The sequence below is a fragment of the Flavobacterium tructae genome, from assembly GCF_001853485.1.
Taxonomy (GTDB): Bacteria; Bacteroidota; Bacteroidia; order Flavobacteriales; family Flavobacteriaceae; genus Flavobacterium; species Flavobacterium tructae.
Window position 1 is genome coordinate 115344 of the sequence record NZ_MIKE01000026.1, and the last position, 115343, is coordinate 230686.

The window sequence follows — 115343 nt, forward strand, 5'->3', positions numbered from 1 at the left end:
CGACTAAAACGGCAGTCTGGATTAAATTGAACGATAAATTTAAAAGAGCAAGCTTTCGGTTTACCGGCTTTAAAAGATAATAGAGAATAATCATGACCGGAAGATCGCAAATTTGCATAATAAGATCCGCTGTAATGCCAATTTTCCATAAAAACTGCGAATGCATAATATTTTGAGCGGTGGCAGTGGCATCTCCGGACACAAACAATTTGTTTCTGACAAATGTTTCTGCGAAGAATCCCATGACGATAATGACCAAATATAATATCCCGGCTATGCGTGCATAAAGCTGCGGTGAAGCTTCAAAATTTTTCAGGTTAGATTTCATTTTTTAGGTTTTGGTTTTTCGTAAGACGAAAGACAAAGAACATTGTTACCAACTATTTTAACATTTTTTTATAATATCATTTTTTCTTCAGAATAAAGTAGTAATTTTAATATGTTAGTTTTAAGAAATGTTAATTTAAAATTAGGCCACATGAAAAACCTATTTCTGATGATTACCTTTTTGTACAGCAGCTTTTTAATAGGGCAGAATGGAATTTCTCCCGATAAAGTTGTCACTCCTCCTGAAAAAGTAGTGTTTACTTTTCAGAAAGAATATCCCGGTAAAGTTCCGGTCTGGACCTTGAAGTATGTTGGAGATGACGACGATGAAATTCGGTATGAAGCCAAGTTCAAAACAGATAAAAATACTAATGCATTGGCGGTTTATGATAATTTGGGAGCTCTGAAAGCTTTTGAGTTGCAGATTCCGTTAAGTAAGCTGCCACAAAAAGCACAGGTGTATCTGAAAAAAAATTATCCTGCCAGTGCCATTAAGGAATCTGCAGTAGTGGTAGACGATAAAAACAAAACCACTTACGAAGTCGGAATACAAAAAAACGCCAAATTCTATGATGTGGTTTTTGATAAAAACGGAGGTTTTGACGTAATCATCGAGAAAGATTAAAAACAGAATTCTTACTAATTCAATATACTCAGAATGACAAACCCGACAGGTTTTAAAAACCTGTCGGGTTTAATTTTATTAGATTCGCGAAGTAAAAATTACAAATTCATTCCGCCTGAAACCTCAATGCGTTGTGCATTTACCCAGCGTGCCTCTTCGGTACATAAAAAGGCAACCACTCCGCCAATATCGTCCGGTAATCCAACTCTTCCTAAGGCCGTAACTGCAGCTATATTTTTGTTCAATTGTTCGTTGTCGCGAACCACACCACCTCCAAAATCGGTTTCGATTGCACCCGGAGCAACTACATTGGCTCTGATTTTTCGTTCACCCAATTCTTTTGCCTGGTATTTCGTTAATGTTTCAATAGCACCTTTCATCGAGGCATAGGCGGAAGCACCCGAAAAAGAAAATCTTGCCAGACCGGTTGAGATATTTACGATTCCGCCACCGTCATTCATAAGATTTAATGCTTTCTGAGTTAAGAAGAAGGGGCCTTTAAAATGTATATTAGTTAATTGATCAAATTCGGCTTCTGTTGTTTCCGTAAATGAATTGTGGAGTCCCGTTCCGGCATTGTTTACTAAAAAGTCAAACTTATCCGTTTTAAAAGTACTTTTTAGAGTTTCTGCAACAGAGTTGAAAAAGGGATTAAAAGTACCGGAATCGGCAACATTTAATTGAAGCGAGGCGGCTTTTTGCCCTAAGCTTTCAATTTCTTTTACTACCGAATCAGCCTCTTCTTTTTTGCTGTTGTAAGTTATAATTACATCGATTCCTTTTTTGGCAATTGCAATCGCCATATTTTTTCCTAAACCTCTGCTGCCACCTGTTACCAGAGCAATTTTTGTATGTACTGCCATTTTATTTTGTATTTTAAATTAATAAGACAAAGGTAGGGGCGAAGTAGTGTGTGAGAATTGTAAATATCAAACCGATGTTTGCGAAATTCAAATCATGAATTTAAGATCGGAAAGCTAAAGGAGTAAACGAAGTTTGTTTTTTAAAGAAGTTAGAGAAATGAGCCAATTCTTCAAATCCTAAGGAGAAGGCAATTTCAGAAATATTCCAGTCCGTTTGTTTTAAAAGGATTTTGGCTTCGTTTGTCAAACGGCTGCTGATTAATTCGGTTGTAGTTTTTCCGGTATTTTCCTTTAAAACTTTATTCAGATGATTGACATGAACCGATAATCTTTCGGCAAAATCTTTAGCAGTTCTAAGTTGTAAGCGTTGATTTGGAGATTCAATAGGAAATTGTCTTTCCAGCAATTCAGCAAATAAAGAAGAAACTCTGGCAGCCGAATTGTGTCTGGAATACAATGCCGTTATAGGCTGTAGTTTTTGTCCGAAGTGAATGAGTTCGGCGACGTAATTCCGAATTAAATCATATTTGTAAACGTAATCGGAATTGATTTCTTTTTGTATTTTGTTGAAAATCAATTCTACTTCTGCTACTTCATCATCGGTTAATTGAAAAATAGGATACCCGTCAGAAGCAAAAATAGGAAGTTCGTCCAGATCAATCCCGCTTTTGTTTTTTGATAAAAATTCACTGGTAAAGACGCAAAACTGCCCGGATTGATTGGTGTCCTGCGGTAAATAATTGTAGGGAATCTTTGGGGTAGCAAATAAAAGTCCCTGCTTTTCAATTTCAATTATCTTATCGGCGTATTCAGCCCTGTTTTTTCCTTTAATCAAACTGATTTTATAGTAAGCACGTCGGTCATAAGGCATGATTGCTTTACCCTGAAGACGATCCAAAACCTCTTTGATATTAAATACATTAAAATGACCAATCTCTTTTTTGATGTCATTGGGCAATAAAGAACCCGGTTCAACGGAGGAACCTTCAGTTATATCTTTGTAAAAAGAATCCAGTGATTTCATGACGATGATTTGTAAAATTCAAATATACGAAAAAATGAAGTTTTAGGTTTTATAGGTTTCAAGTTTCAGGTTTCAAGTTTCAAGTTTCAAGTTTCAGGTCACATCTTGCATCTTACATCTTGCGTCTTGCGTCTCACATCTCACATCTCACAATAAACATTTAAAACAAAGTCCCCTGTATCAGTTCCGGCTGTGGATTACTGCCAAAAGGAAACTTATCAATGACAAAAAACTGTTTTTTCACCGGATCTAATTCACGCAGGATAATTTCTTTACAGAAAAAATCCATGGCAATTGTGGTAAAGAGCTGCGATGCGATTTTAAGATTTTCGGGAGTTAGTTTTCTGCCGATAGAAATATGCGGATCACTGCTTTTTTTTAGGTTGGAAAGAAGTAACGCTTTCTGTGTCTTTTTCATGACTGGTTGTAAACTTTTTTTTGATTCTTCATTTGGGGCAATGAAAAAAGCACCGCTTTCGTACGAACCAAAACCATCCAAATGTACCTGAAACGGAGTAAAGGTATCGCAAATATTAAAAAGCTTTTGCTTGAATTTATCCAGTTGAGAATCGTCAGTTGTAAACTCACAAATCGTAATATGTGCCACCGAATTTTTACTGTTGAACCAGCCAATTTTAGTTGCAAGATGTTCTTTCATGGTTTTGATGGCCTCAATTATTTCTGGTGAGGGATGAATGACAACTGAATATTTCTTTTCCATTTTAACGTTCGGTTTTTGACAAATTTAAAGAATTTGTTGGCATCTAAATTTTTCCTTTCAGATGCAATCGATATTCAATTTCTGATTTTAATAAACCGCTTCCTCCTCCAAAATGTTCAATTACTTCAACATCAGGTTGCTGTTTTAAACAAAAAGAAGTAAATTCTTTTTCGATATGATCTTCGATGCCTGAACTCAAAAGTACAATATCAATTTTGTGGTTCAGAAAATAATCCTGAGCCAGTTTTTCATCACTAAAACCAACTGCATTCCAGTTTTCATAAGCATTCACCAATCGGAGCAAAATCTCAAGAATCGCTTGGTTCTTTCCAAGCAGTAAGAATTCGTATGTTTTCATAGATAGTAGTTTTTAGAGTTCTTTCTAAGAAGCTAAGGTGCTGAGATACTAAGGTTCTAAGATTCCATAAGTTTAGTAACTTTACGCCTTAATAGCTTAGAAAAAAAGTCTGTATTTTACAAATGTACTAGTAAAGAGCTTGTTATAACTTAATCTAGAATAAGAAAACTTCGGAAATTTTTAAAGCCTTAACACCTTCGAGTCTTAGTATCTCAGAGCCTTAGTTTCTTAGTCCCTTAAAAAAAACAAAAGATTTTAGAACTGTAGTGTTTCAGATATTCAGTGACTTAGCGTTTTTAAGAGGAAAAAGTTTTTCATAATGCGGAAAGCCGTAATGATTTCTCTAAAGTTGCTTGTAATTTCGCGCCATAATAACGGGTAATTATGCTGTGTTTACCTTTTTAGACTGCATAATAGGTTGTTATAATTAACTGTTTTTGGAGAAACAATTTTTTTAATTACAATGAAAATTGGACTTATTCATTTGATCGTGGGTATAAGCTTTGTATGAATTTGCAGGATTACAAAAGAGTCTGATTTTTATAGGGTTTTTAGATTTGGTTATTGGGTTATCCGGATCTAAAGACCCTTTTTTTTATTCTTTCTGTACTATTATAAGTAGCCATTAATTTTAAGCCATTCTTCGCAATCTCGGGTCCAAAATTTACTGGTACTATTTACGCCCAACCCAAAACCATGACCTCCTTTTTCGTAAAGATGTAATTCAGCTGAAACCCCGTTTCGTTTAAGCGCCAGATAGTAATTGATACTGTTCTCCGTTAAAACGGTTTTGTCGTCTGTGGCATGAATCAGGAAAGCGGGAGGAGTTTTTGAAGTAACTTTCTTTTCGTTAGAATAAAAATCACGTACTTCCTGTGAGGGATTATTCCCCAGTAAACTACTTTGCGAGCCTTTGTGGGTAATCTCATTTTGCATGGAGATTACCGGATAAATTAAAAGTGAAAAATCCGGACGTGCACTTGTTTTAGATTTCGAATCGTAAGTTATCTCGTCGTAATGTGTTGCCAGCGTAGAAGCTAAATGTCCTCCGGCCGAAAAGCCAATAATTCCTATTTTGTTAACATCTATGCTGTACTTTGTTGCATTTTGCCTTACGTGACGTATGGCTTCCTGTGCGTCTTGTAATGGTCCGTTTTTTTTGTCTTTCATGATTTGATCACTGGGTAATCTGTATTTGACAACAAAAGCTGCAATTCCCAAGCTATTAAGCCAGTTGGCGACTTTGGTGCCTTCTTTATCAATAGCTAAATGTTGATATCCTCCTCCCGGAAAAATAAGAACAGCAGTTTGATTGGGTTTGCTTTGTTTAGGTAAAAAAACACTCAATGTTGGAACGGTAACTAAACTTGTACTCTGCACTTTTCCGTCTATAAAAGATTCATTTTCCTTGTATTCCGGAGCTTTTATTTCGCCTGGGATTGTATTCCAGAGCGGTATAATTTCATTTTGTGCATGTATAGTAGTGTGCATGAAGGTGAATAAAAATAAGGTTACAAGTAATTCTTTTACATTTTTCATGAATTATGGAAATATTTAAATGGGTTGGAAAAGTGTTTTAAAACAAAGTTTTTTCGGATCAGTTTTACGCTTTTGTAAAAATGTAACAAATGACTTTTACTTCACAAACCTGAAGATTACAGTGAATTGATCAAAAGTGAAAGTTTTTTGGACAATTTTGATAGATAAAACGGTTAAGTTTGTAAAAATAGCTTTTAACAAATATATTACTTAAAATGTAATTTAAAGTATTTTTTTTTGAGCGATCTGTTTAATTATGTGTTGAAATTAAATTTTTATATAATTTATTTGGAATATAAAGATTTAAAACTATATTTGTGCAATCGATTACATTTATTTAATTTTGTTGCATTTAATTCATAGGTATTGTAATTTTTATATCATGTTTGAACAGCAGATTAAATGAGCCGGAAAACTATCAACTTTTATAATAAACCATTACCATGAACCAAACAGATGCAGTTATTATGACCCAATCCAAAAAATCTACAGGAAGTTATCGTTGGAGTATATGTGCCTTGCTTTTTTTTGCAACCACTATCAACTATTTAGACAGACAGGTACTTTCTTTAACGTGGAGCGATTTTATTGCGCCTGAGTTTCATTGGACTAATAATGATTACGGAAATATAACCGCCTTGTTTTCTATTTTTTACGCAGTTTCATTACTGTTTGCCGGTAGATTTGTGGATTGGATGGATACTAAACGAGGATTTCTGTGGGCCATTGGTATTTGGTCTTTTGGGGCTTGTCTTCATGCTTTTTGTGGTATTGCCACAGCCGGAATTATTAGTGGGAACTGGTTTGTAGGTTTTGAGGGCGCCAAGCAGGCAATTCACCTTGTGAAAGACACCGGATTGGTCATTAATGTAAGTGTTACACTGTTTATCTTTGCCCGTTTTGTTTTAGCAGTAGGTGAAGCAGGAAATTTTCCGGCTGCGATTAAAACTACCGCCGAGTATTTTCCTAAAAAAGACAGAGCATTTTCAACCAGTATTTTCAATGCAGGTGCTACTGTTGGTGCTTTGGCAGCTCCTATATCTATTCCGTTTATCGCAGAATCTTTCGGATGGGAAATGGCTTTTATCATCATTGGTGCTTTAGGTTTTGTCTGGATGGGATTTTGGGTTTTCATGTATGATAAGCCTGAAAAACACCCAAAAGTAAGTACTGCAGAATTAGAGTATATACAACAAGATGATATTACAGACAGCAAACTAAAAGGGTATGTACCGGAAACCAAAGATAAAGTTTCTTTTGTCGATTGTTTTAAATACAAACAAACCTGGGCATTTGCTTTTGGTAAGTTTATGACCGATGGAGTATGGTGGTTTTTCTTATTCTGGACCCCGGCTTACTTAAGTTCGGTTTATGGTATGGATTCTACTGAGGCGGCTCTTCCTTTATTCGTTTTATATATGATAACCCTGCTGTCAATTATTGGTGGCTGGCTGCCAACCTATTTTGTAGAGAAGAAAGGGATGAACCCCTATGAAGGTAGAATGAGAGCAATGCTAATTTTTGCATTCTTTCCCTTGTTGGCCTTGATTGCACAGCCTTTAGGGTACATCAGTTATTGGATTCCTGTTATTATTATTGGTATTGCAGGTGCAGCTCATCAATCTTGGTCGGCTAATATTTTTACAACTGTTGGAGATATGTTTCCTAAAAAAGCAATTGCAACGATCACTGGTATTGGAGGTTTGGCCGGAGGTATCGGTTCTACTTTTATCAATAAAGGTTCGGGAATGCTGTTTGATTATGCCAAAGAAAGCAATATGTCATTTATGGGTTTTCAAGGAATTGAAGCCGGATATTTTATCATTTTTTCTATTTGTGCCATTTGTTACCTGACAGGATGGTCTGTGATGAAAATGTTAGTACCTAAATACAGTCCGATTATCAATCTTTAAGGATTACAGATAACAAAAACAATTATAAAAAAAGAATAAATTTTACAATCAATTATGGTTTTTAAGGATAAAAATCTAATTTTGTGCAATCGATTACATTAATTTAAAATTATGACAAAATATAGTTCAAGATACGCGTCAAGCCCGGAAGCTGTAAAAAAATATGACACTCAGGAATTGAGAAACGAATTCTTAATTGACGATTTAATGCAGGAAGATGAGATTGTGTTAACCTATTCTCATTATGACAGATATATCGCAGGATCAGCAGTTCCGTTAAAGGATCTGACTTTGGAAAGTATTGATCCGTTGAAAGCAGGTTACTTTTTGGAAAGAAGAGAAATGGGAATTATCAACGTAGGCGGTAAAGGGACTGTTGTTGTTGAAGGAGTTTCTTTCGAATTAGCGTTTAAAGATGCTTTGTACATCGGAAGCGGTAATAAGGAAGTGATTTTTAAAAGTGATGATCCTAAGAATCCTGCAAAATATTACATCAATTCTGCTCCGGCACACAGAACATATCCAACCGTAAAAGTGAGTCTGGCAGAAGCAAACAAGCTGGAATTGGGGACTATGGAGACAGCTAATCACCGCACCGTAAATCAAATGATTATTGGAGGTGTTGTAACCACTTGTCAATTACAGATGGGAATGACGGAATTAAGACCCGGAAGTGTCTGGAATACCATGCCGGCACACGTACACGATCGCAGAATGGAAGTCTATTTTTATTTGGATATTCCCGAAAATCAGGCCGTTTGTCATTTTATGGGACAGCCTCAGGAAACGAGACACATTTGGATGAACAATCATCAGGCGGTTATTTCACCACCATGGTCGATTCATTCGGGATCCGGAACCAGTAATTATACTTTTATCTGGGGAATGGCGGGTGAGAATTTGGATTACGGAGATATGGATGTGTGTAAAATCACTGATTTAAGATAAATAATATGGCAAACTCATTATTTGATATAAACGGAAAAGTTGCCCTGATTACAGGAAGTACACACGGACTGGGAATGGCAATGGCAAAAGGATTAGGAGAGGCGGGTGCGACAATTGTGGTAAACGGAAATTCTTCTCAGCAAAAAATTGATGATGCCGTAGCGGAACTTCAAAAAGAGGGAATTCATGCAGTGGGGTATAAGTTTAATGTAACGGACGAGATGGAAGTTATTGCTGCAGTTCGACAAATTGAAAATGAAGTGGGGCCAATTGATATCCTGATTAACAACGCAGGGATTATTAAAAGAATTCCGCTGATTGAAATGGAGGTAGCCGATTTTAAAGAGGTTATTGATATTGATTTGGTGAGTCCGTTTATTGTATCAAAGCATGTAGTAAGAGGGATGATTGAAAGAAGACGAGGAAAAATAATCAACATTTGTTCGATGATGAGCGAGTTGGGCCGCAGTACAGTAGGAGCTTATGCTGCTGCGAAAGGCGGTTTGAAAATGCTGACCAAAAATATGGCTACCGAATGGGCCAAACATAATGTTCAGATCAACGGAATTGGTCCTGGGTATTTTGCTACCGAACAGACCAAACCTATTAGAGTGGACGGGCATCCTTTTAACGATTTTATTATCAGTAGAACGCCGGCTGCAAAATGGGGAGAAGCAAGTGATCTGGCCGGAGCGGCTATATTTCTATCTTCAAAAGCAAGCGATTTTGTGAACGGCCACATTTTGTATGTCGATGGTGGAATCTTAGCAACAATTGGGAAACCATCAAACGAATAATTATTTCAATTACATCAAAAAAATCATGAGTTCAAATACCTTCATAAACGATAATTTTTTACTTGAAAATAAATTTGCAGAAGAGCTGTATCATAATTATTCCAAAAATCAGCCCATCATCGATTATCACAATCATTTGAATCCTCAGTTTATTGCTGAAGATAAAATTTTTGAAAACATTACACAGGTGTGGATCAACGGAGATCACTACAAATGGCGTGCGATGCGTACCTTGGGAATCAACGAGCAGTTTGTGACCGGAAACGCTCCTGACAAAGATAAATTCTTAAACTGGGCTAAAACGGTTCCATACACCATGCGTAATCCTTTGTATCATTGGACGCACTTAGAGCTGGCGCGTTATTTTGATATTTATGATTTGCTGAATGAAAAATCGGCAGAGAAAATATACCAGGAAGCAACCGAGAAAATTAATTCTCCGGCCTACAGCACGCAAAATCTGCTTAAAAAAGTAAATGCTGAATTGGTTTGCACGACCGAAGATCCGATTGACAGTCTTGAGTTTCATCAAAAATTGGCAAAGAATCCAATTGGAACTAAAATGAGTACGGCCTTCAGACCTGATAAAGCGATCTTAATTTCCAATGATGGCTATAATGCCTATCTGGACAAGTTAGGGGAGGTATCCGGAGTTGCAATTCATACCTATGCTGATTTGTGCAGTGTATTGCGAAACCGAATTGAGTTTTTTAATCAAAACGGCTGTAAACTTAGTGATCATGGCTTAGACCAGATTTACTTCGAAGAATTTACAGAAAATGAAATTAATAGCATCTTCAAAAAGAAAAGAGAAAATAGGATTTTAACTCCCGAAGAAGTTTTAAAATTTCAAAGTGCCGTATTGTTATTCTTGTCTGAGACGTATCATGAGTTTGGATGGGTGCAGCAATTTCACCTAGGAGCTTTGCGAAACAATAATGCCCGCATGCACCGAATTTTAGGACCTGACACGGGTTGGGATTCTATTGGTGATTATCCCCAGGCACAAAAACTATCCGGCTTTTTAAATGCCCTGGACAGTAAAGATAAATTGACGAAAACGATAATTTATAACCTAAATCCGGCCGATAACGAAGTGATGGCAACCATGATTGGAAATTTTAATGACGGAAGTGTCAGAGGGAAAGTTCAGTTTGGATCGGGATGGTGGTTTTTAGATCAGAAAGACGGAATGACAAAACAATTAAATGCTCTTTCAAACATGGGTTTAATCAGTTGTTTCGTGGGAATGCTGACAGACTCGCGAAGCTTTTTATCTTTTCCGAGACATGAGTATTTCAGACGTATTTTATGTAATCTTTTAGGAGATGAAATCAAACGCGGAGAGCTTCCAAATGATATGGAGTGGATAGGGAAACTGGTTTCGGATATTTCCTATCATAATGCAAAAGAATATTTTAAATTTTAAGTGAGAAGAGAGAATATAGAGCAAAGAATATAGAGGAAAGAGTTTAAGTCTCTTTTTAATCAGTGTAAGCTGTGGTAAATAAAAGCATTAGGCTTGATTTTCTTAATATCTTAATGGTAAAAAAAAACTTTTACTGGTAAAACAATAAAATTATATGAATAAAGTAGTTGCATTCGGGGAAATTATGTTGCGTCTTTCGACAGAGAGACACTTGCGATTTTCGCAGGCAAAAGCATTTGGAGCATCTTATGGAGGCGGTGAATTTAATGTTTGCGTGTCTTTGGCTAATTATGGTTTGAATGCCGAATTTGTAACAAGATTACCCGAGAATGAAATCGGTGCTTCGGCAGTAAAAGAAATGCGAAAAATGAATGTAGCGTCCGGAAATGTAGTTTACGGAGGAGAGCGTTTAGGAATCTATTTTCTGGAAACCGGTGCCGGGACACGAGGCAGTAATGTGGTTTATGATCGTGCACACAGTTCGATGGCAACTATCGAAAAAGGAATGATTGACTGGGAGAAAGTGCTTGAGGGAGCCAATTGGTTTCATTGGAGCGGGATCACACCGGCAATCTCCCAAAGTGCCGCCGAAGCTTGTTTAGAAGCAGTAAAAGCAGCTCATAAACTGGGAATTACAATTTCCTGTGATTTGAATTACCGATCAAAATTATGGCAATACGGAAAAACACCAAGTGACGTAATGCCGGAGCTGTTGCAATACAGCAATGTTATTTTAGGAGATATTGATACCGCCTATTTTATGTTGGGAATTCCGAAAGTCAATCCGAATTATCAGGACGAGAAATCGCTTCCGGTGTTGTACAGCAAATTGTTTGATTTGATTCCGGGTTTAAAAATAGCAGCAACAACCCTTAGGTACTCTGTAAGTGCGTCACATCAAAGAATAGGAGGGGTTTTATTTGACGGTAAAGCCATTTATCAGGCAGCCGTAAAAGAAGTGACCCCTGTTGTAGATCGTGTTGGAAGCGGGGATGCTTTCATGGGAGGTTTAATTTATGGATTGCAGGAATATCAAAACAACAATCAAAGAGCTTTAGATTTTGCTGTGGCTGCTTGTTGTTTAAAACATACCATTGCCGGAGATTATAATCTGGTAACCTTAAAAGAAGTTGAAAATATGATAGATGGTGATGCTACCGGATTAGTATCTAGATAATTGATTTAAATATGGCAAAATATTCAAGAATTGAAGTGGCTTTAACGATGAAAGAAAACGGAATGGTTCCGCTATTCTTTCATTCAGATATCGAAATAAGCAAGAAAGTATTAAAGGCCTGTTATGATGGAGGTGCAAGATTAATGGAATTTACAAGCAGAGGAGATTTTGCTCATGAAGTTTTTGGAGCATTAAATAAATATGCTTTGGCAGAATTACCGGGAATGATGCTTGGTGTTGGTTCTATTACTGATGCGGCTTCAGCATCTTTGTACATGAGTCTGGGAGCGAATTTTATTGTGACTCCGGTTTTTAGAGAAGATATTGCAATTGCCTGTAATCGACGAAAAGTACTTTGGTCTCCGGGCTGCGGAACATTAACCGAAATTGCAAGAGCCGAAGAATTAGGATGCGAAATCGTAAAATTGTTTCCGGGTGATATTTACGGACCGGAATTTATCAAAGCTATAAAAGGCCCATGTCCGTGGACGAATATCATGCCAACAGGTGGAGTTTTGCCAACAGTTGATAGTCTGACTTCGTGGTTTAGTGCGGGAGCGACCTGCGTGGGAATTGGATCACAGTTAATTTCAAAAGAGATATTAGAACGACAGGATTATGACGGATTAAAAACAAAAGTTAGTCAGGTTCTGGATATTATAAAAAGTATTAAAAATAAATAAGGGTAATCATATAGGTCCTTATTTAACATGCGTTTTTTTTAGATTTTAGAAATTGTAATTGAGCATTACGCTTGATAAATGAATCTTGTGAGTCCTCACAGCAAGGTTTGTTTTCCTCACACAAGTGTAATGTTTCTTTTACAGTGAGAGGAAATAATCAGAGATAAATAAGGTATTAAACGTGATTATTGATAACACTTTAAGAGAAAAAGTAATGGAAAAATTAAACAGAGTGAGCTCAGGGCTTTCAGAAAAACTTCCTATAAAAATAGTTCAATTTGGAGAAGGTAACTTTTTAAGAGCCTTTGTAGAATATGCTTTTCAAAAATTAAATCAGGAAGCTGATTTTAATGCAGGAATTGCCGTAGTACAGCCTATCGACAGAGGTTTGGTGAACATGATTAATGCTCAGGACGGATTGTATACCTTATTCATGAAAGGAGTAAAAAAAGGAGAAGAGATCCAGGAAAAAGAATTGATTTCCAATATCGTAAAAGCAATTGATCCTTATGCATCTTTTCAGGAGTATCTGGCTTTGGCCAGAGAAGAAGAATTGGCTTTTATTATTTCAAATACAACCGAAGCAGGTATAGAATATATCGAATCCGATCAGTTGAGTATGCAGCCCCCGGTTTCTTTTCCGGCTAAATTAACGGTGCTTTTATATGAAAGATTCAAGCATTTTAAAGGAGCGGCAGATAAAGCATTAACGATTATTCCTTGCGAATTAATCAATTACAATTCAGATACTTTAAAAGAAATTATTTTAAAATATTGTGCGGACTGGAAATTAGAAAATGAATTTGTTTTCTGGTTAACAGCTAGTTGTTCTTTTCATAATACATTAGTAGACAGAATTGTACCCGGTTATCCGAAAGACCAGATTGAAGAGTACAACAGTCAGTTGGATTATAAAGACGATTTGATTGTAAGTGCCGAAAGTTTCTTTTTGTGGGTAATTGAAGGAGATGATAAACTGAAAGCAAAACTTCCGTTTGGAAAAACAGCACTGGATGTAAAAATCGTAGCCGACATGCAGCCGTATCGTACACGTAAAGTGAGAATTCTGAATGGAGTACATACCGCTATGGTTCCTTTCTCAATGCTTTATGGTAACGAGACTGTAAAAGAAACGGTTGACAATGCTTTTACCGGTGATTTTGTAAACAAAGCTGTTTTTGAAGAGATCAATGAAACGTTGAACATGGATAAGGCAGAATTGGTCAGTTTCTCTGAAGAAATTCTGGACCGTTTTAGAAACCCGTTTATCAAGCATTTACTGTCTTCAATTGCATTAAACTCGATTTCAAAATTTAAAGTGCGCGTATTACCTAGTTTAACGGGATATGTGGATATTCATCAAAAACTTCCGGTTCATTTAACGTTTGCTTTTGCTGCTTTGATCCGTTTTTACAAAGGAAGTTGGAAGGGCGGGGTTTTACCAATTAATGATAGTGAGGATATTGTTTCTTTTTTCGAAAGTCTTTGGAAATCGGATGATTATGAAAAAATAGCACGATTGACTTTGCAGAATACAAGCTTCTGGGACGAGGATTTAACACTGGTGCCGGGATTAACAAAAGCAATTACAGTCGCATTGGAAGAAATTGATGCAAACGGAATTGAAAATGGTTTTACCAATTTTCAAAAACAAATAAATAATGTAACTCAGAAAGTTTAGTTATGGCAACGCAAAAAAAATTAATAAAAGTTCATCCTACAGATAATGTAGCAGTAGCTTTGGTAAATCTTTCAGCAGGTGAGGTGATTGATTTTGAAGGTTCGGCCGTTACTGTTGAGAGTGATGTGAAGATGAAGCATAAAATCGCGATGGTTCCTTTTAATACAGGAGACAGGATTATTATGTATGGAGTTCTGGTAGGAAAAGCGAGTGCTAAAATTGGAAAAGGAGGTTTGCTTTCTACGGCTAATGTAAAACACGAAAGCGATAAAGTAACCGGAAAAACAGAAACAATTGGCTGGACGGCTCCGAATATTGAGAAGTGGAAAGACAGAACTTTCATGGGTTATCACAGAGAAGACGGACAAGTTGGAACCGAGAATGTATGGCTGTTTTTTCCATTGGTATTTTGTGAAAACAGAAACATCGAAATTCTAAAAGATATTTTTGAAAAAGAATTAATGAAGCCCAAAGAGAACGATTATCAATTGTTACTTCGTTCCTTGGTGAAATCAGAAACCGGTGGAGCCGGAAATGAAGCCGCTTCAAACGAGGCTAATTTATTCAACAACATCGAAGTAAAATTCATCACACATCAGGGTGGTTGTGGAGGTATTCGTCAGGATTCGCATAGTCTGGCCAAATTATTGGCAGGATATGTAAACAATCCAAACGTGGCCGGAGCAACTGTATTGAGTCTGGGTTGTCAGAACCTGCAAATTCAAATCTTTAAAGATGCTTTAGATGCGATAAATCCAAACAGTAAAAAACCGGTTTTGATTTACGATCAGCAGCAAATCGGGACAATCGAAACCATGCTGAGCAGTGTGGTAAAAGATACCTTTGAAGCCATTAAAAAAGCAAACGAAGTACAAAGAACTCCGGCACCTTTATCCAAACTAAAAATAGGTTTAGAGTGTGGCGGATCTGATGGATTCTCCGGAATTTCGGCTAACCCGACATTAGGGGTAACTTCAGATTTACTGGCTGCTTTAGGAGGAACTACAATACTTTCAGAATTTCCGGAATTGTGTGGAGTAGAGCAGGAGTTAGTCAACCGTTGCGTCGAAGAGGAAAGTGGAGAACGCTTTTTAGAATTAATGAAATGGTATGAAAAAACCGTAGTAGATGCCGGTTCAGGTTTTGATATGAATCCTTCTCCGGGTAATATCAAAGACGGATTGATTACCGATGCCATGAAATCAGCAGGAGCCGCTAAAAAAGGAGGGACATCACCAATTACCGGTGTTTTTGATTATGGCGAATACATTTCGAAACCGGGATTAACGCTGCTTTGTACGCCTGGAAATGACGTGGAGTGCACAACAGCAATGGTAGGTTCGGGAGCCAATATGGTATTGTTTACGACAGGCTTGGGAACTCCAACAGGAAACCCGATCGCACCTGTAGTGAAAATTTCGTCTAACACCGACCTTGCTAAAAAGATGTCCGATATTATTGATATTGACACCGGCGGTATTATCACAGGCGAAAAATCCATCGACGAAATGGCTGATGAAATGTTGGAGTTTATCATCGATGTTGCCAGCGGTACCATTAAAACCAAGGCAGCAATCTTAAATCAAAACGATTTTATTCCCTGGAAGAGAGGGGTTTCACTCTAGAAAAATAAAGCATTATATAAAAAACTCACTGTTAAGTGAGTTTTTTTTGTTTGAACTATTAAGATCTTAAGTTTCATTAAGCAGAGAGTAGTTATGGCTAACCGGTTAATTACAGAGCTTAATTTACTTAATCTTTATTGAAAAATGAAAAAACTTAAAGGCTAGTTCTTGATGACGATTTACGAATGTGTAATTCCGGAGCAAGAACTACCTTTTTTTCAATTTTAATCGTCTCCGTTTTGTCGACCTGTTCCAGAAAAACACGAGCAGACATTTTACCCATTTCAAGCGGAGACTGATCTACAGAAGTAATCGATAATTCCATAAATTTCGTAAAAGGCTCATTACTGAAACCCGCTACGCAAAACTCTTTAGGAATACTGACATTTCTTTCTTTTAGTTCCTGAATAGCGCCTAAAGCAGCAAAATCACTCGATGAAAATATAGCATCAGGAGGTGTTTCCAACTGAAGTAAAAGCTCTACGGCCTGCTTTCCGTGGTCAACGGTACTTTTTACAGGAATAACATATTTTTCGTCAAATGTTATTCCATTGTCTAATAAAGCCTGTTTGTATCCTAGAAACCTGTTTTTAAAGATTTCAAGCGACTGATCTCCGGATAAGTGAGCAATATTTCTACAGCCTTCATCAATTAAATGTTTGGTAGTTTGGTAACCACCTCTAAAGTCATTTATGGTTACAGAACTCACTCCGTCAATATGTTTGCTTCTGTCGAAAAAGATAAGCGGAACATTTTTTTGCAGAACATATTGAAAAGCACCGTCATTTTCTCCCGTTACATCGGTAACCGACATGATGATACCGTCAACTTGGGCATCTATTAAAGTATATAAGTTTTCGTTTTCTCTTTTCGGATTTTCGTGCGTCTGGCAAATAATTACCTGATAACCATGTGGATGAAGTTCTTCTTCTATTCCCCGGATAACCGAAGCGAAAAAGTTGCTGTCGATACGCGGAACTATAACGCCAATATTATTACTTCGGCCGCTTTTTAAGGCGAGCGCCAGTTTATTTTGCTTATAGTTCATTGAAGCCGCAGTTTTAATAACCAACTCGCGCGTGCTCTCTTTTATTTTCGGATTATTGTTTAATGCCCGCGAAACGGTAGCAGCGGTGATATTTAATTTTTCGGCAATATCGTAAATGGTTATCTTTTCGCTCATTAAAAATGGTTTTTCATATTTATCTCTGACAAAAATACATTTTTTTTTATAACGTTTTACATATTGTTATCGATTACCATAATTTATAATTAAAACGATTTCGATTCTACAATGATAATAAATTATCTAATTTTTTACATTAAGTGTAATTATATTCCGTAATAAAAATTAAATATATAATTAATTTTCAAATAAATTTGGTGCATTAAAACTATTTTTCTACTTTCGTGTAATCGATTACATAATTGCACTGTTTTGTAAATCAATCTTAAAATAGAATAACATGATTGCAGGGAAAGTTAGAATGTTTAAATCAGTTTTAATGGCAGCTACAACAGCTTTCACGATGCTGTCTTGTGGAAAGCAGGCTCTAGCTGTTTCTGAATCTGATCCCTGGAAAAACAAAGACTTAATTGTAAAAAGTATCTCTAAAACCCGTTTTTTAGATAAGACTTATAATGTTAATGATTTTGGAGCAGTGGCTGATGGAAAGACATTAAATACACTGGCCTTTGAAAAAGCAATAAAAGCATGTGCTCAAAATGGCGGAGGAAAAGTGTTAATCCCAGCTGGAAAATATGTAACAGGTGCCATACATTTAGAGAGTAATGTAAACCTGCATTTAGAGGATCATGCAGAAGTCCTTTTTAGCATCGATCCAAAAGAATATCCTATGGTTCATACTTCCTTTGAAGGAACAGAACTGATGAATTATTCGCCACTTATTTACGCCAAAAACAAAACCAATATAGCCATTACCGGAAAAGGAACTCTAAACGGACAGGCAGATGCTACGAACTGGTGGATTTGGTCCGGTGGTAAAGATTACGGCTGGAAAAAAGGAATTCCTTCGCAGAATGATCCTCAAAATCGTGCCGTTTTGATCGATATGGCCGAAAATGGGGTTCCGATAAAAGAAAGAATCTTTGGTGAGGGACGCTATCTGCGACCTAATTTTATGGAGTTTTTTGAATGTAGTACCATTTTGGTTAAAGATGTTATCATTATAAATGCTCCCTTTTGGATTTTACATCCTTTAAAATCAAACAACATTATCATTGACGGAGTTACCGTAAACAGTCATGGTCCTAATAATGACGGTTGTGATCCTGAATATTCACAAAATGTACTTATCAAGAATTGTACTTTTAATACTGGCGACGATTGTATCGCGATCAAAGCAGGTCGCGATGGCGATGGACGACGAGTAGCAATTCCAAGCAAAAATATTATCGTTCAGAACTGTAAAATGATCGACGGTCATGGCGGAGTAGTTATTGGAAGTGAAATATCGGCCGGTGTCAATACTATTTTTGTAGAAGACTGCGTCATGGACAGTCCAAATTTGGATCGTGCCATCCGAATCAAGACCAATTCAAAAAGAGGCGGAGTCATTGAAAATGTATTCGTTCGAAACCTTGAAGTGGGTACTGTAAAAGAATGTGTTTTAAAATTAAACATGTTTTACAATGTTTACGGTTCACAAACCGGCAATTTTATTCCAACCATCAGAAATATCAGCCTGGAAAATATAAACGTTAAAAATGGAGGAAAATATGGAGTATGGGCAGAAGGCTATGAGCAATCTCCTGTAGAAAATATTACCCTTAAAAATGTTGTCATTCAAAAAGTAGATTCGGTGCATTTGCTTAAAAATGTGAAGAACATACAATTTATTAATACCTATATCAATGAAAAAAAAGTAGAATAACTTACGAATTAAAAACTATCAATTAACCAAACCATTTTAAAAAACTATGAATACCAAACAACTATTAAAGAAAAAAATAAAATACAGTCTTGTATTTTTATTTTTCCTGAATTTTTTGTTGAGCAGTGCAGCTTATGCGCAATCGACTATAGTGGAGGGGAAAATTACAGATGCTGCGGGATTATCATTACCAGGTGTAAACATTCAGGAAAAGGGAACTAAAAACGGAACCTCTACAGATTTTGAAGGAAGTTTTAAAATAAATGTGTCCAATAATAAAGTAATTTTAATTGTAAGCTACTTAGGCTTTCAGACACAAGAAGTAAGCATTGCAGGAAAATCGAAAGTGAATGTGAGCCTGGCGGAACAATCCAATTCACTAAATGAAGTAGTGGTTGTAGGATACGGTACCGCAAAGAAAACAGACCTTACCGGAGCAGTCAATACTTTGTCGGCAGCTAAAATTACCGAAAGAAACGTTACCAATCCGATGGAAGCGATTCAGGGAGGTATTGCGGGAGTTCAGGTAACTTCAAACAGTGGCCGTATTGGTGACGGTTTTAACGTTGTGATCAGAGGAACAAACTCAATCAATAAAGATGGTTCGAAACCTCTTTTTGTGGTGGATGGCGTACCAACAGATAATATTGACTTCCTGAATCCGCAGGACATCGCGAGAATGGACGTATTGAAAGATGCATCTTCTGCCGCCATCTATGGTTCCAGAGGAGGAAGCGGGGTTATCATTGTAACGACCAAAAGTGGAACAAGTGCTAAGTCTGGTGTTACTGTTACTTTTGACAGCTCTTACGGTAACAAAGAGGCCGTAAGATTACCAAAATTAATGAGTCCTGAAAAATGGTGGTATTACCATCAATCGGCATTTTTGGCAACTACTATTTCAGCTACCAATCCAACCTATAACGATATTGATGCTTCAGAATTGAATGCTGCTGTAGGACAGGCCGGTACAAACCCTGTGTTATTTCAGAGAGTAGCTAACAATAAAAGCTACAACTGGCAGGATGCGGTTCTTAAAGGTGGAATGATGCAAAACAATTACTTAAATGTTTCCGGTCGTGCCGATAACGGACTGTCGTATAACATTGGTCTTGGAGCTCAGAAAGAAACGGGAGTAATTGACAATGAAGGAATTGATAAATACAATTTTAAAGCAGGTTTGAATCATAAAATAAACGACAAAATTTCATTTGGAGTTAATCTTACTATTTCTAAGACCTCTGAACAGTTAGGAAGTCCAACGGCCATGCAGGAAGCTTTCAGACAAAACCCATATACTTCGCCTTGGGCGATAGATGCAGCCGGTAATGAAATTGTTGGAACTTATGCACAACAGCCGGGTACATTGAGATATCCTAACGGAAATTTAGCGATCAACAAAACAGGTTCTTACAATCCGCTTTTAGAAATTGCAAATTCAACAGACGAAATAGAAAGATTCACTACCCTTGGGAATATCTTCGGAGAGTATAAAATCAACAGCTGGTTATCATTCCGCTCTACTTTTTCAGCAGGAAAAATGGACGCGAGAGAAGGAAGATCATTTGGCGCACAAACTGATTTTGGTCTTAAAAATAAAAGCTTGCCATCCGGTGACGTAACCAATGTGAACAATTTTAATTATACGTGGGACAATCAGTTTAACATCAATTACACGTTAAATAAAGACCATGTTTTTAGCTTTTTAGGTCTTCAGAGTTTCTATTCTAATACTACCGAAACGTATTTTGCAGCGTCAAGAGAAAACCCTTTTGAAACCAGTTTTTACAATTTAGGTTCAGGAGTTCAGTCTACCTACTCCTTGACACCATCAAATGGTACTATCGCATTACTTCCTTCAGGAGTGTTCACTCCATACTCTAAAAATACTTTAGAATCGTATGCGGCCCGTTTCAATTATGCGTATCAGGGACGTTACTTGTTAACCGCTTCGGTACGTTATGACGGATCATCTGTTTTGGCTGAAAATAATAAATGGACTGCTTTCCCTTCTGTAGCTTTAGGATGGAATGTTCATGAAGAAGGATTTATGAAAAAATTAGATTTCGTTTCTAATTTTAAATTAAGAGGAAGTATTGGTTATACCGGAAATGACAATGTTAGCCCTTATTCAAGTTTAACTGTTTTAAAAAATCCTGCGTACTATGACTTTAACGGTACCATTGCCAATGGGTTTACTACTTCAAGTTTAGGAAATACCAATCTGACCTGGGAGAAAACAAAAGAGGTGAATTTAGGTTTGGATTTTGGATTTGTTCACAATAGAATTTCAGGTAGTGTAGACGTTTACAATCGTTTGTCTAAAGATTTATTATTTCAACAAGCCCTTCCGTTAGAAATCGGAGTACCAACTATTACTTCTAATGTAGGTTCTATCAGAAATAAAGGTATTGAAGTGGCCTTGGTTACTAAAAACATTCAAACTAAAAATGTTACTTGGGAGACCAGCTTCACTTTTACTAAAAACGTAAACAAACTGGAGTCTATTTATGGTCAGGATCAGGTAAGTGATGTTGGAAATAATTTATTTATTGGAGAAAATGTTCATTCGTACTACAACTATGTTTTTGATGGAGTATGGCAGGAAAGTGAAGCGGCACAAGCCCTTTCTTACGGTCAGAAACCGGGAGAAGCAAAAGTAAAAGATTTGAATAACGATGGAAAAATTGACGCCAATAACGACAGAGCTATTTTAGGAAACTACGATCCTAAATGGTCCGGAAGTTTCTCTACAACTCTAAAAGTAAAACAATTTGATTTGTCAATGTCGTTAATCACCAATCAGGGAATGACTGTCTTTAGCGGATTCCACGACAACTTTGCCGATGTTACCGACAGAGGGCGTCAAAAATTAGATCTTGGAGACTGGTATATTCCGGCTAATGGCGCAGGTATAGCGGCTCAGTATTCCAATACAAATCCGTTACCACGTGGAGCAGGGGTTTATTATGATACCAATAACGTAGCATTTTACAAAGACGCTTCATTTGTAAAAATTCAAAACATCGCTTTTGGGTATAGTTTTGATCAGGATTTAGTAAGCAAATTGAAAATTAAAAGTTTAAGACTTTATGTGAATGTGTTGAATCCTTTTGTATTTACCAATTACGAAGGATATGACCCTGAATGGGCAACTGCAGCATTAGCAGTGAATCGTGTGGCGACAAGGACCGTTCAGATGGGATTAAGTTTAAAATTTTAAATTAAGAAAAATGAAAAAAATAGTAGTAGTTATAGCATTACTGGCGACGACATTTAATTCGTGCTCCAATTTTATCGAAGAAGACAACCGTGCCTTTGGTTCGGCAGAACAATATTTTCTTACTGCTCCCGGGTTTGAGTCATTAGTTAATACCAATTATGCCACTCTAAAAGATATATACGGCGGTGATCCGTGGCTGTTTGAAGCAGGTACCGATATGTACTCTGAAGGAAGAAATCAGGAACCGGAAGGATTGGCTAAATATTTAACCCTTTCTTCTTCGTCAGCCGGAGTAGATTTATTGTACAGAACTTGTTACATGGCCATTCAGCAAGCCAACAAAGGATTGTATTATTCAACCCTTACTGAGAAAGCAAGTACAGTAGATACAAGAGTAGGCGAACTGAAATTTTTAAGAGCAAATGCTTATTTTCTTTTGGTTCAGACTTACGGAGGTGTTCCGATTGTATTAGAGAATATTAATACTGCTATTACCTCTTTCGACAGAAATTCAGCAGAAGAAGTATACACACAAATTTTAAAAGACCTTAACGAAGCGCTTCCGGCAGTGGGCACAGGGGCTTACACAGGAAGAGTGAATAAAAGAGCCGTTCAGGATTTGTTAGCAAAAGTATATTTGACTAAAGGTTACGAAACTTTTGGAACACCGGCAGATTTTACTACCGCAGCTTCTTTAGCAGATCAGGTAATTGCCGGACAAGGACTTAATGTATCTTTTGCAGATGTGGTAAAACCAGGCAACGAGATGAATGCCGAAACCATTTTCTCCGTTCAGTTTTCAGTAGCTTCGAATGCTACAGGAGTAACAGCGTTGGGAAGTTCACAAAACTACTGGTTTAGTTCGTACTTAGGCGCAGCAGCAGCAGGTAATCCATATCCAAACAGAAGTTACACACTTTGTCCTACAGCTTACGCATTATCATTGTATGAGCAGGGTGATAAACGTTGGGAAAATACCTTCATGACCGAAATCTACAGCCGATACTACGATTTTTATACCGTAACGGATAAAACGGTTTTGAAAATTACAGATTTTTACGAGCCACGTTGGTTTACTTTAGCCGACAGAGCTGCCTGGAATACCGCTAATGCTTCAAGAAAAGCCAATGCAGCAACGTTCAGATACCACAATTGGGGAACTTATTCTTCGGCTGCCGCTTCAGGTGGTGATTACAACCTGATTCCGGTTCGTAAATTCGACGATCCAAATGCACCATACAGCGGTGCCACCAGTGCCAACTACAACACCACACCGATCACACCGGCAACCAACAGAAGCAGTACCCGTGATTTTATTGTAGCAAGGCTGGGAGAAACCTATCTGGTTGCCGCCGAAGCTTACTTTAAAGCAGGTCAGCCAGCGACAGCTTTAACACGTTTGAATGAAGTAAGAAGAAGAGCAGGAGGCGGAGTAGTGGGAGCAATTCCGGTAATGACGACTATTGATATCAACACCATATTAGACGAAAGAGGAAGAGAACTATTAGGAGAATACCACCGTTGGTTCGATTTGAAACGTACCGGTACATTGGTACAAAGAGCCGTTTTATACAATCCTAAAATCACCAATGCCAACGTATTTAACGGACAGAATGGTAATCTTAAAATTTTGAGACCAATACCACAGTCAGCATTAGATTTGAACAGAAGTAAAAATTACCCTCAAAACCCGGCTTATTAAAAAGGTTTTTATGATTAGTGGTTTTAAAAATTTTGAGGTTAAGTTTTTTTGAGGAAGTTAAAAAGGGGCCTGATCCTGAATCGGGCTCCTTTCTTAACGAATAAATCAGATAAGTAAAATGAAAAGAATAGGGATTGTTTTGTGGCTCTTTTCGAATATAGTTCTGGCGCAGAATCATATTACTGCAGATACTTCTTATACCGTAAATAGTACGTATACTAAGTTGATTAAGAAATATCCGTTTATAAAAATAGCAGAAGCGAAAAACAAGGCAAATGTGATTCAAATGGAGAATATAATCTATCACAAGAGTCAAAACAGAGCATTACATCTCGACGCCTATTGGAACAAAACCGAAAATACAAATCCGGGAGTAATTTTGATTCACGGGGGAGGCTGGAAATCGGGGAATAAAAATCAGATGCAGGTTTTGGGGCAGGAAATCAGTTCAAAAGGATATTCCTGTTTTGCAATAGAATACCAATTATCGCCTGAAGCAAAATATCCACAGGCGGTTTATGATGTAAAAAATGCCATTAAATTTATAAAAGAGAATGCGAAAGAATTTCATGTAGATCCAAACAAAATTGCCGTACTTGGATGCTCTTCAGGAGGTCAGATGGCAGCTTTGATTGGTACAACAAATAAAAATTCCGCTTTTGAAGATCCTGCGAACAAGAGTAGATCCTCAGCAAAAGTGAACGCAATAATTGATGTAGATGGAATTTTAGCGTTTAAACATCCGGAATCGGAAGAAGGAGAAATGGCTGCTTTTTGGTTAAACGGCACTTATCAGGAAAAACGGGAGAACTGGGAAAAGGCATCGGCGTTAAGCCATACCGATAAAAACACTCCGCCAACACTGTTCATCAACAGCAGTTTTGATCGGTTTCATGCAGGCAGAGAGGATATGATTGCAATTTTAAACCAAAATAAGATCTATAATGAGGTCAGAACCATAAAAGATTCACCGCATTCCTTTTGGTTTTTTCAGCCATGGTTTGAAGAAACAGCTCAATATACAACACAATTTTTAGACAGAATATTTAAACAATTACAGTAAAAAATGAAAACAAAAATCACAATAGCAACCTTACTTTTAGTCGGTATTACAGCGGTTAAGGCACAGAAATATGATATAAAAACCGCCAAAACGTATGCCGAAATTTCTGCTAAAACAGACGGAAAATGGGAAGCCCGTAAATATATCGGAGGAACTGTGTTTAAAAATGTAGACAGACTTAAACTGGCACCGGAGCATACAGACCATTCTTTTGACATTCGTTACGAAGGACCGGGTTGGGAAAGCAATCGAATTGGATATCGTTTGTATTTGGACTGGCGAAATGCGATTGACATTTTCGGTAAAAAAACATCAGAAATTGTTTTGCCAAAAGTAGGTCAGGATAATTTTGATTCCTATCACGAGATGAGCGATTGGGGAGCCGATATTCTAAAAGCAGGAAAAGGAATCGGGATAGGATCCATAGATCGCTACTTAAACAATGAAAAATTGCATTTCTATGAAGTAGATTCGACTATTGCAACAGTAGTAAACAAAACCAATGAATCGGGGGTAAAAGTGCAATATTATGGATGGAAAACGGCTTCGGATAAAATTGATTTCACCTCAGTTTTGACCATTAAACCAAATGAACTGTACACGCAGCATACCATTCAGGCATCCAAAGAAATAAAAGGAATCTGTACAGGAATTGTAAAGCAGAAAAATACGGAGCTTCTTAAAAAAGAAAGCAAAAATAAAAAATGGGCTTATCTGGCCACGTATGGTCAGCAGTCATTAGTTCCGGACAAATTAGGAATGGCCATTTTTTATCAAATTAATACTATCGAAAATACTCCCGATACAGATTTAGATTATCTTTTAGTATTTAAGCCTACTACAAAAGCAACTTCTTTTTACTTTTTAGGTGCATGGGAACAAGAGCCAAACGGAATTAAATCGAAAGAAGAGTTTGTGAAATATTTAGATGAAAAGTTGGAAGTATTGAATAAGAAGGGTAAGATGTAAAAGAGTAAAGAGTAAAGAGTAAAGAGTAAAGAGTAAAGAGTAAAGAGTAAAGAGTAAAGAGTAAAGAGTAAAGAGTAAAGAGTAAAGAGTAAAGAGTAAAGAGTGCCAGAGATTAAAAAATCTGCATGATCTGCGAGAGAAAAAATATTCGCAATTTAATACACAAGTTAACCTAATCCATTTTAATCCTTTTAATCTGTGGCAAAAAAGACCTACTGCCAGAATATTAGTTTTATGCTTAAACCGACTTTTATAAAAATCAATTTGATTGTTTTACTGTTGATTTTCAGTACTAAAACAATGGCGCAGATGACTGAAAATAGCGTCTTACCTGACAATTTAAAGTGGTCACAGGGAACAGCGCTTACTATTTTGGACAAATATCCAAAAGCCTGGCAGATCGACGGCACTGAAAAGCCTAAATGGGATTATAAAATGGGATTTGTTTTGTTTGCTTTTGAGAAATTATATCAGAAAACAAGTGATAAAAAATATTTCGAATATATCAAAGAATATGCAGATGAACTGATTGATGCCAATGGGAAGATCGCTAAGTATGATAAGAGCGAGTACAATATTGATTGTGCGAACCCGGGCAAACTGTTGTTCGGACTTTATGACGAAACTAAGGACAAACGGTATTTAGAAGTACTACAGGAGCTCCGGGATCAGTTAGAAAATCAGCCCAGAACCGCAAGTGGAGGATTTTGGCACAAGCAAATTTATCCCAATCAAATGTGGATTGATGGTTTGTACATGGCGGAGCCATTTTACACTCAATACACTGTGAAATTTGAAAATGGGAAAGCTTTGAACGATATTGCCAAACAATTTGAATTGGTGCACGATCATTTGACAGATAAAAATACAGGTTTGGTTTATCAGGCTTGGGACGAGAGTAAGGAAATAGCTTGGGCAAATCCGCAAACGGGGACTTCGCCAACCATCTGGGGACGTGGTATAGGCTGGTACATGATGGCTTTGGTTGAAACATTGGAATACTATCCAAAAACACACCCCAAGTACAAAGTGCTAAAGGAATACCTGAATCAAATAGCCAAAACTGTCGTACAGCATAAAAGCACATCAGGGTTATGGTATCAGATTGCTGATAAACCTGAAATGAATGGGAATTTTTTAGAAGCATCATCGTCAGCCATGATTATTTATGCTTTAGCAAAAGGAGCAGATAAAGGATATTTGAATCCAGTCTATAAAAAGACAGCGCAAAAGTCATTTGAATCCTATGTAAAAGAATTTGTGATTACAGACGATCAGGGTCATATTGTGATTTCAAAGGTATCTTCGAATGTAGGTTTAGGAGGAAAACCATTTCGGGACGGATCAAATGAATATTATATCAAAAGTAAGGCAAAGGACAATAGTTCACCGGCTCTTGCGGCATTTTTGCTGAGCGCATTAGAATTAGATCAATAGTAGAATTTAAAATAAAGTATAAATGAGAAATACGAATACAAAAGGTTATTTTACAGCAATGACATTGGTTTGTCTGATGGTCTTTGCGAGTTGTAAAGTGACTTCGCAGGAACCTTCAAACAAAGAAATTATTATTGGAAAAGATTTAAAATGGTCTGATAAAATGGCTTTGACTTTAATGAAACGTCATCCCGAAAGTTATAGGATTGATGATTCAAAAACAGCAAAATGGGATTATGTTCATGGATTGGTTTTACATGCAATTGAAGAACTGAACAAAAAAAATCCTGATCCGAGATATGCAGCCTATGTAAAAAGCTATGCAGATGTTCTTGTTCAAAACGACGGAACGATTAAAACCTATGAACTGGACAAATACAATATTGACTTAATTGTACCGGGACGCTTGTTGTTTGATATTTATGCGACTACCAAAGAAGAAAAGTATTTAAAAGCGCTTCAGCTACTACGTAAGCAGTTGACAGAGCAGCCAAGAACAGCCAGTGGTGGATTTTGGCACAAACAAATTTATCCGAATCAAATGTGGTTGGACGGTTTGTACATGGGTGAACCATTTTATGCCCAATATACCGTTACTTTTGAGGGAGGAAAAAGTCTTGATGATGTTGCGAAACAATTTGAGTTAATTCAATTGCATGCAACAGATCCAAAAACAGGTTTATTGTATCACGGTTGGGATGAGAGCAAACAAATGCCTTGGGCAAATAAGGATAACGGAACCTCTCCGAACTTTTGGTCAAGAGCTTTAGGCTGGTATGTAATGGCATTGGTTGATGTTTTGGATTATTTCCCTAAAAACCATCCGAAACAAAAAGAACTGGTAAAATACCTGAATACGGCTTCGGTTGCTTTAGCTAAATATCAGGACAAATCCGGTTTATGGTATCAGGTTACAGACAAAGGCGGGGCAGAAGGAAACTATCTTGAAGCTTCGGGATCGTCAATGTTTGCTTATGCTTTTGCAAAAGGAGCGAACAAGGGATATCTGCCTGCAAAATATAAAAGTTTGGCCAATAAAGCTTTTGATGGTTTAACCAAACAATTGATCAGGGTAGATGCTGATGGCGGAATCACACTTACACAGGCCTGTCAGGTGGCGGGTTTAGGAGGGAATCCATATCGTGATGGATCGTATACGTATTATGTAAACGAAAAGAAAAAAGACAACGATCCTAAAGCAACCGGACCATTTATTCTAGCAGCTGTTGAATTAAACAGATAATACAGAACTAACCCGACAGGTTTTTAAAATCTGTTGGTTTAATTGGATTAGAATAACAAAATAAAATTTTAAAATGATTAAGTTAAAAAATATTATGTTGCTTTTTGGTATGGCTCTGAGTTTTGGTATTCAGGCACAGAACACCTATAAAAACTGGCCGGATATCATTCGAAAAAATGATGCAGCCTGGTTTGGTACCGATGAAGCAAAAAATATAGCAGAGAATGTACTGCTCTACCAAAGAGAGATAGGCGGGTGGCCCAAGAACATTCAGATGCAGAATGAATTAACGCCGGAGCAGAAAAAGGATTTACTGAAGCTTAAAAAAACAACTGCAGAAACGACTACAGACAATGGGGCAACGTGTCAGGAGATGCTTTTCATGTCTAAAATGTACGCGCAGGTTAAAGACGATCGATACAAAGAATCGTTTTTAAACGGATTGAATTATTTGTTGGAAGCCCAATATAAAAATGGGGGATGGCCTCAGTTTTACCCTTTAAAAAAAGGCTATTACACGCACATCACATACAATGATGATTCGATGGTGAATATCCTGAACATTATACGTCAGGTAAGCGAAGAAACCGATTATTTTAGTATAAAACCGTCTAAAGCAATTGTCGAAAAAGCGAAAGAATCTTTCCGAAAAGGAATAGATTGTATTTTAAAAACACAATACAAACAGAATGGTACTTTAACGGCCTGGTGCGCACAACATGATGAGGTTACTTTAGCACCTGCAAACGCAAGAGCATTCGAACTGGCATCGTTAAGCGGTTCTGAATCCGCAAAAATTGTATTGCTTTTAATGTCGATCGAAAAACCTTCTCCTGAAATTATTACAGCGGTACAAAGCGCAAAACTTTGGTTTGAAAAAACAAAAATCACCAATCTGGAAGAAAAGCGTGTTTTAAATGACGCCGGAAAAGTGATCGATAAAAAAATGATTGTAACGCAAAATGCAGCCCCGATCTGGGCGAGATTTATGGATCTTTCTACCAATGAGCCTTTCTTTTGTGATCGTGACGGAATCCGAAAAAAATCAATAGAGGAAATTGGTGCCGAAAGACGAAACGGCTATTCCTGGTATTCAGACTCACCCAAAGAAGTACTTAAAAAATACACCGCCTGGGCTGTAAAAAACGGAGTAAAAATAACGTCTAAAGAATCTTCAGATCCCCAAAAAAGTAACCGAATTACCGTTGCTTTAGACGGTTCGGGTGATTTTACAAAAATTCAGGATGCTATAAATGCATGCCCTTCTTTTCCTTATGAAAAGGTAACTGTTTTTGTGAAAAACGGAATTTACAAGGAGAAAATCCGTATTCCGGAATGGAACAGTCAAGTTGCTTTAATTGGTGAAAGCAAAGAAAATACCATCATTACTTTTGATGATAACTTCTCTAAGATTAACGTGGGGAGAAACAGCACTTTTCATACGTATACCCTTTTAGTGGAAGGCGATGATTTTTCGGCATCCAATTTAACGATCAAAAATGCTTCAGGTGATAACGGTCAGGCCATTGCACTGTCTGTTGTAGCAAACAGAGTTCAGATTTCAAACTGTTTAATTCTCGGAAATCAGGATACGCTCTATTTGTCCGGAAAAGAAGCCAAACACTACATTAAAGACAGTTACATCGAAGGAACAACTGATTTTATTTTCGGAAGCGCAACAGCTCTATTTGAGAATTGCGAGATTCACAGTATCAAAAACTCCTATATTACTGCTGCTTCAACACCTGAAGGAACCGCTTTTGGATTTGTTTTTAAAAATTGCAAACTCACGGCTGAGCCGACAGCAACAGCAGTTTATCTGGGCAGACCTTGGCGTATCTATGCCAAAACCGTTTATATGAACTGTGATTTGGGAAAACATATCAGACCGGAAGGCTGGGAAAATTGGTCAAAACCCGAAGCGGAAAAAACGGCTTTTTATGCCGAATACAATTGTAAAGGTGAAGGAGCTCAAAATGCAAAAAGAGTTTCATGGTCGCATGAGCTTGAGAAGAAAGATGTAGAAAAATATACGATAGATAACATTTTGAAAGATTCAATTCCTCAATGGTATTTGAGATAGAAAAAATGGCATGCAGATGACACAGATTATTTTTTCAAATGTAAAATGTAAAATGTTAGATGTGGTTAAAAAAGAAATCAGCGTAAATCCGTTAAATCTGTTTCAATCGGTGTGCGATAAATGGCACAAGGATGAGGCAGATTATATAGGTTTAACGGGTTAGTATAAAAAAACAGCAAAAACCTTAGAACCTTAGCATCTCAGAATCTCAGAACCTAAAAAAAACATGACTTTTAAGCACTTCATTTTTCTATTCCTTTCCTGGGCTTCTTTTGCTCAGAGCACTGAATTTCCATCGACAAAGGTTGACTCAATTGTCAATAGAATTCAGCTTCCCGTAATTCCTTCGTATCAAATTAATGTTATAAAGTTGGGAGCAAAGGGGGATTCCATTACCAATAACAAACCTTTCTTTGATAAAGCAATGGCTTTGTGTAAAAAGAATAAGGGAGGGACAATCATTGTTCCAAAAGGAATTTATAAAATCAATGGCCCAATTCATTTTGTGAGTAATGTCAATCTTAAATTAGAAAAAGGGGCAAAAATTAAATTCAGCGATACTCCGACAGATTATTTACCAATGGTTTTAACGAGCTGGGAAGGAACGATGTTATACAATTACAGCCCGTTGATTTATGCTAATGAATGTTCAAATATAGCTATAACAGGAGAAGGGACGATAGACGGTAACGGAGGTAAAATCTGGAAAAATTTTAAAGGAAAGGAAGGTGCCGGAAAAAACAGAAGCCGTGAAATGAACCATAGTAGTACACCTTTTGAGGACAGGAAATTTGGAGAAGGATACTTTTTGCGTCCGCAGATGATTCAGTTTTTAAATTGTAAAAACATTTTGGTTGAAAATATTCATATTGAAAATTCTCCTTTCTGGTGCTTGCATTTATTGAAATCGCAAAGCATTACGGTGCGTGGTGTGCATTACAAATCATTGAATCATAATAACGATGGAATTGATTCCGAGTATGCAAAAGATGTTTTAATTGAAAATGTGACCTTTGATAATGGCGATGATAATGTAGCCATAAAAGCGGGACGAGATCATGAAGGAAGAGCTAATTCGGCTACTCCAAGCGAGAATATTGTCATTAGAAATTGCAAGTTTAAAGGACTTCATGGAGTAGTGATTGGGAGCGAAATGTCGGCGGGAGTTCAGAATGTATTCGTTGAAAATTGTGAAACAGCAGGGTATTTAAAACGAGGCATCTATTTGAAAACCAATGCTGACAGAGGCGGTTTCATCAGGAATGTTTTTGTTCGAAATATAAAACTCGATGAGGTCGAGGATTGTTTGTATATCACAGCCAATTATCACGGAGAAGGAAGCGGTTTTCAATCTGAGATTTCAAATATTTCATTCTCGAATATTACCTGCAACAAGGCCACGGCATCCGGAATTGTAATTCAGGGGTTTCCGGATAAAAAAGTGCATAACATCTCCTTTAATGCTATCAATATCAAGTGGGCAAAAAATGCGATTTCAAGCGAAAATGCCAAAGATGTATTGCTTAATGAAGTCGTTATTGGGGAGAAGGCAACAGTACCAACGGCAGCGAAATAGTTTTTTTAGAGGTTCTGAGGGGCTAAGGTTCTGAGTTGCTAAGATTTTTTTTAAAGAGTTAAATGTTAATCAAATGACTAAATATTATCTGCTAATTATCGGTTTGTTTTCAATGGCATGCTTTGCTCAAAAAACAACACTTTATACTATAGGCGACTCGACAATGGCCAATAAAAAAGATCCCGAACGCAATCCGGAACACGGATGGGCACAGGTTTTACAGCCTTTCTTTACCGAAAATATTGTGGTGGAGAATAAAGCCGTAAACGGTCGCAGTACTAAAAGTTTTATCAATGAAAAACGATGGGATTCGATTTATAAAAAACTCAAAAAAGGAGACTACGTTTTCATCGAGTTTGGTCATAATGACGAAAAAATCGAAGATTCAACCCGTTATACAAATCCCCATACAAGTTACCGATATAACCTGATTAAGTTTGTAAATGAGAGTAGAGAAAAAGGAGCAACACCTGTATTATTGACTTCTATCGCAAGACGTAATTTTAACGAAAAAGGAGTTTTAATACCCACACACGGTGATTATCCTTTAATAACCAGACTGGTAGCGCAAGAATTTAAAGTTCCTTTTATTGATCTTGAATATTTTACAGAAATATTAGAACAAAGCTACGGACCCGAAAAATCGAAACTGTTGCATTTGCATTTTAAAGTCGGTGAAAACAACTATTACGATAAAGATAAAAATGATGATACCCATTTGTCATTAAAAGGAGCCACAGAAATTGCCAAAATTGTAATCAATCAAATTAAAGCAGCAACAGATCCTGCTCTGGCTGCATTAAAAAAAGGAATTAAATAAGAGACTTATGCAAAAAAGGTTCTCATAGACAGCTTAATTTCATATTTGTCTTATTACGATAGTTTTATGGCTTATTGAGGTGCTTGAAAAAAAATGTTACAATTAAATTTGCTGCATACTTTATTACTTCTTCATTATTTTTTAAGAAGAGAAGAGGGAGTGTAAAAATGTATCATTTATTAATAAGTAACATTGGTAACAGCATATGGGCACCTCTACTTTTTCATTGGAGTTTGATTTGAATATTGCAGAGATACGCAATTTGCATAAGATGTACTTCAAAGATCTGTACAAACAAAGAGTAATGTTTTTTTTAGCAGTCACTTTACTGGTCTTTGTTTATTCAGACTGGAATGGGAATAATGATTTTTTTCAATGGATTATAAAAGACTTGTTTTTAGTGATCCTTTTTTTACTTTTTCATTATCCAATAGTAAATACAATTTGCAAAGTAACTTTTCGATTGCTCAGAAAATTATTAAAATTTGATCGTTTTTCACGTCAGTACAAATTTAGTTTTACGAATTCATTTATAGAGGTTCATTCCCCTTTGGGCGGATTTACTCATAGATGGTGCCAGATAGAGAAGGCAATCCTCACTAAGGACTATTTTCTGTTATATATTAAAGATAAGAATGGTTACATTATTTCAATTTCAAACAAAGAGAATTGCAGCAAAAAAATAGAAAAATTAATTGAATTTATTGATTGCAATGTTACCCGGGTAGAAAGAATTTGATTGATGGGGAAGAGATTTTTTTAGTAAAAGTAAAAGCTGAAATTAGGAAATAAACCATTTTTCATAGTTGGAGTCTGGTAGGACAAATACCTTCATTTTTGAAGCCTTTTGAGTCGAATCTGGCGCACATTTGACTTATTTTCGTCAAAAAAAGCAGAATTACAATTGCGGAAAGGAATAAAAATCTAGTTTTTTGATGTGTTTTGAAGCTGCAAAATGAAATTTTATTGAAAAAACTTCGGAATGCCTTACAGGGCAGGAGTTATTAGGGTTGGAAAATAAAATATTGACTATTAGTTTGTTGTGAAAAATGAAATGCAAAAAACTAAAAAAGTAAATTTATCGTTAAGTCAGAGACCTAAAAATGAGGATAAATTTAACAGCAAATGTGTTGTAACTCCCATTCAAACTTCTATTTTTGCGACTTAATTTAATAATTATAAGCATGAACGATCTATTAGTAAAAATCAACGCCGAAATTGAAACATTTAAAGCAGAGGCTGAATCATTAACTGAAAAAGGTGTTAAAGCTGCTGGACCAAGAGCGCGTAAATCTACTTTAGAAATTGAAAAACTTTTAAAAGAGTTTAGAAAAGTTTCTATCGAAGAATCTAAAAAATAATATTTTTTTTCGAAAGAAAAAGACCTCGCTTAATGAACTTTAAGCGAGGTTTTTTTATGGGAAAATTTTAGAAAGATTTTTTATTATAAAGTTGTTCAGGATTAACAAAAAATGGAAGACTGATAAAGTTTTTTAACAACAGTGTCAACTTTCAAATCTTCCTGATTCTTATTTTAAATCAGCCAACAGTTTTTAGTATTGCCCCGATCAAAGTTTAATTTTATAGTTGTATTTTAGACACATCGGTAAAAAGAGTTAGATAATCTTCTTTTTTGGAAGAAAATCAACATTACCGTGTGTTAAACAGACTTGCTAATATAAAATTGTTTTTAGAATGAGTAACGGAAAAAGTCTAAAGGCAGTCGCCTACGGAGAAGTACTTTGGGATGTTTTTGCTGCAGAAAAAAAGATTGGAGGCGCACCATTAAACGTTGCCCTGCGAATGCAATCGTTAGGATGCAATGCTGCAATGATTAGCTGTGTAGGAAGCGATGAAGACGGTGTTACCATTATTAATCATGTAAAAAATCTTGGACTCGAAGCAGAAGCGATAATCAAGTCAGAAGATTTTCCGACTGGTCTGGTTCATGTGACCCTGAACGAGAAAGGATCGGCGAGTTACGTCATTCATTATCCGGCGGCCTGGGATAAGATCGTTTTGAGTGATTTTGCCAGAAGTTTGGCAGTAAATGCCGATGTTTTGATTTTTGGAAGTTTAGTTTGTCGGGATGAGGTATCGAGGAAATCTCTGGAAGAATTATTACGGACAAATGTTTATAAAGTTTTTGATGTCAATTTAAGAAAGCCTCATTATTCCTATGAGATTTTAGAACAGTTGATGCATGCCGCTAGTTTTATAAAGTTTAATGATGAAGAATTATTAGAAGTTTCCGCAGCACTGCATTCGCCTTTTACCACACTGGAAGAGAATATTTATTTTATTGCAGAGAAAACGGGTACCAATGCTATTTGTGTAACCAGAGGGCAATATGGTGCAGTATTGCTTTGGGAAAATCAATTGTATGAGAATTACGGTTATACTGTAAAAGTTGTTGATACAGTAGGGGCTGGGGATTCTTTTTTAGCCGCTTTAATTACTTCATTGCTCACCGGAAAAAAGCCCCAGGACGCAATTGATTTTGCTTGCGCTGTAGGCGCCTTGGTTGCTGCGTCACCCGGTGCCAATCCCGAGATTCCGCTTTCAAAAATTGAAAGCCTCCTGATTGGGACAATTTAATTCTAAGAAGAAATAGTAAGCCCTTAAACAAATTCTGATTAAGGGCTTTTTTTGTTTTTAACATTAAGAAGAAAAATGAAATTTAATAGAGGAAAAATCAACGGTCTGCACCATTGGATATAGGTAAAAATTGACATTTCAGAATTAATTACAACAGTTAGTTATATTCTATAAGGAGGTTTGTAAGAAAGAAAATACATAGAATGCGTAATATTGCGAAAGAGAGTTTTATTCAAAAAAAAGAGACCGCTATTGGTTGCTTTTTTAGGAATATAAACCACTTTTAATTATCGCTGAATTTGGTATTCAGCCTAATTATTTCTTGTCTTTTATTAATAATCTTTAATTACTATGTTCATTACCCTTACTCAGGATCAGGTTCAGTTTCAGTATGGTTCAAAACGATGGCAATACTGTTTTAATGAAATTACAGAACTTGGTTTACTCAAAAAAAAGAAGACCTATCTTCTTGAAAACGGAGTTTTTACTCTGACTACCGCTTTGGCTTATTATTGTATGTTTTTTTCCAATTTAAATGACTTGTATTATATCGGCCCCACGATTATAGTATATGCTGTTCTTATCATTTTAAGATTCTATAATACTTTTGAATTTGACTATTATGTCATTGTAAAAGATGTATATAAAAAAGAAATTAAAGTGAAAATTAAGGTTTTAGACCGTCACGAAATCGGGAAACAGATCGATGAGTTTCTAAACTTGAATTTTAACAGACTTTTGAAGAAAACGAAAACAAATCTATAAAAATTAATAATGTTATTAGATGAAATTTCCCAAAATGATCTTTTGGTTATAGCCCTTGCCATACTTTATGGTTTTATTATTACCACCAGGAAAAAATGAAAATCTGCTGCTTCATAAACCTACGATTGAAGTAGTAGGATCGCATACTAAAGAAGTATGGCTGTAATACTATAAGTTTAATAGCGGTTGGTTTTTAGCGATACAAAATACCCCAAATAAAATTATGACCTCTTCGATAAAAAGTAAAATAAAAAGCATAAGAGAACTAAAAAATTACACGCAGGAATATATGGCAGATCAGTTAGGTGTTACACAGGCAGGATATAGTAAAATCGAGAAAGGAAAAACGATTCTTTCGTATGAAAAATTGGTTGAAATAGCCAGAATTTTAGAAGTTAGTGTAGAAGATGTAATCAGTTTTGACAGTCAGAGATACTTCAATAGTTTTAATAAAGTGAGAGGAAACAATAATGGAAGTATTCAGATTAATTCGGATAATAGTGCAGCGTTAAAGGCTTTGTATGAAGATAAAATTGTGCTTTTAGAGAAATTGTTAAGCAAAACGGAAGAAGAGCTACGTCGTTATAAAGAAAAATTCGGAGAGATTTAGTCTAAGGAAATGGAAAAGAAATGGGGCTCAGTAGCCCCATTTCTTATTATTTTGTACCGCAGTTATGTAGTTTGATCGTCTGTAGAAGCTTCGGGTGCGTTTGTTTTTACCGATGCTATTCCGTTATCTCGGGCGCTGGTACTTTCATACATTTCGCTTGCTCCAATAATCTGACCGTTACTGGCTTTTAAGTTGAAATAAGGTTTTCCGCTTTTGGATTCCAGTCTGTCAAATCTTCCGTCGTCCTGCGAATTTGTTTTAACAGACTCAATTCCGTTTAAGCAGGCCGCTTTGGTAGTATAACCTTCACTTGTTAGAATAGTTTGCCCATTACCAGCTTTTAAATTAAATTGAAATTCACCATTGGCTCTCTTAGTAATTACAAATTTTCCCATCTATTTTTTGATTAAGTTAAAAATTAAATTCATTGATATTCATAAAAATACAAAACTTCATCGTATAAAGTATAACCGGATGAAAAATAAATTAGAGAGGACTAGATCATAATGATTTTTCTCTTTTTTACCATTTTTGTTTTGAGTTGAAGCATAAAAAAAAGAGACACCATTTGGTATCTCTTTAGTGCTGTCGCTAATTGTGCAGACTATTATTTTATTGTGATTGGAACTTCAACAGTTGTTTTGTCCCAGCCAATTACCAAATTCGTTACGGAACCCTGAGTAGTAAAAGCAATAGATAAGGCCTCAATTGTGTTGGATACTGGTTTTACAGGAACACTTACTCTTGCAATATCCTTACTTTCGTCGTACGCATAAGCACCCCATAAATCGATTTCTTTATTGATAATGATGGTCCATTTGTCTTTTTCAGGAATAGCAAATAAACTGTAAGTTCCGGCAGGAATATTTACTCCGCCAATAGTAACCGGTTTGTAAAATTTGATTTCGGTATTTTCGTTAGCACCTACACGCCAAACTTCACCAAACTTAATCAATTCACCAAAAATAGCGCGTCCCTTAACTGAAGGTCTTGAATAAATAACCTTAACTGTCGGAGCCGGATTATCGGTTTTCTTGAATTTTACCGCTTTGTTTGGAGAATACGCAATATCAACCGGACTCGCATCCAAAGGAGCAAATTTAACGTCTTGTGCATTAACTGAAAAAGCTGTCAATAAGACAATTACCAATAAATTAATTTTTTTCATAGTTAGAATAGTTTTTAAGTGTTCACACAAAGTAAGAAAATCCTAAACAGAAATCATATAGTTTTTTTTCTTTTTTTGTTAATGATTTGGTAATACGATAGGATTGATAAGGTTCTATTTTCGTTTTAAATACTTGCTGCCGCAAATCCTCCGTCTACTTTTAGGATTGTTCCCGTGACAAATTTTGACAGGTCGCTGCATAAATACAAAAGTGCTCCGTTGATATCTTCGGGAGTACCAAATCTTCCCATTGGAGTATGTTCGATGATTTTTTCTCCTCTTGGCGTTAATTTTCCTTCCGGAGTCAGTAAGAGAGAGCGGTTCTGTTCTCCTATGAAAAACCCCGGTGAAATGGCATTGACACGTATCCCTTCACCATATTTAGTAGCCAGTTCTACGGCCATCCATTGTGTGAAATTGTCGATTGCTGCTTTAGAAGCGGCATATCCTACCACCCTTGTTAGAGGACGTTGTGCGGCTGCCGATGAGATGTTAATGATGTTTCCCTGTTTTTGTTGAGCAAAAAGTTCCGAAAATACTTGTGAAGGCAGCATAGTTCCAATGATATTCAGATCGATTACTTTTTGTAAGTCTTCGGTTTGAAGGTCGTAGATGGCCTGATCCGGGCTGATGGTAGCTCCAGGCATGTTTCCTCCTGCAGCATTGATTAGAATATCGAGACGACCGTATTTTTTTACAATAAAATCTTTAGCTTTTTCCAGTTCTTCTTTGTTTAAAACATTCGCCTGAATGGCAAAAGCTTTTCCACCATTGCTCTCTATTGCAGCTACGGTTGTATTGGCTTTTTCGATAGACTGGGAAATGATTCCGGTAATAACACCCTGTTCGGCCAGAACGTTAGCAAAGTTACTTCCCAGTACTCCGGCACCGCCGGTAATTAATGCAATTTTTCCTTTTAGATTAAATATTGAATCCATGTAAAATTTTGTGATTAATAGTGTTTTGAATGGTATTCCTATTTTAAACTTTGACTTTAATAACAATTTTTTTAAGTGGACTTTCGCTTATCATTGCCGAGTGAACATCTTCGGGAAATAAAATTGTAAACTGCTTTTCCTGTAATTCGAAAAACATGTCCGGTTTGTCGTAAAAGAAACGAACATCGCGTTCGTCACTGTATTCTCCGTTCGGATTAATACATTTTTCTCTGGGTTTCCAGGCAAAAGTTTCCGGCCCTTTGATCGGAATTTGGATGTCGATATTTTTATCGTGACATTCAAACCCTTTTATACTTTCTTCTTTAGTGGTGCCTTCGCCAACAATTACAATTACTTTTAAGCCCTCGCCAATTTCAAAGGCTCCTTCTTCAAGAGTGCTGATGTCATTTTGGTTTACGTAATCAAATGCTTTTTTAAAATTAGGATGCAGGCTGTAGTATCTGGCTGCGTTTTGTAAGGAATCTACAATCATTGTTATTTGTTTTTTTAGGTATTTTAAGTTTCCGAATGGATTGCCAAATGAATGGATTCGGATTTGATTTATGATTTATTTTTTACTTTACATGTTTGGTTTTAAAGTGCTGGTTATTAGATTGTTATTTGTTATTTTTAGTCTGATGGCAGTACTTGTCAAAAGCTCGTTTTGGATTGTCAGTTCGCCTAAAAACAAGTGTTTTTGAGAATGAAATATTTATATTTATACTTGATGTAAAAGGATTTAATGTGCTGATATTTAATTTCTTGTTTTTGTATTGAATGATTTTTATTGGATAAGTTTTTATTGTTTTCGCCAAAACTACTTACCGGAATTGATGTGAACAGCATTACTTTTTGAAGCCTAAAACTACAAATCAAATTGCATTTACTACTAAGAAAATGGTAGTAATCATGTAAAAATTTTGTGGTTTGGCAATGCTATGCTATGGAAAGACAGTCATTAAAGTTCTTTAAACCGATTCCCAGTTGCCATTTTGTTTGGCGAGATCAATCGAAAGCTGACCGTATTCTGTCATTAAACCTTCCGCAATCATTCTTTCTGCCCGCTCTTTATTGGGTTGGCTCCATTTGCTTTTTTTGGCATTTCGTGGGGTAAATGTCAGATAATAACTTTCAGGATCCCGTTTTTTACACAAACTGTCAATCCACCCAAAACAGAGTGCTTCTTCTGTAGCTTCGATAAGATTTACACTTTCTATTTTACTTTTTTTGTGGTATAAAATCAACCAGACTGATTTTTCGATCTGACTGTTTTCCTGTAGCCAATCGCGCCATTCCTTTCGGGTTTTGGCATAAAGTGCTATTCTTCCATCTTTTGTTTCCATGAGTTTAGAATTGTGTGCGGACATAAATTTAATGAAATTTAATGGTAAAATGTGTAAAGTTTTAAGGATTCTAATCGTGTTTTGGAAACGGTATGTTTGCGAATGAAATGGGAAGTACTATTTTCAAAGGTTTAAAAAAATAGAAATTGTTTAATGAGTGTAAACCTTTGTAAATTTGTAACTTAGTAGTTCTTAGCTTTGATGAAATTTAAAACAATTAGAAGTGATACGATTTAAAGTGTGTTATGATTAGTGTTGGAAAGCTCTTCTAATGGACAGGTGAAAAAGATATAGAGATCAGGATTAATAACAATTTAAAATATAAATGCTATGATACATCAAATTGATACAACAGACAATATTGTCGCTTTTCGGGCATTGGCAGTGGTAACAAATGAAGATTTTCTAAGTGTCGTGATCCCCGCAGTGGAACATTTGGTAAAACAAACTAACGAAATCAATTTTTTATTGGTTTTGGATACAGACACTGAGGCTTCTACTTCAGGAGTATGGCTGCAAGATGCCTTGCTTGGTTTAAAACATCTTGGAAAATGGAACAGAGCCGCCATAATTACAGATTCGGAAGAGATTATTTCTTTTACTAATGGGTTTGGTTCTGTCATTCCCGGCGATTTTCTTGGCTTTAAAAAAGAATCTTTCAATAAAGCATTAAACTGGGTGGAAGGAAATATCAATATTCATTAGTTTTTATCAGATAAAAAAAGCCCCGAATTCATGAAGTATTGCCAGATGAGACTAAGCAAAATTCATGAATTCGAGACTAAACTATTTGTGAGAGATTTCGAAATAGATCTGAAACAGACGAAATCTAATGATTGTATTCGATACCGCTGCTTACGTTAAGATCTCTTTTAGCTTTATTGGTTTTTGAAACTTGTTTGTAGCAAGCTGTAGCCAATAGAGGAATAGCCAGGCTTCCAACAACGGCAGCAGTTTTATCTTGTCCCGCTTTTTTCAAAATAGCACCTGCTACAAGAGTTCCTACACCTGCAAAAATCAAATTTTTTACAGAAAACTTAGAGGCTGGTTTTGGAGTAATTCCGTGTAATAGTGGATCTATAAAATTCAATTTTTCCATGATTATACTTATTTATTTAATTAAACTTTTTTGTTATTCATTCTGATGGTTCTTAACAATCAGTCTTGTTTTTATTATTTCATTTTTATTCTCTGACGTAACAATGCAAAAACACTTAGTTAAGCATACGCTCTAAAAGCAAGCGAAAATCCTGCCAAATTGTTGCCATGCTGCTTATTTAGCAAAATTTTATAATTCTAAAAAATGGTTTACGTTCCATTTATAAGATCCTTTTCGCATTATGGTCAGTTTGATACAAGTTGTTGTAAATGCAAATAATCAAATGATTTAAATTATACTCTTTGTATGGCATAAATTTTTAGTATTCGTTTTTACAGAACAAAATTGTTGATTTAAAATTACTCTATTTAAGTGTACTGATATTACATAGTTTTCCTCTTTTGTTACACAATTTTAGTACAAATAACCCTTTATAGAAAAAACCGCTAAGTTTTACTGCTTAGCGGCTATTGGCAATTTTATTGATTATTTGAACAATTGGTTTTTAAAGTGACTATTTTTTGCCATACAGAACACCGTTTTTTACTGACTTTTTATTTAGTTCTCCTTTTTCAAATAATTGCTCCAGAATTGTATGGGCTTCGGCATAAGAAATATCCAGAATAACGGCATACTCTTTTGGTGCAAGAGTAGGATAAATTTCAAATAGAGCTAAAGGATGCTCATTTGCTGTTTTTTTCTTTTTAGCGTCAGGAAACAGGGCTAATATTGCATTTTCATAAGAGGCATAAGGCTTAGAACCATAAACGGTTAATTGATTTTGATTCCCATCAGAGAAAAACAAAGTAGGGAAGCCTCGTACGCCAAGACTTCTGGCATAGTTCAGATCTTCCTGAAAAAGTACTTTTGCTTCTCCTTCGTAGTCCCATTTTAATTTTTTGGTATCTAAACCGGAAAGTTCGGCCGCTTCAGAAATGTTTTCCCATTTCGCAATATTCTTCTTTTCGAGATACAATTTCTCCCTAAGAATCCGCATAAACTTTACCGCTTTATCTTTACTCTGAATTTGCGCTGCTTTCATCGCAATACAAGATGGATAGGAAGAATCGAGCGGGTCTTCGAGCCATACATTTCCATCAATAGGCATTTCATAGTACAAACTTGCTTCTTCCCAGTGATGAGCGACATCTGACGGTTTACTGATTCCGCCACTATTGTAAGACCAATCCGGAAGTAAACCGCCCATTCTGTAATCAATATCGATATAATTGCCGTATTCGAGTTTTAGTTTTCTTAACTGAGGTTCAATTCCCCAACAGGAAGAACAGATAGGATCAGTGTAATAAATAATTTTTATGGGTTTATCTGCTGTTGGAATGATGGCAGTTTCATTTGCTTTTTCGTGAATTGGCATTTCGCAGGTTCCCGTTTCAGGATCACATAATAATGGATTTGTTTTGTCTGTACTCATTTTTGAATTTATTTGTGACTGACAGTTTGTACTGCAGATCAGAATTAATAATAGCGAAAGTCTTTTCATAAATAACGGTTTTAGATTTACGCTTCGGCTTAAATTTTATAATTTTACTGTAAAGTTCGTCCATCTTTAATCACAAGTCAATTAGTCTAAAAAATATGACTACAGCAAATACATCAGAAAGAGAGAATGAATGTCCGGCAGAAGGGCTTTTAAAATTGCTTTCGGGCAAGTGGAAACCGCAGATCTTTTTACTGGCCGTTAATGGTCCTTTGCGTTTCAACGGACTTTTAAGAGAACTTAAAGGAGCGAGCAAACAATCTGTTGCAACGGCACTTCGGGAACTGGAAGATTTTGGAATTCTGGACAAAAAAGTAGTTCGTTTAAAACCTTTACATATCGAATACCATCTTTCTGAAAAGGGAACATCATTAGTTCCGGTTTTTAAGCAATTGGAGATTTTCTCAAAAGTGTAAAATAGTAAGTTTGGATAATTTTGATTGCTGTTTAGAATAAAACAATTAAATGATATAAACGATGAAAAAGCTATTGTTATTTTTGGTGTTGTTGTTTCAAATGGCTGTAACAACAGGATACAGTCAAAGTACAGATCCTTCCTCTAAAAAAATTGTCGGAACCTGGTACGCCGATGCCAATCGAAATACAAGGTGGGTTTTTACTACAGACGGAAAAGTTTTCAATTACGATAAAAACACGTTTAAAGTAATGTACCGATACACTATTTCAAACAGCTGCCAGAATAATTCAGATGATACACTCGAATTTATAACGTTGATGGATAAGGATGGTGATGAATATTGTTTTAGAATAAACGCTATAAATGAGAACAAGAATGGCGTTTTATCGATGACGAATATGAGTAATATGGAAGCACTCTTGTTTGTTAACGACATCAACATCGTAATAACAAACTAAATTTATTTCGCATTAAACTTTTATTAACAAAAAGCAAATTGGCATTCGTTTATATTTGTAAGGCAAAAACTAAAAATAGCACAAAGAGATATGAAAATCAATGTATTAAGAATTTTTATTGTATTTGCTTTCTCCGTAAGCGGTTATAGTCAGAATGTAAAGCTGTTAAACATCGATCAGATGAACGAAAGAATTAAGAACGGCAAAGACAGTACTTATGTTGTTAATTTCTGGGCTACCTGGTGTGCACCCTGTATTAAAGAGCTGCCTCATTTTGAAAAGTTAAAGGCGGATCATAAATCAGATAAATTAGCGGTTTTATTGGTAAGTGTCGATTTTAAATCTAAGTTAAACTCAGCTGTAGTTCCGTTTGTGAAAAGAAAAAACCTGAAAAATGAAGTTTTTCTGTTAAACGAAAGCAATCCGCAGGAATATATAGACCGCATTGATAAAGACTGGTCGGGAAGCATTCCGGCAACCTTATTTATTAAAGAGGATAAAAGAAAATTTATTGAATCTGAATTTACCTACGAACAATTATTAACTGAATATAAAAAACTGTAAATTATGAATAAGTTTATTACTGCTGTGACTTTGTTTTTGTTTAATCTGCTGCTTTCTCAGGCTCAGAGCACCACCCTTAAAGCCGGCGAAACGGCTCCGGATTTTAAATTGAAAAACGTAGACGGAAAAGAAGTTTCCTTTGCCAGTTTTCCAAAAGCAAAAGGATACATCGTTGTTTTTACCTGTAATACGTGCCCTTATGCGGTAGCGTACGAGCAAAGAATAATTGAATTGGATAAAAAGTTCAAAGCCCAGGGTTACCCGGTAATTGCCATTAATCCAAATGATCCTGAAGCTTCTAAGGCGGATTCTTTTGAGAAAATGCAGGAGTTGGCAAAAGATAAAAAATATCCGTTCCCTTATTTATTTGATGCCGGACAAAAAGTTACCGATCAATATGGGGCGAAACGTACACCACATCTTTTTATCGTTTCTAAAACCGATAAAGGAAATGTGGTAGAATATGTAGGAGCAATTGATAGTGACCCGGAAGGAACTAAAACCGAAAAAACAAAGTATGCTGAAGAGGTGATCGCAGCATTAAAAAGCAATAAAAAACCTGCCGTTACACAAACCAAAGAAATCGGCTGTACGGTAAAAAGAAAAGCGAAAGCTTAATTTTTTAAGAAATTCAATGTCATAGAAAATACCTCAGTGATGAGGCATTTTTTTATGCTATGATCTCCGTTAGTCTCTGTTGTTCCTGAAATTCCAGTTCGGCAATAATTTGCTTTTTCATTGTAGTATGAATGTAGTCTTTGGCTTCAGCATAAGAAATAGCATACTTGCGTTTAATTTCTTGAAGGTGAATCGGAAAATGAGCAAGCAGTTTGTCATAATAGGCATTCAGTTCTGTATCAGTGGGCATTTCAAATTTTAATTTGATTTGAAATCTTCTCAGCAAAGCTGTATCAATACTGTCGTAATAATTGGTCGCACAAATAAGTAAACTGTCTGCCGGAAGATAATCAATCAGTTGAATGATCGTATTTACCAGACGTTTCATTTCAGCCACATCTTTGTCCTGACTGTCACGGCTTTTACCAATCTGATCAAATTCGTCGAGAAATAAAACCGCTTTTTCACGAATTGCTTTATCAAACAACACTTTTACATTTTTAGAAGTTTCTCCAATTTTAGCATCGATTACGGTACTGAGATTCACAATAACAATACTCTTGTTTAAAGCGTTGGCGATGGCTTTTGCAGTAGTGGTTTTGCCACAGCCCGAATGCCCGTGCAGTATTATTTTGTTATCTACTTTGAGATTGTATTTTTTTAATTCTTCGATGTATTTATGTTCTTTTATCGTCTGAATTAATATCGTTTTATTCTCTGTACTAAAAAGTAAATCTTCAAGTGCTATTTTTTCAGTATCGTTTACAACAAGTTCGTGCAGATTCATTTGTGATTTTATTTGGTGCAAAATTAGACTTTATTCTGCAATATTTTCGTTCCAGATTTCTTTTCCTAAAAAGCGGTTTCCAAAAATCGAAGTTCCAATTCGGATCAGATTCGAACCTTCGGCAATGGCCAGTTCTAAGTCTTGTGACATTCCCATTGAAAGTTGTAAATTATTGATCCCTTCAATTTCAGCTGCGTAAATTTCATCTCTTGTTTTTCGAAGCAAACGCAATGACGGACGCATTTTTTCTTTTTCGACATCCAGCAATCCAATAGTCATTAGTCCTTTAATCTTAAGAGTTTCGTAACGTTTTATCTTTTGAATAAATGAAAGTACTTCTGTTGGAGGCAGTCCGAATTTACTTTCTTCAAATGAAGTGTTAACTTGTATAAAAACCTCCAGTGTTCGTCCTTCTTTTTGCAATTGCCTGTCCAATTCATTGGCCAAGCTCAGTCTGTCGAGAGATTGAATACAAGTGACGTACTTAAGAACGTCTTTGACTTTATTGGTTTGAAGATGGCCAATAAAATGGCGTTCGATTTTTAAATCTTTTAGTGCCGGATTTTTATCACGGAGTTCCTGCATTTTATTTTCGCCAAGGAGTGTCTCTCCGGCATCGATCGCAATTTGAATGTCTGCTGGAGAAACGGTTTTAGTCGCCAGTAATAGTTTCACATCTGATACATTTCTACCGGAACTTTTACAGGCATTCTCCATGCGTTGATGAACCTGTTTTAAATTGAAAATAATATCTTCTTTCATGAGGCAAAATTACCGGTAAACAGACGTACTTAAAAGATCCAGTTTTTAGTATAAGTAATAGTCCAGATTGGAAGCAAACTAGACCAGATTAGGACTATAAATGAAAAAACTGGATTATTTAGCAGATCCTGAATCGAAGTAATTTTGTACAGACAATAAAGTCAAATTTAAAACAAATTAAAATGAGTAAATCAATTTTTTATCATGCCGGCTGTCCGGTTTGTATTAGTGCAGAACAGGATATTTTAAGTTTAATTAACCCTGCTGAGGTTGAAGTTGTCCATCTGGGTGTCGATAAATCCAGAATTGCGGAAGCTCAAAAAGCAGGATTGCAATCGGTTCCGGCTTTGGTAACGCCAAACGGAAATGTGCTTCATATTAATTTTGGTGCTTCTATAGCAGATGTAATTGGATAGATTCACTGTGAGAGGTGAAATGTAAAATGGAAATAGTATGAAGATAGCAGTGTGGGATACCTATGTAACCCGAAAAGACGGAACGGTAATGCATTTTGATATTCTGGTTGACGAACGTACTGTTGATGAAAACCAGATTTTTGAATATGGCAAAAGGTATCTTAAAACAGTAGCACAGGAAGGGCAACCGCTGACCTCAAAAGAATGCAAATTTTGTCATATTGACAAGGCTCCAGAGACTGTGCAAAGTCAGATTCTTAAACAGGGATTTTCGATTATCGAAATGGAGAACTGTAATTAACTGATTCTTTTGCTTTGTATAAAAAAGGCTGAAACGTTGTTGTTTCAGCCTTTTTTATAGATACAGAGTCTATGTTTCTATGTGTTAAAATAAATTACGTAGAGAGCAGCTTATAATTATAAACTTTTTAGTTTTTTCATGAAAACCGGAAAGACTTCATTTAATTCTTCAAAAAGAGGGTTGTTGCGGTGTTTCAGTTTTATTTCGCTGAACAATTTGAGACCAAGTGCAAATTGGGTAGCTTCGTGTGGATTTTCAAACAGGTTTTTAGCCTTTATTTTTTCGATGATATCGAATATTTCATCATGATTGTCGAATTCTATTCCAAGTTCTTTTGCGGGTTCCGTTTCGCCGTTTGCGTATTCTTTTAAGCTTAAAGTCAGGTAATATTTGTTTGATCTTTTTTGCATGATATTATTTTTTAAATTTTATTTCAACCATTTGTCAACAATGGTTTTAAAGGTTTCTTTGTATTGTTCACCAACCGTGATCTCGGTTTTATTAATGAATATTGAGTTTTTACTGATGGAGTTTATTTTGTCCAATGCAACAATAAAGGAGCGGTTGATTCGCATAAATTTTAGGGAGGGTAGTTTTTCTTCGAGCGCTTTTAAAGAAATCAAAGACATTAATCCTTTTGGAGAATTTTCAAGATGTACTTTCACATAATCTTTGAGACTTTCGATATACAAGATGTCTTTTAATGAAATTCGAACCCACTGATATTCTACTTTCAGAAAAATAAAATCATCATCATCTGCTGTAATGGACTGAAATTGACCGGAGGCCTCTTCTGTTAATTGCAAAACTTTGCCGGCGGCTCTTAAAAACTCTTCATAACTAAAGGGTTTTAAAAGATAATCAACAGCGTTGACCCGATAACCTTCAATAGCGTAATGATTGTAGGCTGTGGTGAAAATTATTTTAGGTAATGTTCCCTGCTGTTCCTGTAAAAGGCGGGCAAGTTCCATACCGCTTAAATTCGGCATATTGATGTCCAGAAAAATAATGTCGGGTTGTTGTTCCCGTATCAGACTCATAGCTTCAATAGCATTATCGCAACTTTGAACCAACTGTAAAAAAGGAGTTTGTTCTATAAAAGTTTCCACCAATTTTAAGGCTAGCGGTTCGTCGTCTACTGCGATACATTTTAATACAATCATTGTTCTAAAGTTATTTGCAGGTTTACTTTATATTTTCCGTTTGGATCAATACCGGCCGTTAAACTGTGTTTGTCAGGATAGATGAGGTGTAATCGGCGTTTGGTATTGGTTAAGCCAATTCCGCCCTGTTCTGTTGGAGTTGTTTTTTCGAAAAAAGTGTTTTCTACCTCAAATTCAAGCAGCGTTCCGTTTTGTTTCAGCGCAAAATGAATCTCGCTTTTGTCCGTAGCATGCACGCCATGTTTAAAGGCATTTTCGACTAACGGCAGTAAGAGCATCGGTACAATTGGATAATCCTGAATTTTTTCCGGAATATCGCCGGTAATAGTCAGTTTACTGTTGGCTCGAAGCTTCATTAAAGCAATAAAGTCCTTCATAAAAGCCACCTCTTTCAATAAGGTTGTTCTTTCGCCTTCAGTGCTGTAAAGCAGGTATCGCATCATTCGGCTTAAAGTATGAAGCGCATTACGGGAATCTTCAATATTGGTATACGTAAGGGAGTAAATGCTGTTAAGCGAATTAAAAAAGAAATGCGGATTGATTTGTGCTTTCAGCATAGCCAGTTCGGTCATCGTTTTGTCCTGCTCCAGTTTTTGTTTATGTTGAGCGGCTCTTTGCCAATGCAGCAACATGGCATAACTGGTACTGATGGCTAAAACCAGTAAGGTGAGACTAAAAATATAGTTATCGAAATAGGTATTTCGGTATCGTTTGAATCGGATAAGCGCAGCCAGTTTGTTATGTAAATCGGTGTTCAGGTTGTAAAAATAGGATGCCAGCTGCATGATGAAAATAATCAATAGTATCCATAACAAGAAAGGGCCAATTTTGTCTTTAATGATGGTTTTTGGAACAATTACCTTGGCATTATAGTAAAAAATCGCAAGCATGAAAAGCAAAACAATGGTTTGCCAAATCCAGAATATATGGGGAAGTACTATATTCCAGGTAAGCGGAATATAAAACAGCTGCATATATCCTAATAATACCCAGGCCAGGATGTGTAATCCGGTAGACATAAACGGTTTAAAAAAATTGGGTGTCATTGTAAGTTGTGATTTTAGGGACAATATTACATTTTATTTGAACAGGATATAAAACCAATCGCTCAAAATAGATTTACAACCCGTAAAAACCATTTTAGAGTCGACGAGGCTATTACAAAAATACTTATTTATCAGGGAACATCTTCCATCGGTTCTCATCTAATCTTTATCGATTGCAGAGGGCTTTTCGTCTATTGTAAAAATTTTGTGTGTTCTATTTCAGTTCTTTTGTTGCTTAATAAATAGATAATCACACAATCCATAAAAATGAAGAAGCAATCTTTTTTTAGTATTCTAGCAGCATCTATTATCATCACTTCGTGTGGAAACAAAAATGATAAAGCGGCTCAGGCCGGAGGTGCACCACAAGTTAAAGAATATAAAACGCTGACTTTAGAACCTAAATCGGCAACTTTATATACAGATTATCCCGCCAGTATTCAGGGACAGCAAAATATAGAAATTCGTCCGCGGGTAGAAGGGTATATTGATAAGATTTTTGTTGATGAAGGTGCTGTGGTTAGGGCCGGACAGCCATTGTTTAAAATTAGTGCTCCGGAATACGAACAGGAAGTTCGCACAGCCGCTGCAAGTATCAAAAGTGCTCAGGCTAATTTAAGTGCGGCTAAACTGGCAGTCAATAAAGTAAAGCCGTTGGTCGAAAAAGGAATCATCAGTAAATACGATTTAGAATCGGCACAATATACTTATGAATCGGCTTTAGCAACATTGGCGCAGGCCAATGCCAGTCTGGTAAATGCCAAGACAAACTTGGGATATACAACAGTAACCAGTCCTGTTGACGGTGTCGTGGGCTCTATTCCGTTTCGTTTGGGAAGTTTAGTGAGTTCTAATACCGCAGATCCTTTAACGACGGTTTCAAGCATCGGAAATGTATATGCTTATTTTGCAGTGAATGAAAAAAAACTTCTAAGTTTTACTCAGAATACAGATTCCGGAATTGCACTGGCAGAAAAAATTAAAAAGATGCCTGCTGTGTCTCTGCTTCTTTCAGATGGTACAGCTTACGGTGAAAAAGGACGTATTGAAACCGTAAACGGATTAATCAATACCGAGACGGGGTCCGTTACTTTCAGAGCACGTTTCCCCAATACAAAAAGCATCATCAGAAGCGGAAACAGTACTACAGTGAGAATTCCGAACGAAGTGAATCAAGCGATTATTGTTCCTCAAAGCGCCACTTTTGAACTTCAGGATAAATTGTTTACCGTAGTAGTTGGAAAAGACGGGAAAACTAAAAATGCCAATATTACGGTTTTAGAAAATACTGCAGGAAATTATTATGTCGTAAAAAGCGGTTTGCAGAGCGGAGACCAAATTGTTCTGGAAGGTGTGGCAGCACTTAAAGACGGAACTGAAATTAAAGCTCAGAATCAAAGTGCAGAAACGGTTTACGCGGATTTAAAATAAAAAGAAATGTTTAAAATATTCATACAACGACCGGTACTATCTACGGTAATATCGGTTATTATCGTAATCCTGGGAATCCTGGGACTGGCCGCACTTCCTATTGCGCAATATCCGGACATCGCACCGCCAACCGTGAATGTAGCAGCAAGTTACACCGGAGCGAATGCAGATGTGGTACTGAAAAGTATCGTAATTCCGCTTGAAGAGCAGATCAACGGTGTAGAAAACATGACCTATATGACTTCTACGGCGACTAATGATGGTAATGCCTCTATAAAAATTTTCTTTAAAGTAGGAACCGATCCTGATTTAGCTGCAGTAAACGTACAAAACAGGGTTTCCAGAGCTACCAGTTTATTACCGGTTGAAGTAACTCAGGCGGGGGTAACCGTAACCAAAAGTCAGAGTAGTAACTTATTGATTTTCTCTTTGTACAGTGATGATAAAGCCTACGATCAGACATTTCTTCAAAATTATGCTAAGATCAACTTAGTACCGCAAATTCAGCGTGTAGTGGGAGTAGGAGATGTTACCGTTTTCGGTTCAAGAGATTATTCTATGCGTATCTGGCTGAAACCTGATGTAATGCAGCAGTATAAATTGATTCCGAGTGATGTTTCGGCTGCTTTGGCAGAACAAAATATTGAAGCGGCACCGGGAAAATTTGGTGAAAACGGAGATCAGGCTTTTCAATATGTAATCAAATACAAAGGGCGTTTAACAAGTGCAAAAGAATTTGAAGAGATTGTCATTAAATCGGCCGGTAACGGGCAGTTATTGCGTTTAAAAGATGTGGCGAAAGTAGAATTAGGTTCTTTAAGTTATTCTTCGACCAGTACCACAAACGGGCGCCCGTCTGTGGGTATTGCAATTAGTCAGACTCCCGGGTCGAATGCACGTGATGTCATTAATAATTCTAAAAAATTGATTGACGAAGCCGTAAAAACGTTTCCGAAAGGCATAAAGTATACCGTATTAATCAATGTCAATGAAAACCTGGATGCTTCAATTGAGAAGGTAATTCACACTTTGGTAGAAGCTTTTATTCTGGTTTTTATTGTAGTATTTATTTTTCTTCAGGATTTCCGCTCGACTTTAATTCCGGCGATTGCAGTTCCTGTTGCGATTGTTGGAACGTTCTTCTTCCTGAATTTATTCGGCTTTACCATTAACCTGCTGACGCTATTTGCGATGGTTTTGGCCATTGGTATTGTGGTCGATGATGCGATTGTAGTCGTCGAGGCGGTACATGCCAAACTCGACAATGGGTATAAATCGGCTAAGAAAGCTACTATTCATGCTATGAATGAGATTTCAGGAGCGATCATTTCGATCACGCTGGTCATGGCGGCGGTATTTATTCCGGTAACCTTTATCACAGGTTCGACCGGGGTTTTCTATAAGCAATTCGGAATTACATTGGCGGTTGCGATTATTCTGTCGGCCGTGAACGCGCTTACTTTGAGTCCGGCGTTGTGTGCTTTACTTTTAAAACCACATGCTGACGATCACAAACATCAAAGTTTTATTCAGCGTTTTTATACCTCATTTAACGTTGCGTTTGACAATGTAACCGAAAAATACAAACGTTCAGTTCAGTTCCTTTCCATCAAAAAATGGATTGCACTGGGATCCATACTTTTTGCTGCGGGAGCTTTGTTCTATATGATGAAAACGACACCGTCAGCTTTCGTTCCGGCGGAAGATCAGGGTGTAGTTTTTGCCAATATCAGTTTGCCGCCTTCGGCTTCTATGGAACGTTCTGACGTTGTGGCGAAAAAGGTCGATAGTATAGCGCACACCATTCCGGGTGTCGAAAATACCCTTCGTATCGTGGGTCAGAACTTTACAGCAGGTGCGGGTAGTGCCTACAGTATGGTAATTGTGAGATTGAAAAGCTGGGAAGATCGTGAGCTGAGTGTCGATGATGTAATTGGTCAGCTGTTTGCTAAAACCAGTGGTATTCGGGAAGCTAATATTTTCTTTATTTCCCCGCCAACGATTCAGGGATTTGGACAAAGTGGTGGATTTGAATTTCAGTTACAGGACAAAGGAGGTCACAGTACAGCAGAATTTTATAAAGTAAACAATGAATTTCTGGCTAAGCTTTCGGCACGTCCGGAGATACAATATGCTACGACACCTTTTAATCCGGGATTCCCTCAATACATGATGGATATTAATCTGGCAAAAGCAAAAGATGCAGGAGTTTCTGTCAATACTATTTTATCAACCATGCAAGGTTATTATGGAGGATTGTACGCTTCCAATTTCAATAAATTCGGAAAGCAATATCGTGTGATGATTCAGGCTTCTCCGGAGTTTAGAACCAATACCGAAGGTTTGAACAAGATCTTTGTCCGCAACAGTGCGGGAACCATGGCGCCTATTACCGAGTTCGTAAAAATGACAAGAGTATTCGGACCGGAATCTATCTCAAGATTTAACCTGTTTACCTCTATTTCTATCACGGGAGCACCAAAACCGGGTTATAGTTCCGGAGATGCTATTAAAGCGATTCAGGAAGTGGCAGCAGAAAGTCTCCCTGCAGGTTATGGTTATGAATTTTCGGGATTAACGCGTGAAGAATTAGCATCAGGAAGTGAGACGATCTTTATTTTTGTATTGTGTCTGGTGTTTGTTTATTTCCTGCTAAGTGCACAATACGAGAGTTATATCCTGCCTTTTGCTGTACTGTTTTCAATTCCGTTTGGATTGGCAGGAGCCTATTTGTTCTCGATTATTTTCAAGTTGAACAGTAATATTTATTTACAGATTTCCTTAATCATGTTAATTGGGTTATTGGCCAAGAACGGGATTTTGATTGTCGAATTTGCACTCGAAAGACGCCGAAAGGGACTGCCAATTGTACAGTCGGCTATTGAAGGAGCGGTAGCACGTTTCCGTCCGATTTTGATGACCTCTTTTGCTTTTATTTTGGGACTTGTTCCTTTAATGTTTGCTTCGGGTGCAGGAGCTGTTGGAAATAAATCCATTGGAACGGGTGCTGTTGGCGGAATGTTGATCGGTACCATTTTAGGAGTATTTGTAATTCCGGTATTGTTCATTATTTTCCAGACATTGCAAGAGCGTGTGAGTGGTCCGCCAAAAGAAAATTATGATGATGAAGGTGATGATGACGAGGAAGTGCAATTGATAGAAACTCGCAAAGAGTAGTAATTTAATTTAAAAAAAATGACTCATAGTTCTAATAAATATATTCTTGTGGTAGTGGCAGCGACACTGTTGAGTGCGTGTTCGATTACCAAGAAATACGAACGTCCGTCGGCTATTTCGACCGATAAGTTGTATCGCGATCAAAATGCTACCGATTCGACTACTATGGCAAGTATGCCGTGGCAAACTGTTTTTAAAGATGAAAAACTGAATGCTTTAATTCAAAAAGGTTTAGATCAGAATCTCAATTTAAAGAATGCGATCGAAAATATAGTGCAGTCGAGAGCTACTTTGCGTCAGGCAAAATTGGCTTATTATCCAACGCTAAATTTTGATGCGAGTGCTACACATAACAAACAATCAAAGGCGGGACTGAATTTCCCCCCGGGAATTAATATCAATACACTGACAACAACCTATAAGCTAGGGTTAAGTACTTCCTGGGAACTTGATATTTGGGGAAAATTGAGCAGTTCAAAAAGAGCGGCTTTAGCTGCCTATCTTGCTACAGATGCTGCAAAACAAGCCATTCAGACACAATTGATCGCTGATATTGCCAATAATTATTTTTTGTTGTTAGCGTACGACAAACAATTAGAAATTACCAAAGCGACTTTAGAAAGCCGTATTAAAAATGTGGAAACGATTAAAGCTTTAAAAGAAGGTGCAATAGTGACCGGAGCAGCAGTGGTGCAGAGTGAAGCCAATCAGCATGCAGCCGAGGTATTGATTCCGGATTTAAAACGAAGTATTCGTGAAACGGAGAATGCGCTTAATATTTTGTTGGGACAAGCTCCGGGCACTATTGAAAGAGGGACATTGGGGAACCAGACCGTTCCGGAAAATCTTGCTGTAGGTATGCCGGCGCAATTGCTAGAAAATCGCCCGGATGTTCGTCAGGCGGAGTTTAATTTCCGCACTGCGTTTGAAAGTACCAATATGGCTAAAACGTATTTTTATCCAAGTTTAACGCTTACCGCAAGTGGCGGATTCTCTAACCTGCAACTAACGGATTTCTTTACCAATTCTGTTTTTTATTCTTTGATAGGAGGCTTAACACAGCCTATTTTTAATCAAGGACTGAATAAGGCAAGATTAACAACAGCACAATCCAAACAAGTTCAGGCACTGAATGACTTTCAACAGAGTCTTTTAGTAGCAGGGCAGGAGGTATCAAATGCTTTGTATGCTTATGAAATGGCCGTTGAAAAAGAAGATTCAAGACAAAAACAAATTGAAGCCCTTGAAAAAGCAGTCGATTTTACACAACAGCTTTTAGAGTACAGCTCGGCCACTAATTATACCGATGTATTAACTTCAGAGCAAAATTTATTGGCGGCACAATTAAGCGGGATCACTGATAATTTGCAAAAATTACAAGCCGTGGTCGATTTGTATCGCGCTTTAGGTGGCGGATGGAAATAGTCTTCGCGGTTTCTATTATTTTAAATTTTGAAACGAAAAGCGCCTCAGAGTATTGAGGCGCTTTTTTTGATTATTTTTTTAACTGCTAGTTTAATAATGGGTTATGTTTTGAAAATTTACTTTTTCAAAGTACCTTCTAAATGATATTTTTCCAACTCATTCTTAGCACTATTACATCCTAAATTGGCACTTTTAATCAAATTTTGCAATGCAAATTCTTTGCTGGTTTTGTCTAGTTTTTTAATTGTTTCGTAATTGAATTCTCCACCATTATTAATTTGAATCATCGTTCTGTAAATATTATAATAAGCATCCCTATCATTATATTTATAAGCCATGACTAGAGAATAAGGAAGTGTCGATTCATATTCTCCTTTTTCATAATAATAAATGCACAAGCTTGCATACAAATTTTTATCTCCCGATTTTACTATAATTACTTTTGCTTCTTTTATTTCAGAATCCTGCAAGATTCCATTATTACATGAGCTAAACAACGTAATCAGTAAAACACAATTAATTAAGGTCTTTATTTTATCAATCATTAAATTTATTGATTATACTGTAAATGTATTTTAGGTGTTTTTTTGTTATAACAATATTTGTTTTTTCTGCCTTAGAAAATAACAAGGAGTCATATTCTATAAAGTGTACCCATAAATTAAATCTTCCAAACTTTTTCAAATTCTTCTTTAGTGATAAAATCATTTAGATTTAGTTCAAGATCTTCCATATTTTGGTCGTACAACATTGATTCATTCACAACCGGATTATCCTGAGTTAAATATACTTTATTATCTTTTGATATTTCTACCTGTCTCGTTGCAATGCCGTTTGTAAAATGAATGAAAAACATCACATCCTCTTCATTCCAATATTTTTTTATAAATTTTTCTTCCATAAAATTAAAATCCAGTTGAAGAATAAGTATCTAAAGGTCTTTTTTTAAATAAGACTTTCTACTTGGACCAGGTCCTGGTGATATTGCGTTCGTATCAATTATTATTTTGAATTCATCCATTTTCTTTTTTATAATGATGGAAGTATCATAAATTTTAGGTTTACCATAAAAATATAAAGTAATCGTGTCATTTGTCAAACGGACATCTTTTATATTTGTGGAATTAACAATAGTATCACTTCTGTCGTTTTTTGAATCGTAGAGCAATATATAATCAGCACTTGTTGAAGCGACATTCGAATAATAAAACCATTCTATAACCTTATTTTTTACTTTTATTTCCTTCAAATATAGACGATCTTCTTGTAATGTATTTACGCAACCTAAAGCTATAATAGGTATAAAGATTAAAAATTTTCTCATTGTTTATTTTGACTTCTTTTATTCAGACTTATTACTAAAATCAGTTATTTTTTCGAACTTTGATGGATAACCTTTTGTTTGACCAAGGTTGCCTATTTTATAAAAAATTGCCTCAAGGCTCTCACTATCTATAGCTTCTTGAACGAATTTTTTAATTGTTTCTTTTTTTAAATCTTTTAGTATTACCATGGTGTGGGCCCAGAAAAAGGCGCTTTCATCTCGTTCTAAAAGCATTTTTATATTATTTGTCGTAAAAAGAGTAGCAAAAAAGATCTCCTTATTCTCTAAAATTACATTAATATCTAAATTGTCATTTCCGTAATTTTTAACTTGATATCCAGCAGGTACAGTTATTTTGAACTTCATATGTAATTTTTTTCTCCATTTGAATTTAATTCTTGATTAGTTATGGAGATGTTTTATAAATTAATCGTAATGAGAGGAGTAGGAGTATGGTACTCTTCCCTTTTTTAAAATAATTTTATTCAATAAATATTGACTATTACTGTATTTTGATTTTGTGAAAATAGAATCAAATATCTAGTTTTCCCATCTAATTTTAATAGTATTCCTGTTGCTATTTCACACAATATAATGTAATACATATTTTTTATTAATTATCATTTCTAGTATTTCTCACAGCAACAGTACTTTGCGCAGCAAGTTATTTAAGTAATATATCTCTACTGATTAAATAGTAGTATCCATTATAGTTATCTTCTTGTATTTGATAACCATTTAAATAGAAATAGTATTGGATTGTAAAAAAGTCATCTTTGCTTAATTTAGTAATATTCAAAACTTTCTTTTGGTTAAAATCCTTTGTGTACTTTAAATAAAAATGATCAAAGCCTTGCTCATACTCTTTTTTTATATTGTTGCTAGGCATAAAAATTTCGTAATAAATATTTTTAAAATCTTTTTTAGTAATCTCAATTTTATGATTCAGAACTGCATCTAGAAAGTCTCTGAAAGTCCCAAACGATTTTTTAAATTTCAATTCGTACAAATAATTTAAAAAATCGGCATTGGTTTTTATTATTTCTTCATTTTTTATTAAGATAAATAGATTAGTTTGTCCATAAACTGACGGCATTTCATATTTTGCTTTTGATAATTTATCAATATCATCAGTATCTATAATTACCTGTTTCTTTTTGCATGAAAAGAAACAACTAAATATTAAAACATAAATTATTATTCTCATCGTTTAAATTTATTATTTGGTGGGTTTTTAAGTTTTTCTGGATCTATCAAAATGCCACCATATTCAATTCTTATTTTAATATACACCAACCAGATATAATTTTTATTGTGTCGGATATAAGTATACAGTTCATCTACTTCATAAGTTTTATCTTTGCTTATAACTGGTTTGGTAATACTTCTGGAAATTGATATAATCCTTTTTAATAATGTTGTGGTGGATATTTTCAATATTCTTGCCGTGCTTCTTATTCCTAAGCCCTCTTTTGTGAACTGAATGATACTTTCATTAATATCATCTTTGTATGCTTGATAACTATAACTTTCAACTTTAGTTTTCTTGCAAAGTTTGCAAATATATCTTTGATTATCAGACTTTGTTTTCCCATATTTTATCATGTTTTTAATTTCACCAACACATCTGCAACACCAAGTCGGGTTTGAAGTCATTTCTTTCGATTTAAAGCATTATAAAATAAAAAAACAACCCGAAAGTTATTTTAATTTTAACGCGATATTACTATAAATGTTTGATAATCTGTAAATGTTAGAGAAAATTATTAACTACCAACACATCTGATACATTACCAGATTTTTAAAATCCCATAAAAGAAAAGACGACCAGTTTGGTCGTCTTTTCTTTTATTAAGAATTATAATTACACTTTATTTTTTAGTTTATTAAATTGTTCTTTTTTAAAATACTTATTCCGGAATAGAACCCATAAAATGCACTAACTATTAATTAGTCATTTTTATCAATTGTATTCATAATACTATCTGCAATTTTTTGATTCTTTGGTAGACCAAGACCATCCCTATAATGATGAGCTAAAAAGACTTTACAATCTATATCGTCTAATTCAGCTCCTCTCTGTAACAGAGATAGAACATAGCTTGTCTCTTCCTTTGATAAATTTAAAATTAAGGATTCCTTAAATTTTCCATTATTTTCTAATTTTATTAAGTCTTTATATATTTCTATAAATGCATCAGGATTTTTGTGTTTTTTTGCGATAATAAAGGAATATGGTAACATTTCATAACTTCCTATATTCTGATAATGTGCAACCAGTAATGAATATGAATATTTATCTCCTTGATTTATAGATTTATCTTTTAAAATCTTTATATCATCTTGAGTTAATTTACCATCTTCTTTTTTTCCACAGCTAATAATAGTTAGTGCTATTAAAATAATTATTTTTTTCATTTTTGAACTCCTTTAAATTGTTTAATTAGTTTGTTGTTGTAGTATGTGTTCCAGTTACCATATTCAACACCTACTTCCCAATTTTTTAAACCAGCAAATGTTTCTGTGATATATAGATTACTGGCTCCTATAACAGTTAGCCCCTTAAAAGAAGCTGACATTTTTTGCGCAAATCCACCAATTTTTCCAGCATTACATGCTTTTAAAACTAATGTCAATTTCCCTCCATTTTGTCTGAAATTTTTCCATGCTGGGCTATTTTGTTTCAAAATCTTATCTAACCCTTGTGCCGTGGAGATACTACCATCAGGTCCAATAATGAAGTCATCTGCTGCATGCGCATATATAATTACAACGTTTTCAATATTAGTTTCGTCATCCTCAGCAACATCATATAATGAACCATCTTTTGGTCTAAACCAATTTAATTTATTTCCTTTATCACTTTTGCCTTTTTCACCTTTTTTTGATGGATCGCCATCACTACCATTTGTAATTGATTCTAGATATTCTTTAAAAGCATTATTATCTTGCTTACCTATCTCAGCTTGCTCTTTAATATACTTTGCCATTGAACTACCATCATCTTTCCCTTCTTCTTTAATATTTGAAGTGTTAGCTCTCATACCATCAGGGTCAATAAAATAATTAGGATTATTATAAGCATAATTATAAGGAGTCCAACGTCTCGATGCTTCAGCCAATAAATCAATGTTCATCCATCTACCAAGTGCAGGGTCATAATTACGCGCCCCAAAGTCGTACATCCCAAGCCCCAGCTCGTCTTGAAGCTCTTTATTATTGTACTTATACTTATTCTCTACACCCATTTTAACAATATTATACCCTTCTTGTTTTAAACCAAACGGATAATAATTACTTTCTTCCTTAATGGCTAGTGTTTTATCATAACTCAAACGGATGTTACCCAAATGATCTTTGTATTGATAAATGTATTGGTAAGAACTTCCAGAAGGTTCTGCATAACCTTCTGCTGTTGGGATAAACTTTAAAAGACTACTCTCATATTGATAACCGCCCAAATAATCTGTTGCCACAGCCGTTGTACCGGTACGATTTACAATTTTTTGCAGCTTTTGTCCCGCAGCGTTGTAAATGTACACAATATTTCCAGCGGTGGCAAAGGTAATTTTTGTAGGTAAATTTAAATGGTTGTAGGTGATAGAAGTGATGTTTTTATTGGCATCAGAAATCATATTCCCGTTAAGATCGTAGGCATAATCATCGCCTGCGTTAGTCCCGTCTATAAAACCTAAATCTTTACGACTGGAGTCCGTAACTTTCATCAGTTGGTTGGCGGTGTTGTTATTGGCATACGTATATACTAAAGCATCAATAGCTGTGGCACTCTCACTGCTTCCATTACGACTAAGCCCCATAATATTTCCATTTTTATCGTAAGATAAAGTTTCATTATAGGCATTGGTGGTTACCGCTGCTTTTTGGAAAATTCCTTCTTTTAGTCGGTTCAGGTTGTCGTATTTGTAACCATAAGAACGTACAGTTCCGTTATCAGAATTAGTAGCCCAGGATGTTTCAGAAATGTTACCATTGTACAAAGCTTTTACTCCTGAGATTCCTGAATTTATATTATCGTAATTGATCTTAAAAGCAAATAAATCTTTCGGTACTTCTGGTTTTACCAAGGAAGTAACGTCGTTAATACCGGTAAGCCAGCCTCTGATGTTGTAGCTATAATCTATTTTTTGAGTATTGTTCCCTACTTTTTTAGTGATCAATTGCCCCAGTTCATCATAAGTATTATCCACAATAGTTTCTACAGGACCATTGTTGATTTGATGGGTCTGAGTCAGTAAACGGTCCTGAGGTGAGTAAGTAAAAACTTCTTTTGTGGTAAGTTCTCCATCGGAAGCTGCTCTTTTGTGTCGGGTGATGTTGTATTTCAATTGCCCTGAAAAAGGGTCAAGACTGTTGTCGGTATAGGTATAACCTCCTAAATAGTTTTGGGTATAGGTACGCACTGGTCTTGCCTTTGGGTCGTAAAATGTCGTAGCGGTTTCACCAGCTGTACTGGCACTTGTAGTGAGTACTCTGGTCCAGCTTCCGGTAGCCAATCCTTTAGTATTAGCTAAAAGATACTGACCTTCAACATCAGAAGGCGTTGCCGGAGCATTAGGATAGGTGTAGGCATCGTAATAATTAACGGTAAGCAGTTTGAATGAGGTAGGTGCTACTGTATTACTGTAATAAACCGTTATACCGTCGATCGTTCCGGAACTTTGTTTCTTTTCATATAAAACACCAGCAACATTCTGAGCGTCCTGTAATAATTTTCGGCTTGCCGAAGTGGAAGTCTGGTTGTTCCAGCCTGTATATACTGGTCGGCTAAAAGCATCATATTTGGTAATCATCCAGCCTTCAGAATTGATATCTGAAAAAGGAGAACGCGCAGGTCCTGTAGCAACAGGTCTGTCGAGTTTGTCGTATACGATGAATTCCCATTGTTTACCCGGTAGTTTTTTTTCTACCAGTCTGTTGCGGTTGTCGTATTTGTACTGGTAACACAATTGATCCAAAACACTCTGAGTTCCGTCACTGATAATGGCGCTGAAGGTACTTCCTGCCTGAGCATGAAATCCAGAAAGCAAGGTTATCGAATTTGAGGCGGTCAAATTCAGAGTATTTCCAGGTAACACTACTGCTGTAGAGGTTAAATTTGCAGTTGTATTGGTTGTAGTACCAATAAGGTCTGCCGCTTTTGGCGGAATGACATAGGTTAGGTTACCGTAATCATCATAAACATAATAAGTATCATGAGGGTTTCCGGAGTCGTGAGTTCTTTTCAGAATGATTTGTCCTTCTTTGTTTTTAAATTCTACGGTAGAACCGGCACTTTCGGTTGGGTTGGCACCAGAATTCTCATCGTAGGTTATGGTTTTATAAAGTTCTCCCTGCGCATAGTTGCCTGTGGTAGAAAAACTAATCTCGTACAATCCTAAAGCCGCTTGCCAGTTAGTATTGGCTTTTAAAACTTTAACGGCGTCTGCAGGAGTATTGGCTTTGTACTCGATTTTGATTTCGTTACCATTCCCCATCTTCCAGGAGGCTCCCGGAGCGGCTTGTTTTTGAACACGGTTTAAAGGAGAGAATTCAAACTCTTTTTCCGAAAAAGGATTGGCGGTGTACTGATACTCTTTTTTATTGTAAAACAACGCTGCCTCACTTATGGCCACATCAGGATCAATTTTTGGATGATTATTGGTTAAATTAACAACAGTATAGGGCAGGTACTCTTTGATTTGCCTGCCAAAGGTATCATACTTCATTGGAGTTACAATATTCTGTCCGTCTGCCCCTTGACCAATGGCAATGGTCTGTATCGGACGGCCTAATCCGTCAAAATAAGTAATATTTTGAGTGATGTCATTTTTGGTGAGGGTACCATAGTTGGCCTCACTAACTGCTTTTTTAGGCGCAGCAGTTGAGACAAAGTTGTCCGGACTGAAAGTTTGGGCCTTAAGCCCCGAACTTGTCACTAACAAGAGAACAACTATAGGAATGTATTTTTTGATGGAAATACAAGTTATGTTTTGAGAATTCATAATTCTTTATGGTTTTTTATTACAGACTAAGTACTACTATAAACAGGCATTCAATTAGCCCCCTTTATTTTAATACCATTGGTGTAAAACAGTTTTCGAATGTTTGACACAATTGCTGAGTTTTGGGTTTGGTTATTTTTCTTCTATGGCACCTTCGTTACATTGTCCGGTTCGATCGGCATAACCTTGTCCTTGGTTATTAATTTCATCTTCGGCTTGTCGGTCGGCATCGGCCTGAGAGAGCAGCGAACTGTATTTTTTTGCCGGGACGCTATAGAGCACTTCTGTTCCATTCATTCCCGGAGGGCAATAGGATCTTCTGATATATCTTTGGGCATAGTTGCTATAAAATACGCACTGACCTTTTGCATTGGCGTTGCTTAAGCCTTCGGTATTTAGTTTTTTGCCGGCCTCACTGTCTACATGCGCCTGAGAAGTTTTTAAAGTTACCGCCCCTTCCGGTAAAGCATAATTTTCATACGAGCCAATTGCACCGCCCGTGCAACTGTTTTTCTGAAAGGAACCACTTATAGCGGCACTTCTAAAAGTACAGTCTCCATGGGTATTCGCATTGATAGGACCTTCTGCTTGAAATTTTTTCCAGGCTTCACTATCAGCATCAGCCTGTGATATTTCTGATTGAGCTGCGCCATACGGCAGGCTGTAGGACACATAAGAACCTGCTCCACCAATTGAACAGTCGGTTTTCTGGAAATTCTGAGGTGCTATAGCAGCACTTTTAAAAATACATTTTGCATTTTTATTATCATTGGCAAATGCCTCCCCATTGGCATTGACTATTCTCAAGGCCTCATTATCAGCCATGGCTTGAGAAACATCTGAAGAGTACGTTCCGGCAGCGACAGTATACCAGGCACTCTGAGGGATCCCTCCGGCAGCACAGTTACTACGGGTAAACTGTCTGCTTTGCGCCGTATTCCAGAACTTACATTTGGCATTTTGATCATTATTGGCAAAAGCCTGTCCGTTAGCATTAATTTGCTGCCAGGCTTTAGCATCGGCATCAGCCTGAGAAACATCTGAACTGTGTGTTCCTGCGGCAACAATATATAATACAGTTGCCGGCGTACCACCCGGTGCACAGTTGTCACGAGTGAAGGCTTTGCTTTGAGTTGAATTTTTAAATGAAACGGGATTTGCCTCATTAAGTTTACCACAATCTGCCAGCTGTCCTTTATAATTGTAGCAATATTTTTGCAATACGTTTAAATTTTGATCTTTTACATATTGTAATCTTCCAAAAGTATCATATGTATAGTAAGAAGTTATTCCTTTAGGATCGGTTACACTGGTTATTCCCACGAGCGGAGTATAGGTATAGGTGGTCACCATGGCTTCTGGCAGATTGTTTCGCAAGGTACTTTCCTGTGCAGCAGATAAACTTGTCACAATTGTAAAACCTGCTCCAAAACCGGGAAGAGCCTCTAATTCAGTATAAGTAGCATTCTCTATTTTAGCAATTGGCTGGCTTTTGTTGTATCCCCAAATAATCGCTACCGGAGTACCACTTTCGATAGTGTATTGTAAGATGTTCCCATTAGTATCGTATTGATTGTAAATGATTTTTTTGTCTGAATTTAAGTCAATGATGTTCAGACCTTTGTTTGCGTAAACTAATTTCGGCAACAGCAGATTACCGGTCGCAGTACTTTTATCATAGACTGTTTTTTGTTCGGATAGTTTTACGCCTTTTTTTAACGTTTGTGTATCGAGAACTTTTCCAATCATGTTTTTGGAAATTAACTCATTTCGGAAAGGTTCATTAGCCATTTCCGGGTCTTGCGGATAGAAAAATTTCGTTTCCAGTTGTTCATTCAAAGAATTTGTAACCGTTTGTGAACTCAGTTTTAAATGAGATGGATTATTGTATTTATACTTTGTTAAAGTGGTTACAGGGTTTTGACCTTCAGAATCATATTGCGTATTTGACTCAGATTCTAGGTAAAACCAGTAAGAGTTAGTAGTGTATTTACTAATATTCAAATGTTCAATATTTCTATAATTTGGACTAGGAAAATTATAGAGTGAATTGTATCTGATGTCAGTAGCAATTCCGGGAACTTTTCGAGTGTATTGATTTTCGAGTTTGTATTGGTTTTCTACTGTGTTTACATCAATTAATCTATTGTTGAAAGTTCTTTTTCTATGTAATAAACCGTTGTCCCAACTTAAGTTAGTCCATGGAGCAGACGAAAGATGGCTGTCGAGGCATAAATATGGCGGAATATCCGCAGAGATATAGTACTGAAATTCTTCACCTCCATTTTCAAAATTTGGACCTCCGTGACTTACGGTAACATTTTCATAAGTAGTAGAATTGTTACCCATTGATCGGTACAAAGGATAGATACTGTTAACGTTGATGTTCATAAAAACAGTTTTATCTACCTCTCCAAAAGGAAATTGTACGCTTGGTGGTGCACAAAATCTTCGTACTTCGTTAAATGTCAGTATGTTTGGTTTTATTCCTTCTGTACCAGTTGAAACTAAAGGACTCTCTTTTTTGCCATAATAGTAGTGTTTAACATCTACAATATTGGCAGGTGCATCAAAGCTGCTAATTTTTGCAATTCGTAATCCTGCTACAGGGATATTTGCTTTAGATTCAATACCTCCACCTTTACAATAGGTATAAGTTACTTGTGCTGTGGTTTTTGGTTCTGGCGTAAAAAGGAGAGTAACTCTATAGGTATTATTCTTTAGGAATGTAAATGATTGTGTTCTGGGTTTATTATGTTCATGAGCATAAAAAATCAGATTTTGGTCTAATACTGTTGGCTGAGTTAGATTTTCTACTTTGACGGTTATTGCTAATTCTCCAGCAGGAAATGTACCTTCGGTAAATTCATAATCATTGAAGAAAACTCTCGCCTGTATTTGAGCCTCATAATCCGTTTTATTTTCAAATACATAGGTCTCAGTCTTTTGTTCCCAACTATAGCCCGGATTGTAGAACCAGCTATTTTGTGTTTCTGGTTCGCACGGACTAATTACGGTTCCCCATACTGAATTGGATTCGTATTCAAATTCGTTGTAGCCTTTAGTTGGATACACAATTCTTTTTAATATACCTTTTTTAGCATATTCGGCATAAGGACGTTTGTCCCCTGATGATCTGTTTGTAAGGGCATTTTTTATACGATCTGTTTTTGGATAAAGATCTTTATGAATAGTAGCGTCAGGATATGTACCTGGTTTTCCGTTGTAATAACCCCATAAATCTCTTTGGCTTGATAATCTGGCAACTAAGTCATTAGGCATTTCATATTCAAAACCATATTTTTTTGAAGGATCATTAAAAGTACATTCTTTTAGGAAGATTCTTTTGTTGGGAGTAAAAAGGTAGCTAAAATTAGCTTTTTCGATTATATTTTGCCCCGCATTAAAAACGGTAATACTACTAATTAAGAAGTTACCCGTTATGTTTGGATTTTCTGTTAGTTGGAAATGCACACGGCCAAACTGAGGATCAGAACTACTTATGGCTTCTATAGTTTTTCCCATAACGTTTAAGTGATTTTCACTGTAGTTTTCCGGAGCAGTAGCTGCTCGTTCGCCACAATTTACGCGACTTATCTCTATCCCAAACGACTCACTAATATTAGAAATAAAAGAATAAGTAGAACTTTTATAGGTAAAATTAACGACATCTCCTTCAGGATGAATAATTTTAGTAAGATACCAGCCTGTAACGACAGTCTGTGGTGCTTCTACATTCTCCCAGGTACTAGATTCAGTCTCATTAAAATAATATTCGACACCATCTTCGGTCGTTATTTTAAAACCGGATTGAATATTGATCCCCAGTCTCTCAATTTTTAGATTGTTCTGAGTTACTATTACCGCTTTACCATTGTTATCAAAAACAAACTGCCCCGATTGCCCCTGAAAATTATACGAGTACATATCGGGTTGCATATCATTAAACTGATTGTTCTCCAGGTAGGTGAAGAAACTATCTGTACAATGCATATCCTCAGAAATTGGATTAGATCTGTCTTCATCCGCTTTTCCTCTCACCACTCTGTTGATGATTCCTCCGGTGTTCAGGTTCCATCCCAATCCCACATTAGTTTCCATTTGGTCTACCTGTATACCATTAGAATTGTAGTTGAGTGTAATTGGTATCGAAATATTTTTAGTTTTATACGTGTAAATCGGTACGCTAATATTGGGAGTACCGGTAAAAGTTCCAACATCGGTCTGACCGTATCTACCCAGTTCATAGGCTGTAGGAGAGGGCGGAATGATTTTGGGCTCAGATTGAGGACTGTTTTGCGCAGATATTTTAAAAGAGAGCAATAAAAAAAGCAAAAAGCCTTTCATTTTTAGATTATACATTTTGGTGATTTTTTTTATTCTGGTTTTTTATTGTTTTTTTTAATTCATTGAATTTGAACGAACTGTTGTGAAATCTTCTTAGGATTTTCTGGGGATTCAGAAGTGTTTATTGTTTTTTCTAGATTTCTGCATCGTTTGTCCCGATTCTATATGCTTATAGGTGATGGCATTTTTTAGAATTAAGGATAAATGAGTTTGCTTAATGTTATTTGGAGTTTGTTCTTGTGGTCAAAAAAAATAGTATTTGTAAAGAAGTATAATGGTAACAGGTAAGCATTTTTCGTGTATTTTTTTGTTTTAATGACCTTTGTTTAAAGGTTGCAAATCTAAAAAAGTATTTTTTTAAATCTTTACGGGTTTCCTCATTTTTTAACGAATTTAAATCTTAAACGAATGATTTTGTTTATTGTTGGTAAAACTGGTTTTATTGGCGTAATAATTGGTTGTAAATGAGGTAAAACTGTAATTCAGGAGGGAAGTTAAATTTACTTTTTCTTTTGGTTTTTGAGTAATGGTTTGTTTCTTACAGTGGTTAGAGAACAATTTTAGAATTTAAAAGTATTGATAAAGAATGAAAAAAGCGCCTCAATATTATGAGGCGCTTTTTTATTTAGAGTTTCGTGAACTTACTTTGTTAAAGAGAATAATTTTGTTAATTACATTTAAATTTCAATCTCAGAACTTTACAGCATTTTTGGGAACAGTTTCTCCGAGGGTAGTTGTTTTAGAAAAATCTGTTTTTGGAGATGCAGCCAACTCAATATTCTGACAAGCTTCTCCGCTAATGGAGATTGCTTTCGCAGAAGTCGAATTAAAAGCTATATTTTTTAAAGACATATTTTTAGTATTGTAAATTTCAAATACGGTAGGGTTTTCGATGTCTAATTTTGCATGGTTGATTTTAATTCCGTTAGCATCAATAATCGAAAAGCCTTTTTCTGCTTTGGCGATCAAATTGGAGATTTCGATGTTTTTCAGATTCATTTCGGGCAAACCTTGCAGAAATACCGCTTGTTGTGCGCCCTTAATCGTGATGTTTTTAATCGATATGTTTTTAAACTGTGGTGTTTCTTCGCTTACAGGAACAGCTTTTGTGGTTACGGTGTTTCCGCCTTCGGCCAAAGTTTCGGCTATGGATTTTCCCCCATAATACAAATCAAAAGAGATGGCTTGTGAAGGAATATCGGTCATAAAAATATCCGAGATATAAATGTTTTCCACAATTCCTCCACGTCCACGGGTGCTTTTGAAACGCAAACCAACATCCGTTCCCATGAAAGTACAATTGGAGACATGCAGATTTTTCACTCCGCCTGACATTTCGCTTCCCACTGTTACACCGCCATGTCCGTGATAAACGATATTGTTTTTTACGACAATATTTTCGCAGGCAACACCTCGATCACGACCGTCTTTGTCTTTTCCCGATTTGATACAGATGGCATCATCACCCACATCAAAACTTGAATTTTCGATAATGACATTTTTGCAGGATTCTACGTCAAGACCGTCACCGTTTTGAGAAAACCACGGATTACGAACAGTTATATTTCTAACGATTAAATCCTCTATCATAAACGGATGAAGGTTCCAGGCAGGTGAGTTTTGAAACACAGGGCCATCAAATAACACTCTTTTACTATTTTGTATGCTCACTAAAACCGGACGAAGGAAGTCGTGAATGGCTTCAAATTCTTCTTTTGTTTTTAGATCGTGACGAACATTCTGATCGGCACCTTTGGAGCCTTTTAAATATTGTTCAGAAGGATACCAGCTGTCCTTCTTTTCATTTAAAACGCCACCGGAAGCGACAAATTTCTTCCATTGTTCCTCCGTCAGTTTGTTTTTTTTAACCTGTCTCCAGGCTTCTCCGGAACCATCCCACACACCACTTCCTGTAAAGGCTACATTTACCAGATTCTTGCCATAAATAGGAGAGATGCATCGCCAGGTGTTAAGCCCTTCAAAACTGGTTTCAATAATTGGATATAAATTTTTGTCGGTAGAGAATTTAATTAAGGCGCCTGTTTGGGCATGAAGTTCAATATTGCTTTTTAGTATAATCGGACCTGTTAGCCAGATTCCGGGTGGAATAATTACTTTTCCACCACCTTTTTTTGACACGGCTTCTATGGCATCAGCGAAAGCTTTAGTGTTTAAAACATAGCCACCATTTACAGCTCCAAAATCTTTTAGATTTACAGTATTATTTGGTATTACCGGTTCATTGACTTTGGGCATTTTAAATTCTACATTTTTGTAAGTATCGTATGTATTTGTATTCTGAGCAAAAGCACCGGATAGAAAACAGTGGATCATCAGAATCAGGACAATGTGTAAAAGTGGAATTGGCTTTGCGTTCATGTGGTATGAATTTGGTTTGAAAGTTAGTTTTAAAATGAATAGGTTGTTTACTTTATTGCTGAATGTCATTTTTTTTGTAAATCTGAAAACCAGTTTCGAAAGCAATTAAAGTTTAAATGTAATCGATTGCACAAAACTATGAAAAATATTTAATTAAAAGTAACTAAGAAATTGTTTGTCAAAAGAAAATTCAAATTTTCAGGAATTATCTGAATTATCGTTTGATCTAAAAACAAACATTCCGTTCCAGAAATCTGAAACGGAATGCTTTAATTAAAAAAAACTCAAGTAATAACAATTGTTATGAGTGCTTTTACTGCTGGTGCAGATATTTTTTAGAATACTCCAATATAGTGGTTTCCAGGTTTGTTTACCAGTTTAGCTCCTTTAGTAACAGCTCCTGTTGGGATATCGATCACATAAATATTTCCGTCTTTTCCAACCGGTGTAACCGCTAAGTAAAGTTCATTTCCATCCACTACAAAACCTTGGTACTGACCAAAATCTATAGCAGCATCGTAATCAATGCCTTCCACTTTTTTAGCCGTTTTAGCATTTAAATCTACTCTTGCAACAAATCCCTGATCTCCAGTAGCAGTGCTGGTGTAAAGTACGTAAGCGATTCCGTTTCCTGCGTATCTCCAGGCATCGATATAAGATCCTTTTATGCCTAATGCAGTATCAAGACTGATAACAAATGAATCATCATACTGATTGTTTTGGTTGATTCTTACGATATAAGAACCTTTGTTGGTATCTCTTTGGGTAGCCTGATAAATGTTACCGTCAGTTCCTAAGAAGCTGTTGAAGCTACGGAAACCGCTGGTATCTCCAAAACCAACTTTAGAAGTAATGATTTGTGGATTCTCTAATGATGGATAATCTACTACAACAGACTTAGCACCCGGGCGGTCATAAGTAGTTTCGATTTGTCCCGTAGTAGGATTCGTTTTGCGTAACCATGTTCCGATAATTACTTTATTTCCTGCTTTGTTGATCGTAGGAGCATCTAAACGAAAAATATGGTGCCCTTGAGCTTCTTCCTGAGCGGTTAACGGAAGTTCATATTGTTTAAATCCTGAAATACGTATTCCTTTAAGATCTAAAGAAAGTACGGTAGCTGTACCTCTTGTATACATATACGTTTTGTCCGGATTTGTTTTAACTACCGGAGCAGTTACATTTACTGCAACTCCGGTTTTGTCTCCGTCAAAAAGTTTATTCCATCTTGGAGATGTTCCGGCGTATTGAGAAATGTTTACGGTCGTACCTGATTGTGTGAAGTTTTTAGCTCCATTTACAGTATAGGTCATAAATTCTCCTCCGTTAGCCCCTGTGTAGGTGATGTTGAAAAGAGTTTTTCCGTCTACAGACGATTGCAAACGAGCCGTTCTGTTAGATTGTACCGGCATTCCGTCTGCGTAAACATTAATCGAATAGTTTGGATCTTTAGCATTTTTTTTGGTTACAGCATAAACCATAGTTCCTCCGTTTCCATCGCCAGGAGCATCCTGCATTAATGCTCCCGAAACTGTAATCCAACGATCCGGTGTTTCCGGATTTACCGGATCAGCAGTTTTGTCGTCATTACTGCTGCAGCTTGTTGTCAATGACAATGCTCCTAAAAGTAAACTACATGTAAATAGTTTAAACGTATTTTTTCTCATATTGATTGTTTTAAAAAAATTAGATATTAAAATTTATTAAGGGTATAATTCAGTTTCAAGTAAAAAGCGCGTCCCGGTTTTTGAACAGCGTAATTATCGAAAACTTGTTTATCGAAGATGTTTTTAGCATCGAAGCTTAGTACGAATTGTTTTTTTGGAAATGCATAACTCAAACCTAAATCCTGTACAAATTGCGCCGGTGTTTTTGAGTTTATGACGTCAATCCAAAGTGTGGCGAAGGGATCTACATAACCAAAATTATAATACAAACTTAGTTGCGAATTTTTCTGTATCAGTTCTTTAAAATTGTATTGTACATTACCATTTACGGTGAAGAAAGGCTCATTTGGAATTTGCTTATTATAGTTGGATAACTGTCCTCCATTTCCATCAAATTGCATCTTGAACAAAGAGTTAAATTTTGACATGTTCATTGATAAGAACAAGCGATCTTTGTAACTATAATTAAAAGAAGCTTCATAACCAATAGATTGTGTACGCCCCAGGTTTTCAAACGGTAGGGTTTGTATGGCATCATTTACCCTGTTACCGGAAGTGCGAACAATTCGGTCTTTGGCATTCCTTGAAAAACCTGATGCAGCAATTGAAATCTTATGTGTATTTATTTCGTAGGGACCAAATTGTACGCCTACATTAAAATTGTTGCTTTGCTCTGGTTTTAGATTGGGGTTAGCCAGTACATTTTCACTAGGTCTTCCGAACATTTCATCTGAAGTCGCTAATCGGATGGCTTTCTCCGCAGATGCCGTGATCATTAGTTCAGGAGTAATAAAATAAGAAGTAGCCAGTCCGTATCCAAATAATGGAGTTGCACTTTTGGTAATCTTTTCTACAACGGTAGTTTGCCCGTTTTGTGTAACCAATTCCGGTTTTCTGTGGTTTACTTTTTGTTCGTAAAACTTACCAAAAATATTGGTTCTCAAACGTGATTCAAAAGCCTGCATTTCATAAGCTAATGAAGTGACTGTTTTTTGCAAATCAAATGTTGCTTCAAAATCTTTTTGAAATTCCGGTTTGATTAAATCGTCTTCATTTCTATCCAGTTTGTAATATAAATTACTGAATATAAATCTATTATATTCATTTAGGTTATAGGTAAATACGCTTCTGGAGCTTAATATATTTTCTGAAATGTTATTAATGGTTGGACCACCTTGCTGTGCGCCAGTATAGGATAAAACCGGTTCACCATATAAACCTATTGCTTTTTCACCGTTCCAATTGTAATTCCATTTTACCGTATCGTTTACGACTTCATGTTTATTGCTAAAGACGGTATTGGTTGAAAAATCAAGTTTTTTAAAGAGAAAACCTTTTTTAGAGTAATTCAGGCTTATTACAGTAGCATCAGCTTCGGAAAAACGTCCCTTATAAGGCCTTGTCATGAATTGACCGTGTTGAATCTGATTGTGATCTTCAGAGACATTTATACCAATTAAAAAATTGTCAGCCCATTTTACATTGGTAAAACCGGTTTCAAATCTTCCTCCATAGGATCTGTATCGGTTTTCGAAACGTTTGGCGCGTGTAAGTTCGTAACGTCCATCCGGTGCTATATTGTAAACGAATCTTCCCCATACTTCATAATCGTTATCTGAGTAATTATAAAAGCCCGATCCTTTTACGGTAAATCCCGATTTGTCACGATAGGTCGTATTAAAGTTGGACTGAATGGTATTAAAAGATCCATAAGAAACAGAAGCATTCAGCGTGTTTTTAGCACCTTTTTTCAAAATTACATTTATGGCTCCGCCTAAGGCATCATCCGCCAGTTCTGCGGGGGTGACCCCTTTGTAAACTTCGATGCGTTCGATTAAGGCAGGTGGTATGCTGTTAAGACTAAAGGAAGAACCATAAGTAGAAAGCGGAATTCCGTCAATAAAAATTCGGATAGCATTTCCGGACATTCCATTCAGATTGTAATTTACGCTTGAACCTAAACCACCGTTTTGTCGGATTCGTACCCCTGCGGAACGATCAAGTAATTCATTGGTTTGCAGGTTTCGTGTGGCGGCGTCTTTAGTTTCTATAACATTTACAGAGAAACCTTTACTGATGATTTCTTTTTTTACAGAGTTTTTCTTTACGACAACCTCTTTTAAGGCTTTTGGATCATTTGATTTTTCTAATGAAATATTTACCTGAGCAGTAGGACTGTTTAAAGTTACCTTTACTGTTTTAGTTTTCGCTTCAAGTGATGTAATTTCAAGTGTATAAATACCATAAGCAACATTTTTAATTTCAAATTGACCGTTGTTACCAACTAGGGCAAACTTTTGAGTTCCGGCAATTGTAACTGTAGCGCCAAATGCAGATTCAGAATTTTCAAAAGTAACTTTTCCTTTAATATTTCCATTTTGGGACCAAACTGAAAAATGAACGAACGTCAACAATAACAATAAAAACCTCATGATTTATGTACTTCTTAAATAGAAATGCAAAGCTAAATCATTGTTTATATTTAATCTAAATAAAGGAATTAGAAGATCATTAGAATTATATTAGAAATTCTAATGTTGGCATAAATTTAGATTTTAAAGGCTAAGAATCGGATGTGTTTTGTACTATAATACTTTTTAAATTGCAAAGGTCGAAATTGAGAATAGTTCAATGCAAAGTTTATTATTCTATTTTGTGGTTGATAAACAGTTGTTTATGTTATGCTGTAATAGTACCTAATAATTTCTTAATTTTGAAATGGATTATTGTCAAAATACGGTCAGTTTTTTGAAGTGGCTTTTGTTTGTTTTATAATCGTTTGTCTCTAATTTCTTCCAATTATGCTTTCTTTTCAAACCAACCATCAGGAATTTGTTCCGCCCGAAGAATTACAAAAAAGCGTAAAGTGCTTTTGGTATGATAAGATTGATTACGGCAAAGTGCAGTCGAACTTTGAAGTGATACCGGATGGTTATGCTGAAATTATTTTTTATTTTGGAAATGAGCTTCGTATTTCTTCTAATGGAGTTTTGAAACCACTGACATCACCATTTATGATAGGGTTACTCCATCAGCCTGCTGTTTTTAATTCTGTTAATTCACTTGAAATTATCGGTATTAGATGCTATCCGTGGATGGTTTTTGACCTGCTTGGATTATCTTATCAAAAGGGTAAGGAGGAAGTACAGGTTTTTGAGCATCCTATTGCTAAACTTCAGTCTGTTTTGAACGATCTGATCGCTTCTCACAAAATTGAAGAGGCTATTGCCAAAGTCGAAGACTATTTTTTTGCAGCAGAAGCAAAGTCTGACAGCAATAGTTTGATATCTAAAGCAGGAATTGCTATGACGGCAGCCGGAGGACGTATATCGGTCAGGGAGGTAGCTGCCGCTTCTCATGCTACAATACGTACTTTAGAAAGAAATTTTAAGCAATCGTCAGGTTATACGGTGAAAGATGTTTCGGCTGTCATGCGCTTCGAACAGGCCCGCAACCGATTGTGGCTCGATCCCCATCTAAGTATTGCAAGTTTAGCACAGGAATTAGGTTATACGGATCAGTCTCACTTGAGCAAAGAATTTAAACGTTACAGTGGTACCACACCGGGTGCTTTTGCGCGAAAAGCAAAGCAACAGTTGATAAACCATGATTTTGTCGCATTTATACAATCCTAAAATAATCGGATAGCAGAATTTTGTCATTCATAATTTAGAAGATAAAATGATGTTATTAAAAGATAAAAAAGTAGCCATTATCGGTGCAGGACCGGTTGGTCTTACTATGGCAAAATTATTACAGCAAAACGGAGCTGATGTTACCGTTTATGAAAGAGATTTAAATGCCCAAGTCAGAATTTCAGGCGGGACTCTTGATCTCCACAAAGGTTCAGGACAAGAAGCTTTAAAACAAGCTGGTTTATTAGAGGATTATTTTGACAGGGCATTACCAATGGGAAGAACAGTAGCAGATCCACAAGGAAATGTGTTATTTTCTAAAACAACAACCGAAGAAGAACGTTATGATAATCCCGAAATTAACAGGAACGATTTGAGATTGTTATTGCTTAATAGTGTGAAAAGCGATACTGTAGTTTGGAACAGCAAGTTTACCAATCTTAAAGTGACTAAGGGAAAATGGGTTTTAGAGTTTGAGAATGAAACAAATGCGATTGCCGATTTTGTTATTGGAGCTAATGGAGGAATGTCTAAAGCCAGAAAATTGATCACACCCGCTACAATCGAATATACCGGAACATTGATGATACAAGGTGAAGTGCTTTGTCCGGAAAAATCCTGCGAGAAGTTCAATAAATTGTGTAATGGCAGTATACTTATGACTTCCGGAAAAGAAGGTTTGTTGGTTGCGAATCCAAAGAATGGCAAAGTATTGAGTTATAATGTCATTTTTAAAAGTCCGATGGAGTTTCTGAGAAAAGAGGAGACTTTTGAGAGTACAGATGGCATTCGAAAGTACCTCTTAAATCGGTTTTTTGAATGGGACGAATGTTATAAGGAATTGCTTGAAGCTACTTCTTCTTTTTTTTTATGGCCAACGAGAAAGATCAGTTTAAATCTTCAATGGAAGAAAGAACGTCCGTTACCTATCACACTCATTGGAGATGCAGCACATATTATGCCTCCGTTTGCGGGTCAGGGAGCCAATATAGGATTATTAGACGCCTTAATTTTATCTAATAATCTGACCAATGGAGAATTTGAAACGATAGAGGAAGCAATCAGTGATTACGAACAAAAGATGTTTGTTTACGCCACACAAGCCCAACTCGAGACGGCAACTAATGAAGCAGCAATGCTAAGTCCTGATTTTTCTTTCCTGAAATTTTACAGGTAATTTTCTGGTTTTATTTTTATAAAGTGTCGTGTAATAAATAGCCACGAATTCACGAATTCTTTTTAATTTGTATTCTTAAAAAAATTGTGAATTCGTGGCTAATTTTTTTAAAGTTATAGATTAAAGAAAGAAATCTGAAATTATAAAAAAAATGCTTCAATATTAGCGCTTTGAAGGGATGGAAATCTGCATTATCTGCTAACCCGAGCGATAGCGAACTGGCGAAGCAATCTGAGTGAAAAAAACACTCGCAGCAAAGTATCTTCAGCAGTTTAAAGTTTAGTCTTGAATTTTTTGATCTTGAAGTTTTTGGATTTGATTAGTTTTCCGTTGTCGGTGATCATGATACAGCTATAGTCGGGATATTTTTTTAAAAGAAGAAGTCCCGCTTTTTGTCCTAAAACCATAAGAGAAGTACTTAACCCATTTGCAGTTTCGGCGTTTGGACCAAAAATAGAAACACTACACAAACCCGTAGCAGGATATCCGGTTGCGGGGTTGATGATATGAGAATAACGCTTACCGTTGAAAACAACAAACTTTTCATAACTTCCGGAAGTAGTCACAGCACCATTATTTAACGGAACAACGGCAAACAAAGTATCGGGATGAAAAGGATTCGTCATGCCAATGTTCCAGTCTTTTCCATTGGGTTGTCTTCCCCAGGCCGTCATATCGCCTGAACCGTTTACAATTCCGGCTTTGATGCCTTTTGCAAGCATTATATTTCGGCATTTATCGGTTGCGTAACCTTCTCCCAAAGCGCCAAATCCAATTTTCATTCCTTTGAGTTTTAGGAATACGGTCGATTGAACGCTGTCGAGGATAATGTTTTTGTAACCTACTTTTTCTACAGATTTTTTGATGGCCTCGGCAGAAGGCATTTCTGTCATCGATCCGTCAAATTTCCAGATTCGATCCATTGCGGCAAAACTGATGTCGAAACCACCTATGGTAGCTTCAGAAAATTGTAATGCTCTTTGAGTGAGTTCAAAAACTTCACGATCTACCTTTACAGGACGGATTCCCGCATTTTGATTGATCTCAGAGACTTGTGAATCAGATTTCCAGTCGGAGATCAGGTTTTCAATTCGTGTAATTTCAGCAATTACAATATCGATATTCTGTTCTGCGGTAAGGGAATCTTTTGCAACGATCGAAATGTCAAAACGTCCTCCCATGAGCAGTGTAGTTCTTTTTCGTAAAACTTGTGCATTACTGGTCAGACCACCTAGTATTAGCAGTAAAAACAAGTAAAAAGTAAGGACTGGTTTTTTGATTGACATTGAAATTTATTTTACATTTTAAACGAAAATGAGGTGTAATAATTCATTAATAACAATCGCTCAAAAGCTGACCGTTTTTCTTGTATTCAGAAAGGTTCTTGACATTTCTTTCGAGACACAATTGATCGAGAATTGCTTCGACATCTTGCTGCATGGCAAGTGAACCGCAAATCATAATAACACCGCCTTTTTGCAATAAGTTGATAAAGAAATCAGCATCACGTTTGATAAGATCCATCACATAAAAATGCTCGTTTTCGCGGGACAGAGCCAGATGAAAACTATGCAGTTTTTGTTTCTGAATCATTTCGGTAGTAAACTTTTTATAACCCGAAACCGTTTCCGTTTCCATACGGAATCCTGAATATAAATGTGTTTCTGTCTTGGCTTTATTTTGCTCAATCATTCCAAGAAAAGGAGCAATACCCGTTCCGTTTGAAATAAAGGCAGCCTGAGGTATTTTTTTAGGAAAATGGAACGCTTTATTGTTGATGATTCTGGCTTTTATCACATTTCCGGGTGCCAGAGCGTTCAGAAAACCTGAGCCTAATCCGTGTGGATGTAGTTTTACGACTAATTGTATGTTTCCGGAATGACTTCCGATGGAGTAGAGACGTTCCCTGCTGTCGTTAGCCGGATAAATAGCCAATAAGTCACCAGAAGTGAATTTAGCCCTCATGTTAGCGCGCAAGGTGATCAGGAAAGTTTGCTCGGTTTCGGAAATAAGTGTTTTATCCAAAACCATTAATTTTTGCAATCCTTTCGGAACATGATTGTAAAGCGAAGGAGTTGTCGACAATGGAATTCCCATCTTAGCACTCCACAGTCTGATCCAGTTTACAAATTCAACTGCTGATTTATCATTTACCGTCTGAACTTCCAATAAACGTTCCGCCCAATTTTGATTTCCTAATTGTTTGTCAATTTCGAAAGCAAAACCGCAAAAATCAGGATAGGCATTTGAACCGAATCCTACTACAGAATAAGTAATTTTTTGCTGTTGGGGGTATTTCTTTAAAAGGGATATAAATTTATTTCCGTTCGAAGGCGCATCTCCTAATCCGTGTGTAGAGGAGAAGACAATCAGATGTTCTGCTTTTGGAAAAGTAGTGTAGCTGTTCAATTCGGTAATGAATGCTTTTTTGCCCTGATCGATCAATTGTTTGAGAATGGCATTGGCAAATCGTAAAGAGCTTCCATTTTCAGATCCTACCAGTAGTATAAATTCACTTTCACCGGATTTGAATTTATTTTTGATTCGGCTAGATTTTCTTTTTAAAGTAATTGCAAAACCCGAATAGATAAAAAAGAGGATATTAATGCTGGCAATGGCAAGTATAAAAGCCCAAATTCCGTTGGCTCTTCCGGTATGAAGATCAAGGCTTAAGTCTGAAAACTGGGCTGTCATTGGAGAAAGTTTTTTTTCAACAATAGCTCCGGTTACCTGATTGACTTCAATTTCACGGTCTTTTAATTCGATGATGTAATATTCTTCCGGATCATCTGTAAAAGGAAATTCAATTTGTTTGACGTCCGCCAAAAGAGTATGTTTGAAAACAGAAGTTTCTTTTTCTTCTTTGGAAACAGCAGCTTTGACCATTTTGACTTTTTCCTGATCTTTTTTATCCATGAAGAAATTGAATTTTTCCAGAGATAAATACGTTCCTGTAAGTGCAATAATTAAAATCGGAATTAGTGCCAGTCTTCCCAGAACTACATGGTAGTATTGTGCGAAATATTCTTTAACTACTTTAGAGAAAAAATTACGAATGCCTCTTTGTCGGTTTAAAACCAATGCAAAACCCGATATTGCAATTAAAACGAGTAAAAAGGAAATAACACCAACAAAAAATCGTCCCGTTTCATGAAGAAACAAAGAACGATGGAATCCGGTAACCCATTGAATAAATTCACTTTTTTTCAGGGGTGTTCCTAATTTTTTACCGGTTTTAGGATCTATATAAACGTTAACGTCATTACCCTCTTCATCAATAGCCTGCAGGGTTACAAATTGATTGTGATCGACATTTATGGTAGTGATTTCAGAATAATTCTTTTTGAGTACGGTAAGGGCTTCTTCCAATGTGATCTTATCAAAATTCTCAGCGCGATACGGAAGTGTTTTTTCCTGCATCGCGTCAACAGCCAGTATAATACCTGTTGCCGAAGCGAGGATTAAAAATAGAGAAGAGAATAAAGCAAGAGCCAGGTGCGCGTAACGCCAAAAAGAAAGAGTCATTGAATGTAATCTATAATGTAACCAAATGTAAGCGTTTTTTTTTGCCACAGATTAAAAGGATCTGATTTTGTTGAATCCTGTAGAATCTGTGGCTATTCTTTTTTAAAGAAATTAATTGATAGTAAACCGTGTGATTACTACAATTAAATTTTGTTTAATCTCACATATCTGATATAACCTTTTCCTTCTGTCTTGTCTGCCAATCCTTGAGTCGTAAGTGGAATTTCTAGATCACTTACATAATATTTCTGATCTTCTACAGCCGATTCAAATCTTAGTTTATATCCTTTGTTTATTTTAGAATCTTCAATTTCAATGGTGGTAATGCTACGGTCTCCACCTGTAACAGAAGCTCCTGTTTTTGCACTGATGTCAGCAGGTTTTGAAGTTTGGAATTTATTCCATTCTTTCAATGATTTGTACCATTTTTTGTCGTCACCCATTACATAAAGTGTTTTCTCGTATTCTCCTTTTGGATTGATAAGTGAAACAACGATGTAAGCGCCTTCTCCCATATAATTAGCCATTTGAAGCATACATTTGTATTTGCTTTGTGCTGCAGACTGAAAAGAAATTAAGCAGATTAATGCTGCTGTGAGGGCTATTTTAAATATTGATTTCATTTTTTTAGATTGTTAGATCTTTAGATTTTTAGATTGTTGGATTGTCAGGTTTTTGAAACTTGAAACTTAAAACATGCAGGTTTTAGCTATTACTTTAAAAAGTCAATAGAAACATTATTTTTGGTTAACGATTCGTTTTCTTTTGCTAAAGCATAAGCACTTTCGTCAAATTCGGTGTTAATGTCTTTTTTAGCACCAATTGAAAGAAGGTATTTTAAGATAGAATCGTCTTTGGCAACCATAGCCGCTTTGTGTAAAGCTGTCAAACCATCCTTGTTTTTAGCATTAACGTCAATGTTTAAAGGCGCTAATTTTTTTACCAGATTCAGGTCATTTTTAGCGATGGCAGAATGGTACAGTGAACTTCCGTCTTTTTGTACAGCTGCTAAGTTTAGTCCTTTTTCCTGAAGTAATTTTATTTTTGCTTCGAATGGATCCTGAGCAGCATTGGCCTCACGGCCCATCGGACGGTAAGATTGTACCAAATATACTCCCAGATTGTTTCCGTCTTTGTCTTTTACATTTACATCAGCACCTTTGCTCAATAAAGTAGCAACTGCTTCCGGTGCTCCTGATCTTACGGCGAAAGTCAATGCCGATTCACCTTTGGCGTTTTGCAGATTGATGTTTTTGGTAACCGGTAATAATTTATCTAATGCAGCAGTTTCTCTTGCTCCTGCAGCAATCATTAATGGTGTATTTCCGTCTTTGTCGATTTTGTTAGCATCAACACCTTTAGCTAAAAAGTAAGCAATGATCTCTCCCTGGTTGGGTTTATTTGCCAATAAGTGAAGTACATTTTCTCCTGACTTACTGGTCGCAGTAGCTTTTAATTTTACTTCTTCCACTAAATATTTATAAGTTTCAAGAGTATTGGTTTCTCTACGTGAACCTTGTGCTGCGATTAGAAGAGCATTGTCAGTTGGTTTTACTTTTCGGTCTAAAAGTTTTTTTAGAAGAGCAATATTTCCTGTTCTTGCTGCATAATCGAAAGCAGTACTTCCGTTAGCATCAACATCTTTTAAAGACAATCCTTTTGATACTAAATAATCGGTTAAAACAAGATCTTTATCTGAGGCTACAGCGATTAGTAACAAATTTGCACCATCGGCATATTTTTTCTTTGGATCAATTCCGGCTTTGAAAAAAGCATCGTACAAAGCGGTATTGGTTTGACCGTTTGAAGCAGCAAAAGCAATTGGTGTAGTACCGTGGCTGTCTTCCAGATTAATGTCAGAACCTTTTGTAATGAGGTAATTTACCAGTTCAAGGTTTCCTCTGTAAGCAGCCCAATGCAAATAAATACGATTGTCGTGAGTTAATTTAGCGATGGTATTACCGGGCTGATCCAATAAGAATTTTATAGAAGCGATAGGAGCGTCATTATTAATCGCAACAACAGTCGCATCAAAAGCGTTAGCATTAGGTACTGTTGGACTGTTTCCTTTTGCAATTTCAGCTTTAACCGCATTTACATCCGGTGCTGTTTTCCAAAAAGACTGTTCTAATAATATGTTTTTTTGCTGAGCACTAACAAAAAAAGAAGCGGCTAATGCAAAAGAGAGAAAGAAATTCTTTTTCATATTGTAAGATTTACTATTTTTTTAAAATGAGTTAGTTTTGGTACACTACTGAAATAGCTTGAGAAGTTCAATCTATTTAGAATAGTTAAAAATAACGCAAATGTAAAAATTAATATTAGTAAATCAATGTATTTGCTGAAGAAACTCCAATTTTAATCTTTTTTTAAGGATTAAAGATTGAAATATTCAGAAAAGTAAAAGCCACAGCTTAAAAAAAATTAAGGATTGCTAAAAATCCATTGAATCATTCTAATCTGTGGCTGAAAAGTTTAACCGCAAGATTTGCAGTTTTTTATTGATTTAGTTTGTTGAAGTACAAATTATTGTTTATTTCTTTTTCCTTCGATGTTTGGCAAGAAACTGGTCAGAACACCAATTAAAGGTAAGAAAGCGCAAATTTTAAAGACATATTCGATGCTGGTAGTGTCGGCTAGTTTTCCTAGTACGGCAGACCCTAATCCTCCCATACCAAAAGCCAAACCAAAGAAAAGACCGGCAATTAGGCCTACTTTTCCGGGAACCAGTTCTGTGGCGTAAACCAAAATAGCGGAGAAGGCAGAGGATATGATCAATCCAATAATTACCGATAAAATTCCGGTCCAGAAAAGCGAAACGTAAGGCAATAATAATGTAAACGGAGCAACGCCTAAAATAGAAATCCAAATGATATACTTTCGTCCAAAACGATCGCCTAATGCACCACCAAATAATGTTCCGGCAGCTACCGCACCCAGAAAAGCGAAAAGATAAATCTGTGATTCCTGAACTGATAAATGAAACTTATCGATCAGGTAAAAAGTATAATAACTGGTCATACTGGCCATGTAGAAGTATTTTGAAAAGATTAGAACCAGTAAAATTCCCAAAGAAATGATTACTTTTTGCTTCGAAAGGGAGTGGTGCTTTTCTTCAGAAATAGCCGATTTGTTTTTTGCCTTCAGATTCAAATGTTCCTGATACCATTTGGCAATACCTGAAAGTATCACAATGCCAACAATAGCAGCTAAGCAGAACCATATAATGTTAAACTGTCCGTAAGGAACAACAATTATCGCTGCTAATAATGGTCCGATAGCGCTTCCGGCATTTCCTCCCAGTTGAAAAATAGATTGGGCCAGACCTCTTTTTCCTCCTGAAGCCAGATGGGCAACCCTTGACGATTCGGGATGAAATATAGACGAACCAATACCAATTAAACTTACCGCAAGTAAAATATTGATAAAGCTGGAAGCTACCGCAACCGCCGCAAGACCTACGAGGGTGAAACCCATACCTATTGCCAGCGAATACGGACGCGGCTTTTTATCAGTATAAAAACCAATGAAAGGTTGCAGGATTGAGGCTGTTAGCTGATAGGTCAGGGTAATAAGCCCGACTTCAGTAAAGCTCAAACTGAATTTGGTTTTTAAAATGGGGTAAACGGCAGGAATTACGGCTTGTAACATATCATTAATGAAATGCGTAAAACTGATCGTGAACAAAATGGAGAAAACGGTTTGCTGAGCTAATTGCTTAGACTCTGTTAGGGTATTGGTAAAAGTAGTTTCTGTTTTCATAAGTAATAATAGATCAGATCATCTGATGAATATGGGTAAAAAATTAGTAATTGATATGTCCTATAATTTTTGCAACAGTATTCCAGGCTTTTTTAGGATCCTGTGCAATAATATTTTCTAAAAGTTGCTGGTGTACGGCTGATGTTTCCTGGAATATTTTGGTATCACCATAAAGATGCAGGAATCCTTTTTTAAGATGTACGGAAGCAGATTTGTAAAGATCAGCCAGAATTTCATTTTTTGAAGCTTTTGCAATCGCAATATGAAATTGTATATCTGCTTCTACACATTCTTCGAGATTTCCTTCTTTGGCAGCGATCATTCTGTTGAGTAAATGCTCTTTCATGGCAGCGATATCGTCATCAGTTCTGTTGATTGCAGCTTTTTCGGCAATTTTCATTTCGAGTATTTGTCGCACTTCGTCCAGATCCTGAACATTGGCGCGCATGATACGCTGATCCATTGGTTCGCGTGTACTGGTTAATCGCTCTACAAAAGTACCTACACCTTGCTGAATACGTAAAAAACCGGAATTAGCAAGCAACTTCATCGCCTCACGTATAGAGGAACGACCCACACCAAAACTTTTCATCAATTCAGCTTCTATGGGTAGTTTTTCATTAATTTTATAATGACCCAAAGTGATTTGCTCCTGTATTTTGGAAGCAACTTCTTCTGCAAGTGATTTTTTTTGGATTAGTGTTTTCATGCGTAGTATCACATCGTCTGATGATAGCAAATGTAAAAGAATAATTGTAGTATCGACCATTATTAGGATATTTTTATGATTTTATTGATAAGGAAATTAGGAGGCAAATTGTTAATTTAAATTGTTAGGTTTTGTTTTATAGTAAGTTATGTTTGAATGTTCTTGCTGTTAATTGTTCATGGTATGATGTGAAATTGTATAACTTTTCGGGTGAATTATATAAAATTTTTCAATTTAAAATTTAGAAGTTTGATGTTGATACCCAAATATCATTTTTTAACTAAATCTACTGTATATGAAAAATCTAAAACACATTGTGCTTCTTTCGGGCGTATTCTTTACTTTTTTGAGCTGTTCAAATGACAAAGAAACGCCGTCTAATCCCGGTACGATTACAAACCCTGTAGAAGGGAATCCTGCAAATACGACTTATAAACCTGCTTTTACAGGACAAACTCGTAGTAATGGTGTGCAGACCAATACGGCATTTGAGACTAAGATTATTACGAGTGCGCTTACAAGCCCTTGGGGAGTTAAAAGTCTTCCGGATGGTCGTTTGTTAGTCACACAAAAAGCAGGTACTATGCGTATTGTTACAACTGCGGGAGTGGTAAGTGCTCCTATTACCGGTATTCCTGCTGTAAATGCAGGAGGGCAGGGTGGTTTGTTGGGCTTATGTCTGGATCCTGAGTTTGCATCCAACAGAATGATTTATTGGGTATTTTCAGAAGCTACTGGCGGAGGAAATAACACGGCAGTGGCAAAGGGGAAATTATCGGCTGATGAGAAAACAATAGAAGGAGCGACGATTATTTACAGAGCAAAGCCTGCCAATGCGAGCACACTTCATTACGGAGGACGTATTTTGTTTGATAAGACTGGTAATTTGGTGGTTAGCACCGGAGAACGTTCGGTTTTAGAAACAAGGCCTTTGTCACAATCACTTACATCAGGTCTTGGTAAGGTGGTAAGAATTACAAAAGAAGGACAGCCGGCATCAGGAAATCCAACTTTTAGTCAGGCAGGAGCATTGCCTGAATTGTATAGCTATGGACACAGAAATCCTCAAGGATTAGCGCTTCATCCCGTTAGTGGTGAAATCTGGCTTTCGGAACATGGCCCACGAGGAGGTGATGAAATCAATCGTTTAAAGGCTGGTGCAAATTACGGATGGCCTACCATTACTTACGGAATTGAATACAGCGGAGAAAAAATAGGCGCAGGAATTCAGCAGCAGGACGGTATGGAGCAACCGGTTTATTACTGGGATCCCGTAGTTTCGCCAAGTGGTATGACGTTTTACAGCGGTAATCGCGTTCCGGAATGGCAGAACAATCTTTTTATTGGGGCTTTAAGCGGAATGCATATCGTGCGTCTTGCTATAGATAATAATAAAGTTGTGGGTGAAGAGAGGCTTTTGGTATCAGAGAATCAACGGTTCAGAGATATTACTCAGGGAAATGACGGGGCTTTGTATGCGGTTACGGATGCTGGCAGGTTGTATAAGATTGATAAAAAGTAACGTTAGAGTTTTGAATATTGAAATAAAAAATGGTGCTGAAAAGCGCCATTTTTTGTTGGCATAAAAGTGTTTTTTAGATTTTTAGATTTTTAGAATGTTGGATTTTAGATTAGCGATTGCAGATTTTTAATTTTTGACTTTTAATTTTTAATTTAAGATTGTTGATGACATTGTCCGTTTGATAGTAATGGTTTTAACACGCACAACATGCTTTTAGTCTATTATTTTGATAGGTTAATAAAAGTTTTATTCGTTTTTGTATTGAAATTAAAAATAACTCATTAAATTTGCCGCATCAATGAGAAAAAAGAACCAGAATAGAAGCTATTTTAACAGCAACATGATGATGTGCTGCGGCCCTGTTATGAGGTTAATTGATCTGGCTTACCTATAAAATAATAGTATTTATTTAAGAAGCCTTTCATGATTTTTTGAGAGGCTTTTTTGTTTTTAAACTTGAATTACGGAATGATTGAATTAAAAAATGTCACTAAGAATTTCCATCAGAAGGACCGAATAGTTTCCGCCTTATCGGATGTTTCGCTTACGGTTCCGCCCGGGAAAATTTTTGGTGTAATTGGAACGTCGGGAGCGGGAAAAAGTACCTTAATTCGATGTGTGAATTTGTTGGAAAGACCCACTTCGGGAGAAATTATTGTAGACGGAAAAGCATTAATGCAATTGTCTAATGCCCAACTGGCGGTAGAGAGAAGACAGATTGGAATGATTTTTCAGCACTTTAATTTGCTTTCGTCACGCACGGTTTTTGAAAATGTGGCTTTTCCGCTGGAACTTGTTGGAGCTTCTAAAGCCGAAATCAAAAATCGTGTTTTAGAATTATTGGAATTGGTAGGTTTGAAAGAAAAGGCCAGTGATTATCCGGCAAGTCTTTCGGGTGGTCAAAAGCAAAGGGTTGCCATTGCACGTACGCTGGCTAATAATCCGAAAATACTTTTATGTGATGAGGCGACAAGTGCACTGGATCCTGCAACAACCAGATCGATTTTGAACTTACTGAAAGATATTAACCGTCGCTTGAACATTACCGTTCTTCTAATTACGCACCAAATGGAAGTTGTGAAATCGATCTGTGATGAAGTAGCAGTAATCAGTCACGGAAAATTAATAGAGCAGGGAAGTGTTGGAGAAATTTTTGCTGATCCGAAACATGAACTGACCAAAGAGTTTATCGCTTCATCCTTGCATCTTGATGTTCCCCAAGTGTATCAGGAAAGGCTGCAAAAAGAAGATCGTGAGGGATTGAATCCGCTCTTGCGACTTGAGATGACGGGTAAATCGGTTAACGAGCCTGTTATTTCGGAGGTTTCGCGTTTGTTTGATACTAACTTTAAAATTGTCAGCGCACAAATGGATCAGGCAGGAGAAGTTAATTTTGGTGTGATGCTGATCGAATTGTCAGGTAAACGTGAAAATTATGATGCTGCAATCGAGTATTTTATTTCAAAACATATTAAAACAGAAATCATAGGTTATGTCTGAATCCATTATTGAATTATTATTAAAAGGCACCTGGGAAACTATAGTAATGACTTTTGTCTCCGGTTTTTTTGGTTTTCTGCTTGGACTACCAACGGGTGTTTTACTTTTTCTGACCCGAAAAAATCAAATTTTAGAACAGCCGGTTTTGAATCGCTTTTTATCGGTTTTGGTGAACGTTTTTCGTTCGATTCCGTTTATCATCTTAATTGTATGGATGATTCCGTTTACACGATCGCTGGTAGGAACTTCCATTGGTGTAAGTGCAGCATTGGTTCCGTTAAGTATTGGAGCAGCTCCTTTTATTGCCAGATTGGTTGAGAATAGTCTTTTGGGACTTCCGTCAGGTTTAATCGAAGCAGCACGTGCATTGGGAGCAACTCCTTTGCAAATCGTATTTAAGGTCTTGCTTCCGGAAGCTTTGCCTTCTTTAATTAATGCGGCATCGATTACGTTAATCACACTTGTAGGATATTCTGCAATGGGTGGAGCAGTTGGAGCAGGTGGTTTAGGACAGGTGGGGTACCAGTACGGTTATATTGGTTATGATGCTGTAACGATGAACTCGGTTTTGGCTTTACTGGTTGTTCTGGTATTCCTGATTCAGTTCGCAGGTGATGCATTGTCTAAACGATTTGACCATAGATAACGTTTAATTGAGAGCGAAGAAGAAAGAGTAAAGAAGAAAGAGTAAAGAAGAAAGAAGATAGAAAAAAGAGTTAAAATTATAAATAGTAGAAGGATGAATAATAAACTAAATTTTTTAAAAATAGCAGGAATTGTGGTACTGTCAATTGTGGTGTCCAATTGCGGAAAAAGTAAAAGTAACGACCCACATCATATTAAAGTTGGAGTAGCGGCCGGTCCGGAATATGTGGTGGCTCAGGCGGCTCAAAAAGTAGCCAAAGACAAATATGGTCTTGAGGTAGAATTGGTTTCTTTTAATGATTATGTGATTCCAAACGAAGCGTTGAGTCAGGGTGATATTGATGTGAATGCTTTTCAGCACAAACCTTATTTAGACGAGCAATCAAAACAGCGCGGATACAAACTGGCGATTATTGCCAAGACCTTTATTTATCCAATTGCTGCTTATTCTAAAAAGATCAAAAACCTTTCAGAACTGAAAAAAGAAAGCACAATCATTATTCCAAATGATCCTACAAATGGAGGGCGTTCTTTATTACTTTTAGAGAAAAACGGTTTGTTAAAACTTCGCCCAAATGTTGGTTTATTGCCTAAAGTAACAGACATCACGGAAAATCCTAAGAATCTTAAAATATTAGAATTAGAAGCGCCGCAATTGCCACGTGCTTTAGACGATCAGAATGTTGCAATTGCAATTATCAATAATACTTTTGCTTCGCAGGCAGGATTGGTACCGGCTCGTGATGCTCTGTTTGTAGAGGACAAAGATTCGCCTTACGTCAACTTAATTGTAAGTCGTGCTGACAACAAAAAAGAAGAAAAAATAAAACAGTTTGTAGCAGCTTTTCAATCTGCTGAAGTAGAACAGGCTGCGGTTCGCGAGTTTAAAGGCGGAGCGGTAAAGGGCTGGTAGTTACTTTCTTTAAACCCGTTATTGGGTAAGAATTTTATAATGCGCAATGATCAAGGATCGTTGCGCATTTTTTTTGAAGATAGCCTGGTGAAATTTGTTTTTCTTTGGCTTTAAAATTTTGAATATTTTAAAGATTTTTTTGTAGTCCTTCTGAATGCTGTGTGTTTGTTTTTTTACTCTATGGGGAGTGTTTTAGTTTTTTGGTTTTTAATAAGTTGAGTGTTTTTTTTAGGTTTTTTTTTAGCTAATGTTTAACAAAATATGTAAAAACGTAAGAATAATACAAAATAGAGTATTAAATTTGGCTTCAAAATTTAACAGCAGAAAGATTAAACCGAATTATTTTATGGGAAAACGTTACTTGTTACTTTATAAGCATCTTATGCTTCTTTGTTTATTTCCGAGAGATATTTTTAAAAAGATACATGGAAAACATCTTCTATATCAAGCCTTTGTTCTAAAGGATTTATGTTGTTAAAAACACGAAAATTTTAAATAAACAGACTGGAATAATTAACATGAATAAACTAAGTATGGATGTCAGAATTTAGTCTGTAAGAGTTATTAAATTAATAAAATATAAAATGTATAATTTAAAAATAAAAACTAATCTTTTTCTTCTTTTTCTTCTTTTTCTTCTTTTTTTTTCATTTGAAATATATGGACAAGATGAAAATTCGTCTGCTCCTAAAATTATACCTCCATCACCTACTGCTTATGAATTGGGGAGGTACGGACAAACAGATGTTGGTACGTTTACTGGGACGCCTAATATTAGTGTACCACTGTATACTTACAAAACACGAAATTTATCAATTCCGATAACGCTGGGGTATAATTCCAATGGAATTCAGGTGGACCAAATGGAAACCAACATTGGACTTGGTTGGAATTTGAATGTTGGAGGGGTAATAAACAGAATTGTAAGAGGAAAACCTGATGAAGAGAGATATTATCCAATTAATGAAGATGATTGTCTTTCCAATAGTTTTATTTCATATATGGAAGCCAATAAGTTTAATGATACAGAGCCGGATTTGTACTCTTACAGTTTCAATGGCCATTCGGGACAATTTGTCTTTGATAAAAATAATAAAGCTGTATTAGTACCGCATAATAATTTAAAGATTGAACGGTTGAAAATTGATCTTAAAGATTATTTTAAAGTCACTACTGATGATGGAGTTGAATATTATTTTTCAGACAATGAATACAGCAGTTGGCAAAATACTGAAGCAGCTACCAGTGTCTTAACGGGATGGTATCTGAGCAAGATAATTCATCCTGCAGGTGATACAATCAATTTTACATATAGAGATTCAAATTATAGTTTTACTTCAAGTATTAGTTTCTCATTTCCGGTAAAAACATTTGAAGAGGTGTGTTCTGATAGGGGCGTGAATCCAGGAGAAGAAAAAAATGTAAATATCTTACATGTACTTGGCAAAACAATTGAAAGTATAAGCAGTAATGAGGCTATATTTGGTAAAGTAGTTTTTCAGCACATTTATAATCCGAACTTATTAGGTACTTATTTAATAAAAGGATATCAAGTGGACAGCAGCAAAGAAAGTAATCTTGACAGCGTGGTGTTTGATTACCTGTTTACCCCAAATAAAAGGATTTTTTTAAAGGAGTGTACCTTTAAAGATGTCTCTAAAAAGTATAGTTTTGAGTATAATGACCCTAATGGATTGAACAGTCGTTTATCTGGTGGTAAAGATTTATGGGGTTTTTACAACGGAAAGTCTGGTGTTTATCCTGATCCGGTTATTCACGAAGATTTGTATTCATCGAATCAAAAAGCAATGGATGCAATTAAAAGAAGTTCAAGGGGAGGAGACAGAAGAGCTGATCCTACTCTTGCCAGCAAGGGAATTTTAAAAAAAATAATATATCCTACAAAAGGGTACAATGAATTTGTATATGAGGGTAATTCTGTTATGGGTACCGTCGTAAGTCCTATCGAATTGGAAACTATAAATCGTAGGCTTTCAAACCCCTCAACTAATTCGAATCTGGAAACAGAAATATATGAATTTAAGAATGTAATTAAATATAAAACAGATATTGAAGCATTGGTTAGTTATGTTGGAATGGCCGGTGATATGCCTGTTGGAGAATTATTTTTAAAAATTACGATTGAGAATTTACAAAATGCGCTGCTTAATGACGAAGTTGTCGCTTTCAGACATAATTTTACAGAAAAAGATACTTATACTTTTCTGGAAAATACAGATTATAGAGTAACGGTGACTTTTTCATCTGAGCCGAAAACATCTGCAAATTTTAATTTCTCGTATGCTACTGGAGGAAACGTTTCGTCAATAGCCCCTATAAATGTTGGTGGTTTAAGAATCCAACAAATCACTTCGTTTGATAACGAGCAGAATAAAGCTGATATAAAACATTATTATTATGGCCCCAGAAAAAATCGTGATATAACTTCCGGTGTTGAAGGGGTTGAAATGAATTTTATAAGTAATTCGATAATTAATAGGGTTTGTTGGGTTAACTCAGGACCTTCTCCAATTACTTCTATAGCCAGAACTTATCTTTCAACAGTACACCCAAATAGTTTGTACCAATTGTACAGATCAAATGGTAATAATTCGACGACTTATCGCAATGTAACAGTAAGTTATGGGGGCGCTGATTATGAAAATGGGGGAGAAGAGCTGTTTTATTATGCATCATCTGATGCCAGACCAACTTCTTGCGTCAATAATCATCTTAATTCTGCACCCTGGACAAACACTAGTTGGGATAACGGTCTATTAGAGAAGAAAATTATTTTTGATAAGAATTTAACTGATTTAAATATTACAGATTACAAATATAAATTGGAAGATCAATTTACACAAAGTGTCACAGGGATTGCATATGACACTAAATTTAACCAAATTTTTTCCTTTCCTTCACCTGATCGTAAAAATCTTGAGCATATGAACATTAATAGATATTCGACTAATTCCTATTGGTTTTACTTAGAATCTGAAATAAACATACAAAATGATTCTGGAGGTAAAAATCCTGTAACCACCTTTACGAAGTATAAATACAATAATCCGTCTCATTTAAAATTGAGTTCACAAACGGTTACAAATTCGTTGAACGAAGAACTGGAAACCAGATATTTTTATCCACAAGACCCGGAAATGGCCAATGAACCTTTTAGAAATGAGTTAATCGCCAGAAACATGTTTGGAAAAGTTCTCGATACGCAAACAATAAAAAAAGGTGTAAAGCTATCAGAACAGAAAACTGTCTACGAGAGAAGTGCCGCAACCGCTAATTTAGTACTGCCAAAATTTATCTATGCTAATAAAGGACTAGACAATATTGATTTGAACTCCGATAAAAAAATAGTTTATGATAAATACGATGAAAAAGGCAATATTTTGCAATACACTATAGAGAGTGGTACTCCGGTAGCTATTATCTGGGGGTATAATAAAAGCCAACCGATTGCTAAAATAGAGAATGTCACTTATGCAGAATTGGAGGCTCTGCCGGGCTTTGGTGCAGGTTTTACTATTTTAGAAAATTTATCAAGTGATCAGGAAAGTTTTTTACGAAATAATCTGTCGGAAGCAATGGTGACAACTTATACCTATAATCCGCTTGTGGGAATAACTAGTGTAACCGATCCTAAAGGAATACCTACCTATTATGGATATGATTCTTTTGGGAGATTGCAATATGTGAAAGATCAGAATTTATACGTACTTCAAAGATACTGTTACAATTATAAGGGGCAGCAGGTTGATTGCGGTACTCTCGATAATACAGTTCCTGTTACCTATAAGAGTAAGGCTTTAAGCAAACTATTCACTCGTAACAATTGTGCTTCAGGGGGTATCCCTGAAAGCGTGTGGTTTACGATTCAGGAAGGGGCTTATAGTTCAAATATTTCCCAGGCTGCCGCTGATCAACAGGCTTTGGATCAGTTTGATGTCAAAGGACGGGAATTTGCTAATAATGATGAGAATGCAAAATGTATTTTTAAAAGTGCTGCTATAGCGTCTCAGAATTTCCAAAAAACAAACTGTACGATTGGAGGAACAGGTTCTTATGTTGCATACAGCTTAGACTATGAGGCAGTGAAATCGAAAATATCGCAGGCCGATGCCGATAATTTGGCTTGGAAAAAATTTCAATCCGAAGGTTCTGCTAATGCCAATGCTAATGGTGAGTGTATTTTTAGAAGTGCTGCAATAAGTGGTTCCTTCCAAAAAAGCGGCTGCACCGGAGGTGCAATTGGTTCTTATGAAAACTATTCTTTGGCAGAAGGAGCAGTAACTTTGAATACTTCTCAGGCAGATGTAGACGCTAAAGCCATAAACAGATTGAATACCGAAGGGCCGGCTAATGCCAATGCTAAAGGACAGTGTGTATTTTATAGTGTTTATGCTGAGAGAGTTATAAGGAGGTTGTATTGTCCTAAGGGGCAAAACGGAACAACGGTACTCTATACTGTTCCTTCCGGAAAGTATAATTCAATAATCTCTCAGGCTGATGCAGACCGACAAGCCGAAGATGAAATTAAAAATGAGGGACAAAATTACGCTGATAGAAAGGGAGAATGCAGCAAAGGAGATATACCAATAGATTAACCCCAATACATTAATGATTAGTATAGCTGTCGGGAGGTAGCATAAAAACACTACAAATTTTTAGTCTCTATTTGTATGACTATTTAGCTTTTAATAAAAACTTATAAAGAATTATGAATTCTCAAAACATAACTTGTATTTTTATAAAAAAATGTATTCCTATAGTTATTCTCTTGTTAGTGACAAGTTCGGGTCTTAGGGCCCAAACTTTCAGTCCTGACAACTTTGTCTCAACTGCAGCGCCTAAAAAAGCAGTTACTGAGGCCAATTATGGTACTCTCACCAAAGAGGAGATCAATCAAACTGTTACTTATTTTGACGGATTAGGCCGTCCGATACAAACCATTGCTATTAGTCAGGGAGCAAGTGGACAGAATATTGTAACTCCAATGAAGTATGATGGCTTTGGCAGACAAAACAAAGAGTACCTGCCTTATCCTATTGCTAATACCACCAATAACCATCCAAAGATTGATCCCGCTACGGCCATAAGTGATGCAGCATTCTTTTACAATAAAAAAGAGTATCAGTACACGGCTAATCCTTTTTCTGAGAAAGAGTTTGAATTATCGCCTTTAAACCGTGTCCAAAAACAAGCCGCTCCGGGAACCTCCTGGAAAATGGGCAGTGGTAATGAAATCAAAATCGTTTCTACGGCCAGTACTGTTGCTGATGCTGTTAAGGTTTACAGAGCCAATACAAGCTGGCAAGTGGGTCTAGGGCTATACGATATCAGTATTTCGGAAGCAGGTATTTATGTCCCGGGAGCTTTGTATAAAACCATAACCTACGACGAAAACTCGGGTGCAAACCCAAGCGAAAATGCCGGTTCTACCGTAGAATTTAAAAACAAAGAAGGACAAATCATTCTTAAAAGAACCTACGACTCCGGAAATCCACACGATACTTATTACGTTTATGATGATTATGGCAATCTGACTTATGTCATTCCGCCAAAAGCGGCAGATCTTATTGGTACTACGACCAATACAACTGCGAATTTATCCTCCACAGCAGTATTGCTACCTGGAAATACTCTGAATTTAACTGCTTCAAATTCGATTACCTTGCTTCCCGGATTTCATGCGCAAGCAGGAAGTACTTTTAGCGCAGTTATCAGTGACGGAACTTCGGGTATCTTGGATCAATTGTGCTACCAATACAAATACAATAACCGTAATAGACTGGTGGAGAAAAAACTACCGGGCAAACAATGGGAATTCATCGTATACGACAAACTCGACAGACCTGTCGCTACAGGACCAGCTCATTCTCCTTTTTCAGATATCAATTCTGAAGGCTGGATCATTACCAAATACGATGCTTTTAGCCGACCAGTATACACAGGTTGGAACAACCAAGCTTCCACTTCGGCAACCCGAAAATCATTACAAGACGCTCAGAATGCTGCCAGTGTTTTGTATGAAAAGAAGCAAAATTCGGGAACGATCGATGGCATAGCGGTGAATTATACCAATCGGGTTGAGCCTCTAGTTTTTAAGCTTTTAACGGTTAATTACTACGATACCTATGCCTATCCAAATGCTCCAAGTACTCCTTCTAGTATTGAAGACCAGCCGGTCTTGATTAATGCTAAAGGATTGGCTACCGGAAACTGGACAAGAGCACTTAGTAGCAGTAGTAGTACAGCAGGTGAAACTGGTACGACATTTTATGATCCAAAGGCAAGACAGATTCGTACCTATATCCAAAACCATTTAGGAGGTTATACTTATAGCGACAGTAAAATTGATTTCGCTGGAAAGGCATTGTCTACTACAACCAGACATAAACGTACTTCAGGTAGTACTGAGCTTGTTACAAGAGAAGAATTTACCTATTCTGCTCAGGATCGTTTGTTGATTCATACACATCAAATAAACAATGGTCCTGTGGAGACTATCGCCAGTAATACCTATGATGATTTAGGCCAATTGAGCTCGAAAGAAGTAGGGAATAGTGCACAGAATATCAACTATAGTTACAATGTCAGAGGTTGGCTTACCGGTATTAACGACGTTACTTCCTTGGTAAAACTAGATACTCCAAAAGATCTATTTGCATTTAGAATCAATTATGATAATTTAAATTACGGAATGACAGGAGTAAAAGCTCTGTACAATGGTAATATTTCTGAAACCTCTTGGGCTACTAATTCTGATAATGGAATTGTACGTTCATATGGCTACAAATACGATAACCTGAACAGACTCAAAGAAGGAATTTTCCAAAAAGCAGCGGTAACCACGAATGCCTATAATGAAACTTTGTCGTACGATAAAAATGGAAACATTATGGGGCTTAGCCGTAACGGAAGCAATGATAATGCCACAGCTATTGACGCTTTGGTGTATACGTATGCCAATAACAACACTGCCAATCAACTGATGAAGGTTACAGACTCCAGTCTTAAAAATCTAGGTTTTACAGACGGGAATAACACAGGTGATGATTATGCGTATGATCTTAATGGGAATATGATCTCTGATGCCAATAAAAATATCACAGCGATTACCTACAACCATTTGAATTTACCTACAAAAATTACCTTTACCACCACCGGAAATATTGTGTACATTTACAATGCTACTGGACAAAAATTACAGAAAATTGTAAATCGTAGCGGTTCGGCAACTGTTGTGACAGATTATATGGGAGGGTATCAGTATGAAAAAATAGGAGAGCAACCCACAACATTAAAGTTTTTTCCAACCGCTGAGGGTTATGTAGAACCTTTGGGAAGTTCTTATAAATATATTTATCAGTACAAAGATCATTTGGGTAATATTCGTTTGAGTTATGATAAAAGTTTGACTATTCAGGAGGAAAATAACTATTATCCTTTTGGATTAAAACAAGAAGGATACAATACAGCCAAAAACTCAACTAATGATGCCTTAAGATATAAGTACAATGGGAAGGAACTTCAAGATGAGCTGGGGCTTAACTTTTACAATTATGGAGCTCGTAATTATGATCCAGCAATTGGTAGATGGATGAACATTGACCCGTTAGCAGAAAACTCTCGTAGATGGACACCATATAATTATGCTTATGATAATCCTGTATGCTTTGTAGACCCAGATGGAAGACAAGCTGTGTACAATTGGACAGGAAAGAATAAAGGGCAATATACCGATAACGGAAAAGTAGTTGATTTTAATAAAGCATTGGCAAGTTATGGAATAAATTCGGAAAGTAAAAGTCCAAAAGATATAGTAGTAACAGCTGACGATGGCACTACACTTTTTACTTTGAATGATGGTAAAAAAGAAATAACGAAAATGACAGCAAAAGAACTTTATAAACAAGGAACCCAGTGGTTTGAGCCTTTAGCGGATAATTATATGCCATTGAAAAGTATTTCGAAAGGAGCATCTTCTAATAGATTAAGGCATTTTACAAAAGGACAGATAGAAAGTTTCTCAAATACCGATAGATGGATGTCATCATACAGAAGTGGAGGAAGCGGGGACTGGAAAGCCAGTAAGGCAGGAGCAAATGGCTTTCTGCTTGTTACAATTGAAGGGATGCCTTATTGGGCAGACGCGGTAGGACAAATACCATTTGCGACAAACAAATCAAAAGATGAAAAGGCAGACGGTAATAATAATTACAATTCTACAGTTAGTACAATAAAAGCAGGTCAAGAATATGGAGATGGAAGTATTTTTGGTGGAGTTTCAGATTTTACTAATTCATACGACAACTATATGATTTTAAGAGGAGCTCTTTATGGAACCGAAAACAGGGACATTACTAAATCAATAACAAAAGATGAAGCTGCAAAATATGGATTTTAACATTTCAAAATTGAGAATAATATTCCAACCGGTCTTACAAATTTTAATGTATACTGTAATGTATTCAATAATCTGGAGCTTTCTCTATAATTTTAATATCGTAAAGAAACATGAACTTTGGGACTTAACTACTATTTATTTATTCGGTTGTTTTGCAATAGTAAGTTTAATTTCGGGAATTTTTCTTTTATTTTTAAAAAAGATTAATTACACAATCTTTATCTTTTTGTTACTTCTTTTTTGTATTTTAACAATTAATGATTTTAGGAGTTCGCCTAAAGTTATTTCATTAGCTTGGATTGAAGCAGGAATAAGTATTTTAGTGTGTAATCTGTTTTTTGCTAATTTGAGTAAAAATCGTAATAAGAAATAATTTAAAATTTTCGAATAGCGTTTCACGGTTAGTAATATGTGGTTTAGGTTTTTTAACGTATTGAAAATAAATATGATCAAAAAAACAAAAAAGATGAGTAGTAATGTTCATCTTTTTTGTTTTAATACTGCCAGCTCTCCGAAGCGTTCCATATGAAAAACTGTGCAAATGTCTCAGTTGGAGATAAGATTGATTTTTCAGTATATTATTTATGAGTTGTTTTAGCTGAAAATGGTTTTGGCCACATTTGGAGTTTTGAGTCGATGAGTAAGGACAGAGGTCCAATCTCCGCTCCCAAAGAGTTCTATTGAAAAGCTGCGCAAATGTCTCTGACTTTGCGCTTTTTTTGTTTTTAGAAATTGTAGGCGTCTTGAAAGTTCCTGACTTTCTTAATTATACTTCTTGAGGTAAATAGTTATTAGACTTGTTTCAAAATTGTTTTAAAGTCGGAGACTTTGAGATGTCGACGTATTTTAAATATATTTGTTTGTAATAGCGCAAAGTCAAAGACATTTGCGTAGTGTGAGCAGAATTTTTGCATAATTGAGAACACTTAGCAGAGCAGGGGGGAAGTAATGGGATTTAAATATGAGAAACTTAATTTTTAGATTTTTTTTAATAATTGTTACGATAATTATACTTTTTGAAGTAAAGGAATTTGCTTATTTTGACTTTGTAATTGCTTTTTTATTGTTGATTGGTTTAGTTTTTAATTATAAGACAACCGACAACATGTATGATATAATTTCAAATTATTTTTTTTGGATAATAATGTTTTCGCTTATAACCATTTTTAAAAATATAAACTTTGCTTCTCTGCTAGATTCATTTCAAGTACTTTTAGTTCTTAAAGCATCTATTTTAGCATGTAATTATCTTAAATATAAAAAGGTAGCAGTTCCAAGCTCGTACTTAAGTAAAATTTGGATTTTTATGTTTTGTTTGTATCAAGCTGAAATTATATTAAATAGCACTCATGGATTAAAAAATTTATGCTTTTTTCTTGGTATAATTTCAGCAATCGAAACTTTTCTAATTATTCTTAGAAACAAAGATTGGAAATTTAATGTTGTAAGTTTTTGGTAGAGCCTTTAAGAGTGAAAAACTAAATTCTTAGCCGACGAAAGCATCAGCTTTATCAGAAGAATTAAATAAAAAAAAGCCATTTCATAATGGAGTAGCTTTTGCCCGCTCCATTAAGAGTTCCTGATAAAAAACTGCGTATTCTATGATAAAAACAAATAAAATCTTTAAGTTATATAAAGTGCAATGATTAAAAATCATTGCACTTTTTTTGTATTTTAGCTCCGTTTAAAAAATAAAGACTGACATCAGTTGCTAAAAATCATCCCTGTTAAGAGGTATTGATCACATTTTATGAGGGGTATAAACAAGTTAGCGACAATTTTATCAAACTGACTACAAATAAAAAAATTGACCAAAATATTTGACCAAAAAAATGAACTGCCTAAACTGTAACACCGAAGTAAATTCTAATTTTTGTCCCGACTGTGGACAGCCAAAAGTACTCAAAAGGATTAACGGACATTATATAGTTCACGAAATTGAACACGTTTTGCATTTTGAACGTGGAATATTTTATACGATTAAAGAACTTATAACAAGCCCGGGACAAAATATCAGAAATTATCTTACTGAAAACAGAAGCCGACTCGTTAAACCTATCATTTTTATTATTGTTAGTTCTTTAATTTATTCCATAAGCAATCATTTTTTTCATTTTCAGGACGGTTATATTAATTACCTTGACAGTCAAAAAACGTCAACAAGTACTATCTCAAAATGGGTTCAGATGAATTTAGGTTATTCCAATATAATGATGGGGATATTTATTGCATTGTGGACAAAACTATTTTTCAGAAAACGAGATTATAACATATTTGAAATATTAATTCTTCTCTGTTTCGTAATGGGAATTGGGATGTTAATTTATGCCATTTTTGGAGTTGTTTACGGTCTGACACATTTAAATATAATGCAATTTGCCGGAATTGCGGCATTTTTGTATGCAACTTGGGCTATTGGACAGTTTTATGACAGAGGAAAAGCATCTTCTTATGTTAAAGCCTTTTTGGCCTACATTTTTGGGATGATGACATTTTCATTAGCCATTTTGCTTGTTGGAACATTAATTGACTTAGTAATAAAACATTAAAATTCCATGTTGCCTTTGGCTTTCAATGGTAGGTTATTAATCCATAATTGGTGATGATAGTTATAGACTTTCTGTTTTTAACTATTGAATTGTTATTCAAGCAAACAAATTTCAAAAGTGGTTTTGCCATTTTCATTTCTATGGGTGATATAGCCGCCATGTGCCTCAATGATATTTTTGGAGAGTGTTAAACCAATGCCGGCACCTTCTGTTCGGGTGGTGAAAAAAGGGAGAAATACTTTGTGTTCGATTTCTTTTTCGATTCCGTTTCCGGTGTCCGTGATTTTAAGGAAAGCCCTATTTTCTTTAAACTCTGCCGACACCGTTACTGTTTTTTCCGTGGCATCTTTTAAAGCATAAATACAATTGGTCAACAGATTGATAAAAACCTGTTCTATTTGCTGAGAATCGATATTAATCCAGTGCTTGGAAGTAATAGTGTTGACAACTTCAATGCCTTTTTCCCTGAACAGGGGAGCCATAATCTGAAGACAATTGTGCATCAGTAGCTGTAAGTCAGCTTTCTCTTTTTTTGGTGTGGGTAACATGGCTAGTTTTCGATAACCTTCGACAAATTTTTGCAGGTGATCGCTCCGTCTGAGCATGGTTTCAACGCTATTTTTGACATCTTCCAAATCTTCAGCCGACATAGTGTCCTGTTCTACCAAATCCTGTAGGTTCTGGCAAATAGAACGAATAGGAGTTATAGAATTTAAGAGTTCATGCGAAATCACTTTCATTAAATTCACCCAGGCATCTTTTTCTTTTTTTTCGACAACATTCTGAATAGAATCCAGTAAAACGATAAAATAACCTTTTCCAAAGATCTCTGTTCTAGAAGCTTGCAATACAAAGGTTTGCATGTTTTGTTCTTTTACCCGAATCTCTAAAGAGGTTTTGACTTCCTGAAAATCGTCGGCTTCGATAACTTCACATAACGATGGCAATTGGTCTTTAAGATATTTCCATTTGGAGACCTTTGGAACATTAAAATGAGAAGAAAAATGATCGTTCATTAGGAAAATGTTCCATTCCGTTTCTTCTTTTTGCAGAATGATGATCCCGGATTCTATAGTGTTTAAAATCGAACGATAGACAATGTCCTTGGAGATCTGCTCGTTTTGTTTGCTTTTCAGAGTATCGTACAGGAGAAATAATTCGTTGTAATTTTTATTGTATTGATGTTGTGAAAAATCGGAACTAAAATCATTTTGTAAGATCGAAGAGATGGTTTTGTTGTAAATCAAAACAAAATTCCGAGTATAAAAGTACATTTCGCGAACAAGCAGGAATACAACAAAAAGACTAAAGATTCCAGTAAAGAAAAGGTCTGTTTTAAAAAAATAAAAAGAGATTTCGATCATCAATACAATTAAAATCAATCGTAAAAACAGCAGTTTATAGGTTTGGAAGGTCTGAAACATATTAATTGATATTGATGTTGTATTTTTCTAAACGACGGTATAAAGAGCCCCTGGACAAACCTAGTTCTTCTGCCGTTTTACTGATATTATTGTTGTTTTTCAGCAAGGCTTTCTCAACTGCTGCCTTCTCTACAGAAGAAAGCTGAATGTCGTCCGGGTTCTCTTCGTAGGGAGTTATGGTCTCTAAATCTAAATCTGAAGTGGTGATTTTATTGTGTTCGCACAGAATAACAGCACGTTCAATTTTATTTTCCATTTCTCTGATGTTGCCATTCCAGGCATGTTTTTCAATTTGTTCCAGTACTTTTTTGTCAAATTGAATTGTATTTCGGTCGTATTTTGCAATCATTTTGTCGAGAAGGTATTCTGCCAGCGGAATTTTATCTCCGTGACGCTCCCGTAATGGAGGTAGAACGATTTCCATGGTATTGATACGATAATAAAGGTCTTCTCTAAAGTTTTTATCGGTAACTTCTTGTTTAAGATTTAGGTTGGTTGCTGTAATGATGCGGACATTTAGTGGTCTTGGCTTTGTTTCACCCAGTCTGGTTACTGTTTTGGTTTGAATAACCTGCAGCAATTTCGATTGTAAATGTAAAGGCACATTTCCAATTTCGTCCAAAAATATAGTTCCGTTTTGAGCCATTTCAAAACGTCCGGGTGTATCCGTTTTAGCATCTGTAAAAGCACCTTTGGCATAACCAAACAGTTCGCTTTCAAAAATATTAGCGTTTAAGGCTCCCAGGTCAACCGCTACAAAAGGATTGTTTTTTCTTTCAGACTGGCTAAAAATGTGGTGTGCCAAAACAAATTTACCGGTTCCGTTTTCACCTAAAATAAGCACGTTGGCATCCGTTTTGGCTACTTTGTCAGCCAGAGAATAGGATTTTTTAATGATTTCGGAAGTACCTATAAAAAAGTCATTTTCAATTTCGGCATTCCTCGTTTTCTTTTGTTCTTTTCGGGATTTGTCGACAGCCTGTTTGACAGATTCCAGCAGTTTTTTATTTTCCCAGGGTTTTAAGATATAATCAAAAGCACCTGATTTTAAGCCTTCAACAGCGGTTTCGACTTTGCCAAAAGCGGTCATTAAAATCACAACCGTTTTAGGAGATAGTGTTTTTATTTCTTTCAATAAATACAAACCTTCTCTTCCGTCTTCAAAACCTATCCTGTAATTCATGTCGAGCAAAACAACATCAATGCGTTTTTGCGACAATAATTCGACAATATTTTTTGGATTATTGAGGGTATAAATGTCTTCAAAATACTTTTTCAGGAACACTTTCGACGCAAAAAGGATGTCTTCCTGATCGTCTATGATTAATATTGCAGCATTTGTCTTTTTCATTTTTGTTCAGTTTTGGACGAAAGCTGTCCATTATTGGACACTTTTAAATTCTTTTAGATACTAAAAAATTTAAAATAAGGTAGTTACGAATTTTAAATTTTTGGCACGAAAATCATATTACTATTAGCAAATCATCAAATAGGAGAATGATTATTGCCGGTAAATGTAACAAAAATAGATATTTATAGATTATGTTATCAATTATCTTAATTTAGGATCTGTTTTTTACTTCGGCAATAAAATTCTCAGAAAGAAAAACAAACATCAAAAACAAAGTAGTATGATCAAAATTAAAAAGCTTTCTAAAATTTTTAGAACCGAAGAAGTAGAAACAAAAGCTTTAAGTGAAATTTCATTAACCGTAAACGAAGGCGATTTTGTATCGATCATGGGGCCATCAGGAAGTGGAAAATCGACTTTATTGAATATTATCGGTTTATTAGACAGTGCTTCCGGTGGAAGTTACGAACTGGTAGGACAGGAAATGATTGGTTTGAAAGAAAATTTAAAATCAAAAGCGAGAAAAGAGAACATCGGATTCATTTTTCAGAATTTTAACTTAATTGATGAATTATCGGTTTTTGATAATATTGAATTGCCGCTGATTTACAATAAGGTGCCATCATCTGAAAGAAAGAAAAAAGTACAGGAAATGGCTACCATATTAGGTATTTCGCATCGTTTGAAACATTATCCGCAACAGCTTTCAGGAGGGCAGCAGCAGCGTGTAGCCGTTGCCAGGGCTTTAATCAATGATCCGAAAATTATTCTTGCCGATGAACCTACAGGAAATCTGGACAGTAAAAATGGTAATGAGGTAATGGAATTGTTGACGGATCTTCATGCGGGAGGTGCAACAATTCTAATGGTTACACATTCGGATTATGATGCTTCGTTTTCGCAAAGAACTATTGTGATGAAAGATGGAGCTATTCTTTCGGAAAAAATGAATCATAGAAATGTAGATGTATTAGTAAACCATTCAACAAATTAAATCATGCTAAAGAACTGGATCAACATATTTATTTACCACATTAAAAACAATAAGGTTTTTACAGCTTTAAATGTTTTGGGTTTGAGTATTGGAATTGCAGGATTAATTTTTGCCATTTTGTACTGGAATGAGGAACAATCCTACGATCAATGGAACCCTAATAAAGACAAGATTTTTTTAGTAGCCAATAAAATGAATGCTACAACCTATTGGTCTTCAAGTTCGGCACCTGTAGGGGCAGCGCTAAAAGCTATAAGTCCTGAAGTCGAATCTTTTTGTTATTTGAACGGAGGTTATGATAATGACATTCTATATTTTAAGGACAAAAAAGTACAATCTGACAAGATTACCATTGCCCAGGGAAACTTCTTTGATTATTTTCCGTATGAATTTACTGAGGGCAGTCGAAAGGGGGCTTTACCGGATGTAAACAGTATTTGTTTATCGCAGGATTTGGCGTTTAAGCTTTTTGGAAATGAAACTGCTGTAGGTAAAAAAGTAGTTTTACAGAAGAAAGTTTTGATGGTACGAGGTGTTTATAAGTTAGATAAAAAATCAGCCTATAATCCTTCTTGTGTGGTTAATTTTATGGACCAGCGGATTAATGCAAACATTCAGTTTTGGGGAAACTTTCAGTATGTTTTACTGCTGAAACTGAAAAATCAGGAGGATGAGAAACCAGTAGCAAAGAATCTCCAAAAAGTATACTTTGAAAACTTAACAGTCCGATTTGCACAGGAGCAGGGAATTACTCCTCAAGAGCTAATTCGCAAATATGGTGAAGTAAAACCAATTTTAGAGTCTCTGGCTTCCGTTCGTCTGCATACCAAAGCCGGTGGTATGGCAGAATCAAAAGGGAATTTTCAATTTTTACTTATTATGGTGGGGTTATCGGTTTTAATCCTGTTGTTATCGATTGTAAATTATGTTAATTCGGCTACGGCAAATGCGGTAAAAAGAGCTAAGGAAGTTGGAGTTCGGAAAATTATTGGTGCTTCAAAATATGGTATAATCCAACAGTTTGTTTTTGAAACGGCGCTCATTACGTTGTTTGCCATTTTAGTGTCATTGGTTATTGTCGAAATTTCGTTACCGTATTACAATGCTTTTTTAGAAAAATCACTGGTATTACAAAGCAGTCAGTTTTACCTGCAGCTGGTGGCTATATTTTTTATAACGGTTGTACTGGCGGGTATACTACCGGCGGTTTATGTTTCTAATTTTGAACCGCTAAAGGTTTTGAAAGGAAACTTTGGCCGAAGTAAAAACGGTATTTGGCTTCGTAACGGGATGTTGATTTTTCAATTTAGTGTGGCCGCTTTTTTCATTATCGGATCTTATATTGTTTACCAGCAAATAGAACATATGAACTCTAAAGAGTTAGGTTTTAATGGAAAACAAATTCTGAACATTTCGTATAAGAATATCTATGGAGAGAAAATCAGCAACAAAGAGCGATTGGACCGATATAATAGCATCAGGAATCAGTTGCTTCATATCAAGGGGGTTAAAGAAGTTTCCGGTGGCGGTTTTGTCTTAGGATATGGCCCAAAATCGACCATCACTTATCAATATAAAGACAAAAGTATAGATGGAAATAATATACCAATTGACTTCGGATTATTGGAAATGTTGAAAATTAAAATAGTTAAAGGACGCTATTTAGATCCCAAATTTGCTCAGGATACCGTCAGTTCAATGTTGATTAATGAGACTGCACTCAAGTTATTGAACGAAAAAGATCCGATAGGGAAAAAGTTAAACTGGAATGGTCAGGATGCCATTATTGTGGGAGTGGTAAAAGATTTTAATCTGATGGATCCGGGTCAGGCTATTCCTCCCATGTCCTTTTTTCATTTTAAGACAGTGCCTTGGTTTACTGAACTTTTGAATAATATTTATATTACTGTGGATGCTAAAAACATGCAGCAGACTTTGACTGATATTGAAAATCTTTGGGTTAAAAAAGTAGATACGGAATATCCATTCTCGTATGATTTTGTCGATAAAGGATACAAAAGATCTTATAGCAATTATGTAAGGCAAAAAAAATCTATTTTCGTTATTAAATGTCATTGTCATTGTAATTGCGCTTTTTGGATTGTTTGCACTGGCTTCGTACTCTATTGAACGACGCATGAAAGAAATCGCGATTCGAAAAACTCTGGGTGCCGAGACAAATGTTCTATTAAAAGAACTTTGCAAGCAGTATTTGGTTTTCAGTATTATAGGCTTTTTAATGGCTTTATTTCCGGCTTATTACCTACTTAACAAATGGTTAGAAAATTTCTCGTACCGCATTACAATATCGGTTTATCCATTTTTAATTGGATTTATCGCCTTATTGCTGCTAACACTAGCAGTGGTGCTTTCAAGAGCTTATCAGGCCACTAAAATAGATGTTTTGAAATACTTGAAATACGAATAAATCATAAAAAGTAAAGCCTTCAAAGTGAGAACATTTTGGAGGCTTTTTTAATGGCAGAAAACTGAAAAAAGAACTATATTTGAAATAACAAGATTCTATTGATTAAAAAAAGAGTACGTTTTTAAATTTTTCAGGCTATATTTTATGAAGATGTTTTTCCTTAAATCGATACTGTTTATATTTTGTCTGACTTTATTTTCCTGTGAAAGTAAAAAGCAAAATCCGGCCGCCAAAGCTTATGAAGCTGGTGTAATTTTATCTTTTGATGATGCCTATGTAGACGAATGGTCCGAAGCCGATCAGGCTTTGAGAAAATACTCCTGGAAAGCTACTTTTAATGTTTGCCGTATTGATTCGATTGGGAAACCGCAAATCGAAAAACTTCTTGAAATGCAAAAATACGGACATGAAATAGCCGGACATGGCTATCATCATTATAATGCCGTTAAATTTGTCAATAAAAATGGAATGGATGCTTACATTGATCAGGAAATTACCCCTATGATCGCTTCCATGAAAAAACATTCTTTTAAAATGACCAGCTTTGCTTATCCGTACGGATTAAGATCCGATGCATTGGATAAAGCGTTATCTCCCAAATTTAAAATTATAAGAGGAAGAGCCTTTGGAGGAGAACTTCCGGAAAAACAGGATAGTTATTTTAACAATTCTAAAATTGTATTTGCCTTTGATATCGACAATAGCCATATTCATTTCAGTATTCCGTATCTTCTCGAATTATTGCACTATGCGAAGAAAAACAATAAAATTCTAATTTTATGCGGACATAAACCCGTTAGAAATGTTACCGAAAATTATCAGACGAAAATAGAAACTTTAGAATTTATCTGCCGGTATATGAAGTTAAACGATCTCAAGTTTTATACCTTATCGGACTTAGACGGTTTGCTCGAGCACAAATAAACGATTCTTTAACGTTAAATAACAATAATTTTTACTGAAACGGAAAGATTCGGATCGGATCTTTTTTCAGTAGGAATTACATGTTTTTCACTCAGATCAATCTTTAAAATGAAGAGAAGGTTTTTCATGAGAATTTCTGATTTTTTTTTCGAAATGAGAAGGTGAATGGTTAGAAATCAGTGCTTTGGTGTACGTGTTTGTGGTGTTCTACAAGCTTCCGATCAAACGATTTCGTAAATAATCAGACATATTTTTCCAAAAACTGTATCTTTGTATCATGAAAATTGTAGAATTAATTATTAGTAAAAATGTAGAACAAGTTCTACAGGTTGTTATAAAATGTTCTACAGTCGATTTAATTTCAGCATACTATTTTTGCTACTTATTAAGAAAATAGAAACAATTATATATTTAAAAAATAGAATAAAGTAAGTTTTTTGTATTAAACACATTTATTCTGAAAAAAAAGATCCCCCAAATCTCTTTTAAATATCTGTTGTGTTATGGTTGCTACTGATAGAGAAGTATTCTGGCTTTGTTGTTTTTTAAACAAAGAAAGAGTAACTTAGAGCAATATGATCTGTTATCAGTATTAAAATTGAATTAGTGTTTGCTAATTTTAGCTATAGAACAATATTTATTCAAAATGTAGTACATCATTCAGGATGTTCTTTCGATACCTAATTAAAAAAGTGGCATGAGTTATTGATTTGATTCTTTGACTCATTATTTTATTTATCATTTTAAAATATAAATTTTGATTAGAAAACATTCCTTAAATAGTACTTTTAGTTTTTTTAAACTAAAGTTCAAACACAGAAAGATAATTCACTACACTTTAATAGCCTGTGTTATTCTTTTACAAATAATTGCAATAGTTATTTGGTACAACGAATCGTCTAATGAATCAGAAATGTCGAAGACTTTAAACTCGATGGATTCATTGAACAGAATAACGAATTTTACCAGCGGTATTAATAATTCATTTGTCAGTTCTCAAAAGAGTTTTAACAATTATACCTATTATAAAGACAAAGAATCACTAAATAAGTACACCGCTTCCTTAAATGAGATCAGCCGATTGATTGACAGCTTAACCTTGATTACAAAAGATAATAAGGAGTTCATGAGGATTCTGAAAGAAAAGAATCAGTCTGAGAATTCTGTCGAATCGATAAAATTAAGTATCGATTCTATTATCGAGTCACAAATCAATCCGGACAAGACTACTTTGTCTAAACCTTTTAAACTGAACAAATTCGCGTATAAGAAGATTTTAGACAGTATCAAAACTGACTCCTATATAAAAGTAGATAGCGTGTCTAAAAAAGGGTTGTTTTCAAGATTAGGAGCTGCTTTGGCCGGAAAAGTGGATGTGCAGAAAGAGCAGTTGAAGATTACGGTTACAATGAAATATGATAATAAAGTAGTAACCGGAAGCATTGAAGAACAATTTGCTAACCTGTTTAATACGACTAATAAATTTTACGAAGAACAGTTTAAGAATCTAAAGAGATCATTTGCCAATTTAAAAGATCAGGATGCTAAACTAAAAGAGTTTAATAACGAATTACTGAACTTAGAGGCGGAGATTATGCCGAATTACAACAATTCGTTGAAATTGCTTCAGGATAATACTCAAAAGCAATTGCAAAAGCAATACGATTCAAATAAAATTGCAAGAAGTTATACCATTGCGATTTTGATCTTAATGATGTTTATCGTTTCGCTTGTACTTTTTGGCTTCACAAGACTGGCTTTTCAATATTAAAAAAGACTGACTATCGCTCAGATGCAGATCCGAGAAAACCTAAGTTTTAAGAACAGAATAATGGGAATGATCAGTCATGAAATCAGATCTCCTTTAAGCATCATTTCAATTTATAGTAAAATGATAAGTGCATCAATAAAGGATGCTGAAATAAAAGATACTTTTAAATCAATTCAGTTTACTACAAACTCATTACTTCTTTTGGCCAATCAGATTCTGGAGTATTCGAAAGATGGAAATTATGAGCCCAAATTAAACAATAAGAAATTCCTGCTTAAGGAAGAAATTCATCAGATTGTTAATTCGATGGCTTCATTGGTTGAAAGTAAAGGAAACAAGATTGAAGTGAATTCTAATCTGATTTCAAATCTTGAAGTGAATTCCGATGCAGCAAAAATTCATCAGCTTTTTTATAACATTATTGGTAATGCGAATAAGTTTACCGAAAATGGATTGATAAAAATTGCGATGGATCTCGAGAAGACCTCTGATAAGCAAGTAAATTTAAAAATAGAAATTGAAGACAGTGGAATAGGAATTGCCAAGAATGACCTGAAAAACATATTCGAACTTTATTATCAGGGTACCGTTTCAGGAAAAGTAAATGATCTTGGCGTAGGTTTGGGGCTCAATTTGTGTAAAGAAATTGTAGAATTGTTTGATGGGAAAATAGATGTTCAAAGCGAAGAAGGCAAAGGGACAACGATTATTTTCAACCTCTTCATAAGTTTAGTTTAAAATAAGACCAAATTAATATACTTTTTGTATATTGACAGTAAAAAGGCAATTAGTTAGAGAAAAGCGCTGAAACAACCCTAAATTAGGTAAATGAAAATGAAATCCCCATCCAATAACTATAGCTTTTTAGTAGCTGATGACCATAGTGTGGTTCGACAAGGCGTTTCTTTGATGATAAAAGAGTTATTTTCGAATGCTTTAATTCATAAAGCCGGAAATTTTAAGGATACCCTTACTATTTTAAAAGAACAGAGTATAGATTTATTAATCTTAGATGTGAATTTTCCTGATGGAAACAGTATCAGCATCATAACAGAGATTAAATCCATCCAGCCCGAAGTGAAAATACTGATCTTCTCAGCTTATGATGAGAATATCTATGCAATGCGTTATCTGAATGCCGGAGCATCCGGATACCTGAACAAAGAAACTTCGGAGGAAGAAATGAAAAACGCAATCAGTTCGATGATTTTGTCCGGAAAGTATATTACGCAGAATCTTAAAGACAGGATTCTGGACTCTTATATTTCAAAAAAACCAACAAACCCATTAGATGTATTGTCCAACAGAGAAATCGAAGTGGCACAGCTTTTAATTAAAGGCTACGGCAATCTCGAAATAATTGAACATCTGAACATTAAAAAAACAACAGTAAGCACCTATAAAAACAGGATTTTTGAAAAGCTGGAAATTGATAATCTGGCCGATTTGATCAAAGTTTTTCAGTTGTATGCGGATTGATAAACAACGTACTTCAAACCTATTTTAAAAAACAGGACTTTTTAAGTGCCTGTTTTTTTTTGTGATTCATATTTTTTTTGTGATGTTTTTTCTGTAGAAATAATTCTACAACAAGACGTTCCATGTTCTATAACGTATTGATTTTATTGCATGTATTTTTGTTTTGTCAGGAAGACGCAGTTGCTGGAACTTTATAAATAAGATGGATTTGTAGCAGAATGGATTATTTTTTTTCAGCATCTAGCTTCCTGTATTAAAAGATACTCTTTTGTTGTTACGGACGGCTTTTTTTGTTTTTGTTTTTTGGGTTATAAAAATCAGGTCAATTTTTATTTTTTTAGAAGATCGCCGTCTGATCAACAAATAGTGCTTTTATAATCTAATGCAAATTTTAGTGCTAAAGAAAACTACAGTTAATAGAAAGGGAATGTATAAAAGTAAGACTATGGAATTCGATTTTTATAATACAAAGAAGAAGGCAAATGTGAATGTTTTTAAATCTAAAGCATTTGATGAGGTTCATGACGCTCTTTTCGTATTTACGATTTCGGCAGATAACGATTATGAAATGCCATTTATAAATGACGCTACTTATGAAATGTTTGAAGTTTTATCCAATACCATGTTTACTAATACCGTACTTTCTATATACGATCGAATTCATCAGGATGATAAAAAAAGAGTGAAAAATTCTTTATTCGACGCTATTAAAAAAAGGAGAAAATGGAGTGTTGTGTTCAGGGCAGAATTACCTTTCAACGGATTAAGTTGGTTTAAGGTGACCTCAAAAAGAATAGTCAATAAAGACGGAAGTACGGAATTTTATGGTCGTATAACAGATATTACCGAATTAAAGGAGCAGGAGTTAAAACTCAGAAGAACGGAAGAACGTTTTAGGTTTATGCTGATGACTTCAAACGAAGGCATTTGGGATTGGGATCTAACCAGTGATCGAATTTATTATTCGCCGCAAGCCTTAAATATATTGGAATTAAAAGCTTCTGATATTTCTTACACTTGCGAGGGATGGAAGAAAATGATACATCCGGAGGATGTTGAGGACTGTCAAAAGGCATTTAACTATCATTTTGATAACAGAACTCCTTTTTACGAAAATTTTCAACGTGTATTAACCTCAAATAAAAAATACAAATGGATTCTCAGTAAAGGAATGGTGACCGAGCGTGATCTTGAAGGAAAACCATTAAAAGTAATAGGAACTTACAGCAATGTTTCTTTTCAAAAAGAGAAAGAGCTTGAGTTAAGAAGAGAAATGGAAGTGTATAAAGAAAAGAACAACAGATTGTTGAATTTTTCGCACATCGTTTCTCATAACCTAAACTCGCACGCAGGTAATTTTAAAGTTCTTTTGGACTTGATCGATTCAGAAGAAGGTTTTGATGAAAAAGTTGAAACATTAAAATACCTGCGTGCGGTTTCCGGAGATCTTAGTAAAACAATTGAAGATCTGTCGCAAATTGTAAATGTTCAAAACAATGCCGAAATTAATATCGAGGCGCTGAATTTAAACAGTTATTTAAACAGGGTACTCAACATTGTTAATGCCTATAACAACAAGAATAATGTTACGATAATCAACAACGTTTCCCCTGAAGCAGTGGTTCATTTTAATCCGGCATATCTTGAAAGTGTATTGCAAAATCTAAGTAGCAATGCTATAAAATATGCAGATCCTAAAAAACCACTGATCGTTGAATTTAATTTTTTCATAGAAAATGGAAGAAAAGTATTCACCATAAAAGACAATGGTTTGGGAATTGATCTTAAAAAACACGGAGATTTAATTTTTGGAATGTATAAAACATTTCACAAACACGAAAAAGCAAACGGTTTGGGCTTATACATTACAAAAAATCAGATCGAATCTATGAATGGAAACATTACAGTAGAAAGTCAGGTAGGAGAGGGGACAACTTTTAAAGTCTTTTTTAAAGATTAAAGGTGCTGCGTTCAGCATTATAAATAGAATTTCAGATTACATAAATAATTATTTTTAGAATGGAAAAATTTATCGTTATTAAAAAAGCCAATGGAGAATTTCAATTCGAATTTGTAAATAAAAATGGTGAAATTATTTTAAGCAGTGGCGATTATACCCGAAAATTCATGTGTATGAAAGGGATTGAATCAGTAAAAGTTAATTCACAGGACAACACAAAATTCTTCCGGAAAACAAATTCAAAAGATGAAAGATATTTTAATCTTAAAGCTTTTAACGGAAAGATTATCGGAACAAGTAAAATATTTAAAGACAGAGATTCCCGCGATGAAGGAATACTGGAATTTAGAAAATATGCACCACACGCTATTGTAGAAGATCACTCTAATACAGTATTGGCTGAGAGTGCAGCATTTTAGAGTTATTCAATAAAACCGTCTGCCATTCGGTTTGATTTTATAAAACAATGAACTTTTGTCGTTTTCCGGATTGTAATAACGGAATCGTTTTTTAGATAATTTAATTGGTATATTACACACCTAAGACCGCTTTTGCGGTCTTTTTTGTTTTTAATAAACTCAAGTTATAAATTAAAAACCTAAAAAAGAATCAGTTGTAAAGTTGGTAATTAAACAAAAAGTTTAGATAATCTAACCAGGAAGATATCTGGTCAGATTTGCTCTGAAAGAGTTTTAGCATTAACATGATGTGCAGCACTATGAATGATAATGGCAATTATAGGTTACGCCCTGAAAGGGCAAAAGCCTGATCGAAAAGGAAGGCATCCACATATTTTGTATAAGATTCTTTAAGAATGCGAGCGTTTTTTTTGAATTTGTTGGGGATGAAAATTGCTTTTGCCCCTTCAGGGCAATTCTGTATCTTGATCTAATACATAGTGCTTTGCACTATGCTGTTGCTTTTCAGGCTTTCAGCCCTTTTTTCCGCAGCTTCTGTTCTTGATCTGCTATAAGCTGAAAAACATTTGCGTCTTTGTTACTTGTCCGTTTTATTTTATTACTTTTTTTATTGTTTTTTGGTAAAAAAAAAGATTAATATTTTACAAATAGTAAAAAAAATAACTTTCCAGGGAAGTTACGCTTAATCAATACTTAACTTATGCTCCGTGCAGTATTTTATCTGCTACTTTCCTTGAATTTCCTCACTTTAAAGATGTAAATCAAGCACTATTCTGTCAATATTTCAAGGATTATAAAACTATTTTTTTACAAATACTTAACAAATTGGACCTCTCAATTTTCTTTTCTTTAACAATTAGATAATTTTTGATTATTTACTATTTATAAAAATCATTGTTTATTTGCTTGTATAAATTTAATATTTGTAAACAAATTAACCATGAAAACAATTTACAAGGCAATTTTAATTTTTTCGGTTGCACTTTTTACTCAAAACATGACCGCCCAAAAGGCAACAATAAGCGGAACGATTACCGATGCGCAGTCCCCACTTCCGGGCGCAACCATTGTACTGTCTAATAATCAAAAAGCAACAACTGATTTTAGTGGTTATTTTACAATTCAGGATGTAGGATCGGGCAGCTTTGAATTACAGATCTCCTATATAGGATATGAGGTAAAGAATATAAAAATTGATATTAAAGACAATCAACAGTTAAAGTTAGGAATCATTCAACTGCAAAGCAATTCCAAAGAACTGAATGAAGTTGTCGTGAGCGGAATGGCTCAAAGAAATAGTGAAGCGAGAGCATTGAACATGCAGAAAAAATCAATGAGTATTGTAAATGTAATTGCTGCCGACGGGATTGGAAAACTACCGGATCGTAATGCTGCCGAAACCGTACAGCGTATGCCGGGAGTTTCAATAGAGCGTGATCAGGGTGAAGGACGTTTCGTATCGGTGAGAGGATTACCGCCATTTTGGTCGTCGACTACAATTAACGGAAACAGAATTCCAACTGCAGAAGAAGAAACGACTTCGAGAGCGACAGCATTTGATTTTTTCCCTTCAGATCTTATCGCCTATGTTGAAGCTACTAAAGCGCTTACACCCGACATGGATGGTGATGCGATTGGCGGAAGTGTCAATTTTACTACACAAACCGCTCCAACGAAAAGAACAATTAAAGCAAGTGTTTTTAGTGGATACAATCAAAAATCTGATAAAGGGATTTATAGTGGATCACTTACAATAGGGGACAAAAGTAAAAATGGAAAGTTTGGATACATTATCAATGGTACGTATTGGGATAGAAACTGGGCTACCGATAATTACGAGGCGAGAAGACAAGGTGATCAGGGCGTTTACAGATTGGAGTTGAGAGATTACACTGGAGTTAGAAAAACCACAGGTTTAAATGGTGCAATGGAGTTTAATCCTTCATCGAGAGATAAAATTTTTCTGAAAGTAACTTATGGCGGACTTACAGATGAAGAAACACATTACAAACACCGTATCCGATTTGATAAATTCAACGGTACAACAAATGCGTTAACGGTGGAACAGCAAGATATTCACAACCAATTAATGACACAATTTTTAGGTCTTGATTTGGGAGGGAAACATCAATTAGCGAACGGAAAATTAGACTGGAGTCTGGCTTCTTACCGAAACAGGTTTAAGTATGGCAACATCCCAAATGCAGAAGATAACAGTTACTTTTTAATTCAGTTTAACCAAACCGGAGTAGGTGTTAAACCCGAATATTTAAAAACAGTGCCGCTTGCCAACGGTGGAGCAGGAGGCCCAAGAGCGTATTGGGCTGCTGATGGCGGAATTATGGATCCAAGCAATCCAAAGTCCATATTTGATTTTTATTCCGATCCAAATTTCAAAACAGATCCAACAAAAATGAAGTTCTCTACTTTAGAACTTTACAAAATCAATATCGTAGAAAGAGATAATATTATTGCTGCAATCAACTACGAGCACAATTTTAATGAGAATCTTAAAATGAAGTTCGGAGCGAAAGTAACAGATAAAGATCGTATCGCCACTTTTAGAGACGAATACTACAGCTGGACGGGTTCTCCAACTCCTTATTTATCCAACTATGCTTCTGATTTAATTCTTCAACCGGGAGGTACAGATTACTTAAGGAAAGAAACAGGCACTTTGATTGGAAATAGTTTCGGTCCGGTTTTATCTCCGGACGGAATGACAAAATTATTCAATACCTCAAAAGCAAACCTGGTTTTAAATCCTGCTGATTCGCAGATTCCGGAACTGGGAAAAGGATTAGGAAGAAACTTTAATGTAGGGGAGACAACCTCTTCTGTTTATGCGATGTCTACCTATAATCTGTCTGATAAATGGACTGTTTTGGGAGGTCTGCGTGTAACCAATACCATAACACAGGTAACCGGTAAAACAGTAGAAAACAATGTGGTGGTAGATGCTGAGAATACTAAAACATATACGTCAGTGCTTCCAATGTTGCATGTAAAGTATACTCCGATTGAGAATTTGAACCTTCGTTTTGCCACAACCAGAACATTTGCAAGACCTAATTTTGGAGACATTTCACCGGCTGGTTCACTAAATACTATTGACGGAGAGTATGCAGGAGGAAATCCAAATTTGAACCCTACCTATTCCTGGAACTTTGATTTGTTAGGAGAGTATTTCCTTGACGAAGTGGGAATCATTAA

General features: G+C 35.8%; 93 protein-coding genes and 1 pseudogene (2 of these 94 cut by a window edge). 55 read left to right on the top strand and 39 right to left on the bottom strand.

Annotation, left to right across the window (positions count from 1 at the left end):
• A protein-coding gene (locus BHE19_RS18115) for a DUF4386 domain-containing protein (RefSeq protein WP_070908255.1) crosses the window boundary here: on the bottom strand, positions 1-328 show its 5' portion. 389 nt of this gene lie to the left of the window's left edge; 328 of the gene's 717 nt are visible here — the first part of the coding sequence; the start codon lies at positions 326-328; its stop codon lies off the left edge, out of view.
• Between the two features lie 150 nt (positions 329-478).
• On the opposite strand from BHE19_RS18115, the gene BHE19_RS18120 reads away from it, so the two are divergent.
• On the top strand, positions 479-952 hold the full coding sequence (locus BHE19_RS18120) for a hypothetical protein (protein WP_070908400.1): 474 nt from the start codon (positions 479-481) through the stop codon (positions 950-952).
• Positions 953-1050: 98 nt separating this feature from the next.
• Here the strand turns inward: BHE19_RS18120 and BHE19_RS18125 are convergent, their stop codons facing one another.
• From BHE19_RS18125 to BHE19_RS18145, 5 genes are all read right to left on the bottom strand, one after another.
• Complete coding sequence (locus tag BHE19_RS18125) at positions 1051-1815, bottom strand: SDR family NAD(P)-dependent oxidoreductase (protein ID WP_070908256.1); 765 nt, start codon at positions 1813-1815, stop codon at positions 1051-1053.
• A gap of 100 nt (positions 1816-1915) precedes the next feature.
• On the bottom strand, positions 1916-2839 hold the full coding sequence (locus tag BHE19_RS18130) for a helix-turn-helix domain-containing protein (protein WP_070908257.1): 924 nt from the start codon (positions 2837-2839) through the stop codon (positions 1916-1918).
• Positions 2840-2999: 160 nt separating this feature from the next.
• Entirely contained in the window at positions 3000-3560 is a 561-nt protein-coding gene (locus BHE19_RS18135; RefSeq protein ID WP_070908258.1) for a 2'-5' RNA ligase family protein, read from the bottom strand.
• A 43-nt stretch (positions 3561-3603) separates the two neighbouring features.
• The gene (locus BHE19_RS18140) at positions 3604-3918 is read right to left on the bottom strand and encodes a hypothetical protein (RefSeq protein ID WP_070908259.1); all 315 of its coding nucleotides are present in this window, start codon (positions 3916-3918) and stop codon (positions 3604-3606) included.
• Between the two features lie 612 nt (positions 3919-4530).
• On the bottom strand, positions 4531-5457 hold the full coding sequence (locus BHE19_RS18145; protein WP_070908260.1) for an alpha/beta hydrolase: 927 nt from the start codon (positions 5455-5457) through the stop codon (positions 4531-4533).
• 443 nt (positions 5458-5900) lie between these two features.
• Here BHE19_RS18145 and BHE19_RS18150 point away from each other — a divergent pair, with 443 nt between their 5' ends.
• From BHE19_RS18150 to BHE19_RS18185, 8 genes are all read left to right on the top strand, one after another.
• A complete protein-coding gene (locus tag BHE19_RS18150) occupies positions 5901-7370 on the top strand; it encodes an MFS transporter (protein WP_083342589.1) in 1470 nt (489 codons plus the stop codon).
• A gap of 111 nt (positions 7371-7481) precedes the next feature.
• Positions 7482-8318, top strand: a complete 837-nt coding sequence (gene kduI / locus BHE19_RS18155) for a 5-dehydro-4-deoxy-D-glucuronate isomerase (RefSeq protein WP_017495608.1) — start codon at positions 7482-7484, stop codon at positions 8316-8318.
• 5 nt (positions 8319-8323) lie between these two features.
• Complete coding sequence (locus BHE19_RS18160) at positions 8324-9115, top strand: gluconate 5-dehydrogenase (protein WP_017495609.1); 792 nt, start codon at positions 8324-8326, stop codon at positions 9113-9115.
• A gap of 25 nt (positions 9116-9140) precedes the next feature.
• The gene (uxaC, locus tag BHE19_RS18165) at positions 9141-10544 is read left to right on the top strand and encodes a glucuronate isomerase (protein WP_070908402.1); all 1404 of its coding nucleotides are present in this window, start codon (positions 9141-9143) and stop codon (positions 10542-10544) included.
• Positions 10545-10698: 154 nt separating this feature from the next.
• The gene (locus BHE19_RS18170) at positions 10699-11721 is read left to right on the top strand and encodes a sugar kinase (protein ID WP_070908261.1); all 1023 of its coding nucleotides are present in this window, start codon (positions 10699-10701) and stop codon (positions 11719-11721) included.
• A gap of 11 nt (positions 11722-11732) precedes the next feature.
• Positions 11733-12404 (top strand): bifunctional 4-hydroxy-2-oxoglutarate aldolase/2-dehydro-3-deoxy-phosphogluconate aldolase, encoded by a 672-nt coding sequence (locus BHE19_RS18175; RefSeq protein WP_070908262.1) that lies wholly within the window; start codon positions 11733-11735, stop codon positions 12402-12404.
• Positions 12405-12618: 214 nt separating this feature from the next.
• Positions 12619-14085 carry a tagaturonate reductase gene (locus tag BHE19_RS18180; RefSeq protein ID WP_070908263.1) on the top strand — a complete coding sequence of 489 codons (1467 nt, stop codon included), beginning with the start codon at positions 12619-12621 and terminating at the stop codon, positions 14083-14085.
• A gap of 2 nt (positions 14086-14087) precedes the next feature.
• Positions 14088-15710 carry a UxaA family hydrolase gene (locus BHE19_RS18185; protein WP_070908264.1) on the top strand — a complete coding sequence of 541 codons (1623 nt, stop codon included), beginning with the start codon at positions 14088-14090 and terminating at the stop codon, positions 15708-15710.
• Positions 15711-15864: 154 nt separating this feature from the next.
• On the opposite strand, the gene BHE19_RS18190 is transcribed toward BHE19_RS18185, so the two are convergent.
• Complete coding sequence (locus BHE19_RS18190; protein ID WP_070908265.1) at positions 15865-16893, bottom strand: LacI family DNA-binding transcriptional regulator; 1029 nt, start codon at positions 16891-16893, stop codon at positions 15865-15867.
• 283 nt (positions 16894-17176) lie between these two features.
• On the opposite strand from BHE19_RS18190, the gene BHE19_RS18195 reads away from it, so the two are divergent.
• From BHE19_RS18195 to BHE19_RS18265, 16 genes are all read left to right on the top strand, one after another.
• On the top strand, positions 17177-18604 hold the full coding sequence (locus BHE19_RS18195) for a glycoside hydrolase family 28 protein (protein WP_070908266.1): 1428 nt from the start codon (positions 17177-17179) through the stop codon (positions 18602-18604).
• A 46-nt stretch (positions 18605-18650) separates the two neighbouring features.
• On the top strand, positions 18651-21827 hold the full coding sequence (locus tag BHE19_RS18200; protein ID WP_070908267.1) for a SusC/RagA family TonB-linked outer membrane protein: 3177 nt from the start codon (positions 18651-18653) through the stop codon (positions 21825-21827).
• A 10-nt stretch (positions 21828-21837) separates the two neighbouring features.
• Complete coding sequence (locus BHE19_RS18205; protein WP_070908268.1) at positions 21838-23529, top strand: RagB/SusD family nutrient uptake outer membrane protein; 1692 nt, start codon at positions 21838-21840, stop codon at positions 23527-23529.
• Between the two features lie 118 nt (positions 23530-23647).
• A complete protein-coding gene (locus BHE19_RS18210; RefSeq protein ID WP_070908269.1) occupies positions 23648-24592 on the top strand; it encodes an alpha/beta hydrolase in 945 nt (314 codons plus the stop codon).
• Between the two features lie 3 nt (positions 24593-24595).
• Positions 24596-25561, top strand: coding sequence for a DUF4861 family protein (locus BHE19_RS18215; protein ID WP_070908270.1), 966 nt, complete (start codon positions 24596-24598; stop codon positions 25559-25561).
• A 234-nt stretch (positions 25562-25795) separates the two neighbouring features.
• Positions 25796-26998 (top strand): glycoside hydrolase family 88/105 protein, encoded by a 1203-nt coding sequence (locus BHE19_RS18220; protein WP_070908271.1) that lies wholly within the window; start codon positions 25796-25798, stop codon positions 26996-26998.
• A 22-nt stretch (positions 26999-27020) separates the two neighbouring features.
• The gene (locus BHE19_RS18225; protein ID WP_070908272.1) at positions 27021-28241 is read left to right on the top strand and encodes a glycoside hydrolase family 88/105 protein; all 1221 of its coding nucleotides are present in this window, start codon (positions 27021-27023) and stop codon (positions 28239-28241) included.
• A gap of 73 nt (positions 28242-28314) precedes the next feature.
• Entirely contained in the window at positions 28315-30324 is a 2010-nt protein-coding gene (pelA, locus tag BHE19_RS18230; protein ID WP_070908273.1) for a pectate lyase, read from the top strand.
• 16 nt (positions 30325-30340) lie between these two features.
• The gene (locus BHE19_RS22845; protein WP_165607933.1) at positions 30341-30487 is read left to right on the top strand and encodes a hypothetical protein; all 147 of its coding nucleotides are present in this window, start codon (positions 30341-30343) and stop codon (positions 30485-30487) included.
• 63 nt (positions 30488-30550) lie between these two features.
• Positions 30551-31900 carry a glycoside hydrolase family 28 protein gene (locus BHE19_RS18235; protein WP_070908274.1) on the top strand — a complete coding sequence of 450 codons (1350 nt, stop codon included), beginning with the start codon at positions 30551-30553 and terminating at the stop codon, positions 31898-31900.
• Positions 31901-31973: 73 nt separating this feature from the next.
• Entirely contained in the window at positions 31974-32720 is a 747-nt protein-coding gene (locus BHE19_RS18240; protein WP_070908275.1) for a rhamnogalacturonan acetylesterase, read from the top strand.
• A gap of 304 nt (positions 32721-33024) precedes the next feature.
• Positions 33025-33459, top strand: coding sequence for a YcxB family protein (locus BHE19_RS23100; protein ID WP_394332185.1), 435 nt, complete (start codon positions 33025-33027; stop codon positions 33457-33459).
• Positions 33460-33904: 445 nt separating this feature from the next.
• Positions 33905-34081 (top strand): histone H1-like protein Hc1, encoded by a 177-nt coding sequence (locus BHE19_RS18250; protein ID WP_017495627.1) that lies wholly within the window; start codon positions 33905-33907, stop codon positions 34079-34081.
• 334 nt (positions 34082-34415) lie between these two features.
• Positions 34416-35318, top strand: a complete 903-nt coding sequence (locus BHE19_RS18255; RefSeq protein ID WP_070908277.1) for a carbohydrate kinase family protein — start codon at positions 34416-34418, stop codon at positions 35316-35318.
• Between the two features lie 351 nt (positions 35319-35669).
• The gene (locus BHE19_RS18260; protein ID WP_070908278.1) at positions 35670-36083 is read left to right on the top strand and encodes a hypothetical protein; all 414 of its coding nucleotides are present in this window, start codon (positions 35670-35672) and stop codon (positions 36081-36083) included.
• A gap of 223 nt (positions 36084-36306) precedes the next feature.
• Positions 36307-36693, top strand: coding sequence for a helix-turn-helix domain-containing protein (locus BHE19_RS18265; RefSeq protein ID WP_017495631.1), 387 nt, complete (start codon positions 36307-36309; stop codon positions 36691-36693).
• A gap of 62 nt (positions 36694-36755) precedes the next feature.
• On the opposite strand, the gene BHE19_RS18270 is transcribed toward BHE19_RS18265, so the two are convergent.
• The 5 genes from BHE19_RS18270 to BHE19_RS18290 all read right to left on the bottom strand — a co-directional run bounded on the left by BHE19_RS18270 (position 36756) and on the right by BHE19_RS18290 (position 40142).
• Positions 36756-37088: a YegP family protein gene (locus BHE19_RS18270; RefSeq protein WP_070908279.1), complete on the bottom strand. Its 333-nt coding sequence runs from the start codon at positions 37086-37088 to the stop codon at positions 36756-36758.
• A gap of 212 nt (positions 37089-37300) precedes the next feature.
• Positions 37301-37861, bottom strand: coding sequence for a DUF2911 domain-containing protein (locus tag BHE19_RS18275; RefSeq protein ID WP_017495633.1), 561 nt, complete (start codon positions 37859-37861; stop codon positions 37301-37303).
• Between the two features lie 125 nt (positions 37862-37986).
• Positions 37987-38799 (bottom strand): SDR family oxidoreductase, encoded by an 813-nt coding sequence (locus tag BHE19_RS18280; protein WP_070908280.1) that lies wholly within the window; start codon positions 38797-38799, stop codon positions 37987-37989.
• A 43-nt stretch (positions 38800-38842) separates the two neighbouring features.
• Positions 38843-39292, bottom strand: a complete 450-nt coding sequence (locus tag BHE19_RS18285) for a YhcH/YjgK/YiaL family protein (RefSeq protein ID WP_070908281.1) — start codon at positions 39290-39292, stop codon at positions 38843-38845.
• Between the two features lie 475 nt (positions 39293-39767).
• Complete coding sequence (locus tag BHE19_RS18290; RefSeq protein WP_070908403.1) at positions 39768-40142, bottom strand: YdeI/OmpD-associated family protein; 375 nt, start codon at positions 40140-40142, stop codon at positions 39768-39770.
• 330 nt (positions 40143-40472) lie between these two features.
• On the opposite strand from BHE19_RS18290, the gene BHE19_RS18295 reads away from it, so the two are divergent.
• Positions 40473-40847 carry a SpoIIAA family protein gene (locus tag BHE19_RS18295; RefSeq protein WP_017495637.1) on the top strand — a complete coding sequence of 125 codons (375 nt, stop codon included), beginning with the start codon at positions 40473-40475 and terminating at the stop codon, positions 40845-40847.
• A 124-nt stretch (positions 40848-40971) separates the two neighbouring features.
• Here BHE19_RS18295 and BHE19_RS18300 read toward each other — a convergent pair whose 3' ends face one another.
• Both BHE19_RS18300 and BHE19_RS18305 read right to left on the bottom strand, forming a co-directional pair.
• Positions 40972-41241, bottom strand: a complete 270-nt coding sequence (locus BHE19_RS18300) for a hypothetical protein (RefSeq protein WP_070908282.1) — start codon at positions 41239-41241, stop codon at positions 40972-40974.
• Between the two features lie 514 nt (positions 41242-41755).
• On the bottom strand, positions 41756-42673 hold the full coding sequence (locus BHE19_RS18305) for a DsbA family protein (protein ID WP_070908283.1): 918 nt from the start codon (positions 42671-42673) through the stop codon (positions 41756-41758).
• Between the two features lie 164 nt (positions 42674-42837).
• On the opposite strand from BHE19_RS18305, the gene BHE19_RS18310 reads away from it, so the two are divergent.
• The 4 genes from BHE19_RS18310 (at position 42838) to BHE19_RS18325 (ending at position 44797) form a co-directional block, all read left to right on the top strand.
• Positions 42838-43155, top strand: a complete 318-nt coding sequence (locus tag BHE19_RS18310) for a winged helix-turn-helix transcriptional regulator (protein ID WP_070908284.1) — start codon at positions 42838-42840, stop codon at positions 43153-43155.
• Between the two features lie 61 nt (positions 43156-43216).
• Positions 43217-43615, top strand: a complete 399-nt coding sequence (locus tag BHE19_RS18315) for a hypothetical protein (RefSeq protein ID WP_233431394.1) — start codon at positions 43217-43219, stop codon at positions 43613-43615.
• 90 nt (positions 43616-43705) lie between these two features.
• Positions 43706-44179 carry a TlpA disulfide reductase family protein gene (locus BHE19_RS18320; protein ID WP_070908285.1) on the top strand — a complete coding sequence of 158 codons (474 nt, stop codon included), beginning with the start codon at positions 43706-43708 and terminating at the stop codon, positions 44177-44179.
• A 3-nt stretch (positions 44180-44182) separates the two neighbouring features.
• The gene (locus BHE19_RS18325; RefSeq protein WP_070908286.1) at positions 44183-44797 is read left to right on the top strand and encodes a thioredoxin family protein; all 615 of its coding nucleotides are present in this window, start codon (positions 44183-44185) and stop codon (positions 44795-44797) included.
• Between the two features lie 52 nt (positions 44798-44849).
• On the opposite strand, the gene BHE19_RS18330 is transcribed toward BHE19_RS18325, so the two are convergent.
• Both BHE19_RS18330 and BHE19_RS18335 read right to left on the bottom strand, forming a co-directional pair.
• Positions 44850-45584 carry an AAA family ATPase gene (locus BHE19_RS18330; RefSeq protein WP_070908287.1) on the bottom strand — a complete coding sequence of 245 codons (735 nt, stop codon included), beginning with the start codon at positions 45582-45584 and terminating at the stop codon, positions 44850-44852.
• Between the two features lie 30 nt (positions 45585-45614).
• Positions 45615-46346, bottom strand: a complete 732-nt coding sequence (locus BHE19_RS18335; protein WP_070908288.1) for a YggS family pyridoxal phosphate-dependent enzyme — start codon at positions 46344-46346, stop codon at positions 45615-45617.
• A gap of 182 nt (positions 46347-46528) precedes the next feature.
• Here BHE19_RS18335 and BHE19_RS18340 point away from each other — a divergent pair, with 182 nt between their 5' ends.
• A complete protein-coding gene (locus BHE19_RS18340) occupies positions 46529-46762 on the top strand; it encodes a thioredoxin family protein (protein WP_070908289.1) in 234 nt (77 codons plus the stop codon).
• A 37-nt stretch (positions 46763-46799) separates the two neighbouring features.
• A complete protein-coding gene (locus BHE19_RS18345) occupies positions 46800-47063 on the top strand; it encodes a DUF2024 family protein (RefSeq protein ID WP_017495649.1) in 264 nt (87 codons plus the stop codon).
• Positions 47064-47179: 116 nt separating this feature from the next.
• Here the strand turns inward: BHE19_RS18345 and BHE19_RS18350 are convergent, their stop codons facing one another.
• From BHE19_RS18350 to BHE19_RS18360, 3 genes are read right to left on the bottom strand one after another with little or no spacing between them, the layout of a single operon-like run.
• The gene (locus BHE19_RS18350; RefSeq protein WP_017495650.1) at positions 47180-47473 is read right to left on the bottom strand and encodes a DUF3861 domain-containing protein; all 294 of its coding nucleotides are present in this window, start codon (positions 47471-47473) and stop codon (positions 47180-47182) included.
• A gap of 18 nt (positions 47474-47491) precedes the next feature.
• Positions 47492-48226, bottom strand: a complete 735-nt coding sequence (locus BHE19_RS18355; RefSeq protein ID WP_017495651.1) for a LytR/AlgR family response regulator transcription factor — start codon at positions 48224-48226, stop codon at positions 47492-47494.
• Positions 48223-49272, bottom strand: a complete 1050-nt coding sequence (locus tag BHE19_RS18360) for a sensor histidine kinase (protein ID WP_070908290.1) — start codon at positions 49270-49272, stop codon at positions 48223-48225. The genes BHE19_RS18355 and BHE19_RS18360 overlap by 4 nt, the downstream gene beginning before the upstream one ends.
• Before the next feature lie 267 nt (positions 49273-49539).
• Here BHE19_RS18360 and BHE19_RS18365 point away from each other — a divergent pair, with 267 nt between their 5' ends.
• The 3 genes from BHE19_RS18365 to BHE19_RS18375 are packed head-to-tail and all read left to right on the top strand — an operon-like array spanning position 49540 to position 55305.
• Complete coding sequence (locus tag BHE19_RS18365; RefSeq protein ID WP_070908291.1) at positions 49540-50703, top strand: efflux RND transporter periplasmic adaptor subunit; 1164 nt, start codon at positions 49540-49542, stop codon at positions 50701-50703.
• 6 nt (positions 50704-50709) lie between these two features.
• Complete coding sequence (locus tag BHE19_RS18370) at positions 50710-53880, top strand: efflux RND transporter permease subunit (RefSeq protein WP_070908292.1); 3171 nt, start codon at positions 50710-50712, stop codon at positions 53878-53880.
• An 18-nt stretch (positions 53881-53898) separates the two neighbouring features.
• On the top strand, positions 53899-55305 hold the full coding sequence (locus BHE19_RS18375; protein WP_070908293.1) for an efflux transporter outer membrane subunit: 1407 nt from the start codon (positions 53899-53901) through the stop codon (positions 55303-55305).
• A 116-nt stretch (positions 55306-55421) separates the two neighbouring features.
• On the opposite strand, the gene BHE19_RS18380 is transcribed toward BHE19_RS18375, so the two are convergent.
• From BHE19_RS18380 to BHE19_RS18435, 12 genes and pseudogenes are all read right to left on the bottom strand, one after another.
• The gene (locus BHE19_RS18380; RefSeq protein WP_165607934.1) at positions 55422-55775 is read right to left on the bottom strand and encodes a hypothetical protein; all 354 of its coding nucleotides are present in this window, start codon (positions 55773-55775) and stop codon (positions 55422-55424) included.
• A gap of 191 nt (positions 55776-55966) precedes the next feature.
• Positions 55967-56206, bottom strand: a complete 240-nt coding sequence (locus BHE19_RS18385) for a hypothetical protein (protein WP_070908295.1) — start codon at positions 56204-56206, stop codon at positions 55967-55969.
• A 30-nt stretch (positions 56207-56236) separates the two neighbouring features.
• Positions 56237-56629 (bottom strand): hypothetical protein, encoded by a 393-nt coding sequence (locus BHE19_RS18390; protein WP_070908296.1) that lies wholly within the window; start codon positions 56627-56629, stop codon positions 56237-56239.
• 18 nt (positions 56630-56647) lie between these two features.
• Positions 56648-56995, bottom strand: a complete 348-nt coding sequence (locus tag BHE19_RS18395; RefSeq protein WP_070908297.1) for a hypothetical protein — start codon at positions 56993-56995, stop codon at positions 56648-56650.
• Positions 56996-57293: 298 nt separating this feature from the next.
• Positions 57294-57836: a hypothetical protein gene (locus tag BHE19_RS18400; protein WP_070908298.1), complete on the bottom strand. Its 543-nt coding sequence runs from the start codon at positions 57834-57836 to the stop codon at positions 57294-57296.
• Positions 57837-57916: 80 nt separating this feature from the next.
• Positions 57917-58285: pseudogene (locus BHE19_RS18405) on the bottom strand (IS1-like element transposase); the annotation flags it as partial.
• A gap of 294 nt (positions 58286-58579) precedes the next feature.
• Positions 58580-59047 (bottom strand): hypothetical protein, encoded by a 468-nt coding sequence (locus tag BHE19_RS18410; RefSeq protein ID WP_070908299.1) that lies wholly within the window; start codon positions 59045-59047, stop codon positions 58580-58582.
• On the bottom strand, positions 59044-62631 hold the full coding sequence (locus BHE19_RS18415; RefSeq protein WP_070908300.1) for a DUF6443 domain-containing protein: 3588 nt from the start codon (positions 62629-62631) through the stop codon (positions 59044-59046). Before BHE19_RS18415 ends, BHE19_RS18410 begins: the two co-directional genes overlap by 4 nt.
• A gap of 132 nt (positions 62632-62763) precedes the next feature.
• The gene (locus tag BHE19_RS18420; protein WP_123923393.1) at positions 62764-66993 is read right to left on the bottom strand and encodes a DUF5977 domain-containing protein; all 4230 of its coding nucleotides are present in this window, start codon (positions 66991-66993) and stop codon (positions 62764-62766) included.
• 675 nt (positions 66994-67668) lie between these two features.
• A complete protein-coding gene (locus BHE19_RS18425) occupies positions 67669-69312 on the bottom strand; it encodes a glycoside hydrolase family 28 protein (RefSeq protein ID WP_070908405.1) in 1644 nt (547 codons plus the stop codon).
• Between the two features lie 380 nt (positions 69313-69692).
• Complete coding sequence (locus BHE19_RS18430) at positions 69693-71024, bottom strand: hypothetical protein (protein ID WP_070908302.1); 1332 nt, start codon at positions 71022-71024, stop codon at positions 69693-69695.
• A 26-nt stretch (positions 71025-71050) separates the two neighbouring features.
• Positions 71051-73456 carry a TonB-dependent receptor gene (locus tag BHE19_RS18435; protein WP_070908303.1) on the bottom strand — a complete coding sequence of 802 codons (2406 nt, stop codon included), beginning with the start codon at positions 73454-73456 and terminating at the stop codon, positions 71051-71053.
• A gap of 369 nt (positions 73457-73825) precedes the next feature.
• Between BHE19_RS18435 and BHE19_RS18440 the strand changes: the two genes are divergently transcribed.
• Positions 73826-74659 (top strand): helix-turn-helix domain-containing protein, encoded by an 834-nt coding sequence (locus BHE19_RS18440; protein ID WP_070908304.1) that lies wholly within the window; start codon positions 73826-73828, stop codon positions 74657-74659.
• 46 nt (positions 74660-74705) lie between these two features.
• The gene (locus BHE19_RS18445; protein WP_070908305.1) at positions 74706-75836 is read left to right on the top strand and encodes an FAD-dependent oxidoreductase; all 1131 of its coding nucleotides are present in this window, start codon (positions 74706-74708) and stop codon (positions 75834-75836) included.
• A gap of 272 nt (positions 75837-76108) precedes the next feature.
• Here BHE19_RS18445 and BHE19_RS18450 read toward each other — a convergent pair whose 3' ends face one another.
• From BHE19_RS18450 to BHE19_RS18475, 6 genes are all read right to left on the bottom strand, one after another.
• Positions 76109-77122, bottom strand: coding sequence for an FAD:protein FMN transferase (locus BHE19_RS18450; RefSeq protein ID WP_070908306.1), 1014 nt, complete (start codon positions 77120-77122; stop codon positions 76109-76111).
• Between the two features lie 46 nt (positions 77123-77168).
• Positions 77169-79361, bottom strand: a complete 2193-nt coding sequence (locus BHE19_RS18455) for a PepSY domain-containing protein (RefSeq protein ID WP_070908307.1) — start codon at positions 79359-79361, stop codon at positions 77169-77171.
• A 143-nt stretch (positions 79362-79504) separates the two neighbouring features.
• Positions 79505-79984, bottom strand: coding sequence for a DUF2271 domain-containing protein (locus BHE19_RS18460; protein ID WP_017495664.1), 480 nt, complete (start codon positions 79982-79984; stop codon positions 79505-79507).
• 89 nt (positions 79985-80073) lie between these two features.
• Positions 80074-81567 carry an ankyrin repeat domain-containing protein gene (locus BHE19_RS18465; RefSeq protein ID WP_070908308.1) on the bottom strand — a complete coding sequence of 498 codons (1494 nt, stop codon included), beginning with the start codon at positions 81565-81567 and terminating at the stop codon, positions 80074-80076.
• 320 nt (positions 81568-81887) lie between these two features.
• Entirely contained in the window at positions 81888-83123 is a 1236-nt protein-coding gene (locus BHE19_RS18470; RefSeq protein ID WP_070908309.1) for an MFS transporter, read from the bottom strand.
• Positions 83124-83166: 43 nt separating this feature from the next.
• Positions 83167-83892 (bottom strand): FadR/GntR family transcriptional regulator, encoded by a 726-nt coding sequence (locus BHE19_RS18475; RefSeq protein ID WP_207544134.1) that lies wholly within the window; start codon positions 83890-83892, stop codon positions 83167-83169.
• A gap of 235 nt (positions 83893-84127) precedes the next feature.
• Here BHE19_RS18475 and BHE19_RS18480 point away from each other — a divergent pair, with 235 nt between their 5' ends.
• The 8 genes from BHE19_RS18480 (at position 84128) to BHE19_RS18520 (ending at position 99380) form a co-directional block, all read left to right on the top strand.
• Complete coding sequence (locus BHE19_RS18480; RefSeq protein WP_070908310.1) at positions 84128-85354, top strand: PQQ-dependent sugar dehydrogenase; 1227 nt, start codon at positions 84128-84130, stop codon at positions 85352-85354.
• A 468-nt stretch (positions 85355-85822) separates the two neighbouring features.
• Positions 85823-86854, top strand: coding sequence for a methionine ABC transporter ATP-binding protein MetN (gene metN / locus BHE19_RS18485; RefSeq protein WP_070908311.1), 1032 nt, complete (start codon positions 85823-85825; stop codon positions 86852-86854).
• Complete coding sequence (gene metI, locus BHE19_RS18490) at positions 86847-87500, top strand: methionine ABC transporter permease MetI (RefSeq protein ID WP_017495670.1); 654 nt, start codon at positions 86847-86849, stop codon at positions 87498-87500. Before metN ends, metI begins: the two co-directional genes overlap by 8 nt.
• A gap of 93 nt (positions 87501-87593) precedes the next feature.
• Positions 87594-88412 (top strand): methionine ABC transporter substrate-binding lipoprotein MetQ, encoded by an 819-nt coding sequence (gene metQ / locus BHE19_RS18495; RefSeq protein ID WP_070908312.1) that lies wholly within the window; start codon positions 87594-87596, stop codon positions 88410-88412.
• 584 nt (positions 88413-88996) lie between these two features.
• Entirely contained in the window at positions 88997-93028 is a 4032-nt protein-coding gene (locus tag BHE19_RS18500; protein ID WP_070908313.1) for a DUF5977 domain-containing protein, read from the top strand.
• Positions 93029-93141: 113 nt separating this feature from the next.
• Positions 93142-96831: a DUF6443 domain-containing protein gene (locus BHE19_RS18505; RefSeq protein WP_070908314.1), complete on the top strand. Its 3690-nt coding sequence runs from the start codon at positions 93142-93144 to the stop codon at positions 96829-96831.
• A 961-nt stretch (positions 96832-97792) separates the two neighbouring features.
• Positions 97793-98290 (top strand): hypothetical protein, encoded by a 498-nt coding sequence (locus BHE19_RS18515; RefSeq protein WP_070908316.1) that lies wholly within the window; start codon positions 97793-97795, stop codon positions 98288-98290.
• Positions 98291-98663: 373 nt separating this feature from the next.
• Positions 98664-99380 (top strand): DUF3667 domain-containing protein, encoded by a 717-nt coding sequence (locus BHE19_RS18520; RefSeq protein ID WP_070908317.1) that lies wholly within the window; start codon positions 98664-98666, stop codon positions 99378-99380.
• A 92-nt stretch (positions 99381-99472) separates the two neighbouring features.
• Here the strand turns inward: BHE19_RS18520 and BHE19_RS18525 are convergent, their stop codons facing one another.
• Both BHE19_RS18525 and BHE19_RS18530 read right to left on the bottom strand, forming a co-directional pair.
• Positions 99473-100804 (bottom strand): sensor histidine kinase, encoded by a 1332-nt coding sequence (locus BHE19_RS18525; protein ID WP_070908318.1) that lies wholly within the window; start codon positions 100802-100804, stop codon positions 99473-99475.
• A gap of 1 nt (position 100805) precedes the next feature.
• Positions 100806-102155 carry a sigma-54-dependent transcriptional regulator gene (locus tag BHE19_RS18530; RefSeq protein ID WP_070908319.1) on the bottom strand — a complete coding sequence of 450 codons (1350 nt, stop codon included), beginning with the start codon at positions 102153-102155 and terminating at the stop codon, positions 100806-100808.
• Between the two features lie 280 nt (positions 102156-102435).
• Between BHE19_RS18530 and BHE19_RS18535 the strand changes: the two genes are divergently transcribed.
• The 10 genes from BHE19_RS18535 to BHE19_RS18575 all read left to right on the top strand — a co-directional run.
• Positions 102436-103149, top strand: a complete 714-nt coding sequence (locus BHE19_RS18535) for an ABC transporter ATP-binding protein (protein WP_070908320.1) — start codon at positions 102436-102438, stop codon at positions 103147-103149.
• 3 nt (positions 103150-103152) lie between these two features.
• Complete coding sequence (locus BHE19_RS18540) at positions 103153-105279, top strand: ABC transporter permease (RefSeq protein ID WP_317040069.1); 2127 nt, start codon at positions 103153-103155, stop codon at positions 105277-105279.
• Entirely contained in the window at positions 105251-105577 is a 327-nt protein-coding gene (locus BHE19_RS23050) for an ABC transporter permease (protein ID WP_317040070.1), read from the top strand. Before BHE19_RS18540 ends, BHE19_RS23050 begins: the two co-directional genes overlap by 29 nt.
• A gap of 150 nt (positions 105578-105727) precedes the next feature.
• Positions 105728-106501 carry a polysaccharide deacetylase family protein gene (locus BHE19_RS18545; RefSeq protein WP_233431397.1) on the top strand — a complete coding sequence of 258 codons (774 nt, stop codon included), beginning with the start codon at positions 105728-105730 and terminating at the stop codon, positions 106499-106501.
• Positions 106502-107414: 913 nt separating this feature from the next.
• The gene (locus tag BHE19_RS18550; protein WP_123923391.1) at positions 107415-108272 is read left to right on the top strand and encodes a hypothetical protein; all 858 of its coding nucleotides are present in this window, start codon (positions 107415-107417) and stop codon (positions 108270-108272) included.
• Between the two features lie 60 nt (positions 108273-108332).
• Positions 108333-109010, top strand: a complete 678-nt coding sequence (locus tag BHE19_RS18555) for a sensor histidine kinase (RefSeq protein ID WP_165607935.1) — start codon at positions 108333-108335, stop codon at positions 109008-109010.
• Positions 109011-109100: 90 nt separating this feature from the next.
• Positions 109101-109751, top strand: a complete 651-nt coding sequence (locus BHE19_RS18560) for a response regulator transcription factor (RefSeq protein ID WP_026109902.1) — start codon at positions 109101-109103, stop codon at positions 109749-109751.
• 445 nt (positions 109752-110196) lie between these two features.
• Complete coding sequence (locus BHE19_RS18565) at positions 110197-111711, top strand: sensor histidine kinase (RefSeq protein WP_070908406.1); 1515 nt, start codon at positions 110197-110199, stop codon at positions 111709-111711.
• Positions 111712-111770: 59 nt separating this feature from the next.
• A complete protein-coding gene (locus BHE19_RS18570) occupies positions 111771-112130 on the top strand; it encodes a YegP family protein (RefSeq protein ID WP_017495681.1) in 360 nt (119 codons plus the stop codon).
• A 940-nt stretch (positions 112131-113070) separates the two neighbouring features.
• Positions 113071-115343, top strand: partial view of a TonB-dependent receptor gene (locus tag BHE19_RS18575; RefSeq protein WP_070908324.1) — the 5' portion only. The gene runs 604 nt beyond the window's last position; 2273 of the gene's 2877 nt are visible here — the first part of the coding sequence; it begins with the start codon at positions 113071-113073; its stop codon lies off the right edge, out of view.

Coding starts and splice junctions, on each gene's coding strand:
- BHE19_RS18535 (WP_070908320.1), top strand. CDS start 102,436: ATGATCAAAATTAAAAAGCTTTCTAAAATTTTTAGAACCGAAGAAGTA.
- BHE19_RS18180 (WP_070908263.1), top strand. CDS start 12,619: ATGGAAAAATTAAACAGAGTGAGCTCAGGGCTTTCAGAAAAACTTCCT.
- BHE19_RS18560 (WP_026109902.1), top strand. CDS start 109,101: ATGAAAATGAAATCCCCATCCAATAACTATAGCTTTTTAGTAGCTGAT.
- BHE19_RS18120 (WP_070908400.1), top strand. CDS start 479: ATGAAAAACCTATTTCTGATGATTACCTTTTTGTACAGCAGCTTTTTA.
- BHE19_RS18170 (WP_070908261.1), top strand. CDS start 10,699: ATGAATAAAGTAGTTGCATTCGGGGAAATTATGTTGCGTCTTTCGACA.
- BHE19_RS18280 (WP_070908280.1), bottom strand. CDS start 38,799: ATGGATTCAATATTTAATCTAAAAGGAAAAATTGCATTAATTACCGGC.
- BHE19_RS18565 (WP_070908406.1), top strand. CDS start 110,197: ATGGAATTCGATTTTTATAATACAAAGAAGAAGGCAAATGTGAATGTT.
- BHE19_RS18345 (WP_017495649.1), top strand. CDS start 46,800: ATGAAGATAGCAGTGTGGGATACCTATGTAACCCGAAAAGACGGAACG.
- metN (WP_070908311.1), top strand. CDS start 85,823: ATGATTGAATTAAAAAATGTCACTAAGAATTTCCATCAGAAGGACCGA.
- BHE19_RS18460 (WP_017495664.1), bottom strand. CDS start 79,984: ATGAAATCAATATTTAAAATAGCCCTCACAGCAGCATTAATCTGCTTA.
- BHE19_RS18265 (WP_017495631.1), top strand. CDS start 36,307: ATGACCTCTTCGATAAAAAGTAAAATAAAAAGCATAAGAGAACTAAAA.
- BHE19_RS18315 (WP_233431394.1), top strand. CDS start 43,217: ATGAAAAAGCTATTGTTATTTTTGGTGTTGTTGTTTCAAATGGCTGTA.
- BHE19_RS18145 (WP_070908260.1), bottom strand. CDS start 5,457: ATGAAAAATGTAAAAGAATTACTTGTAACCTTATTTTTATTCACCTTC.
- BHE19_RS18320 (WP_070908285.1), top strand. CDS start 43,706: ATGAAAATCAATGTATTAAGAATTTTTATTGTATTTGCTTTCTCCGTA.
- BHE19_RS18465 (WP_070908308.1), bottom strand. CDS start 81,567: ATGAAAAAGAATTTCTTTCTCTCTTTTGCATTAGCCGCTTCTTTTTTT.
- BHE19_RS18300 (WP_070908282.1), bottom strand. CDS start 41,241: ATGGAAAAATTGAATTTTATAGATCCACTATTACACGGAATTACTCCA.
- BHE19_RS18195 (WP_070908266.1), top strand. CDS start 17,177: ATGATTGCAGGGAAAGTTAGAATGTTTAAATCAGTTTTAATGGCAGCT.
- BHE19_RS18220 (WP_070908271.1), top strand. CDS start 25,796: ATGCTTAAACCGACTTTTATAAAAATCAATTTGATTGTTTTACTGTTG.
- metQ (WP_070908312.1), top strand. CDS start 87,594: ATGAATAATAAACTAAATTTTTTAAAAATAGCAGGAATTGTGGTACTG.
- kduI (WP_017495608.1), top strand. CDS start 7,482: ATGACAAAATATAGTTCAAGATACGCGTCAAGCCCGGAAGCTGTAAAA.
- BHE19_RS18475 (WP_207544134.1), bottom strand. CDS start 83,892: ATGGTCGATACTACAATTATTCTTTTACATTTGCTATCATCAGACGAT.
- BHE19_RS18290 (WP_070908403.1), bottom strand. CDS start 40,142: ATGGAAACAAAAGATGGAAGAATAGCACTTTATGCCAAAACCCGAAAG.
- metI (WP_017495670.1), top strand. CDS start 86,847: ATGTCTGAATCCATTATTGAATTATTATTAAAAGGCACCTGGGAAACT.
- BHE19_RS18550 (WP_123923391.1), top strand. CDS start 107,415: ATGTCGAAGACTTTAAACTCGATGGATTCATTGAACAGAATAACGAAT.
- BHE19_RS18365 (WP_070908291.1), top strand. CDS start 49,540: ATGAAGAAGCAATCTTTTTTTAGTATTCTAGCAGCATCTATTATCATC.
- BHE19_RS18470 (WP_070908309.1), bottom strand. CDS start 83,123: ATGAAAACAGAAACTACTTTTACCAATACCCTAACAGAGTCTAAGCAA.
- BHE19_RS18295 (WP_017495637.1), top strand. CDS start 40,473: ATGATACATCAAATTGATACAACAGACAATATTGTCGCTTTTCGGGCA.
- BHE19_RS18525 (WP_070908318.1), bottom strand. CDS start 100,804: ATGTTTCAGACCTTCCAAACCTATAAACTGCTGTTTTTACGATTGATT.
- BHE19_RS18250 (WP_017495627.1), top strand. CDS start 33,905: ATGAACGATCTATTAGTAAAAATCAACGCCGAAATTGAAACATTTAAA.
- BHE19_RS18305 (WP_070908283.1), bottom strand. CDS start 42,673: ATGAGTACAGACAAAACAAATCCATTATTATGTGATCCTGAAACGGGA.
- BHE19_RS18420 (WP_123923393.1), bottom strand. CDS start 66,993: ATGTATAATCTAAAAATGAAAGGCTTTTTGCTTTTTTTATTGCTCTCT.
- BHE19_RS18410 (WP_070908299.1), bottom strand. CDS start 59,047: ATGAAAAAAATAATTATTTTAATAGCACTAACTATTATTAGCTGTGGA.
- BHE19_RS18200 (WP_070908267.1), top strand. CDS start 18,651: ATGAATACCAAACAACTATTAAAGAAAAAAATAAAATACAGTCTTGTA.
- BHE19_RS18440 (WP_070908304.1), top strand. CDS start 73,826: ATGCTTTCTTTTCAAACCAACCATCAGGAATTTGTTCCGCCCGAAGAA.
- BHE19_RS18480 (WP_070908310.1), top strand. CDS start 84,128: ATGAAAAATCTAAAACACATTGTGCTTCTTTCGGGCGTATTCTTTACT.
- BHE19_RS18190 (WP_070908265.1), bottom strand. CDS start 16,893: ATGAGCGAAAAGATAACCATTTACGATATTGCCGAAAAATTAAATATC.
- BHE19_RS23100 (WP_394332185.1), top strand. CDS start 33,025: ATGTTTTTTTTAGCAGTCACTTTACTGGTCTTTGTTTATTCAGACTGG.
- BHE19_RS18385 (WP_070908295.1), bottom strand. CDS start 56,206: ATGGAAGAAAAATTTATAAAAAAATATTGGAATGAAGAGGATGTGATG.
- BHE19_RS18130 (WP_070908257.1), bottom strand. CDS start 2,839: ATGAAATCACTGGATTCTTTTTACAAAGATATAACTGAAGGTTCCTCC.
- BHE19_RS18530 (WP_070908319.1), bottom strand. CDS start 102,155: ATGAAAAAGACAAATGCTGCAATATTAATCATAGACGATCAGGAAGAC.
- BHE19_RS18435 (WP_070908303.1), bottom strand. CDS start 73,456: ATGAGGTTTTTATTGTTATTGTTGACGTTCGTTCATTTTTCAGTTTGG.
- BHE19_RS18260 (WP_070908278.1), top strand. CDS start 35,670: ATGTTCATTACCCTTACTCAGGATCAGGTTCAGTTTCAGTATGGTTCA.
- BHE19_RS18125 (WP_070908256.1), bottom strand. CDS start 1,815: ATGGCAGTACATACAAAAATTGCTCTGGTAACAGGTGGCAGCAGAGGT.
- BHE19_RS18185 (WP_070908264.1), top strand. CDS start 14,088: ATGGCAACGCAAAAAAAATTAATAAAAGTTCATCCTACAGATAATGTA.
- BHE19_RS18335 (WP_070908288.1), bottom strand. CDS start 46,346: ATGAAAGAAGATATTATTTTCAATTTAAAACAGGTTCATCAACGCATG.
- BHE19_RS18210 (WP_070908269.1), top strand. CDS start 23,648: ATGAAAAGAATAGGGATTGTTTTGTGGCTCTTTTCGAATATAGTTCTG.
- BHE19_RS22845 (WP_165607933.1), top strand. CDS start 30,341: ATGACACAGATTATTTTTTCAAATGTAAAATGTAAAATGTTAGATGTG.
- BHE19_RS18375 (WP_070908293.1), top strand. CDS start 53,899: ATGACTCATAGTTCTAATAAATATATTCTTGTGGTAGTGGCAGCGACA.
- BHE19_RS18235 (WP_070908274.1), top strand. CDS start 30,551: ATGACTTTTAAGCACTTCATTTTTCTATTCCTTTCCTGGGCTTCTTTT.
- BHE19_RS18370 (WP_070908292.1), top strand. CDS start 50,710: ATGTTTAAAATATTCATACAACGACCGGTACTATCTACGGTAATATCG.
- BHE19_RS18415 (WP_070908300.1), bottom strand. CDS start 62,631: ATGAATTCTCAAAACATAACTTGTATTTCCATCAAAAAATACATTCCT.
- BHE19_RS18350 (WP_017495650.1), bottom strand. CDS start 47,473: ATGCAAAAAAGATCAAACAAATATTACCTGACTTTAAGCTTAAAAGAA.
- BHE19_RS18360 (WP_070908290.1), bottom strand. CDS start 49,272: ATGACACCCAATTTTTTTAAACCGTTTATGTCTACCGGATTACACATC.
- BHE19_RS18285 (WP_070908281.1), bottom strand. CDS start 39,292: ATGATTGTAGATTCCTTACAAAACGCAGCCAGATACTACAGCCTGCAT.
- BHE19_RS18450 (WP_070908306.1), bottom strand. CDS start 77,122: ATGTCAATCAAAAAACCAGTCCTTACTTTTTACTTGTTTTTACTGCTA.
- BHE19_RS18500 (WP_070908313.1), top strand. CDS start 88,997: ATGTATAATTTAAAAATAAAAACTAATCTTTTTCTTCTTTTTCTTCTT.
- BHE19_RS18425 (WP_070908405.1), bottom strand. CDS start 69,312: ATGATCCACTGTTTTCTATCCGGTGCTTTTGCTCAGAATACAAATACA.
- BHE19_RS18455 (WP_070908307.1), bottom strand. CDS start 79,361: ATGACTCTTTCTTTTTGGCGTTACGCGCACCTGGCTCTTGCTTTATTC.
- BHE19_RS18395 (WP_070908297.1), bottom strand. CDS start 56,995: ATGAAGTTCAAAATAACTGTACCTGCTGGATATCAAGTTAAAAATTAC.
- BHE19_RS18310 (WP_070908284.1), top strand. CDS start 42,838: ATGACTACAGCAAATACATCAGAAAGAGAGAATGAATGTCCGGCAGAA.
- BHE19_RS18140 (WP_070908259.1), bottom strand. CDS start 3,918: ATGAAAACATACGAATTCTTACTGCTTGGAAAGAACCAAGCGATTCTT.
- BHE19_RS18135 (WP_070908258.1), bottom strand. CDS start 3,560: ATGGAAAAGAAATATTCAGTTGTCATTCATCCCTCACCAGAAATAATT.
- BHE19_RS18150 (WP_083342589.1), top strand. CDS start 5,901: ATGAACCAAACAGATGCAGTTATTATGACCCAATCCAAAAAATCTACA.
- BHE19_RS18400 (WP_070908298.1), bottom strand. CDS start 57,836: ATGAGAATAATAATTTATGTTTTAATATTTAGTTGTTTCTTTTCATGC.
- BHE19_RS18225 (WP_070908272.1), top strand. CDS start 27,021: ATGAGAAATACGAATACAAAAGGTTATTTTACAGCAATGACATTGGTT.
- BHE19_RS18205 (WP_070908268.1), top strand. CDS start 21,838: ATGAAAAAAATAGTAGTAGTTATAGCATTACTGGCGACGACATTTAAT.
- BHE19_RS18555 (WP_165607935.1), top strand. CDS start 108,333: ATGGGAATGATCAGTCATGAAATCAGATCTCCTTTAAGCATCATTTCA.
- BHE19_RS18340 (WP_070908289.1), top strand. CDS start 46,529: ATGAGTAAATCAATTTTTTATCATGCCGGCTGTCCGGTTTGTATTAGT.
- BHE19_RS18390 (WP_070908296.1), bottom strand. CDS start 56,629: ATGAGAAAATTTTTAATCTTTATACCTATTATAGCTTTAGGTTGCGTA.
- BHE19_RS18175 (WP_070908262.1), top strand. CDS start 11,733: ATGGCAAAATATTCAAGAATTGAAGTGGCTTTAACGATGAAAGAAAAC.
- BHE19_RS18430 (WP_070908302.1), bottom strand. CDS start 71,024: ATGAGAAAAAATACGTTTAAACTATTTACATGTAGTTTACTTTTAGGA.
- BHE19_RS18255 (WP_070908277.1), top strand. CDS start 34,416: ATGAGTAACGGAAAAAGTCTAAAGGCAGTCGCCTACGGAGAAGTACTT.
- BHE19_RS18160 (WP_017495609.1), top strand. CDS start 8,324: ATGGCAAACTCATTATTTGATATAAACGGAAAAGTTGCCCTGATTACA.
- BHE19_RS18515 (WP_070908316.1), top strand. CDS start 97,793: ATGAGAAACTTAATTTTTAGATTTTTTTTAATAATTGTTACGATAATT.
- BHE19_RS18325 (WP_070908286.1), top strand. CDS start 44,183: ATGAATAAGTTTATTACTGCTGTGACTTTGTTTTTGTTTAATCTGCTG.
- BHE19_RS18570 (WP_017495681.1), top strand. CDS start 111,771: ATGGAAAAATTTATCGTTATTAAAAAAGCCAATGGAGAATTTCAATTC.
- BHE19_RS18330 (WP_070908287.1), bottom strand. CDS start 45,584: ATGAATCTGCACGAACTTGTTGTAAACGATACTGAAAAAATAGCACTT.
- BHE19_RS18240 (WP_070908275.1), top strand. CDS start 31,974: ATGACTAAATATTATCTGCTAATTATCGGTTTGTTTTCAATGGCATGC.
- BHE19_RS18270 (WP_070908279.1), bottom strand. CDS start 37,088: ATGGGAAAATTTGTAATTACTAAGAGAGCCAATGGTGAATTTCAATTT.
- BHE19_RS18215 (WP_070908270.1), top strand. CDS start 24,596: ATGAAAACAAAAATCACAATAGCAACCTTACTTTTAGTCGGTATTACA.
- BHE19_RS18355 (WP_017495651.1), bottom strand. CDS start 48,226: ATGATTGTATTAAAATGTATCGCAGTAGACGACGAACCGCTAGCCTTA.
- BHE19_RS18545 (WP_233431397.1), top strand. CDS start 105,728: ATGTTTTTCCTTAAATCGATACTGTTTATATTTTGTCTGACTTTATTT.
- BHE19_RS18505 (WP_070908314.1), top strand. CDS start 93,142: ATGAATTCTCAAAACATAACTTGTATTTTTATAAAAAAATGTATTCCT.
- BHE19_RS18520 (WP_070908317.1), top strand. CDS start 98,664: ATGAACTGCCTAAACTGTAACACCGAAGTAAATTCTAATTTTTGTCCC.
- pelA (WP_070908273.1), top strand. CDS start 28,315: ATGATTAAGTTAAAAAATATTATGTTGCTTTTTGGTATGGCTCTGAGT.
- BHE19_RS18445 (WP_070908305.1), top strand. CDS start 74,706: ATGATGTTATTAAAAGATAAAAAAGTAGCCATTATCGGTGCAGGACCG.
- uxaC (WP_070908402.1), top strand. CDS start 9,141: ATGAGTTCAAATACCTTCATAAACGATAATTTTTTACTTGAAAATAAA.
- BHE19_RS18540 (WP_317040069.1), top strand. CDS start 103,153: ATGCTAAAGAACTGGATCAACATATTTATTTACCACATTAAAAACAAT.
- BHE19_RS18275 (WP_017495633.1), bottom strand. CDS start 37,861: ATGAAAAAAATTAATTTATTGGTAATTGTCTTATTGACAGCTTTTTCA.